The organism is Flavobacterium artemisiae (genome assembly GCF_042678225.1).
GTDB lineage: Bacteria > Bacteroidota > Bacteroidia > Flavobacteriales > Flavobacteriaceae > Flavobacterium > Flavobacterium artemisiae.
Map to the genome: position 1 here is coordinate 256,424 of NZ_JBHUDZ010000012.1, position 115,343 is coordinate 371,766.

The window sequence follows — 115,343 nt, forward strand, 5'->3', positions numbered from 1 at the left end:
TTCGGAGATATCGGGTGTAAAAATGATTTACAGCTGGATTACGATTTTTACCGGTATGTTATTGTTTGTGATTTTTAATCTCGAAAGTATCAAATACTGTTTTAGAGAGTTTGGTAAAATGAGCGAAAAGCAGGAATTTAGAAATAGGAAAAAATATAAATAATAAAAAGGCTTCCAAATTAGGAAGCCTTTTACGTTTAGTTAGGTTTACTTTTTTATAAGAGTTTGGTTAAATGATCCATTTGAAGTGTGAATTTTGGCCAAATATGTTCCAGGAACTAAACTGCTCATATCAATGCTTTCAGCATTCTTTTCTGAGCTGATTACTAAATTCCCAACGATATTATAGATCAAAACTTTTTCAACTTTCTGATTTGAATCGGCTAAATATAAAGTACTCGAAACAGGATTTGGGTACAATATAATTTTTGAACTTTCTTCGACAGTTATTGATTCTGTTACGTTAGCAGTTTTTAAAGTACCGCTGTAAACAGTGCTAATGTAGAATAAGTTTGCAACAGATCCTTTTGTAATTGAATGCGAACCGGCTGCGATTGATGCAGTAACAATTCCAGCAGAAGCGGTATAAGAGACATTATCGACTTTGATAGTTCCTGTAAAACTGGCATCAAAAACCAATATCAATGTTGAGGCACTTGTTGTCGTATAGTTGATAGTAGTGCTAGACTCAATTTTTAAGCGCTCCGTTAAAGTTAGTCCGTTGTAAGTTACAGAACCTGGTGTCGAATTCATGTTTCCAGTTATAGAATAAAATGAACTTGTTTTTCCAGAAGTTGTAAAATTATGAAGTTCGCTTCCGCCTCCAGAACCTGTTGTAACAGTTATAGTTCCTGAAGCAGTTGCGGGTGTTCCAGCTGTTCCAGAAGTAGTCACAGAGTATGACACATTTGCTGTTGGAGTTCCTGTAATTGTAATTGTTTTTGCTGTTGCATTTTTAACAAAACTTAATCCAGAAGCAGGAAGTCCTGTCACCGTTGCATCAGTTGCGTTACCGCCCCAAGTAAATACTATAGAAGCAATCGCAGTTCCAGAAGAAATGGTTTGGCTATTGTTCCCATTAGATGTTAAAGTTTGAGTTCCTGCAGGCGTAACAGTTATGGTTCCAGATCCCGTTGCAGGCGAACCGCTAGTTCCAGTTGTGGCGATAGAATAGGAAACTGTAGCTGTTGGCGTTCCTGTAATAGTAATCGTTTTTGCCGTTGTATTTTTAACAAAACTTAATCCAGAAGCGGGAAGTCCTGTCACCGTTGCATCGGTAGCATCACCACCCCAAGTAAATACGATTGAAGCAATTGCAGTGCCGCTTACAACCGTTTGATTATTGTTTGTGGTTGAAGTTAAAGTCTGAGTTCCAGCTGGCGGGTTTCCTTCGCCTTGTACAGCAACTAAAGTTCCTGTGTAATTGGTAAGAGCAGATTTTAGAGCCGTTATTACTAAAGAAGAAGTATCATCGGTTGCATTGTTAAATGTCCATTTTAAATCTCCTCCCGAAACGCGTCCTGCGTATTGAGTTGTTTTGGTTTTAGACGTTGCCGGAGTTTCTACAACTAAATTTTTCACATATAAAGCTGCGTCTGTATCAAAGTTGTTGTAGGTATTGGCACCAGATTTAGATTTTACAGAACTGCTTACAACTTCGCCTCTTGTTGCAGCAACATAAGCATCAAAATCTGTTGTTGAGCTGATTTTCCCTGAAATATTATATAAAGGGTTAGGATCATTATAGGCTACAAAGCGCATATTATTTGTTCCGTTTGATGCGTCAAAAGTATTGTTGAAAGCTTTGATACTTCCTCCAGCTTCACCAGAAAAAGTCCCCATTGTTCCAGCATTATTAACTTGATTGGCTTCGTCCCAAATATCCGTTCCTTGAAGAGAAGTTAACATCGGATGTTTACTGTTTCTAAAATAATTTCCTTCAACAAATAGCGAAGAACCCAAAGTTGAACCCGAACCATATTTCGAAACACCATCAAAATAATTATTATAAATGTGAGCAGAATAATAACGAACTCTTGGATGACGTGAATCAGAATGATCAAACCAGTTGTGATGATACGTCACGTATAGTCCAGAAGTTGTTCCTTCGCTTAGACCTAAAAGACTTGCTTTTCCGTTATCCCAAAAGTGATTGTACGACATGGTAATATAAGTCGAAGTTTTATTGTCTAGTGCTCCATCGCCTTTTATTTGGTCCGCATCGCTTCCTGCATTTCCATAAAATAAATCGCAATTATGCACCCAAACGTGGTCATTGTCTTGCTGCATTCCTACGTTGTCCCCAGCGGTACTATTGCAGTTCATAAAACCAAGATTACTCACTTCAATATTCGAAGCCGATTTAAGACGAACTCCCCAACCGTTAGCTACGGCATCATTACCAATTCCTTCAAATGTAACATAGCTCGATGCATTATTGTTGTTTTCTATTACAACATCACCGCCTTCCATAACGGTCATGTCTGTAATATTTCCAATTAAACGAATAATAAACGGACGAGTGTCTTTTCCTTTCTTAATTGCATACAAAATATTCTGTAATCCGATGCACGGGTTAGAACTAGCACCAGTAATATTCATAGAAATGGTATTCTTGGTGTTTTGTGTAATGTAAAGAATTACAGCGTTGTCTTTTGCAGTTCCATCAACTTTGTAACCACCGGGAACACGACCGCCTTCAAAAGCAAATCCGTTTCTGTCATGTGCCGTAACAGTTAAACTTCCTGTTGTAGTACCGTTTCCTTCAACCCCAGAAATTACTGGTTTTACTTTGACAGTATAAGTCCCTGCTTTTAGACCAGGAATATCAGCACGTAAATAAGAACCATAACTTCTAATAAGCTGGTCGTCAATTTTTTTGTCAGTAAATCCATTTCCTGTGTAATAAACATTGTAGGTCTGTGCACCGCTTACGGGTTGCCATTTTACAAATGCAGTTTCAAGCCATCCAGAAGCTTCGTTGATTGTTTGTGCCCATAATTGAGCCGTCATGAGAAAGACAGCTACTAAAAGTAGGTTTTTTTTCATAATTGTTTGGTTTAAGATAGTTAATAAATAAGCAAGTGGTTTTGCTGTCGACACAAGTGGTTTAATTGTAATCGATTACACAAATGTATTTATTAATTATTAATAATATAATTTTTTAGGCTAAAAAAAGATTATCATAATAATTAATCATGGTTATTATGATAAAAATGTAATTTATTGCATTGATTGTAATTAATTACATATTATTGGTTTTTCGAAAACATCTTACAAATACTGATCTTTATGAATTCTTTAAAAATTGATAGCAATTAATGGAGAAGTTTTAAAAAATTTGATTACAAAAAAGTTACATAATTTATTTTGTAAGAAATAATTTGTTTTTATGTTTTTAAAGAGGCAATTTCTTTTTTTGTTGAAGGAGAATTAAACAAAAAAGAATGAATAGAAATAAAAAAAGCCCTTTTGATTTTACTCAAAAGGGCTTTCGGATATGTTGTAAAAAAATATTAGTCTTTACTTGCAAGTTTAGATAGAAGTCTTAAAAACTCTATGTATAACCAAACCAGAGTAATCATTAATCCCATAGCACCAAACCATTCCATAAATTTTGGCATTCTTTCTTGAACACCTCTTTCGATTTGATCAAAATCTAGGAATAAATTTAAAGCAGCAACAATAATCACAAAAACACTTATACCAATACTCATAAATCCGTTTCCGTAATGAACTGGTGTGTAATGAAAGATTAATGAAGCCAGCCAAGAAATTAGATAATAAGTAGCAATCGCTAATGTCGCAGCAATTACAATAGATTTAAATTGCTCTGTAACTTTAACAATCCCGAATTTATATAAGCCAAGACATACTAAAAAGGTTACCAAAGTGGCTCCAACAGCATTTAGTACAATTCCTGGGAATTTTAATTCAAAAATAGCAGAAATTCCTCCTATAAATAAACCTTCAAATAGGGCATAACCGGGCGCTAAGTATGGAGAAAGATGAGGTTTGAAAGCAGCAACCAATACCAAAATAAAACCAACAATTGCTCCTCCGATAGAAGGAATAATCGGATTCATTCCGTTAAAAGCCATCCACCAAGTAACCATTGCACCAGCACAAAGAATTAAAAACAAAATCGCTGTTTTATTTATAGTGCCAGACAAAGTCATTTCCTGATTGTAATCAATAATCTGCGATCCGTTTGCTTCCGCTTTAGAAACTGCATTTGATGAAAAACGCTTATCGCTTAAAAATGGATTTTTAGAATTAAAGTTCATAGTTTAATACGTTTAATTAAACCCAAATATATGGAGTTTTTTTGAAGTGGAATTGCTAGAGAGAAATTTTTAACATGAATTTCTCTTTGAAAAATATCTTTAAAATAAAAAATCCATCAAAAGTGAATTTGATGGATTTTTAATATTGTTATTGAAACGTTTTTATTTCAAAAGATCTAAAACTAATGAAGGAAATAAACCAAGAGCAATATTTAATGCAATTGAAACAACTGCAGCAGCATAAATAAGAAATGGTTTTCCTGTTCTTTCTTGATTTGGTTCTTTAGAATACATTGCAAGAATTAGTTTGAAATAGTAACCAACACTAATAATAGAGTTAATTACAGCAACAATTACTAGCCCGATATATCCTGCTTGAATAGTTTGATTGAATAAGAATAACTTAGCAAAGAATCCAGAGAAGATAGGAATACCAGCCATAGATAATAATGAAGCTGTTAAAATAGCTGCCAATAGCGGATTCGTTTTTCCTAAACCGTGAAAGTTTGTAATATCTTCATTATCGTGATCTCTGCATACATATAAGATAACGCTGAAAGAAGCAATACCAGCCAAAGCATAAGCAGCAGTATAGTACAATAAAACGCCAGCAGAAGCAGAAACCGTTAATAAAGTCATTAACATGAAACCTGCATGAGAGATTCCTGAGAATGCCAGCATACGTTTTACGTTTACTTGTCTCAATGCCATAATATTTCCGACAGACATAGAAGCAATTGAAAGAACAACTACAATAACTTCAAATGTGTGTAAAAGATCTTGATTTTCTAAAGAAGAAATTAAATTTAAACCAGAAACCAATTTAAATAAAGTCGCGATAGCAACCACTTTTGCCAAAGTACTCATTAAAGCAGTTGTTAAAGCAGGAGAACCTTCGTAAACATCTGGAGCCCAGAAGTGGAAAGGAACTGCAGCAATTTTAAACAACATTCCAACAATCATTAAAATCATTCCGATAGGAAACCAGATTGGTAATTCTGCTGATAATGAGCTTTCGCTGATTTCAAGAACATCAAAACTTCCCATTGCACCGTAAATCAAACAAATTCCGAATAAGATAATTCCAGAAGCGAAAGATCCCATCAAGAAATATTTCATACCCGCTTCGTTGCTTTTAATATTCAAACGATCACTTGCTGCCAAAACATATAAAGCGATTGAAAGGATTTCAATTCCTAAAAAGAACATAGCTAAGTTTCCAAAAGAAACCATAGCAACTGCACCGGCAAGTAAGAAAACTTTAATCGCAACAAAATCTGAGATTTTAGTTGGGTGTTTATGATAAAAATTATGACTTAACGCTACTAGGAAAATAGTCAAAATGATGAACAAAGATGAAAAAGCGGTAGAGAACTTACTTACCGTAATCATGTTGTTGTAATAACTTTGTTCCATTCCGAATTCGCAGAAATTAATTGCCAATACTCCTAATAAACCTAAAATGGTAAAAGGAATGATGGCTTTTCTTAAATTAAGAATTTCAAACAATAGGCAGAAAATACCCAATCCTGTTATAGCTATTAATGTATTCATTTTTGTCTTTTTGAGTTAGGAATTTCAGTAAAACGAATCCTAATTTATTTTTGTTTAAAATTAATTCTTATTGATAACTTGTAAAATCGTTTCCAAGCTTGGAGTAATCAAATCTGTAATTGGTTTTGGATAAAATCCGAAGAACAATAAAACAGCGATAATTACTGCAAAAGAAATTCCTTCGTTAAGAGAAACATCTGCAAAAGTTTTTGAATTTGTTTCACCCAGCATTACGTGTTGGAACATTCTCAACATATAGTAAGCTCCTAAAATAATTGTTGTTCCTCCTAAAATAGCAAACCATATATTGATTTGAGATAAACTGTATAATACTGTAAATTCTCCAACAAAGTTAAATGTACTTGGTAAAGCAACAGAAGCCAAAACTAAGATTAAAAACATTGAAGTAAATTTTGGAGACTGAGTACGAATACCGCCTAATTCTGCAATTTCTCTTGTTTCAAATCTTCTGAAAATAACTTCAGCAGCAAAGAATAATCCAACAACTACAAAACCGTGTGCGATCATTTGTAAAACGGCACCTCTTAAACCGTCAAGAGTTAAGGTGTAAGATCCAGCTGCAATTAAACCAACGTGCGCAAGAGAAGAATAAGCTAATAATTTTTTCAAATCATTTTGTCTTAAAGCTACGATAGAGCCGTAGATTACACCAGCAATTCCTAAAGCGATAAAGATGTACATGTATTCTTTAGCGGCAAGCGGTGCAATTGGCAACTGCCATCTGATAACACTATAAAGTCCCATTTTTAGCATGATACCAGATAAAAGCATTGTTCCAACAGTTGGTGCTTTTTGGTAGACATTTGCCTGCCAAGTATGGAAAGGAATAATTGGAATTTTAATAGCATACGCTAAGAAGAAAGCCAAGAAAATCCAGAATTGCTCGCAAGCAGATAATTGTACTTTATATAAATCTTCGATTAAGAAACTTCCGTTTGCTTTTTGAGATAAATAGATAAAAGCAGTTAACATAAATAATGAACCAGCAAGCGTGTAAATAAAGAATTTAACCACTGCTTTTCTGCGTTCTTCAGCATCACCATTACCCCAGATCAAAGCAATAAAGTAGATTGGAATAAGTGCTAGCTCCCAGAAAATATAGTATAAAAGTCCATCAGAAGCTAAGAAAGTTCCTGTCATAGCAAATGCCATGAAAAGAATTAATCCGTAGAAAGCTTTTGAATTTCTGTATTCATTTCCAAAAGAAGAAAATATAATAATAGGAGTAAGAGCAGCAGTAAGTAAAACCATTGCCAAACCTAATCCGTCAGCGTTTAAAGCAAAAGAAATTTTAGGCTGTGTAATCCAGCTGTTGATTACGCTGATATTTTCGCCGGCATTATAATTATTCAATAATACAATTGAACATCCTAAAGCAGCTAAGCTGAAAAGCAAAGCAACTTTTGAAGCTAGTTTGTCACCAGAAAAATAAGTGGCAAAGGCACCAATTAAGAGTATAATTAATATAGTAGAAACGTTCATAGTTATAATATTATTGAGCTAAAAATATATAGGAAATAATGGCACACATTCCTAAAACGAAAACAAATAGATATAATCCGATACTTCCCGATTGTAATCTCTTTCCTTGAAAAGCAATTTCATTCGCAGCTTTACCCAATCCAAAAACAAGAGCAGATAAACCAGTTTCGATATAATCTCTAAAGAATTTAGACAAAGCATTAATTGGTTTTACAAAAATTGCCTCGTAGATTTCATCTACATAATATTTGTCATATAGAAGTCTGCTTACTCCAACAATGTTATCATCAGATTCTGGAACATTATCCTGCTTAAAGTATTTAATGTAAGCAATCAAGATTCCTAATAATCCTCCAACAACCGCAACACCCATTAAAGTGTATTCTGTTGGTCCTAAATGATGTTCTTCGCCAGCTGCCTTTGTAAAAAGAGGAGCAAGGTATTCGTTTAACCAGCTGTTTCCCGGTAAACTAATTAATCCTCCGAAAGTTGCCAAAATAGCTAAGATGATAAGCGGAATAGTGATTAATGAACCACTTTCGTGTAAATGATGTTTTTGCTCTTCTGTTCCTCTAAATTCTTTGAAGAAAGTCAAGAACATTAAACGGAACATATAGAAAGCTGTCATGATTGAAGCAATAGATCCAACAACATATAATGGAATATTGTGGTGGAAAGCTGTCATTAAAATTTCATCTTTAGAAAAGAATCCTGAGAAGAATGGAACTCCAGAAATTGCTAATGAAGAAATCAACATTGTCCAGAACGTAATTGGCATTGCTTTACGCAATCCACCCATATTACGCATATCTTGTTCTCCGTGTAATCCGTGAATTACTGATCCTGAACCCAAGAATAAACAAGCTTTAAAGAAAGCGTGTGTGATTACGTGGAAAACAGCTACTTCGTAAGCTCCAAAACCTAATGCTAAGAACATTAAACCTAATTGTGAAACTGTAGAATAAGCCAATACTTTTTTGATGTCGTTTTGAACCAATCCAATCGTTGCAGCAACTAATGAAGTTATACCTCCAATAATAGCGATTACAAATTGAACATCGTGAGCTAAATCAAAAACAAAGTTTAATCTCGTTACCATGAAGATACCTGCGGTAACCATTGTTGCCGCGTGAATCAATGCAGAAACTGGAGTTGGTCCAGCCATAGCGTCTGGTAACCAAGTGTACAACGGAATTTGTGCAGATTTACCACAAGCACCAATAAATAAACATAAAGCGGCTAAAGAAAGTAATGGAGAACTTTCAGAAACTGCAGTTTGTAAAGTGGCATAATCTAATGTTGAGAACATTGAACCGATAATGAACATTCCGATCAAAAGACCTAAATCTCCAATTCTGTTCATGATAAAAGCTTTTTTCGCAGCATCATTGTAATCTTGGTTTTTATGCCAGAATCCAATTAAAAGGTAAGAACAAAGTCCAACACCTTCCCAGCCGATGAAAAGAACTAATAAGTTGCTTCCAATTACAAGCGTAATCATAAAGAAAACGAATAGATTCAAATACGAAAAAAACTTATGCATATTCTCATCGTCATGCATGTAACTGATAGAGTATAAGTGAATCAAAGATCCGATTCCAGTTACAAAAAGTAACCAAAGAACAGATAATTGATCTAATAAAAATCCAAGATTGATTTTTAAATTACTGATTTGAATCCAGTCAAATAAAGTAACCTGAATTCCTTTTCCTGTAGAAGTAATTTGATTAAAAAGTAAAATTGAAACAACAAAAGAAATTGCCACAGCAACAGTTCCGATTGCACCAGAAACTGTTTTTCCTAAGCTTTTTCCAAAAAAGACATTTACCAGAAAACCCAGTAAAGGAGTTAAAACTAAAATTAAAGCTAAATTGGTATCCATTTCTAATTATCCTTTTAAATTTTTTAAACTATCGATACTAATTGAGCCTAAATTTCTAAAAATAGAAACTAAAATGGCCAATCCTACCGCAACCTCTGCTGCAGCAACTGCCATCGAGAAGAACACAAAAACTTGTCCTTGCGCATCTTGATGATAAGTTGAAAAAGCAACAAATAAAAGGTTTACCGCATTCAACATAATTTCGATAGACATGAAAACGATAATTGCATTTCGTCTGTACAATACACCAAAAATACCAATACAGAAAAGTACAACACTCAAAAAGATGTAATTTTCAATACCTATTTGATTTAATATATTACCCATTATTTATTTAATTTTTCTTTTTTAGACAATAGAACCGTTCCAATCATTGCAACCAAAAGTAAGACCGATGCAAATTCAAACGGAACCATGTATTCGTTCAATAATATTTTACCTAAAACCTGAATAGATTGGAAATCTTCACCAGTAGAATCATATCCGCCAACAATTGGTTTAGAGTTGATGAAAATTGTAATTAAAACAATCACGATCAAACAAAAAGAAACAATGGCACCAAGACGTGTAATTCTAGGGCGGTGCACTTCTCGTTGTTCATTTAAATTCATCAACATTATCGTAAACAGGAAGAGAATCATAATCGCTCCCGAGTAGACTATAATATGTACAACAGCTAAAAACTGAGAATTTAATAATAAATAATGACCAGCAATAGAGAAGAAACAGATAACTAAATAAATAGCACTATGAATCGGGTTTCTGCTAAAAATAGTCAAGAATGCAGTAATAACAGTAATAAACGCTAAAAAGCAAAAGATAACTTGAACAGTTGTTGCGTGTGCAAAATCAGGAATATGTATCATTTAGTTAGCGTTTTTAAGTTGAGCATTTTTCAAAGCCATTTCTAACGGCATTACTAATTTATCTTTCCCAAAAATGAAATCTTCTCTTTCGTAACTTGCAGGAACTAAAACTTTAGACTCTGTTAAGTAAATTGCATCTTTTGGACATGCCTCTTCACAAAGACCACAGAAAATACAACGAAGCATGTTGATTTCATAGATTTCAGCATATTTCTCTTCTCTGTATAAGTGTTTTTCATCCGCTTTACGTTCAGCAGCTTTCATTGTGATCGCTTCTGCAGGACAAGATAATGCACATAATCCGCATGCTGTACAATTTTCACGACCTTGTTCATCACGTTTCAACATGTGCTGGCCACGATAAACAGCACTTCTTTCACGTACTTGCTCTGGGTAATGAATTGTAGCCTTTTTTCTAAAAAAGTGTTTAATGGTAATTAATAAACCTTTTACAATTGCCACAAGATACAATCGTTCCAAAAAAGTCATGTCCTTGTTTGACACCACTTTTTTTCTACCCGATAATGATATAGTTTCTATTGACATTTTTACTATTATAGTTTTATGATTTACAATTTGAGATCAATCAAATTCAAAATCTATTTTGTTTTTATTTGAAGCTAATCCCGCTATCCGCTGTATCTTTTATTTTTTAAAGAAAAAAATAAAAGGATGCCGCTTCTATCGGGGCTAGGGCTTTACGGTTCTTAGAATCCTAACGCAGCTGCGATATCGTGTCTTAAAATAACAGCTCCAGTAATCATGATATTAATGATAGAAAGCGGAATTAAAATTCTCCAGCCTAAGTGCATTAATTGGTCATATCTAAATCTTGGAATCGTCCAACGTACCCACATGTAGAAGAATATGAAGAAACATATTTTTACAAATAATACACCAATTCCTAAAAGGTTAGCAGCATTAATACCAACATTTTCTACCATCCATTGCATTCCTGGATAGTTATAACCACCGAAGAATAAAACAGAAATAATAGTTGCAGAGATAAACATACTTGCGTATTCAGCAAATAAGTAGAAACCCATTTTCATAGAAGAATATTCTGTATGGTATCCTCCAATTAATTCACTTTCACATTCTGCTAAATCGAAAGGAGTTCTGTTAGTTTCAGCAAATGAACAGATTAAGAAAATTAAAAATGATAATGGCTGATAGAATACATTCCAATTCATACCTTGTTGCTGCAATGAAATTTCTTTTAAACTCATTGTTCCAGTCATCATCAATAATGCAATCATTGATAATCCCATGGCAACTTCATAAGAAACCATTTGAGAAGCCGCACGAATTGCTCCCATCAAAGAGAATTTATTGTTAGAAGCCCATCCACCAATCATGATGCCGTAAACTCCAACAGAAAGTACTCCGAAAATATATAATAATGCAATATTTACATCTGTTGCCTGAAGAATAATATCTTTTCCAAAAAGGTGTAATCTGTCTCCCCATGGAATTACAGCACTTGTCATTAAGGCTGTACTCATTGCAATTGCAGGACCAACTACGAATAAAAATCTATTTGGCGTGTTTGGGAAAAACTCTTCTTTCGAGAACAATTTCATACCATCGGCAAGTGGTTGTAATAAACCTCCCCATCCCGCACGGTTCGGACCAACACGATCCTGAAGGAAAGCAGCAACTTTACGTTCTGCCCAAGTAGAATACATTGCCATAATCATAGTTATCGCAAAAACGACAACAATAACAACACTCTTTTCTATAATAAATGCACTTTCCATTTCTTATTTTTTATCGTTTGTAGTTAATGGAATTGATGCCATACTAATCTTTTTACGGTCAATATCTCTACCTAAAAGAATGTTCTTCTCAGTATCGATTTCAACTTTCTCTAATTTTTGAGTGTAATTATTTTGGTTGATTACAGAATCTTTTTCAAATTCTCTCGGTCCTTCAATAACCCAATCCTTAACATCTTTATGATCAAAACGGCAGCTGTTGCAGATAAATTCTTCAACTTCATGGTACTCGTCTTTACGACCAGTTACACGCTGAATTTCACCACCAAACATCCAAACAGTTGTTTTACCGCAGCATCCTGGAGTAGTACATTCTCTGTGTGCGTTGTAAGGTTTATTGAACCAAACTCTTGATTTGAAACGGAACGTTTTATCTGTTAAAGCTCCAACTGGACAAACATCAATCATGTTTCCAGAGAACTCATTTGTAATAGCTTTAGAAATACAAGTTGAAATATTAGCGTGATCTCCACGATCTAATACTCCGTGAACTCTGTTGTCTGTTAATTGATCTGCAACTTGTACACATCTTTGACAAAGAATACAACGGTTCATATGCAGTTGAATATTTGGACCAATATCTTCTGGCTCAAATGTTCTTTTTTCTTCAATGTAACGTGATTTCGGATTTCCGTGCTCGAAACTTAAATTCTGTAAGTCACATTCACCAGCCTGATCACAAATAGGACAGTCTAATGGGTGATTGATTAATAAAAATTCTGTTACAGATTTACGAGCCTCAGTTACTCTTGCAGACGATTTACTGTTTACTTCCATACCGTCCATACATCCTGTTACACAAGATGCCATTAATTTCGGCATTGGTCTCGGGTCAGCTTCACTACCTTTAGAAACTTCAACTAAACAACAACGACATTTACCGCCGCTGCCTTTTAATTTTGAGTAATAGCACATGGCTGGTGGAACAAGATCTCCTCCAATCATACGTGCAGCCTGCAGGATCGTTGTTCCTGGTTCTACGTCTATACTTTGACCGTCTATGGTTACTTTCATCTCTCTATTTTGTTTTTTTAGTTTCACGTTTAAAGTTTCAGGTTGTTGAACGTGAAACTAGAATAACTTGAAACTTGAAACTATTTTAAACTTTTTTGTTGAAAGTCGGAATATTCAAAAGATTTGCTGTCCTTTTAATATTTTTAACTTTATAACTTTCTGCTATATGTTTTTATACGATTACTTTACCGCCAACTAAATGTTTTACCTGAGAAAAAGGCTCAGCTACAAAGTGATCTCTATTTTTAATTTTTTCTGGGAAACGAACGTGATATTCAAATTCATCTCTAAAGTGACGAATCGCAGCAGCTACTGGCCAAGAAGCGGCGTCACCAAGTGGACAGATTGTGTTTCCTTCAATTTTACTTTGAATGCTCCACAATAATTCGATATCTTCTTCACGACCTTGACCGTTTTCGATTCTCCATAAGATTTTCTCTAACCAACCTGTTCCTTCACGACATGGAGTACATTGTCCGCAAGATTCGTGGTGGTAGAAACGAGCAAAATTCCAAGTGTTTCTTACTACACAAGCAGTGTCGTTGTAAACGATAAATCCTCCAGAACCTAACATAGATCCAGTAGCAAAACCACCATCACTTAAAGATTCGTAAGTCATTAAACGATCTTCTCCGTTTGCTGTTTTGAAAATCAATTCAGCTGGTAAAATTGGCACAGAAGAGCCTCCCGGTACAAATGCTTTTAATGGACGGCTAGATGACATTCCTCCTAAATATTCATCAGAATTCATGAATTCGTCAACACTTAAACCTAGTTCAATTTCGTAAACTCCAGGGTTTTTGATGTGTCCAGAAGCAGAAATTAATTTAGTTCCTGTAGAACGCCCAATTCCAATTTTTGCATAATCTTCACCAGAATTGTTGATGATCCAAGGCACCGTTGCAATAGTTTCCACATTGTTTACTACTGTTGGGTTTGCCCAAAGACCAGAAACTGCTGGGAAAGGTGGTTTAATACGAGGATTTCCTCTTTTACCTTCCAAAGATTCGATTAATGCAGTTTCTTCTCCACAGATATATGCTCCAGCTCCACAGTGTACGTGAAGTTCCAAATCATAACCTGTTCCTAATATATTTTTTCCTAACCAACCGGCAGCTTTAGCTTCGGCGATTGCTCTTTCTAATATTTTGAAAACCCACATATATTCTCCACGAATGTAGATATATGAAAGGTTTGCGCCTAGAGCGTAGCTCGAAGTAATCATTCCTTCGATCAATAAGTGAGGAATAAATTCCATCAAATAACGATCTTTGAAAGTTCCCGGTTCAGACTCATCGGCATTACACACTAAGTGTCTTGGTTTTCCTGATTTTTTATCGATAAAACTCCATTTCATTCCAGCAGGGAAACCTGCACCACCACGTCCGCGAAGACCTGATGTTTTTACTTCTTCAGTAACTTCGTCTGGGGTAAGGGTTTTTAAAGCTTTTTCTACAGAAGCATAACCACCATTTTGGCGATAAACTTCGTAGGTTTTAATTCCAGGAATATTGATTTTATCTAATAATATTTTTTGTGACATCTTATTTATCGTGTAATATTATTTTATCATCTCTACAATCAGCAATGATCTGATCGATTTTCTCTTCTGTCAATTTTTCTTTGTAGAAATCTCCCAACTGCATCATCGGAGCGTATCCGCAAGCACCTAAACATTCTACACCAGCAATGGTAAACATTCCGTCTGGAGTTGTTTCGCCCATTTTAATGCCTAATTTTTCAGAAGTGTAATCCATTAAATCTTCGGCACCTCTTAAACAACAACAAGATGTCTGGCAAAACTCGAACATGTATTTTCCAATTGGTTTTTGGTTGTACATAGTATAAAAAGTCACCACTTCATAAACTTCGATTGGTTTAATCTGAAGAATTTCAGCAACTTTATCCTGCAATTCGATACTTAACCAGTTGTTATGTGCATCCTGAACTTCATGCAAAACAGGCAGTAAAGCCGATTTTTGTTTTCCTTCAGGATAATGACTAATCAATTCATTGATGCGAGCCATCAATGCTTCCGTCATATTTATTTCTTGTTTGTAATGTTTACGTTCCATTTTTAATTTTAGATTTCTGATTGTAGATTTTAGATTTTTTTAATCTTTGTCTATAATCTATGATTCTTCAATCATTTTTTAAGTTTTAGATTCTTCAATCTGAATTTTTCAATTCTTAATTATAATTTTTAAATCTAAATTCTAAAATCTGCGCTCTCAATCAGCAATCTAAAATCTAAGATCTAAAATCTACAATTTATGCGTCTAGTTCTCCTGCGATAACATTTAAACTTGATAAAATTACAATTGCATCAGACAGTAAAGCGCCTTTAATCATGTCTGGATATGCTTGATAGTAAATAAAGCAAGGTCTTCTGAAATGTAATCTATATGGAGTTCTGCTTCCGTCAGTAACTAAATAGAATCCTAATTCTCCGTTTCCTCCTTCAACAGGATGATAAATTTCTGCAACTGGTACAGGAACTTCTCCCATTACAATCTTAAAGTGATAGATTAATGATTCCATATTATTATATACGTCTTCTTTTGGAGGAAGGTAATAATCTGGAACTTCAGCATGGTATTCGTTTCCGGCCGGCATTTTGTCCAAAGCCTGACGAATAATGCTTAAACTTTCCCAAACTTCAGCATTACGAACACAGAAACGATCGTAAGTATCACCTGATTTTCCAACAGGAACTATAAAATCGAAATCTTCGTAAGATGAGTAAGGCTGAGCCACACGAACGTCATAGTCAACTCCGGCAGCACGCAAGTTTGGACCTGTAAATCCATAAGCCATTGCTTGTTCAGCAGTTATAGCACCAACGTTTACAGTTCTATCAAGGAAAATTCTGTTTCTTTCGAATAAGTTTTCGAATTCTTTCCAAGCAACTGGAAATTCTTCAAGGAAAGTTTCAATTTTTTTGAAAGCTTCTGGCGACCAGTCTCTTTCAAATCCTCCGATTCTTCCCATATTGGTTGTTAAACGAGCACCACAAATTTCTTCGTAGATCTCGTATACTTTTTCTCTAAATTGAAATACGTACAAGAAACCAGTATACGCACCAGTATCTACACCTAAAATAGAGTTACAGATTAAGTGGTCTGTAATACGAGCAAGCTCCATTACGATAACTCTTAAATATTCTACTCTTTTTGGAACTTCAATACCTAATAATTTTTCTAATGTCATCCACCATCCCATATTATTGATGGGAGATGAACAATAGTTCATACGGTCTGTTAGAGGTGTAATTTGATAAAAAGGACGATTTTCGGCAATTTTTTCGAATGCTCTGTGGATGTAACCAATAGTTGGTTCAGCCTCAAGAATTCGCTCACCGTCCATCAAAAGGATGTTTTGAAAGATACCGTGTGTTGCAGGGTGTGTAGGACCTAAATTCAGTACAGAAAGTTCACTTCCGTCTTCATTTAAACGTTCCTTAATTATTTTAGCATAACGATGCTCTGGTGGTAATAATAGTTCTGACATTCTATAATGTTGAATTATTTTTTAGCAATTTGATGGTGTTCTTCCGAAGAATCTATCATCTTTATCTGTTCTTCCGCTGTCTTCCAAAGGAAACTCTTTTCGCATAGGGAAAGACTGCATTTCATCCATATTTAAAATACGTTTCAATTGAGGATGTCCGATAAAGTCAATCCCGTAGAAATCGTAGGTTTCTCTTTCCATCCAATTTGAACTCAAGAATATGTTTGAAATAGATTTAATTTCTGGTTTTTCTCCGTTTAAGAAAACTTTGATTCTTACTCTTTTGTTTTCGTACCAATTGTGTAAATGATATACAACTGCAAACTGACGCTCTGTTTCATTATCTGGATAATGAATACCGCATAAATCAGTTAAGAAATGAAAACGTAATTCAGGATCATTTTTAAGGAAAAGGATCAGCGGTTTAATAGTGTCTGCTGAAGCTTCTAAAGTAAAAATATCTCTTTCCTGCTGAAAGTTAAAAACATCATTATTGAATGTCTCTATCAGTTTATCTTGAATTTGGGTATTTTCTAAAGCCATTTTATGAGATATTATAGGAAGCTAATAATTCTTGGTATTCTGGAGAGCTTCTTCTTCTCACAGATTCGCTTTTTACCAACTCTTGAAGTCTCATAACACCGTCTACAATTTGTTCTGGTCTTGGCGGGCATCCTGGAACGTAAACATCTACTGGGATTACTTTGTCAATTCCCTGAAGAACAGAATACGTGTCAAAAACTCCTCCTGAAGAAGCACAAGCTCCAACTGCAATTACCCAGCGAGGCTCAGACATTTGCTCGTAAACTTGTCTCAAAATAGGCGCCATTTTTTTTGAAATAGTTCCCATTACCAATAACATATCTGCCTGACGTGGAGAGAAACTCACACGCTCCGAACCAAATCGTGCTAAATCGTAGTGAGATGCCATTGTTGCCATGAATTCGATACCACAGCATGAAGTCGCGAAAGGAAGCGGCCATAATGAGTTGGCTCTTGCTAAACCAACAACATCATTAAGTTTTGTTGCGAAGAAACCTTCACCAACAACTCCTTCTGGCGGTGCAACCATATTTACTTTTGAATCGCTCATTTTATTTTAGATTTCTGATTTTAGATTTTAGATTTGTTTGAAATCGTAAAAAGTAAAATCAATTTTTTAAATCAAATTTTTTATTTGAGGAATTAAACTCTAAATCTTTAATTCTAAATCATTCTTAAATCTAAAATCAGCAATCTAAAATCTAAAATCTCTAAATTATTCCCACTCTAAAGCTTTCTTTTTGATGATGTAAAAGAAACCAACTAAAAGCAAAGCCATGAAAACAATCATTTTTAACATTCCTTCAACTCCTAAATCTTTGAAGTTTATTGCCCAAGGATAAAGGAAAATTACCTCTACGTCGAACAATACGAACAAAATTGCAACTAGGAAATATTTTACTGAGAAAGGAATACGGGCATTACCAACAGATTCGATACCACATTCGAAGTTTTTATCTTTAACTTCAGAGGTTCTTCTTGGACCTAATTTTCCAGAAATAATGATTGTTCCTACCACAAAACCAACAGCCAGAATAAGCTGCATTAAAATAGGGATGTAACTGTATTGATCAGATTGCATAAACTTCGATTTTATACTTAAAAAATGAGCCACAAAGATAACTTTCAACTCTGTAAAACACAAGCTAAAGGGGGAGATAAGTAGTGCTTGAAACCGCGTTTATATGTAATTTTTATTGATTATAAATAACAAAGAGTTTTTTTAATATTTTTTTAAGAAATGTCCAAAAAAAAACGTCTCGAAATTAATCGAAACGTTTTTCTTAGACCATTCAGGCAAAAAAAATAAATTGCTATATTTTTCTTAGATCACCGCTACTTTTGCAGCAACTTTCCCTTTTCTTCCTTCTTCTTCTTCATAGCTTACACGGTCACCTTCGCGTAATTCTTCCGCGTTAATTCCTGAAGCGTGAACGAAGATATCTTTTCCTGTTTCTTCGTCTGTAATGAATCCATAACCTTTAGATTCATTGAAAAATTTTACTGTACCTGTACGCATTGTAATTGTAATAATAATTTATAATAAAACAAATGTAAGATTAAAATTCATACAAAAGACATAGAGGTGTTAATTTTTTGTAAAAATTATTGATTTACAGAGTTTTTAGTGTATATATTGTGTCTATATTGAAACTGTGTAGGTTTAAATGAGAATCATTAATAATACTTCAAAAAGTAAGAACTTTTTTACGATATATTTTCTTCATTTTGTCGATTTTTTTTGCTTTTCATCGATTATTTTGACAAAAAATAGAAACTAAAATAATTTCAAAAAAAATGCTGCAGCGATTTAAGGCTGCAGCATTTTCATTATTTATGAAATATGTTTTTTAAACTAAATCAACTTTAATATGTAGTTCTTTTAATTGAGCATCATCAATTGCAGCAGGTGCATCGATCATTACATCGCGTCCAGAATTATTTTTTGGGAAGGCAATAAAATCTCTAATCGTTTCCTGACCTCCTAAAATTGCTACTAATCTGTCAAGACCAAAAGCCAATCCTCCGTGTGGTGGTGCTCCAAATTGAAAAGCATCCATCAAGAATCCGAATTGTGCTTTTGCTTCTTCTTCGCTAAATCCTAAATATTTGAACATTAATTGTTGTGTCGCTTTATCGTGAATACGAATAGATCCACCGCCAATTTCGTTTCCGTTTAATACCATATCATAAGCATTTGCACGAACTTTTCCTGGTTCTGTTTCTAACAAAGCTAAATCTTCTGGCTTTGGAGAAGTAAAAGGATGGTGCATTGCGTGGTAACGGCCGCTTTCTTCATCCAATTCTAATAGTGGGAAATCTACAACCCATAATGGAGCAAATACTTCGGGATTACGTAATCCTAAACGAGTTGCTAATTCCATTCTAAGTGCAGATAACTGCGTGCGTGTTTTGTTTGCTGGACCAGAAAGTACAAAAATCATATCTCCAGGTTTTGCACCTGTCGTTTTTGCCCAATTTGTTAAATCTTCCTGATCGTAGAATTTATCTACAGAAGATTTAAAAGTTCCGTCTTCGTTGCATTTCACATACACCATTCCAGAAGCTCCAACTTGAGGACGTTTTACCCAGTCAATTAATGCATCGATTTCTTTACGAGTATAATTTCCTGCGCCTGGAACCGCAATACCAACTACTAATTCGGCAGTATTGAATACGGGGAAATCTTTATGCTGTGCGAATTGGTTTAATTCACCAAACTCCATTCCGAAACGAATGTCCGGTTTGTCATTTCCGTATGTTTTCATAGCATAATCGTAGGTAATTCTTGGGAATTTATCTACTTCGATGCCTTTTATTTCTTTTAATAAATGTCTTGTCAATCCTTCAAAAACATTCAAAATATCTTCTTGCTCAACAAAAGCCATTTCGCAGTCAATCTGTGTAAACTCAGGTTGACGGTCGGCACGTAAATCTTCGTCACGGAAACATTTTACGATTTGAAAATATTTATCCATTCCACCCACCATCAATAATTGTTTGAAAGTCTGTGGAGATTGTGGCAACGCATAAAACTGTCCTTCGTTCATACGGCTTGGTACAACGAAATCTCTCGCTCCTTCTGGAGTAGATTTAATTAAATAAGGAGTTTCAACTTCGCAGAAATCTAAATCAGATAAATATTTACGAACTTCCATTGCCACTTTGTGACGGAATAACAAACTGTTTTTTACCGGATTTCTTCTGATATCCAAGTAGCGATATTTCATTCTGATGTCTTCACCACCATCTGTTTCATCTTCAATTGTAAATGGAGGAGTAAGAGCAGCATTTAGGATAGTCAATTCAGAAACTAAAATTTCGATTTCACCTGTTGGGATATTTTTGTTTTTAGCCTCACGCTCAATTACAGTTCCTTTTACCTGAATTACAAATTCACGTCCAAGTGTTTTTGCCAATTCAAAAACGTTTTTATCAGTACGACTTTCGTCGAAAATAAGTTGTGTAATTCCATAACGGTCGCGTAAATCGACCCAATTCATAAATCCTTTATCACGTGATTTTTGAACCCAGCCCGCAAGTGTAACTTCGGTATTAATATTTGAAGCGTTTAATTCGCCACAATTATGACTTCTATACATAATCAAAATTTTAGACTGCAAAAGTAAATACAAAATTCAAGATAATATAGTAAAGTGATAAACTTGATGTTTATTATTTTAAATATTTTGTTAATTCTGAAATTTGGAAGCTTTAAATTCTTTAGTTTTGATTCACTAAAAACTAAATTAAATACCTATGAGAAAACTTTTTGTTGCGGGTTTAGTAATTATAAATGCTTTGAATGTACTTGGACAAAGCAAAAGTCAAATAAAGTTTACAGCTAAAATCGAAAATCGAAACAGCGATACATTAGTAATACAAGGAAGAAACGGTTTTAAACAAATAATTCCGATTGACAAAAAAGGAGTTTTTGCGGCTTCTTTTGACACCCCAAAAGGATTTTATGTATTCTCTGATGGAACAGAATCTTCAAATATATATTTGAAACCGAATTCCGAAATAAATTTAACGATGAATGCCAAACAATTTGATGAGACTATTATATATAAAGGTAAAGGTGTAAATGAAAGTAACTTTCTTGCACAACAAGCTTTAAAAGACGAAAAGTTTCAAGAAGCTGAATTTAAGCTGGAACAAGATGGATTTGTTGCTGCACTTGACGAAAAATTGAAAAAAGATACCGAAGCTCTTGAGAAAGGTGATTTTGATCCTGAATTTAAAACCGCCTTAAAACAAAGTTTTGAAAGTTTTCATCAATATGCTTCGGAGGAATATGAAAGAGCTTCAAAAGCAAATAAATTAGCAGGAAAACCTTCTCCAGAATTTGACTATGAAAACCACAAAGGAGGTAAAACAAAATTAGCAGATTTAAAAGGTAAATATGTTTACATTGATCTTTGGGCTACTTGGTGTGCGCCTTGTAGAGCTGAAATTCCGTATTTGCAAAAGATGGAAGAAAAGTATCATGGAAAAAACATTGAATTTGTCAGTATTTCTATTGATAAATTGAAAGATAACGAGAAATGGAAAAAATTTGTAACCGATAAAAATCTTGGTGGTATACAGCTTTTTGCAGACAAAGATTGGGAATCTGAATTTGTTACTAAATATGGTGTAACCGGAATTCCGAGATTTATTTTAATTGATCCAAAAGGAAATGTTGTAAATGCAGATGCATCAAGACCATCAGATCCGAAGCTTGAAATTCAATTAAATAGCTTATTGAACTAAAATATTTACGAAATTTACATCGTTATCGTAAAGAACGAAATTTCATAAAATACCAGTAAAACCAGTGCTTCAGCGCTGGTTTTTTCATTTTTACACATTTTCCAATGTTAAGTTTTCATTCAATGTTACCAAATTGTTAAGCAAAAGTTTTTTTAATGTAAACATTTAACTATATTTGATAACGATTTGATAACATTTAATACCTAAAGATATGAAAAAGTGTGTGATTTTAGCGGCTGTGTTGTTCTCTGGAATTTTAACAGCACAAGAAGGTAAGCCTGAATTGGAAGTTGTTGGCAATAAAGTAAAAGCTACTTATTATTATGACAATGGAAGGATACAACAGGAAGGCTTCTTTAAGGATGGAAAATTGGACGGTGTTTGGGTATCTTATGATGAAAGAGGAAATAAAACTGTAGAAGGAGAATATAATGAAGGTATGAAAACTGGAAATTGGACATTCTATAATGAAAGTAATCTTTCTCAAGTGGCTTACGTAAACAGTAAAGTAAGTTCTGTAAAGAATTTGCAAAAGAATGCTGTCGCAAATAGAAACTAAAAAAGTTTTAGTTTATTGTTTTTTTTAAAACCGCCCCGTCAAGGCGGTTTTTTCATGTCTTTTTCTTTTTATAATTTCTTCCGTACCAAATTACAAAACCAGTAACAGGCAACGTAGCGGCGAACAGGCTTACTATAAAAGCGAGAATTTTTCCTGGCAAGTCTAGAATTTGTCCGGTATGAATTCCGTAATTCATTTCTACAACCTGCAAGCCTAAACTTTTGTCTTCAAAAAGTTGTTTTTCAATTAATTTCCCGCTTTCCGGATGAAAATAATAATTGCTTTGGTGATCGTATCTTAAAGTGTGCGGATAAGCTCCAGTACTTACAATATCGCCTTTTTGCTGCGGAATCATCACAAACAACATTTCGGATTCTGGTTTCAATTTCATTGTTTGAACAAAAGCACGATCTATTGCTGTTATCGAATTTGCTTTGAACTTTGTATTATCAATTGAGGGAAGTTTGGTTTCTGCTGCTTTATCGCCGCCAAAATTAAAAGACTTGTAAATTCCGTCGCCAACCCATTCGTATGTAAAAGTAAGTCCAGTTATAGCAAGGATTAAAGCGATAAGAGAGATGTAAAATCCAGAGGTATTGTGCCAATCATAATTAACGCGACGCCATTTTGCAGACCATTTTATTGTTAGACTTCTTTTAATGTCAGATCTTTTCTTTGGCCACCATTGTATGATTCCAGAAATCAATAAAAGAATAAAAATAATCGTAGCGCCGCCAATAATATGCTTTCCGATGTAATCGGGAAGCAGTAAATACAAATGAATATATTCTACAATAATGAAAAAGTCTGTTTTAGGATTTTCAGACTTTAGAAATTTTCCATTATAAGGATTAAAATATAAATACTGACTTTCTTCGCCAGAATAAGTATAAACTATGGCAGAACGATTTTTACCATAATACGCGACCATACTAGCATTAAAATCAGGAACAATTTTTTTGGCGTTTTCCTGCAGGGTAGAAGGTGGTAAAAAAGCTCTGTTTTCTGGTTCTACCAATCGCCATTCTTTTCTTGTAATATCTTTTATTTCGTCATGAAAACAAAAAATACAGCCCGTAATACTGATTATAAAAACAATAAGGCCAGAAATTAATCCAAGCCATTTATGTAAAAATCGTATTTGCGTTTTGAATCCCATTTTTTGATTAAAAGCGTAAAAGTATGCTCAAAATCTATATGGGACAAATTATTCTAAAGTATTTTGCGTATAAGTTGAAATGCTTATAAAAGAATAATCTCGCAAAGACGCCAAGTCGCTAAGTTTTTCTGGTATTACTTTGCGGCTTGGCGTCTTCGCGAGATTAAATTAATTATGTTTTTAAAAGCTTAAAAAACTTAGTGTCTTAGCGCGCCTTTGCAGTAAAAAATTAAGCAACAGCTTTTTTAGGTTTTAAATGATAAGCAACATATAGTGATATTGAAGCCAAAGCAATCCAAAATACATCTATAAAGAAAATCTGAATTTGGTTGTGAATAAATGAATTCCAAAACCAATTTCCAGTGACAATTCCGTTTGTTATTGGAATCAGAAAACCTAAAATACTTCCTGATATCAAACAGAATTTAGTGGTAAAACCATCATTCTTCTTGAAGATAAAAAAGACTGCAAGCAATAACCATCCTCCAAAATAAAGACTAAACAAATTAGACTGGCTTAAAGGATAGAAGATTTTACTTCCAATAAAAGCCAAAGCTGTAATTGGATACATACTCAAACAGATCGCTAAATAAATACGAACAACGGCCGCATTGAAACGTCTTTTCTTTTCTGGAAGATTATTTTTTTGTCTTGCCACAAGCCAGATCATTACACCAGAAATAATAACAAAACATGTTATAATTCCTAAAACGAAGCTTATGATTTTTAAAGCATATCCGCCATAATCTCCAAAATGAACACGATATAAAACTGTTTTTACACCATCAAGATAATTGTTTTGAGATATTGGATCTTTTTTAGCAATTTCCTTTCCGTCAGATACGCGATAAACAACTTTTCCAACTCCGACAAATTTCTTGTGCGACAATAATTCACCTTCTACTAAAACGTGCATATTAATATCTCCGTAATTTTGAACAATTACTCTAGTAATTTCGAAATCTTTCCAGTTGTTTTTTGCTTTTGCAACTAATTCATTAACATTAAACGGATTCGCTAATTTTTTGTATTCAAATGCATAATCAGGATCGTTGTATTCTAATTCTTGATACAGCTTTTTGTCATCACCTTCATAAAGAGCCATTACAGCCGGAGCAACGATTAAAAGTTTAATCATAAAAAAGGCACCCGTAACAGCATAAACAAACTGAAAAGGAAGACCAATCATTCCTAATGCGGTGTGGGCGTCTGTCCAAAGTGTTTTTAATTTTTCTTTTGGACGGAAGATGTAGAAGTTTGAAACAATTTTTTTCCAATGCAGTAAAACTCCGGTTACAATTGCAAATAAGAAAAATAGAGCAGTAAATCCTGAAAGGTAATATCCTGCAGGATATGGAATCTGCGCCAAAAAGTGCAAACGGTATAAAAGTTCTCCCAAAGAATAAGATTCTTCGTAAGTGTAAGATTTAAAATTTTTAGTGTCAAGGTAGAAAAATGAACCTTCTTTTTGTTTGGCTGGAGCCAAAGTGTCTCTGGTCCCTTCCATGTAAACGGCAACTCTTTCTTCTACAGAAGGTTTAGAAATCGTAATATTTCGTCCGTGCAGAATATGTTTTTTGTCAAGATCTTTTAGTGCCTTATTGTAGTCTAATTGAATTTCTCTTGTAATTGCAGTGGATTCACTTCTTTCCCAATTGATGATTTCATCTCTAAAAAAAGAAAAAGACCCAGCAAAGAAAATGACAAAAAGAACTACGCTGATCACGATACCGCTGACAGTATGTGTATGGAAATAAATATTATAATGACGGTTATTCATAAATTATTTTGCCGTTGGATGGTATGTTTGACCTAGATAAATAAAAAGACAGAAAACTAAAGTAAGCAGGATATAAATCCCCCAGATTTTCCAGCCGCTTTTAGCAAGAAAAGCAATGATCATAAGAGCAACCCAAAGTATAAAGCCGCTGTATGCCATGGTCATTAAGACATTAGCTCGGTTAAACCAAGCTGCTAGTGCAAGGTGAAAAGAAACGGCAACGAAATAACCGCCTAATATTGCAGCCGTAATTTTAAGAAAACGCGGCAAAAAAGCAGGAGTTAAATATTTTGGATTTGCTGGCATTAGTGAATTGATTTAAGCGTAATAAAATTCTAAGATGGCAATGATTATAAAAAGAGCTAAAAGTGCTTTATGGTTTACTTTTTTAAGAGGAGCCAAAATAATAATTAAGCTTCCGATAGTCATTAATTGAATAAAAAACATCAAAGTCCCGCAGCATAAAGACTGTGTGTAAAGCCACGATGCATAGGCAGTCAATAGTAATCCTAAACCTGTAATTTTAGTTTGTTTTGGATTGTTTTTCATCCATTTTTCAAAACCAAAATCATATGATAAAACAGCTCTTTTTGAAGTGTAATAAAGAGTGTAAAAAGCTAAAAAAACGATAAGGCTGGCGATAGTAATCATAATCTTAGAAATTTAAAAAACACCTTTCCGATGAAAGAAAGGTGTTTTTGAATGTTTTTTATTAAAATCTGTACGAGAAGTTTGCAGATACACTTCTCATGTTTTTTGGATGAATTGTAGACCAACCATCGTAAGTATCAACATTAGCAATATTGTCTAGTTTCAATGTCAACGTAAATTTCTCTGTTCCGTAGAAAATAGAAGAGTTTAAAACAGTATAAGAAGGGATTGCAAATTGACCAACAACATTTCTGTTCATGATTAAGTTTTTGTCAGCATAATTTCCACCAAAACCTAAACCAAAACCTTGTAAATCTCCTTGAGGGAATTTGTAGCTTGCCCAAAAGTTTGCTGTATTTCTTGGTCCTGAACTCTCTGGTCTGTTTCCTACGAAAGAAGGGTCTCCAGCATTTAAAACAGCATCAACATAGCTGTAACCTGCAACAATGTTTAAACCAGTAATTGGATTTGCAACGATTTCTGCTTCAAAACCTTTATTTCTTTGTTCTCCATCTTGGAAAGAAGTTTGAGTTGGTACTCCGCCTGTAGAACCATATACAGTATAAACCTGATCTGTTACTTTGATGTCATAATAGCTAAATGTTGCGTAAAGTTTATCTTTAAAAACATTTAATTTAGTTCCGATTTCAAATTGGTTAGCATGTTCTGGTTTGAAAGTTCTTGGGATACCTATTCCGCCTAAACCAGTATCAGTTGTTGGAGCAGTATTGGTAAAACCATCCATATAGTTAGCAAAAATCGAAATTTTGTCAATAATTGGCTGATAAACTAAACCAAATTTTGGTGAGAAAGAAGTTTGATTAAAATCATCAGCATTTGTAGTGACGTCACCAGCAGTCATAAAACGATCTACACGTAAACTTGCCATTGCAGATAATGCAGGAGTAATATTGATTACATCTGATGCATAAGCACTAATAACTTCTTGTTTTGTTTTGTTATTGTTTGCATTAGTTTCTGCTATAAGTTTATCAGAACCAGCTTTTGTTAGGTTACCACTATCACCATTTGTAATATATAGTGCAGGATCTGTAATGCCGAATACATATTCGTTTACAGTTGCTAAATCAAGGTTTCCAATATAAACTCTTCCATTTGATACATATCCAGAACCATTATCAACTTGACCTCTGTTAAAGTAATCAAAACCAACAACGATTCTGTTTCTTAAGTTTCCAAGTTTAAAATCGCCAATAAAGTTTTGTTGAATATCTGTTGTTAAGGTTGTTGTATTTTGATAATTCATTGAACGTCCCAAAACAATTCCTTCACTTACTTGTGCAGGAAAAAATTGTGTACCTTCATATAAATAAGTATAATACCCTTCAGATTTAGATGATCCTCTAGATAGAACAGTTTGAGAAGTCCATTGATCAGAGATTTTGTAATTCATCTGCCCTTGAAGAGAGTAAGAAGGGGTTTCAATTGCAAGTTCGTTACTTGTATAAGAACGTTTGTTGTTATAACCTAATTCATTTATATTATGAACTCTTAACGGTGCACCTCTGTCTAAAAACAACATAGTAGCATTCGTCTGTTTGTTGTTCATGAATTCAGTATTGATATAGAACGAAAGTCTGTCGCTAGCTTGGTAAGATAAAGATGGAGCAAAGAAAAATGATTTTCTAAATCCAGCATCTTGAAAGCTGTTTTCTGTATGATACGCAGTATTAATTCTGAAATTAATTTTGTGTTCATCATCTACAGGAGTATTAACGTCTGCAGTTACACGATTTAATCCAAAGCTTCCTGCTGTATAGCTTACTTCTCCTCCAAAATGATCGTAAGGTCTTTTAGTCGTTAAGTTGATTAAACCTCCGTAAGAAATTAAACTACTTCCGAATAGAGTTCCAGAAGGTCCTTTAATAACTTCAATTTTATCAATATTTGCAGGATCTATACTTCCGTTATTTAAAGCAGGTAATCCATTTGTCATAGTTGGCTGCACAGCAAATCCTCTTAAAGAGAAATAACCTGCACCGTCACCACCACGTCCAGTAGAAGCCCAAAGCGGAGATAATCCTGGTGCATTTTTAAGTGCATCATCGATATTTGTAACCACTTGCTCTTTTAAAAGTTCACTAGTAATTGTAGTATATACTTGTGGATTTTCAAGATTTTTAAGAGGCAATCTTGATACTTGTTGTGTTTCTTTACGTGCTAATGGATTTTTTTTGTTTCCATTTACAACAATTTCGTTTAATTCCTGAGAATTTTCACTGATTTTAAAATCCTCGATAATTGAGTCACCACTATTTAACGTAACGCTTTTTTCTTTAGAAGAATAACCAACACCAGAAACTTTAATTACATAGTTACCAGGTTTAATATTTTTAATTTCATAGAAACCATTTTCGTCTGTCGTAGTTCCAATTTTTGTTCCTTTTAATGTAATAGAAACATTATCTGCAGCTTGACCATTTGTCAAGCTAATTTGACCTTTTATGGTTGCTTTTTCTTGGGCTAAAACAGACACGCTGGTTAATAAAGCAAGACAAAGACTCAAAAAAGAAATTGTAAATTTTAATTTCATTTTATTTAGAATTGATTTTAATAGCGCAAATGTAAGCCTTGATTGCTTATCAAACAAACTTTATTTTTATTTATTCCAAATTAAATACCTTAAAATTAGTTTAAAATATCCTTAAATAAGAATTAACTTAAAAAAGAAAACCCTGCTCGGTAAAGAGCAGGGTTTGGTATAATTAAAATGCTTAGGATTACAATTCTAAAGCACGTTTAGCATCGCCATTCATCAATAATTCTAATGGGTTTTCTAAAGCTTCTTTTACAGCAACTAAGAAACCAACAGATTCACGTCCGTCAATGATTCTGTGGTCGTAAGAAAGAGCCACATACATCATTGGGTGAATTTCAACTTTTCCGTTTACAGCAATCGGGCGCTCAATAATGTTGTGCATTCCTAAAATTCCTGATTGAGGAGGGTTGATAATTGGAGTAGATAACATACTTCCGAAAACACCACCGTTAGTGATTGTGAAAGTTCCTCCAGTCATATCGTCAACTGTAATTTGACCATCACGAGCTCTTAAAGCTAATCTTTTGATTTCAGCTTCAATTCCACGGAAAGTTAAAAGTTCAGCATTACGAACAACAGGAACCATTAAACCTTTTGGTCCAGAAACTGCGATTGAAATATCAGCAAAATCGTAAGCGATTTTGTAGTCACCATCCATCATAGAGTTAACATCTGGATATAATTGTAAAGCTCTTGTAACTGCTTTTGTAAAGAATGACATGAAACCTAAACCTAAACCACCATGTTTTGCTTTGAAAGCATCTTTGTATTCGTTACGAATTTGGTTAATTGGCGTCATGTTTACTTCGTTGAAAGTAGTCAACATTGCTGTTTCGTTTTTAGCAGAAACCAATCTTTCAGCTACTTTACGACGTAACATTGATAATTTTGTACGCTCAGTACCACGGCTTCCTCCTGTTGGAGTTCCCATAGAAGGTACAGCATTTACAGCATCATCTTTAGTAATTCTACCGCCTTTTCCAGTTCCAGAAACGGTTGCAGGCGCTATATTTTTCTCGTCTAATATTTTTCTTGCTGCTGGAGAAGGAGTTCCTGCTGCATAGCTTGTTGCTGCCGGAGCTGCTTTTGGAGCCTCTGCTTTCGGTGCTTCTGCCTTTGGAGCCTCCGCTTTTGGTGCTTCTGCTTTAGGAGCTTCAGCTGCTGGAGCGTCACCTGCAGGTTTTGCTGCATCTGTATCAATTAAACAAACTACTGCACCAACTGCAACTGTATCACCTTCTTCTGCTTTTAATGTAATTACACCGCTCATTTCAGCAGGTAATTCAAGAGTAGCTTTATCTGAATCAACTTCAGCAATAGCCTGATCTTTTTCTACATAATCACCGTCTTTTACTAACCAAGTTGCAATTTCAACTTCTTTTATTGATTCCCCTGGTGATGGGACTTTCATTTCTAAAATCATCTTATTTTTTTGTTTAAGGTTTGTGTTGTTTAAAGTTTCACGTTAACATTAAACCTGAAACTTTAAACTTGAAACTATTTTTTAATTATCTAAATAAATCTTTATCGAATACCATTCTGATTGCATCTGCGTGACGACGTTTTGCACGTGTATAACTTCCTGATGCAGGAGCAGCGTATGCTTTTAACGAAGCTAATCTCCATTTTACAAGATCAAAGTTCATTAACATAAAGCTGTAAGCTCCCATGTTTTTAGGTTCTTCCTGAGCCCAAACATAATCATCTGCATTTGGATATTTTGCAATAATTTCTTTAATCTGCTCAACAGGGAAAGGGAATAATTGCTCGATACGAACAACTGCAACGTCATTTCTTCCGTTATTTTCTCTTTCAGCAACAATATCATAGTAGAATTTACCTGTACAGAAAACTAAAGTTTTTACTTTCTTTTTGTCTACTGCATTGTCGTCAATTGTTTCTTGGAAACTTCCGTTTGCTAGTTCCTCAACTGTAGATACACATCTTGGATCACGTAATAAACTTTTTGGAGAAAAAACTACCAATGGTTTACGGAAATTAGTTTTCATTTGTCTTCTCAACAAGTGGAAGAAGTTTGCTGGTGTTGTACAGTCCGCAACATACATATTTTGTCTTGCACAAAGTTGTAAGTAACGCTCCATTCTTGCAGAAGAGTGCTCAGCACCTTGTCCTTCATATCCGTGAGGCAACAACATTACTATGCCGTTTTGATTGTTCCATTTGTCTTCTCCACAAGAAATATACTGGTCAATCATAATTTGAGCACCGTTAGAGAAATCTCCAAATTGTGCTTCCCAGATTGTTAATGCTTTCGGATTTGCTAATGCATATCCATAATCAAAACCTAGAACACCGTACTCTGATAAAAGAGAATTGAATACGCCAAAGTTTCCTTTTTTGTTTTCAATGCCATCTAATAGAACTACTTCTTCTTCAGAATCTTCAACTTTAACAACCGCGTGACGGTGAGAGAAAGTTCCACGCTCTACGTCTTGTCCAGAAATACGAACATCAAATCCTTCCGTTAAAAGTGAACCATAAGCTAATGCTTCTGCAGTTCCCCAATCAATAGTATTGTTATCATAACCTGCTTTTCTGTCAGATACAATTTTAGTGATTTTGTTGATGAATTTTTTATCTTCTGGTAAAGTTGAAATTGTATTGATAATAGAATCTAAACCTTCTTTAGCAAAAGTTGTATCTACTTTTTGAAGCATTTGTGTGTCAGTAACCTGAACAAATCCTTCCCATTCGTTTTTCATGAATGGAGTAATGATAGTCAAATCTTTTTTACGAGAAGCTTCTAAGTTTTCTTCAAGTCTAGATTTGTATTCTTTTTCTAACCCGTTAACATAAGAAGCATCGATTACACCGTCAGAAAGTAATTTCTCAGCATAAATATCTCTTGGGTTTTTATGTTTAGCAATGATTTTATATAAAACTGGCTGCGTAAAACGAGGTTCGTCACCTTCGTTGTGTCCATATTTTCTATATCCTAAAAGGTCGATAAATACATCACGTCCAAATTGCATTCTGTAGTCTAATGCAAAAGATACAGCGTGTACAACTGCCTCAGCGTCATCAGCATTTACGTGTAATACTGGAGATAAAGTTACTTTAGCAACGTCTGTACAATAAGTAGATGAACGAGCATCTAAATAGTTAGTTGTAAATCCAACTTGGTTGTTGATTACAATGTGGATTGTTCCTCCAGTTTTGTAACCGTCAAGTTGCGCCATCTGAATGATTTCGTAAAGAATACCTTGTCCTGCAATTGCAGCATCACCGTGAACAGCGATTGGTAAAACTTTAGAGAAATCGTCAGCGTAATATTTATCTTGTTTTGCTCTGGTAATACCTTCAATAACAGCTCCAACTGTTTCTAAGTGAGAAGGGTTTGGTGCTAAGTTGATGTTGATGCTTTTTCCAGTTCTTGTTTTTTTGTCAGCAGTAAGACCTAAGTGGTATTTTACGTCACCATCAAAATATTCCTGATCGTAATCTTTACCGTCAAACTCACCAAAAATATCCTGAGTAGATTTTCCGAAGATGTTTGCCAAAACATTCAAACGACCACGGTGAGCCATTCCCATTACAAATTGTTCAACACCTTTTTCAGCAGCTTGCTCGATCAAAGCGTCAAGAGCTGGGATGATAGATTCTCCACCTTCTAATGAGAAACGTTTTTGACCCACATATTTAGTATGAAGGAAGTTTTCAAAAGATACAGCTTCGTTTAATTTATTTAAGATTGTTTTCTTTTCTTCTGTAGAAAAATTAGGCTGGTTAACATTTACAGCCAATTTATCCTGAATCCATTTTACAACGCCAGGATTTCTGATATACATATATTCAATACCAATATGCTGACAGTAAATTGCTTTAAGACGATTTACAATTGCTTCAAGAGAAGAAGGTGTCATGCCTATTGTCTGTGCAGCATCAAAAACTGTATTAAGATCTGCTGAAGATAATCCGAAGTTTTCAATATCCAAAGTTGGAGAAGAAGTTCTACGGTCACGAACAGGATTTGTTTTCGTGAATAAATGCCCGCGCGTACGGTATCCGTCAATTAATTTTAGAACGTTGAATTCTTTTTTTAGTTTTTCTGAAACCTGACTGTAATCTGTATTGTCGCTAGTCACGTACTCAACGATAGTTTGCACAGGGTTTTCGTCGTTATAAGTTGTTTGTCCAAAGTCAAAACCTTGAAAGAAACTTCTCCAGCTAGGCTCTACGCTGTCTGGGTTTACTAAATATTGATCGTATAATTGTGCAAAAAACTCGGTATGCGCTGCGTTTAAAAATGAAAACCTATCCATAATATGAGTGAATATACTTTTTGTTATATAGAAAGGCAAAAGTACAACAATCACATTTATTTAAATCTTTTTTTTACGTACTTTTACGTAAAAATTTGTTAAAATAAACGTTAAGTATGAATAAAATTCAATTTTCAATCGATTGCAAATATTATTTTGTGATTTTGACAGTCTTATTCTCAAGTTTTGCAAGTGCACAACAAGCGTATGTTATTGATAACAAAAATCATTTTTGGGATAAAGTTCAGTTTGGAGGCGGTTTAGGTCTAGGAATTGGATCTGGTTATACCGACATTTCTGTAATGCCGAGTGCTATTTATAATGTAAATCAAATTGTAGCGGTCGGTGTTGGACTTCAATTTGGATATTTAAATTCGCGAAACTATTATGAATCTTACGTTTATGGAGGAAGTTTAATAACATTGGTAAATCCGATTCCAGAAGTACAATTATCTGCCGAATTAGAACAAGTTCGTGTTAACACCGATTACAATGCAAGAAATGGTTTCCCTCAATATTCAGACAATTTTTGGAATACCGCTTTATATCTAGGTGCTGGTTACAGAACCGGAAACGTGACAATCGGTGCACGTTATGATGTGCTTTACGATCCAGACAGAAGTCTTTACGGTTCTGGATTTATGCCTTTCGTGAGGGTTTATTTTTAAGTTGCTAAGGCACTGAGATACTAAGTTTCTAAGGTTTTAAATGTAGGGATTTGAAAAAATATACTTTTATAATTATAGCGATTTTAGCTTTAAGCTGTAATAATTCAAAGAAGTCAAACATTGAAAAGGAAAAGGTTGTAAAAAAAGAATTACAACCTTTTTTTGATTCTGATGAAATTGATCATTATTACTTGAATTTTTCTGAGGATGACTTTTTTAAATTAGGTCGAGCCAAAAAAACAAGTAAAAAGGAGGAAGAGCTTTTTAAAATTTTCGTCTATAGTTTTCCAGATTCAATTCCTAAAAATGATTTTGGAAAAACACTATTAAAACATCATTACGTAAAAAGTAATCTTTCACTTCATCAGCAAAAAAAGATTGAAAATGTATTTAGTGAAAAAGATTCATTAAAACATGATGCTTGTGCCTGTATTGCCGAATACAGAGATATTTTTATTTTTAAAAAGAATAGAAAAACAGTTGGAATAGCAAAGATTTGTTTTAAAAACGGTCGTTTCCAGATTATAAACAGTAAAGCTACAACTGAAGATTTTGGACATTGGACAGAATTAGACAAACTACAAAAAATCGTAAGACCAGAAAATTATAGTATTTTGGTAGAAGAGTAATATTTATTTGTAAAAGTATAGTTAAAAAACTTAGCAGCTCAGGATCTTAGTATCTTAGCACCTTTATTTATAAAAATTCCTAAACCAAACTTTCTGCCATTCTCTCTTCAAAATCAAAAAAGCAACCTGTTCAGCCAGAATTACCAAATCAGATCCATCAAGACTTTTTATCTCATTTTCTGGTACATCAATAATATAAAGAAGGTTTAAATATTCAGCAAATTTGTACTGAATCATTCGATATATTTTTTCGTGGAGCTGTATTTTTAATTCATCAGGCGAAATGCTTAACGGAAAATCGATGCCTTCATTTGCCAGATTAAAATCCTTATTTATCTGTTCGATAAGATTTAGATATAAATTTTCTTTTTCGGCATCAGCCAATAAAAAATCGGTATTTTCAGGAATCGGAAACATTGATGCTTTTTAAGAATTTGCGCAAAGTTAAAACTAAAAAATCATTTTACAGTCGATTCTCTTTCTATGATTCTTGTAGGAAGTTCTATAATTTGATGCTCCACCTTTCTGTTCTCTTTTATATCAGCAATTTCATCAATTAAAATAGAAACCGCAGTGTGTCCCATTTCAAATCCAGGCTGGTCAATTGTCGTTAATTTAGGCGAAATTACAGTACTCATAAACCAGTTGCTAAAACCAAAAACAGCTACCTGATCCGGTGTTTTTATTCCCGCTTCATTAAAATATTTTATAATTCCGATAGCGACTAAATCGGTAATGGCAAAAATGGCATCGATATCAGGATGTTCAGTCATGATTTTTTGCGCGTTCTCGTAGCCGTCTTCAAAATCGGTATTATTGTCGCACACGTAAACGAGTTTCGAATCATACTCAATTCCGTGGGCTTCTAGTGCTCTTTTATAACCTAAAAAGCGATCAATTGAATTTTGAGGAACATACGAACCTCTAAAATGAGCGATTTTTTTATAACCTTTATTAATAAGGTACGAAACAGCATCAAAAGCAGCTTTGGCATCATTAATAACCACTTTAGAACAATCTACTCTTTTCGCAATTTTATCAAACAAAACGACCGGAGTATTTTTTCGGATCGCATCATTAATATGAGAGAAATCATCTGTTTCATTAGAAAGTGACATTAAAACGCCGTCAACACGTTTCTGAATCAATAAAGCAAGTTGTTTTTTCTCAAGTTCATATTTTTCATTTGATTGCAGAATAATAACCAGATAACCTCTTTTTTCGGCTTCTTCTAAAATTCCATTCAAAACACTCGAAAAAAAGTGATGAACCGTTGCCGGAATAATGACACCAATAGTTTTGGTTTCGTTAGTTCGAAGATTAACGGCAACAGAATTAGGGATATAATTCATCGTCTCGGCCATTTCAAGAACCTTAGCACGAGTCGATTTGCTAATGTCTGTATACCCTTTAAGAGCCTTTGAAACAGTCGTAACCGATATACCTAATGCCGAAGCTATATCTATTAGTTTAGTGTCATTCATAAAATAAATGTACTAAAAAATAAATTTCATAATCTAAAAATAAATTTTCGAAAACGTTTTAGGTGATTTCGAAAACGTTTTCGATTTTTAATTCTTAATTTCAAGTTAATTAGTCTTTAAGTTTACATCTATGAAATGAAAGTTTTACTAACGAAACCAAACCAAAATGAAAAAACAGCATTATTATTTACAGATATTATTTTTGATAATATGCCTGATTACTGCTCAAAATAAGACATTTGCGCAGGCAAAAAATACAGTATCGGGAAAAGTAGTAGATGAAACCGGACAATCGATTCCGGGGGCTAATGTATCTTTAAAAGACAAAGGGAAAAATGTAATCACAGACGAAAACGGACATTATATTTTTACCGATGTTATTGCCGGAAACTATTTTGTAGAAGCCACAAATGTGGGTTACAAAACGTATAAAAAAGAAATTTCAGTAAAAGAAGGAGAATCTGTAACGGCAGATTTACTTTTAGAAACCGAATCGCAGAGTTTGAAAGAAGTTGTTGTAACAGGTTCATCTGCTCCAAGATCTAAATTAGAATCGAGTGTTGCCATTACAACAATGGGAGCCAAAGCAATCGAGGACAGAGCGCCGTCGAGTACGGCAGCATTATTACAGACTATTCCAGGATTTGTGGTTGAAGCATCTGGAGGTGAAATCGGAAATAACCTTTTCGCAAGAGGTATTCCATCCGCAGGAGCTTACGAATATGTACAGATTCAGGAAGATGGATTACCAGTTTTTGAAGATGGTGCTTTACAATTTGCAAATGCCGATACTTTTTACCGACTAGATGAAACGGTAAGCAAAATGGAAGCGGTTCGTGGAGGTTCTGCCTCAATTTTTGCAAATAATGCGCCTGGTGGAATTATCAACTTTATTTCAAAAACAGGTCAAAACGATTTTCAGGGAAGAGCAAAATTCACAACTTCTGATTACGGAATGTTTAGAACTGATTTGAATTTATCTGGTGCTTTAATTCAGGATAAATTGTTTTTTAATGTCGGAGGATTTTACAGAACCGATAACGGCGTTAGAAACACAGGTTTTACAGCGAATAAAGGCGGACAAATAAAAGGAAATATTACTTATAAATTTGACGATAACGATTATTTAAGAATTAACTTCAAACATCTTGACGACAGAAATACATTCTATTTACCAATTCCTTTAAAAAGCAACAACGGAAAAGTAGAAGGAATTCCGGGATTTAATCCAAATTACGGAACGTTGACTTCAGTAAATTTAAGTCATTTAAATGTTCCTCAATACGGAGGCGGTACTTTCAGTGCCGATTTAGAAGATGGTTCACATCCAATTATCAACTCAATTGGAGCTGAGTTTAAAAAGAAAATTTCAGAGAAAGTTACTTTCAAAAATGCATTCAAGCAAACCAGCATCGATTTAAATTACAATGCTATTTTCCCTAATGGCGGACCTTGGACACAAGAGGCTTATGCAACAGGTGTTCAAAATACAACCGCAAGTAACTTAACATACAGCTACGTAGACAATGGAGAGACTCTGGATCAAAACGCTTTAATTATGAGAGCAGATCTTTGGCACATCGAGAAAAAGATGAGCAATTTTGCTAATAATTTCTCTTTTTCTTTTGATTTAGATCCTGTAAAACTAACAGCGGGTTATTACTATTCTAACTGGAAATCAAATCAATATTGGAACTGGAATTCTTATTTAGTAGGTGTTTCAGACAATCCGAGATTATTAAATGTTACCGATAATACAACTGGGGTTCAACATACTTGGAATGGTGTAGAAAGAATTACATGGTTAGAAAGAGACGCGCAGACAAAAGGTCTTTTGAATGATATTTATGCTGATGCGGAAATCAAAGCAACAGATAAACTAACTTTTAATGCTGGTTTACGATACAATAAAGACAAATATTCAGGATACAGAGACAACGCCAGATTTTTTGCTGAAGACTTAGGGATTTTAGACAATAATACTGCCGATGATGCGGTAACAACCGTAAAAGGAAATCCGTACACGTATTGGAGATATGATGTAAGCGAGTGGTCATATACAGCAGCGGGAAATTATAAATTTAATGATAATATGGCTTCTTACGTGCGTTACAGCCACGGTTTTAGATCGCCAATCGAGGAATCATTTTATGATAATGCAGCCGATTTGAGCAAATTGGAAAATACAGAAGTAAATCAGTTTGAATTAGGTTATAAATATTCAAATTCTTTCTTCTCTGTAAATGCCAACTTGTTTCACATGAATTTAAAAAATGTTGCTTTTACTGATATTTTATCTGATGGATCTTCTGAAAATAAATTTGCCGATGTAAACAATATTGGTCTTGAAGTAGAAACGAATGCGAGATATAAATTCGCAAAATTGAATTTTACATTTACAGTTCAAAAACCAGAATACGACAACTTTACAGGAACAAATGCAGATGGTTCTACTTTTGATTTTAATGGAAATACAGCACGAAGAATCCCTAAGTTTTTCTGTAATCTAAGACCAGAAGTGGATATTACAAAAGATTTTACAGCGTATGTTCAGTTTTCTTATTATGATAAAAAATTCACCAATCAGGATAACAAACAAGTTTTACCGGCTTACAAGGAAGTGGGAGCAGGTTTGAATTACACATATAACAATCTTCGTTTTGCGGTAGATGCTTCGAACTTATTCAATGAAATTGGTTTGACAGAAGGAGATCCGAGACAAACCACATCTGCGGCGAGCGATGTGTTTATGGCAAGACCTATTTTAGGACGTGCCTTTAGATTTTCGGTAGCGATTAATTTTTAAATTTATAGAGACGCACTGCGGTGCGTCTTTACATAAAAATACAATGTAACACAATACAGGAATGTAGAGACGCACAGCAGTGCGTCTCCGCAACGTAACCAAAAAGCATAGACAATTTTTAACCACATAGAAACATAGATTTTAGTATCAAAAAAATAGAAAAAAACTAGTTTCCACACATAGCTATGTGAATTAATGTAGTGAAACGTCTTTAAACATAAAGTAAACTATGTTTCTATGTGTTTAATTTCCATGCAGTAACGCACAGACAAAACAAAATAAAAAAATGAAAAACATAGGAATTAAAATTTCCCTCTATCTCAATTATTTTGTCTTCGCTATTTTACTAAACAGCGTTGGGATTGTGATTTTAAAATCACAGAAAAATTATGGAGTCGATGAAGTTCAGGCCAGTATTTTAGAAGCTTTTAAAGATATGCCAATTGCAATTGTATCTTTTTTTATAGCTTCTTTTTTACCAAGAATAGGCTATAAAAAAGCAATGCTTGCAGGATTAGCTTTGGTTACTTTGGCCTGTATTTCTATGTATTTTGGAAATTCATTCGACAATGCTAAAATCCTTTTTGCCACCGTTGGAGTTTCTTTTGCGCTGATAAAAGTTTCCGTTTATTCGTTAATAGGAACCGTGACCGAAACCAAGAAAGAACACAACGCTTTGATGAGCAGTATTGAAGGTTTTTTTATGGTGGGAATTGCGCTGGCTTATTTTTTATTTCCAGCGTTTAATAACGAAAAAGATCCAAATTCATGGCTAAATGTATATTGGCTATTGGCAGGATTATCGTTTTTGTCCTTTCTGTTTTTACTTTTTATAAAATTTGAAGAAACCGAAACAGCAGCAGGAGTAAATCTCAAAGATGATTTTCTGCAGATGTTTAAATTAATGGCAAAACTGCTCACCATTATTTTTGTTGTCAGCGTGTTCTTATTCGTAATGATCGAGCAGGGAATACTTTCATGGCTTCCTACATTCAATACCAAAGTACTTCACCTGCCAGAAAATATAAGTATTATGATGGCAAGTATTCTGGCGGTTTCATTAGCCGTTGGAAGATTGATTGCCGGAATTGTAACTAAAAAAATAAACTGGATTTGGGTTTTAAGTTTTTGCATTATCTGCGCCATGCTTTTGGTCACATTTGTACTTCCAAAAACAGTGGGATTAGAAGTAAAAAATATTGATACACTTTCAGATATTCCATTAATTGGGTTCGCATTTCCTTTAATCGGACTTTTTATTGCGCCTATTTATCCGTTATTAAATTCTATTGTGTTAAGTGCACTGCCTAAAAACCTGCAAAGTTCCATGACCGGATTAATTGTCATTTTTTCTGCTCTTGGCGGCACATTAGGTTCCAGAATAACAGGATGGCTGTTTAAAAACGAAGGGCCGGAAAAAGCCTTTTATTTTACCTTAATTCCAATGACCTTATTATTGATTTCCTTTTTTATCCTAAAAAAAATTACTGCAAAAGATGAAATTTAAACTCCATATAAACCAAACCATCGAAAAATTATTGCTTCAGGAAGATACCGACGGCGATAAAAAAATCACGATTGATGACAACGGTCCTAAAAAGTTTTTATTGAATGATGAAAACGGAAATTCTGCCGTGATTGAAGGGACGTATCAGCTTTCAAATTTATTGCAAGAACTGGCTTTGGCCAAGAAAAACAGTACTGAATTTGCCGTAATAGATTTAAATGAAATCACCGAAGATCCTGTAAAAAGAATTTCAAGAAAAATCAAAGATTTGTATTGGAACGGTCTTACGCGAACAATCGATGCTGCCGGCGTAAAGAAAATCCTCGAAGATGATAAAATAGAAAACGAATTTGCCTATTTGTATGTGCCTTTTGGCGACGAAATTGTTTTTGATTATTTCAAAAAATTAGAAGCCGTAACACCCAAATTAAAAGTGGTGCAATTGCCTAAAAATATTTCTCCAGAATATGTTTTATCGCTTAACAAAAAACCTGGAATTCTGGCTTTGGCGCTTCAAATTAAAAACAATGAAATCTCAGGAGTTCCGTTCGTGGTTCCCGGCGGCAGGTTTAATGAAATGTATGGCTGGGACAGCTATTTTATCGCCAAAGGACTTTTGATTGATGATAAAATTGAATTGGCTTTAGGTATAGCCGAGAACTTTAAATATCAAATCGATCACTACGGAAAAATTCTAAATGCAAACCGAAGTTATTATTTAACCCGTACACAGCCGCCATTGTATACATCGCTGATTATGGATGTTTTAGAAAAGTCAAATCCTGATATTTTTTGGATTGAAAGGCATTTAAAAACCGCTATAAAAGAATATCTGACGGTTTGGATGGAAGAAGGAAAACGACTTACAGCAAATGGTTTAAATCGTTATAAAGCAGAAGGAATTGGACTTCCGTTTGAAGTGGAAGAAGGGCATTTTGACGACATTCTGGAACAATATGCTCCCAAATACAATTTATCGACACGCGAATTTGAAAAGAAATATCTGGAAAGAGAAGTGGTTGATGAAGAACTCGACAAATATTTTATTCACGATCGAAGCATGCGCGAAAGCGGCCACGATACAACCAATAGATTAGTTGGAGTCTGTGCTAATTTAAATACAGTTGCCATTAACAGCCTGCTTTATAAATATGAAACTGATATTGCTTTTTTGATTCAGAAATATTTTAAAAATGAATTTCAGTATTTTGAAGATAAATCTTTTTCAAGCGAATATTGGCTGCAAAAAGCTTCTGCGAGAAAAGAAAAAATAAACAAATTGTTATGGAATCCTGAAAACGGAATTTATTACGATTATGATTTTGTGAATGAAAAACAGCATGTTTTCGATGCTGCGACCACATTTTATCCGCTTTGGGCAAAAATAAGCACGCAAGAACAAGCAGAAATTTTGGTAAAAAAGACACTTCCAAAATTTAAAATGAAAGGCGGCATTGCAGGAAGCACCAAAGAATCAATTGAAGGTGTTCATGAAAATGCTCCTATACGACAATGGGATTATCCGTTTGGCTGGGCGCCGCATCAAATGCTTTTGTGGAAAGGGCTTTTAAATTATAATTTTAATGATGAAGCACAAGAAATGGTCTATCGCTGGCTGTGGCTTATAACCAGAAATGCAGTTGATTACAACGGAACAATTCCGGAAAAGTTTGATTTATCGATAAGCTCACACAAAATTTTCGCAGAATACGGAAACGTAGGAACCGAATTTAATTATATAACCGAAGAAGGTTTTGGATGGATGAACGCATCATATCAATTTGGTTTGACAATTCTAAAAGAGGATTTAAAACAAAAATTATCAGATCTTGTTGATCCTGATGAACTTTTTTAGTAAAACAGTCTTCTGAAAACAACAAACCCGACAGGTTTTTAAAACTTGTCGGATTTGTTTATGTAAAAGATTGCCGAAGATTAAAGGATTTCCAAGATTAATCCATGAAATCCTTTAATCTGCAGCTAAAAAACTAAACTTTTCGTCCCATTAAATTTTCGCCGAAAGTTCTTAAAACATCTTTTTTATCAGCGCTGATTTCCATTTTTTCTAAAGTTTCAAAAGCTTTTAAAGTGAACATTTCAATAGCATCTTGCGTTGCTTTTGAAGCGCCGGATTCGTTAAAAATTGCCTTTGCAGTTTCAATTTTTTCAGAATTATCATCTAGTTGTAAAGTAAATAATTGTTCTAATTCTAATGCTTTTTCGCTTGACGAAAACTCTAAAGCTTTTAAATATAAATAGGTTTTTTTGTTCTCTATGATATCGCCTCCAACTTGTTTTCCAAAAGTTGCTGGATCTCCAAAAGCATCCAGATAATCATCTTGAAGCTGGAAAGCCAAACCTAAATTAAGTCCGAAATCGTAGATTAAATCGGCTTCATTTTCTGAAGTTTCGGCTACAATCGCACCCATTTTCATTGCAGCAGCAACCAAAACAGCTGTTTTGTATTCAATCATTTTTAAATATTCAGGAATTGTAACGTCTTTTCGAGTTTCAAAATCAACGTCCCATTGTTGTCCTTCACAAACTTCAAGAGCCGTTTTACTGAATAATTTTGCAAGATTTCTAAAAACATTTGGCTCATATTGCTCAAAATACTGATAAGCCAAAATCAACATTGCGTCTCCAGAAAGGATTCCGGTATTTAAATTCCATTTTTCATGAACAGTAACCTGCCCTCTTCTTAAAGGAGCATCGTCCATAATATCATCATGAACAAGAGAAAAATTATGAAAAACCTCTACAGCCATTGCAGCCGGCAGTGCTTTTGTATAGTCGGTATCAAAAACTTCAGAAGCCATTAACGTTAAGACTGGGCGAATGCGTTTTCCGCCAAGACCTAAAATGTATTCTATTGGTTCGTAAAGATTAAAAGGTTCTTTGTGAATGTTTTGTTTTTGTAAATATTCTATAAAAAAATCCTGGTACTGACTAATATCGTGCATAAAATGGAAAAATCTGATTTATGAGGCTCAAAGATACAATTCAATTATGAATTATCTAGTCGAGAAAAGTATTAAAAGAAGTTTTTAAGGATTTCGGGACTTTGAGCATTCTCATTTTTAATATGTTAAAATTATTTTTAAAAAACATGGAAACTTTTTTGGTGTTTAGAGTTTCCTGTTTATATTTGCACCATAAATTTGGAAACTTAGAACACTGTAAAAGTTTCCGTTAAAAACAGAATGATTTATAAATCAAACAAAATCAGTTGTTTATGAAAACAAAATGGACCTTAGACTCTAGCCAATCAGACGTTTTATTAGAAATGAGACGATCTAGAACTGCTTATATGGGAGGAACTGCAAATAGATTTGATGGATATGTGGATATTGAAGACAATGAAATCGAAGATGCTTCGGTTGAATTCTCTTTGGATATTAATAATAAAAATGAAAGTTTCCAATCTATTGATGCTTATTTACAGCTTCAGGATTTTTTTGAAGAAGATGAACATCCAATTATCAGCTTCAAATCGACTTCATTTCAAAAAGTGAATCAAAACATCAATTTCTTTAAAGGAGATTTGACTATAAAAGACGTTACCAGAGTGGTAGAATTAGACGCTGAATTTCTAGGTGAAAATATCTATAACGGGGAGAAAAAAGTAGCTTTTGAAATTAAAGGAAAAATCAAACGTCAAGATTTTGGGTTAGAATACAGTTCATTTAATCATCACGGAGCAGCATTAGGAAAAGACATTAATATTGTCGCGAATTTAGAATTTAGCATATAAATCGTACGAATTGAATAAATTAATGTAAAAATTATTACAAATTTATCGGAAACTATTTTTTTGATTTTAGTTTCCAAACTATATTTGTAATACAATTTGAGAATTAAAAATGAAAGAGAAAATAATTTCAAAAGCAAGCGAGTTATTTTTAAAGCTTGGTTTTAAGAGTGTTACGATGGATGATATTGCTGGTGAAATGTGTATTTCGAAAAAAACGATTTATAAGTATTTCTGCAATAAAGAAGTTTTGATTGAGGAAAGCACCTCAATGGTTCATAGACAAGTTCACGAAATTATGGACAGCATCGTAGCCAAAAATTACAATGCGATCCATGAAAATTTTGAAATTAGAGAAATGTTTCGCGATATGTTTAAAAACAATATTGATACGTCGCCGATTTATCAATTAAAAAAACATTATCCAGAAATTTATCAAAATATCCTCTCTCACGAAATTGATCAATGCACGCAATGTTTTAGAGATAATATCGAAAAAGGAATCCGAGAAGGACTTTACAGAAGTGATTTAAATATAGAGGTGTATGTTAAATTTTACTACACATTAATTTTTCATATTAACGAAAATACGGTTTCTGAAAGCGAAGCACAGCGAATAGAGTTAGAAGCATTAGAATATCATACTCGTGCAATGGCTACAGAAATGGGAGTCCAAGAATTAGAAAAACAACTAAAAAGAATTATCATTTAATCATCAATCCAAAATTAATCGTCATTCGTTTACGGGGAGTATAAAATGTAATGACGAAGCTATCTCAAAATTTAAAAATAAATATTTAACTACTTATGAAAAGAATCCTTCTTATATTTTTGTGTACAATTGGCTTCTCGGCCGGTGCACAAACAACTTTAACCTTGAAAGACGCAGTCAATTATGCGCTTCAAAATAAAGCTGATGCAAAAAAGGCAAAGCTGGAGGTTGAAAATAGCGAATATAAAATTCAGGAAGTGCGCTCTAGAGCATTGCCTCAAATTTCTGCCAACGGAAATCTAACGTACAATCCAATTATTCAGACTACAGTTATTGATGGAGCAGGATTCGGTCAGCCGGGAACTACAATTCAGGCGGCTTTTGGCCAAAAATGGACATCGACTGCAGGACTTTCTTTAACTCAGGCAATCTTTGATCAATCTGTTTTTACAGGTTTAAGAGCAGCTAGATCTACACGCGAATTTTATCAAATAAACGATCAATTAACAGAAGAACAAGTTATTGAAAGAGTTGCAAATAACTACTATTCTGTTTATGTACAACAAGAAAGATTAATTTTATTAGACAGTAATTACGTAAACACAACTAAAGTTCGTGATATTGTAAAAGGACAGTTTGATAATGGTTTGGCTAAAAAAATTGATTTGGACCGAATTGTTGTAAAAATGTCAAATATAGACACAGAACGTCAGCAGATTAAAAATCAAATTACTTTACAGGAAAATGCTTTGAAGTTTTATATGGGAATGCCTATTGAAACTCAAATCGTTCTTCCAAAAGAAGAATTTGAAGTTATTCCGGCGGCGTTGACAGAAGAGCCAAATATTGAAAACAGAACAGAATATTTGCTTTTAAAGAAGCAAGAGGAGCTTTTGGTTTTCAATAAAAAAGCAGTTCAGGCAGGTTATTATCCAACACTTTCTTTAACAGCTGGATATAACTATATCGGGCAAGGACCAGAATTTCCTTGGTTTGCAAAACCAGACAAAGGTGTTTATTGGTCAGATTTCTCTTCTATCGGATTAAATCTGCATGTACCGATCTTTACTGGTTTCGGAACTCGTGCTAAAGTAAGACAAGCAGATGTGCAAATCAGATCTTTACAAGAAGATATCAAAGACACAAAACTTTCTCTTGATTTAGATTACAGAAACGCAATCACTCAGATAAACAATAACCTTGTTACAATCGAGAACCAAAGAGAAAACATGCGTTTGGCGACAGAAATTCTTAGCAATACCAAAAACAATTACCTTCAAGGATTAGCATCTTTAACGGATTTACTTGATGCTGAAAATGCATCACTTGAAGCTCAAAATAACTATACCAGAGCAGTTTTAAATTATAAAATTGCCGAAATATCTCTAATTAAATCAAAAGGCGAACTAAAATCTCTTACTAAATAACTTATTACAATGAAGAAAATAATTATAACACTCGTAATCATAATCGTAGCTTTTTTCGGGATTAGCTATCTCTTAAATAAAAATAAAGCAGAAAACGAAGCAAAAACAGCAGTCGTTGCTGAAAAAAATGCAGCAGTTTCTGTAAAAGTAGCAACAGTAAAAACAGAAGATGTAAACTTAGGTTTTACAGCTAACGGAAACTTTGCTCCAATTCAGGAATTAACTTTTTCTGCTGAGAAATCTGGAAAAGTAATTAGTGTTTTAGTAAAAGAAGGTGACTATGTAAGAGTAGGACAAACCCTTTTAACAGTAAGAGGTGATGTTATCAATGTAAATGCACAACAAGCTCAAGCCGTTTATCAAAATGCAAAATCGGATTATGCGAGATACGAAAATGCTTTTAAAACAGGCGGTGTTACAAAACAACAATTAGATCAGGCAAAATTAGCGATGACAAATGCACAATCTAGTTTGACACAAGCTAACATTAACGTTGGAGATACTAAAGTGAAAGCTCCAATTAACGGTTACATCAATAAAAAATATGTTGAACCAGGATCTATTTTAGCTGGAATGCCTGCAACAGCTTTATTTGATATTGTAAATGTTTCTAAATTAAAATTGGCAGTTACGGTTAACGAAACTCAAGTGGCAAGTTTAAAATTAGGAAACCAAGTTAATATTTCTGCAAGTGTTTATCCTGATAAAAACTTCTCTGGAAAAATTACTTTCATTGCTGCAAAAGCAGATGCATCGTTAAATTTCCCTGTTGAAATCGAAATCACAAACAATGCAAATAACGATTTAAAAGCGGGTATGTACGGAACTGCAAACTTTGGTTCTAACAACCAAAAACAAAACTTAAAAGTGGTTCCAAGAAATGCTTTCGTAGGAAGTGTAAGCAGCAACGAAATCTTCGTAGTTGAAAACAATGTTGCTAAATTGAAAAAAGTAGTTGCAGGTAGAATCTTGGGTGATAAAGTTGAAATCATCAATGGTTTAAATGACGGAGAAGTTGTGATTGTAACTGGTCAAATCAACTTACAAGACGGAAATACAGTAGAAATTATTAAATAATTGATTTGTAAAATCAATAAACAGCATATATGAAATTAGCCGAAATATCCATTAAACGTCCGTCGTTAGTAATTGTATTGTTTACAATTCTAATTTTAGGTGGATTGTTCAGCTACAGCCAGTTAGGTTATGAGCTGATCCCGAAATTTGAAACCAACGTTATTACGGTTTCTACTGTATATCCTGGAGCTTCGCCAAGTGAGGTTGAAAATACAGTAACAAAAAAGATTGAAGATGCGATTGCGTCATTAGAAAATATCAAGAAAATTGATTCGAAATCTTATGAGTCACTTTCTGTAGTATCAATTACATTACTTTCTACTGCTAACGTAGATATTTCGATGAACGATGCACAGCGTAAAATCAATGCGATTTTGAGTGATCTTCCAGATGATGCCGATCCGCCGTCTTTGACTAAATTCTCTTTGAGTGATTTGCCAATTATGACGCTCGGTGCGAATGGTAAAATGGACGAAGCTGCTTTTTATGATTTGATCGATAAAAAGATTGCACCCGTTTTATCTCGTGTACAAGGTGTGGCACAGGTAAACATTATTGGTGGTCAAGAGCGTGAGATTCAAGTGAATCTGGATGCTGTAAAAATGCAAGGTTACGGACTTTCTGTTCCTCAGGTACAACAGACTATTTTAACTTCAAACTTGGATTTCCCAACAGGAAACATTCAAACTAGAAATCAAAAAATCTTAATCCGTTTAGCAGGTAAATATAAAAGTGTTGAAGAATTAAGAAACTTAGTAGTTTCTTCTAAAGACGGAATTCAGGTTCGTTTAGGAGAAATTGCAGATGTTCAGGATACACAAAAAATCGCAGAGAAAATTGCGCGTGTAGATCAAAAAAGTGCGATTGTACTTCAAATTGTAAAACAATCAGATGCCAATGCCGTTGCGGTAAGTGAGCAGTTGATTAAAACAATTAAAACATTAGAAACGGATTATAAATCGGCTCAATTAAAATTGGAAGTAGCAAAAGACAGTACAGTCTTTACTCTTGAAGCAGCAGATTCTGTTGTACACGATTTATTAATTGCGGTTATTCTGGTAGCATTTGTAATGTTGTTCTTCTTGCACAGTATTAGAAACTCATTGATTGTAATGGTATCGATCCCAGCATCTTTGATTGCAACATTTATCGGAATCTATTTATTAGGTTATACGCTTAACTTAATGTCTTTACTTGGTTTATCTCTTGTTGTTGGTATTCTTGTGGATGACGCGATTGTGGTATTGGAGAACATTTACCGACACATGGAAATGGGTAAAAGCCGAATTCGTGCATCGTATGATGGTACTGCCGAAATTGGTGGAACGGTAACATCGATTACTTTAGTAATTGTGGTGGTGTTTTTGCCAATTGCAATGAGTACAGGTCTTGTATCGAACATTATTACACAGTTCTGTGTTACGGTAATTATCTCTACAATGTTCTCGTTATTGGCTTCGTTTACAATTATTCCGTGGTTGTCTTCACGTTTTGGTAAATTAGAGCATATTGAAGGTAAAAACCTTTTCGGGAAAGTAATTCTTGGATTCGAAAGTTACTTAACTCGTTTTACAGATTGGATCTCTAACTTATTGAACTGGTGTTTAGATCATTATTTCAAAACTATTGGTGTCGTTTTAGTATTATTCTTCGGGTCGATTTTCTGGTTAATGGGAGGTGGTTACATTGGAGGAGAATTCTTCGCATCATCTGATAGTGGTGAGTTCTTAGTACAAATTGAGATGCCAAAAGATGCTTCATTAGAGCAGACAAACTTTATGACGCAAAAAGCAGAAGCTTTCTTAAAAGGAGAGAAATATGTTTTCAGCCAGATTACAACTGTAGGACAGACGAGTGAAGGTTTAGGAGCAGCACAGGCAACAGCTTACAAAGCGGAGATCGACGTTAAAATGATTGAACAAAAAGATCGTACGGACGATGCGAATGTTTACGCAGCGAAAACAAAACGTAAACTTGAAAAAATATTAGTTGGGGCAAAAGTAAAAACAGTTCCAGTAGGTATCTTAGGTACTGCTGAAGATGCAACTTTAGGTTTGATCGTAACAGGTCCGAACGTAGAAAGCGCTATGAAATTTGCAAAAATGGCAGAAGCTGAATTACGTACAATTCCTGGAACAACGGAGATTAAATTAACAGTTGAAGACGGAAACCCAGAGATCAATGTTCAGGTAGACAGAGATAAAATGGCCGCTTTAGGATTAACACTTCAAACTGTCGGTTTAACAATGCAGACAGCTTATAGTGGTAATACAGACGGTAAATTTAGAGCTGGTGAATACGAATACGACATCAATATCAAATACAACGAATTTGATAGAAAAAACATTACCGATGTTAGTAACTTGATTTTCATTAACAACGCAGGACAGCAGATTAAACTAAACCAATTCGCAACAATTTCTGAAGGTTCAGGACCAAGTAAATTAGAGCGTCGAGATAAAACAGCTTCTGTAACCGTACAAGGTCAGAACGTTGGGGTGCCGGCTGGAACAATTGTACAGCAATGGCAGGAAAAACTAGACAAATTGCAAAAACCGACTGGAGTAAACTATATCTGGGGAGGTGACCAAGAGAACCAATCTGAAGGTTTTGGTACTTTAGGAATTGCATTATTAGCGGCTATTATCTTGGTTTACCTTGTAATGGTTGGTCTTTACGACAGTTTCGTTCACCCGTTTGTGGTATTGTTTGCGATCCCGCTTTCGTTTATCGGGGTTTTATTTGCACTGGCATTAACAAACAATACATTAAATATCTTTACCATTTTAGGGGTCATCATGTTGATTGGTCTGGTGTGTAAGAATGCGATCATGCTTGTCGATTATACTAATCAGCGAAGAGCAGCTGGTGAATCAATCAGAAAGGCATTGATCCAAGCAAACCACGCGCGTTTACGTCCGATCTTGATGACGACTATTGCGATGGTATTTGGTATGTTCCCAATCGCATTGGCATCTGGAGCTGGAGCTGAGTGGAAAAATGGTTTGGCTTGGGTAATTATTGGAGGTTTGATCTCTTCATTATTCCTTACTTTGATCGTGGTTCCGGTTATCTACCAAATAATGGAAGGTATTATAAGAAGATTGTCTAAAGGAGAAAAAATCGATTACGAAGCTGAAATGCATGCCGATTATGAGCATACAGAATTAAGCGAAGACGGTTTTAATCCTAAACATACGCATTAATTGATTAATTTTTGATTTGAAAATCCCAGATTCCTTAATTGGAATTTGGGATTTTTTTTACTGATCTCTTAAAAAAGTTTCACGCTCCCGATAGCTATCGGGATGGCAGATTTGAGCAGATCAAATAAAAAATCTGTCTTTATCTGCTTAAATCTTTTTTAAATCTGCGTGAAAAAAAATAATACTTTCAATTGTAATTAGAATTTAAACCTTGGAATTTGTGATTTTTTTATTGATGTTTAAATAAATGTAGGCTTTTTCGTTTATTTGCATCTCTTTAGAAAATAACTATGCTACAAAAAGATAAATCTGCGGCGATTGGTTTTATTTTTATAACCATGTTAATTGACATTACAGGATGGGGAATTATTATTCCGGTAATTCCGAAATTAATCGAAGAACTGATTCACGGCGACATCAGCGAAGCAGCAAAAATAGGCGGCTGGTTAACTTTCGCGTATGCGATAACTCAATTTGTATTTGCTCCAGTAATTGGAAATTTGAGTGATAAATTTGGAAGAAGACCAATTATATTAATTTCACTTTTCGGATTTTCATTAGATTATATTCTACTAGCGTTTGCCCCAACAATTACCTGGCTTTTTATCGGACGAATAATCGCTGGAATCACGGGAGCCAGTATCACAACGGCTTCGGCATATATTGCAGATGTCAGCACAGCCGAAAACAGAGCTAAAAACTTTGGATTAATCGGTGCTGCTTTCGGATTAGGGTTCATTATAGGTCCCGTTATCGGAGGGCTTTTAGGTCAATATGGAGCGAGGGTTCCGTTTTATGCCGCGGCAGTTTTATGCATGCTGAATTTCCTTTACGGATTTTTCATTTTACCCGAATCACTTAAAAAAGAAAACAGAAGAGAATTTGACTGGAAGCGTGCCAATCCGATTGGAGCGATTTTAGGATTAAGAAAACATCCAACTTTGATTGGTTTGATTGCAGCTATATTTTTATTGTATGTAGGTTCTCATGCTGTACAAAGTAACTGGAGTTTCTTTACGATTTATCGATTTAACTGGAACGAAAGAATGATCGGAATTTCTCTGGGAATAATCGGTTTGTTGGTTGGAGTTGTGCAAGGAGGATTAGTTCGCTATATCAATCCAAAAATTGGAAATGAAAAAAGTATCTACACAGGTTTAGCATTATATACAATAGGAATGCTTTTATTCGCTTTTGCAACAGAAAGCTGGATGATGTTTGTCTTTTTAATTCCGTATTGCCTTGGCGGAATTGCAGGACCAGCTTTGCAGTCTGTCGTAGCGAGTAAAGTAGCACCAAGTGAACAAGGAGAAATTCAAGGAACTTTAACCAGTTTAATGAGCGCGTCTTCTATCATAGGACCGCCAATGATGGCCAATACTTTTTACTTTTTTACTCACGAAGATGCGCCTTTCAAATTTGCAGGAGCGCCTTTTATTTTAGGTGGTTTTTTAATGTTATTAAGTACGGTTGTTGCTTATTTTTCATTGAAAAAACATATAGTTCCTAAAACAGAAACCCTAAAACAAGAAATAGAATAGAACTCAAAAAATCTTTGTCTAAAAGGATTATGTGTAGCTCCTCTGGAGCTTTTGGATACAGGAATGTGAATTATACTATAGATATTTTGCTTCGCTGGAGCAATCTGAAAAACTGGGCTGATTCATTTTGAAGAAGCCCTTTTTTTATTATTGAAATTTGAAGTTTTCCTATTTAAGATACAAATAATGATTAAAATAATCAATAATAGCTTTCCCTTCCAACAAAATATCGGCACCGATAATACCATGTACAGGTTTGGCTTTATACGATTCTAAAGCTTCGTTTACATGAGAAAGATCAAAAATTACGATACTGAAATCTTTGTTTTTCCATCTGCCTAATTCCAGTTTATTTTGAGAAGAAATCTGCGTATCCATTCCTGTTCCGCCGGCTCCAGAAGCTTTGGTCTTAGAATTTTTTGCCGCCAGTTCAAAATGTTCAATGCATTCAAAACCAACGCAGGTATTTGATGCGCCCGTATCTAAAATGAAAGTTCCCTTAATACCGTTAATTTTGGCTTTAATTTGTAAATGCTGTGTTTTGGTAATTTTAAATTTTATTTTTTTGTACTTCTCCAGTTTGAGAATTTTATGTAGATCTTCCATTTCGTTTTCGCTTATATATCAAAAATAAACCAATTATTATCAAAAAACTAATGATATAAACGATATAATTGGATGATTTTTCAGGCGTTTCAATTGTTCCGTAATATACAAATGCACTCCAATAATAAGGTGATTTTTTGGCATTTGAAATACTGTCATCCTTTAAAAATGTTCTTTTTGCATTTGCTGTTGAATGCACAAAAGAAGAATTATATTTTACTTCTTTATAAAAATAATCCATAAAAATAGAAGCCGTATAATCGTTGACATTCCACAAAGAAAACAACAGATTCTGCGCGCCGGCAAACTGAAAACCTCTTGCTACGCTCATTGCGCCTTCGGCTTTAAACAATTTTCCAATTCCCGTTTCGCAGGCACTCAAAACAACTAAATCTGGATTGAGCTGTAAATTGTACAATTCAGAATACAAAATTTCCTGATCGTAAAATTTGATGCTTGCCGGAATTTCCAGATCGCCTGCTGAAGCATGTGTACTTAAATGAATTATCGATTTTCCAACAGCATTGTTTTTAAAATTATTAAAAGTCGCCTTTTCATTCTCAAAAAACTGACCATCAAAATTGTGCTTAATCGACTCTAATTCGTTCTTAGAAAAACGCAACGCATAATTGGTTTTTTCAAAAACAGGAAAAATTCCAACAACCGATTTTTGAGTATTAGAAAGCGGCACTGCATTCAAATAAAACGCAGCCGAATTATTATACGCCACATCAAAATCGTTTAAAACATAATGCATTTTAGCAAAATTTGTTGTTTCAGATTCCTGAGTGATCAAAGCTTCAAAAGGAAGGAATCCCAAAATACCATCGGGAATTATAATTAGGTTTTTATGATGATGAGGTTTCGGAATTTCAAGCTCTTTGTAAATTTTATTTCCTAAACGATTATAATTTTTAGGATTATTAACGATTGTTTTCGCGTCGTTAAAGTAATTAATGAAACCAACCAAATCAGTCAAACCTCGATGTTCTAAAGGAATTGAATAGAGTTTTATTTTTTTGTTTTCTATAGTAAAATTATAGATGTAGTTTGATCCAAAAAAATATTCAATCAGAACAGCATTGTCTTTTTCTAACTTCTCAAAAAGTTGCTGCAAATCAAAATTAGTCTGAGATTTTGCATTGGTTTTGGTGTCTTTAGATTTTAAAAGCAGCATCAATTCGTTTTGCTTTTTTATGGCTTCGTTTATTTTAGAAATATCGGCTGCTTCTAGTTTTTGCTGTTCTTTTAAAATTGTCGTATTCCAGTTTTGCAATTGCTGTAAAATCAGTTTTTGTTCTCTCGAAAGTGATGCCATATTCGAAAGATGACTTTTTAAAACTACCGATTTTGTTTTTTCCGAAAGCAAAAAAGCACTTTCTAGATAACTCTTTTTTTTCTCTTTTTGATAAAGCGAATTATAGATTTCGATGCATTTTTCAGTTCGGTTTCGGTTTCTGATTTGGGTTATAATTTTGGAGTTTTCATAAATCAAAAGTGTCTGCAAAAGTTCTTCGATATGAAACGAAAGCGCAAAACTCTTCAATGCATTATGAGGTTTATTTTCGGATAAATAAATCGATGCCTGCAAATCCAAAGCATCCAATAAAACAGTCTCCGCATAAAGCGAATTCTGATTTGGAAGACTATTTTTTGGATTGTAATTTGGAATCAAAGTTTTAAAAACCGCACTAATATTTTGAGTCGCTTCGCCGATTTTTCCCTGTTTAAAATCTAGAAAAGCATTTTCATAAAACAATTGCGCTATTTTACGCGGTTCTTTATTCGAGATTTTCTGAAACTCGATATTCGCTTTCGCTAAAAATTCGGAAGTCGCTTCTAGTTCATTTTGTTCCATTTTTAGTTTGGCTAAATTTCGATATGCATTCGCCAAAGTTTCAGACTGCGATTTGTCTTTTTTTAATAATGAAATGGTTTTCAAAAAAGAGTTTTCGGCATTTGCTAAAGCATTATTTTTTACCACAAAACCGACATTGCTCAACAAATAATTAGCACCGAGATTATTGTATAAAATCCCTTTTTGAGTGGGAGAAAGTTTTTCGGTTCGAAGTGTTTTCTCGATTAAATCAATTGCTTTTTCAACATTTCCGGTATTTTGATAAACATTGGATAAATTGAGAATAGCCGAAACTTTCTGTGTTTCGTTTTTCTCTTCGCTGGCAATAAAATAATATTGTTTGATGATGTTTTCGGCGTTTTCGTAATCGCCTAGAATCGTATATAAATTGCCTAAAGGCTTCAGGCAATATTCAATTATATCGTAGTTTTTGAATTTGTTTTTCTGATAAATCGACCAAGCTTTTTCATAACTTTTAACCGCATTTAAAGTCTGCCCAAACTGATTTTCAAAATAAGCTTTGTTGCAGTTTAAAATCACAATTGCCAGTAATTCGTCTTTGGTTTTTGGTTTCGGATTTTTCCAGAAATCATTTTCTGCTTTAGTTAAATTGGATAACGCTTCCGCGGAAGGATTAGCAGTAAAACTATCAACAGCATTATATATTTTATCTTCCTGATTTTGGCTGAAACCATTTATTGTCAGAAGAAAAAAGATTAAAGAATATAAACGATGTAGTTTTTTTTTAGCCAAGATTTAAAAGATTAAAAAGGATTTTTTGTTTGCCACGAATTACACAAATTCACACGAATTTTATTTTAAATAAATTATCACATAGTAAATTAGTGAAAATTAGTGGAATTCGTGGCAAAAACATCAGCCAAAGAATATAAAAATTAGTTTAATCCCTTAAATCTGTGGCAAAAAACTTTGCGTATTTCTGCGAAAAACCTTTGTGAATCTCGGTGTAATCAAGAAAAATCAAAACTTCCAGATCCCATAAACCTGAAAGTAATTGAAATTCTGTTCAAAATTGATGACATAACGCGCACCCAGACTCGGGCCGATTCTCGCGAAACCAGCGGTAAGATCAAATAAAAGTCCAGCTTTGTAATCGGTAAATGTGTTTTTTATTTTGTTTGAAGAGGTTTCAGAACTAATCAAAAAGTTTTCCTTATCACCTTCATAAGTATCGACTTTTATCATCTGATTTTGTTCAGAAGAAACATTGATATTCGCCTGAATTCCCGCGCCAATTCCGATATAATTATTAATGTTGTATCGAATCAAAATCGGAATCTCCCAGTTGATATTTTTGTTTTCTGTTGAAGTTGTGGTACGCACCAATTGTCGAGTTCCGTTGGCATTGGTATTAAACGCATCAACAACATTTACGTCGCTGTTGTATTTGTTTAAAGCATTTTCCCATTCGACCTGCCAATAAAAACGATACGATTTAAAAGGTGAAAGCGTCGCGCCCACAAAATAACTGGTCGATTTATCTAAATCGGGATAGAAATTGTAACCTGCTTTGGCACCAATCGAAATTCCGGGAAGAAATCGGGTAGTGGCATAATTGGTAATAATCGGTTCGTTTTTATCAAAAATAATCGCCGTTCGGCTTTTGGTTTTTACTTTATGAAAGTCTTCTCCAAACTTCATCGAATATTTGACAAAACCTTTGGTAGAATCTTTTTCGTGAACATTTTTCTGTTCGCTTCCTGGAAGATAAATATTTTTGAAAGTGAAAATAATCTGCTTTTGTTTGATAATCGTATCGAGACAACTCACAGTTGGTTCTTCGCCTTTCGGACAGATCGGACATTCTGGATACATACTTTCGATTTGGAAAGTCTTTTTATCAAACATATCTGGAATATCCGTTTCTAAACGAATTTTTCGCGCCGGACCTTCACCATTATTTTGGAAACGGGTTTTAAAATTAACACGTTTAAAACGCACCAATCTGTAATTCATAAAACTTCCGTTAGATCCCATTTTGTTGGGATCGTGAGAAGTTACAATTTCCATTTCGAGTTTTTTTATTTTATGGTTTTTATAACTTCGATTCGGAACAAAAATACCGCGCATGGTTACTGTAGCACTTGTATCTTTAATCATTTCGGGAGTCGTTTTAAAAGTGTAAAATACATTTCGGGTTTCCCCAGGATTCGCATCATCAAATTCTAAAATAGAAACATTATGATATATTTTATTAGCATCTAAAAGTGAAGCATCCAAATCTTCCTCTGTTGTAGTATTTCTATATTTGGTTTTAAAATTCCCTTCGGTGGAAGCCAAATAATTATTTGAATCGTTGAGATCGTCTACTGCAGCGACCAATTTTTCCTGAACTTCACGTTCGCCTGCATAAGTTCTAAAATCGGATAATTCGAAATTATTATGTTTGAATTCCTTTTCATTATAAAATAAATAGAGCTTCCCGCTCGCAACATAACTCTCCAGATTTTGATAACTCACTACGACTACCATTTCCTGATCTGGAATCGGGTCGCAGTTCTTGATAATTGTAAATCCGTTTTGGTCTGCGATTGAGGCAATGTCTTTGTAATTGTTGTCTGTAATATCGTTTACAGCCACTTTTTTGGGTCTTGTTGCAGGAGGTTTTCCGTTGTCGTAATTATTGGTTACAGCAAGTCTTGCGGTATACGTTCCCTTGTTTTTGTAAACGTGTTTGGGCTCGGTTTCTTTGCTGTAATGCCCGTCGCCTAGTTCCCATAAATAAGAATAACTTGGCTTTGGTGCACCCGCAATCGGAATCAAAGGCGGTGTTTCTGGTTTAAAATTGACCAAATTTCCGTTTTGAGTAAAACCAATATTGGCTCTTCGGGTTATGGTGTCTTTCACTTTGGTTTGTCCTATTGAAAAAATAGAAAATAGAATAAAGAAAACAGACAGTTGTGGTTTCATAACTAGATAGTTTTTAGCCTTAAAATCATCAGAATCAATTTTAAAACAAGATTAAATGTAAAAAAAAGCGGTGAGCAAATCACCACTTTTTCTTAAAAAAGCATTTTAAAGTTACTGTATGGCATTAATTGCAGCAACCAGTTGAGCTTCGGTACCGACTGTTGTTTCGGCCAATGTAAAAGTATAAACGGCATTTGCAGTTGTTGTTACTCCTTTGATCGCATAACGCCAGTTTCCGTTATCTTCTGTAGCAAAAATAATGTGACAAGCTAATCCAACCGGAATTTGTCCGTAATGCTCGCTGAATAATCCTTGAGCTGTGTAAGTGTCTAATTTTGCAAGAGCATTATTTCCTTCTCCGTCGTAAGAAAGATAAACCGCACTGTTATTGTTGTCATAACCTTCTGGAACATCAACTAAAATAGTTGTTTTTGGTCTCGGATCGCTGTAGAAACGGTCAACATTTGTCCATCCGAAGTTTCCGAATGTTACATAATAGTTGTTTCCTTCGCCTTGTACACCGCCTTTTCCGTCTGCACCTCTGGCATCTTTCCAAGCCAATTCTCCTTCTTCATCAATAACTCCAGTCCATAAAGTCATTAAATTATCATATCCGTCAGTTAAAGCAGTTGGAACAATCATGCTTAACGAGCAAGAAGTTTGTAATTCGACTCCCCCCTGAGTTGCTTTGATGAAGAATTCACCACCTGAAATCAATAAATTTTTCTTTCCATCTGGCATAATTCCCATCGTTGGTTTATTGGTAACCAGCATATTTCCTTTGTCAAAAAGTTCGATGTATTCGATATCCACTTGTCCCGTTACCGGATTTCCGTTTTTAGTCAAACAATCTCCGTTGATGTAGAGTTTAACCCCTTTTGCAGAAGTAAGCGTTACAACACCATTTCCTGCTGTCATCGTAAAGTTTTGTGTATTTCTTTTTACCCCTTTTTCGCTGATGCTTTTAAAAGCGGCTTTTGTTGGAGGAATTGCTTTGATATCATCTCCGTCGCTGTTATCACAGCTTGCAAAAGAAATCATTAATAAAAGTGAAAGTCCGATTGTTTTAAAAGTTGTTTTCATAATTTCTAGTTTTTATAAATCTGGCTTGATCGTTATCAAGTGGTTTTCAGATTCTGGTTATTATTTTTTGTAAATCAATTGGGGTTTGATTTTGTTACCCCTGTTTTTTAAAATATTTTTTTAAAGGCTTTTATACCGTTATATCAATTGGCTTTGAAAATTGTTACCCCCTATTATTGATTTTTTTTGAAAATATTTTTAAACACATAGAAACATAGATTTTGCAGCCTTGTAAAGGCGTTTCACCTAGTTTGAATGCACTTGGCAAAAACTATGTTTGAGAAACGCGTTTCTTTTCGGGTTCTTTATTTTGTAAATAATTCTATGTTTCTATGTGTTAAAAACTGTATTTTAAACAGAAAGGCATTTATCTTCAAATAGATTTCCGTCTTCATCAACGGCGACCAATATTTCTTTTTTAAAGGAGAATTTTTGAATCAGATAAATCCAAACAATCAGCCAAAAACCGAAAGTGATACAGCTTAGAAATAAATGCAGCGCATGATTTACCTCTTTTTTTTCTTTGGATAAAACCACATAAGGCAGTTTTTCGTTATGCTCGGTAACTACAAAACCATTGCGTTTTTTGGCCGCGATGATTTCGTAAAATCGGTCCAGATTCTTTTCGGTTGTAAATGGGTAACTTTTCATTTCTTTTAATTTTTTAATGTTTTTTAAAAGACTTTTGTATCGTTAAATACAAAAAATTGAATTTTTGTTACCCCATGATGTAAAATTGTTTGAGATTCTTTTTTTAAATTAGCTGTTAAAACCTTTTTTATGGATCAAAGTAAAATTCATCCTGACCAAAAATATATTGACGGACTCGTCGCAAATGATTCGGTTGTTATCGAAATGATTTACAAAAAGTTCGCGCCCAAAGTCTGTATGTTTATAACCAACAATTCGGGCGATAAAGATCATGCGCAGGATGTGATTCAGGAAGTTCTGATTTTGCTTTTTAATCAGGCGAAAGCCAATAAACTTCATCTAACTTGTCCGTTTGATGCCTACTTTTTCCTGTTATGCAAAAGACGCTGGCTTAATGAATTAAAAAAATCTGAGAATAAAGGGGTAACAATTTTTGAGAACGTTTTATCTACTAGTGAATCTGCGAGAGAATTAATCGAACAAACGGAAGAATTTGACGAAAAACAAAAGCTTTTTGACACCATGTTTCAGAAACTGGGAGAAAAATGCCAAGAAGTCTTAAAACTCAGTTTTACGTTAAAATCAATGGAAGAAGTAGCCCAAAAACTTGATGTGACTTACGGTTATGTTCGAAAAAAGAAATCGTTGTGTACAGGACAATTGACACAGTGGATTCAGGAAGCGAAAAATTTTAACTCTTTAAAAAACAAATAATCATGAACGAAGAGCGCTATATATTATTTGATCAATATCTTCAGGGCGAACTGACCGTTGATGAAAAGGATAATTTTGAAAAACAATTGGCAGAAAATCCAGAATTGAAAGCAGAATTCGAGACTTTCGTAGAAATGCATTCGCAGCTCGAAAACAGATTTGGTTTGGAAACCGAAAGAGCTGTTTTTGAACAAAATCTGACCCGAATTTCAGACAAATATTTCAAGAAAAAGAAATCAAAAGTCGTTTCTATGAAACCTTGGTATTGGACTGCGGCCGCGTCTGTAATTATTATGTTCGGATTGTTTTTCTTTCAATTCGATCAAAATCCTTCATTTAAAGATTATAATAAACCCGAAAGTGCTTATTTTACAGAAAGAGGCGTTGCTGAAGAAACTTTGAAAAAAGCCGAAGATGATTTTAACGGAAGAAGATATGCAAAGGCAATTCCGCTTTTTGAAGCCATTTTAAAAGAGAATAATTCACCCGAAATTCGATACTTCTACGGAATTTCATTAGTAGAAGAAAGTCATTATAAAAAAGCAGAAGATGTTTTGAACGAATTGATTTCAGGAAATTCTGTTTTTAAAGAAAAAGCAAAATGGTATTTGGCCTTGTCAAAATTAAAACAAAGAGATTACAAAGCCTGTAAAGAGGTTTTACAAACTATCTCACAGGATTTTGAAAACTACGAAGATGTAGAACAGCTGCTCGAAGAACTGAATTAAGTTTTTTCTAAAATATAGAATGAAAAAAGCCTTTGTCAAAGTTTCAACCTTTGTCAAAGGTTTTTTAGTTTCAATTGAGGAAATTCGTAAAGATTATTAAGAATTATTTTATACTTTCGACACAGTTTACAATTGTAAATTTCCCAAAGCTATTTTAACCTAACCATCAACCACTGCATGAAAAAAATTACGTTGTTTTTTCTTATTGTCTTTTCACAAATTCTTTTCAGTCAAACCAAAATAACCGAAACCGAAAAACTCGCAGCAACTTGCAAAGTCTGGGGTTTTCTTAAATATTATCATCCAAAAGTTGCCAATGGCGATTTTAACTGGGATCAGCAATTGTTAGACGTTTTGCCTAAAATTGAAAAAGCCGAAACGAAAGAAGCCTTTTCTTTAGTACTTGAAAACTGGATTGATAATTTGGGAGAAATAAAAAAAACCGCTCCAATTGCAGTATCAAAAGATGTAGAGTATTTTGATAAAAATTTTGATCTGTCTTGGATCAACAAGAATAAATTGTTCTCTAAAAATCTTTCGAAGAAATTAAAATTCATCGAAGAAAACAGGTTTCAAGGCGAACAGTTTTATGTTTATGGCATGGAACATGTCGGCAATATTGGTTTGAAAAACGAAAGTGTCGCAAATCCAGATTTTACAGATAAAAATTCAAAACTTCGAATGGTTTTTATGCTTTGGAATTTAGTCGAATATTTTTTTCCTTATAAATATCAAACAGATGAAAACTGGGATATTACTTTAGAAAAAATGATTCCGCTTACCATTCAATCTAAAAATAAGAATGAATTTTTTCTTGTGATAAGAAAATTAGCTTCTAGGATAAATGATAGTCATACCGATGTTTATGTATATCGAAATATAGAAGAGCCTTCTCAAGCTAAATTTTTTCCTGCTGACGGAAGAATAATCGATGGTAAAGTAGTGGTTACAGAAATCTTGGCAGACAGTCTTGCGCAAGCAGATGATATTAAAGTTGGAGATGTAATTACGAAAGTTGATAATAAAACGATAAAAGAAATTATTGCAGAAAATAGAGATTTTATCTCAGCATCTAACGAATCTAAATTTTTAGATAAACTGGTTAAAGATATATTAGTAAGCAAATCGGATACGGTAAAAGTAGAGTTTTTAAAAAATGGTAAATACGTTATCAAAACAATGATATGGCATGATTATCATGATTCTCATAGAAATGAATTTAAAAAAGGAGCCAAGAAAAAGAAGCAAAAGTTCAAAGTTTTAGAGAATAATATTGGGTATGTTGATATGGGAATTTTAAAAGAGAAAGACGTTCCCAATATGATTGAAGCATTGAAAGGCACAAAAGCTATTGTTTTTGATGTTAGAAATTATCCGAAAGGAACCATTCGAGAAATATCAAATTTTATAAATGCGCACGAAGAAAAATTTGCCATTTATACTATTCCAGATTTAAATTATCCTGGAAGATTTAAATGGACTAGCGGCACTTCCAGCGGTTCTGAAAACAAGGATAATTATAAAGGAAAAGTAATTGTTTTGGTTGATGAGAATACGCAAAGTCACGCAGAATGGACGGCGATGGCTTTTAGAGCTTCTGGAAACGCAACGATTATCGGAAGTCAGACTTCTGGTGCAGACGGTAATATTTCGGTATTTGGTTTCAGCGGATTTCGCACGGTATTCTCCGGAATTGGCGTTTACTATCCAGACAAAAAAGAAACCCAAAGAATAGGAATTGTTCCTGATATCGAAATAAAACCAACCATAAAAGGAATTCAAGAAGGACGAGATGAAGTTTTGGAACGCGCTTTACTTTTTATTGAAAAAGGAAATGTAAAAGAAGAGGAGAAAATGAATGCCAAAATAGACCTCAAAAATTCTCAAAATCTGCGTAATTAAAATTTTTAGTTTTCATCAAAGTAAAAGCTGCAAATCTGCGAGGAAATAATTAAATGTTTTTAGATCAGCGCTTTCGCGAAAGCAAATTAATTTAATCAGCGAAAATTTTTTTTCTACAAATGTGGAAAGCCGTAAAGATTATTAAGAATTAATTTATAATTTCGATTTGCAATTATAAGTTTCCCAAAACTATTAAAACTAACCAACCACCAACTGATGCAGAAAATTATTTTAATTTTAGTAATTATCTTTACTCAAATTCTCTTTGGGCAAAGTAAAATTACCGAAACAGAAAAACTTACTGCAACCTGCAAAGTCTGGGGTTTTCTTAAATATTACCATCCAAAAGTTGCTGCTGGAGAATTCAATTGGGACCAGCAGTTGATCGACATTTTACCTAAAATTGAAAAAGCGAAGACCAGAAAAGAATATTCCTTAGTAATTTCAAACTGGATAGATTCTTTGGGAGAAGTACCGCTTATTGCGCCAGTTGCTGCCCCGAAAGATGTCGTTTTTTTTGACAAAAATTTTGATTTATCATGGATAAATTTAAACGCTTTATTTTCTAGAAATCTTTCGGCAAAATTAAAATTTATAGAAGAAAATAGATATCAAACAGAGCAAGAATTTGATCCAGATTTTGATAGTTTTAAAAATCTGAAAAATTACTTCGACATTGACTATACCGATAAAAACAACAGGATCCGAATGATTTTTGCTTATTGGAATGTGATAGAATATTTTTTTCCATATAAATATCTAATGGACCAGAAATGGGATCTCTCTTTAGAACAAATAATTCCTGCGGTTGTCGAAGCAAAAACAGAAGATGATTTTTATAATGCATTCATAAATCTGACTACTAAACTCAATGACAGTCATGTTGAATTTGCCATGTATAATAATTCGATATTTAATGATAAAATTAAATCCTTTCCTGGTAGAGGAAAAATCATAGATGAAAAATTGGTTATTACCGAAATTACTGGTGATAGTTTGGCACAGGCAAACAATGTAAAAGTTGGAGATGTAATCACCAAGATCAATCATAAAACGATAAAAGAACTTATAGCATTACGCAGAGATGCAATTAGCGCCTCAAACGAATCTAAATACTTAGATAAGTTAGCGTCGAGAATTTTGATGAGTTATTCGGATAAAGTAGACGTCGAATTTTTAGAAGATGGCAAATACACCACGAAATCTATGACTTGGATGGTACACCATGAATCTCATAGAAACGAATATAAAAAAGGGGCACAGAAAAAGAAAGAAAAGTTTAAACTACTCGACAATAATGTGGGATATGTAGATATGGGAGTAATTAAACAAAGACATATTCCTGATATGATAGAGACACTAAAATCTACCAAAGCGATTGTTTTTGATATGAGAAATTACCCAAATGGAACGTATGAAGATATTTCTAATTTTTTGAATCCTAAAGAAGCAACATTTGCCATTTATACTTATCCTTATCTAAATTATCCGGGAAGATTTTACTGGACAAAAGGAACAAGTACGGGTAAAGACAATAAAGATAATTACAAAGGAAAAGTTATTGTGCTTTTAAATGAAAAATCTCTTAGTCAGGCAGAATGGACAGCAATGTGTTTTCAAACTGCCGGAAATACAACCATTATCGGAAGCCAGACTGCGGGTACAGACGGAAATGTTATTGAACTGGATTTTAAACATTTTCACACTCGTTATTCGGGAATTGGAGTTTATTATCCTGATAAAAGAGAAACACAAAGAATCGGGATTGTTCCCGATATCGAAATAAAACCAACTATAAAAGGAATTCAAGAAGGACGTGATGAAGTTCTGGAACGCGCATTAAAATTCATAGAAATGGGGGTCTAAGTTTTTAGCTGCAGTTTCAGTTTTCATTTTTTGATTAGGCCTCTGTCAAAGTTCAAACTTTGATAAAGGCCTTTTCTTTTTGTAATAATTAAGATCCGTTTTTATCGGCGCTTTCGCGAAAAAAAATCCGTAAAATCCGCGTCCTTAAAAGCAAAGTTGGGAAAGTCTTTAATATTGTCGTATTTTTGGCAGCGATAAAAATGAAGACATTGAAACCTACTATAACAATCACCGATACACACACCCATTTATATTCTGAAGAATTTGATCAAGATCGCGACGAAATGATTCAGCGCGCGCTAGATGCCGGAATCACTCGTTTTTTTATTCCTGCAATCGATGCTGCAGCAACGCAGTCAATGTATGATTTAGAAAAAAACTATCCAGAAAATATATTTTTAATGATGGGTCTGCATCCCACTTACGTAAAAGATAATTACGAAGACGAATTAAAACACGTAGAAATGGAATTATCTAAACGAAAATTCTACGCAGTTGGCGAAATCGGAATCGATTTGTATTGGGATAAAACGCATTTAAAAGAGCAGCAGATTGCCTTTAGAAGACAAATTCAATTTGCAAAACAATACAAATTACCCATCGTAATTCACTGTCGTGAAGCCTTTGATGAGATATTCGAAATCCTTGAAGAAGAAAAATCTGAAGATTTATTTGGGATTTTTCATTGTTTTTCCGGAACTTTAATACAAGCACAGCAGGCAATTTCGTACAATATGAAATTAGGAATCGGCGGCGTGGTGACATTTAAGAACGGAAAAATAGATCAGTTTTTAAATCAAATCGATTTAAAACACATTGTTTTAGAAACCGATTCACCTTATTTAGCGCCAATTCCGTACAGAGGAAAAAGAAATGAAAGCAGTTATTTGGTCAATGTAATTTCTAAACTAGCCGAAATTTATGATGTTTCTGAAGAAGAAATCGCAGCAATTACAACGCAGAATTCTAAAGACGTTTTTGGGATTTAACCTGTGCCTTACAAAACTTTAATTTTTTTTTTGTTCTTTTGCCCACTTAAAATCTATATAAATAATGCAGAAATTTGATGCCATTCGACCTTTTTATGATTCCGAAATAAACGAAGTACTTCAAGTCGCGGTTAATCATCCGATGATGAAAACCATGATGAACTTTACTTTTCCGGAAGTAGAAGATGAGGTTTGGAAGGAACAACTTAAGAAAACACATTCGATTCGTGATTTTCAATGCAATTTTATTTATAACACTATTCAAAAAGTCCTAGAAAAAAGCTCAGAAGGATTAACAACTTCAGGTTTTGAAAAACTAGAGCCAAATACTTCCTATTTATTTATCTCCAATCACAGAGATATTCTTCTGGATACCACTTTACTAAATGTATGTTTATTCGAACATGGTTTGGTAATGACAGCATCGGCAATTGGAGACAATTTAGTTAAAAAAGCATTTTTGTCTACTTTAGCTAAATTGAATAGAAACTTTTTGGTTTTGAGGGGTTTAACGCCTCGAGAAATGCTTCAAAGTTCGAAGTTATTGTCTGAATATATGGGACAATTACTGCTTCGCGAAAACCGTTCGGTTTGGATTGCACAGAAAGAAGGCAGAACAAAAGACGGAAACGATGAAACCAATCCAGGAGTTTTAAAAATGATCGGAATGGGTTCTGACGAAGAAAATTTAATGGATTATTTTAAGAAATTAAAAATCGTTCCTGTTTCTATTTCGTACGAATACGACCCGACTGATGTGTTGAAAATGCCGCAATTAATGGCAGAAGCCAACAACGAAGTATATGTAAAAGATAAAAATGAAGATTTCATGAATATCATCAGTGGTATCATGGGAACTAAAAAAAGAATACACATTTCTGTCGGAGATGTTTTAGATACCGAAATCGATCAGATTGTGGCAGAAAATGACAATGCAAACAAGCAAATTCAGGCTTTGGCACAAACAATTGATGATGTGATTTTGAAAAATTATCAATTATGGCCGACTAATTTTATTGCGTACGATATTTTAAACGAAACAGAACGATTTGCTGAAAAGTATAAAGAAAGTGAAAAACAACTTTTTGAGCGTCGTTTAGAAATGAGAATCGGAAGTGATAATCCTGTGACAAGACAAGGATTTTTGGCCATGTATGCCAATCCTGTTGTCAATAAATTAAAATACCAAGATGTCATCTAAAGCTAAAATACTGCTGATTTATACCGGAGGAACAATCGGTATGAGCAAAGACTTTGAGACTGGAGCGCTTAAAGCCTTCAATTTTGGTAAATTGATTCAGAAAATTCCAGAAATCAAACAATTGGACTGCGAAATCGAATCGATTTCTTTCGAACATCCAATTGATTCTTCCAATATGAATCCTCAAATGTGGACAAAAATTGCCACAATGATTGAGGAAAACTACGCTTCTTTTGACGGATTTGTGGTTTTACACGGATCTGATACGATGTCGTATTCGGCTTCGGCATTAAGTTTTATGCTCGAGAATTTGTCTAAACCTGTTGTTTTTACAGGTTCGCAACTGCCAATTGGAGATTTGCGTACTGATGCAAAAGAAAACCTGATAACAGCAATTCAGATTGCGTCACTTTTAGAAAACGGAAAACCAGTTATTACAGAAGTTTGTTTGTATTTTGAATACAAATTATACCGTGGTAACCGAACTTCTAAAGTAAATGCAGAACATTTTAGAGCATTTACGGCGCCAAATTATCCTGAATTGGTAGAATCCGGCGTTCATTTAAAATTGAATAAACATTTATTTCTTCCTATAAATAAAGACGCTAAATTAATCGTTCACAAAAACTTAGATAATCACGTGGCGATTATTAAAATGTTTCCAGGAATGAGCGAAATTGTTTTAGCTTCAATATTAGCAACTTCAGGTTTACGTGGAATTGTTCTGGAAACTTACGGTTCTGGAAATGCACCAACTGAAGATTGGTTTTTAAACTTAATCGAAAAAGCCATCAAATCGGGAATGCACATCGTAAACGTAACCCAATGTTCAGGCGGAAGCGTAAACATGGGACAATACGAAACCAGTACAGCTTTAAAATCTTTGGGTGTTATTTCAGGAAAAGACATTACTACAGAAGCAGCGATTACAAAACTAATGTATCTGCTTGGACATAATATTCCGCAAAACGAATTCAAAGGTATTTTTGAAACTGCTTTGCGTGGTGAAATATCTTAAAAACGAAATTCCAATTTTTTAAATCCCAAATTCCAAATCTCAAACTTTTCATTTCGAAGATTAAGAAATGACAAGCTCGTGTGTAATTGGAATGGTAAAGAACTTTGACAAAGTTGAATAGTTAAGTTTGTCAATTAACCATCTTAATTAAATGAACTTATATCACTTATATGGTTCAAAAAAGTAAAGTTAGAATTAGGAATTTTTATAAGTAACCGGACAAGTCTCCAATTCCTCTTCCACTTTATGTTTTTTATAATAGACATAAACCAAGACCGAAAGAATACAAATAATTCCCTGAATGGCAACTGTAGCTCGAACTCCAAGAGAGTGAGAAACATAACCAATAATCAAACTTCCCACAGGAATCATTCCTTGATACGCCATCATATAATAACTAATACTTCTAGAACGCATATTTACGGCGCTGTGTGTCTGAATATAAATGTTGATAGAAGAAGTTTGTCCCATCATTCCGATGCCGCTTAAAGTCATACAGATCAAAGCAATTGTCATACTATTTGAAAAAGATAAAATGATAATACTGAAACCCAAAAGTAAACTGGCTGCAATCATCAGTTTATTCATATTTTCTGCCGATTTTAAGTTCGCTAGATAAATGGCAGAAAGAACAGAACCAATTCCGGCGGCGCTTTCGAACCAGCTGAAGGTTTCGGCGTTTCCGCTAAAAATATCTTTCGCAAAAACAGGCATCAAAGTATTAAACGAAATCACAAACAAACTGCTGCAAGTCAGCATCAGAAGCATTCTTGCCATTTCGGTTTCTTTTTTGACATAATCAAGACCTTCCATTAAATCGTCGATCATATTCAATTTGTTTTCAGCTTTAATATGGGGTGTGATTTTCATCATAAACAATGAAATCAAAACAGGAATGTAACTAATAAAGTTTCCAATAAAACAAATGTCTTCACCATATTGGTGCAGAATAATTCCGGCAAGGGCAGGTCCGGCAATTCTAGCAAAGTTGTTCATGGTAGAATTTAAGGCAACCGCATTTGGAAGATCTTCTTTATCATTCACAATATCAATCATCATCGTTTGGCGGCAGGTCATATCAAACGCATTGATAATTCCCTGCATTAAACTCAATGCCAGAATAAAATTGATATTATAAATTTTTAAGTAAATCAGCAAAGCCAAAATCCCAGCTTGAAGCATCGCTAAAGATTGCAGCACAATCATCGCGCGGTGTTTGTCGTAACGACCAATAATACTTCCAGCCAAAGGCGCAAGAAATAAAGACGGAATCATACTTAAGAAAGTCGCCAGTCCCAATAAAAATACAGAACCTGTTATACTGTAAACCATCCAGCTCACGGCCGTTTTCTGCATCCAAGTTCCGATAACCGAAACAGATTGACCGTAAAAGAAGAGTTTGAAATTTTTAGATTTTAAGGCTTTAAACATGATCTTATTATTTGATTACAAAGTTCGTGATTATGATTTCATTAGAAAAATTAATAATTTTACTGATAATAAGTACTTAAACTTATCAATATGGAAATTTATCAACTGCAATATTTTATTAAAACTGCTGAAGTTTTGCATTTTACAAAAGCGGCTGAATTGTGTTTTGTAACCCAATCGGGACTTTCGCAGCAAATCAAAAAATTGGAAGAAGAACTTGGAATGCCTTTGTTTAAGCGAATTGGGAAGAAAGTTCAATTGACCGAAGCAGGTTCTGTTTTCTTGCTTCATGCCAAAAAAGTGGTCGAAAATATAGAAAACGGAAAACAAGCAATCGTCGATTTGAACGAAATGATCGGCGGTGAACTCCGAATTGGCGTAACCTACATTTTCGGACTTTTGATTCTTCCCATTGTCAATACTTTTGCTAAAAGATATCAGAATCTCAAAATCATTGTAGAATACGGAACGACAGAATCGCTGGAACAAAAACTTATAGATAATACTGTAGATGTCGTTTTGGTAATTCCGTCGCACGCGATTGAAAATCCGATTCAGAAAGTGCCTTTGTTTACCTCAAATATGGTTATGGCAGTTTCTAAAAATCATGCTTTGGCGAATCTGGACAAAATTGCTTTTAAGAAAATAGAAGATATTCCGCTGATTCTGCCCGGAAAAGGTTCGAATTCAAGGGAATTTGTCGAAGAATTATTTCAGAAGTTTAACATGAAACCAAAGATTTCGATCGAGCTGCATTCTATTCATGCATTATTGCAAATGGTAGAAAACAGCGATTGGTCAACAATTGTGGCCGAAAAAGCCCTAAAAGGCTGGGATGAACTACGTGCGATACAAATTACAGGAGTTGCCACAAAACGCGAAGCTTTTATGCTCACGATTGGCGGTTACCAGAAAAAAGCAGTAAAATTGTTTATGGAAGAATTTAAAAAGAGCATTTAAGTAATCTTGAATTACTTTTGTAAACTCAATTTTTTTTGTGTTCTTTGCAGACCAAAATAGAGAGGTGTCCGAGTGGTTTAAGGAGCTAGCCTGGAAAGCTAGTATATGGGTAACTGTATCGAGGGTTCGAATCCCTTCCTCTCTGCAAGTTTTTAAATTAAAATAATACCGAACCTCGAAATCTATATTTCGAGGTTTTTTTATTGATTTTTTCAGTATCAGAATTTTTTTGACACCTCTATTCAAATATAATCTTATTTGAGTGTAATTTTCTGAAATATAATGATTTATGTATTGGTTCAGTTGTAAAGAATTACTTTACAACTGAATTTCTCTTTGCTAAAATCTCAATTTATTTTAAGAGTATAGTCCTTTTGATATTTTTAAAAATAAATAATAATTTGGTTTTCAGTTAGTTATTATATTTATTAAAATTTTAACACTTATTTTATTAACTATCAGTAATATGTTTGTATATTTGCATCATAGTTCTTTGAAACATGTTTTGAAAGTTAATTGCTAAATGGAGAGTTTAAATTTTTGTTCATTTTCTTGAACAACCCTTAATTGGGATTTAGGACACAATTATCTAAAGTTACTGAAAAGCTGTCGACGCCCCTGAAAAAGCGCCGCTATCTTTATCGTGAAAAGAATCGATGAACCATTCGATTATGATCAAAGAAAGTTTTAAGTGAATAAGAAGATAAATTGATTGATACTAAAGTTTCTTTTTGGAAGCAGAATTTTGAAGTGGTGCGTGAGAGCATTGTCTACGCATTTAGTAATTAACGATTGTTAAATAAGCAGATAGCAACGAAGCTATTACTAAAACTTAAATAATATGTCAAGAATATCTAGACTTCAAAACATCGATGGTTTAATAAACGCTTTAACCATCGCAAAGAACCAGTGCTCTCTATCGGAGAATGATGTTAATTTATTAAATGATGCAATAGCTAAATTAAATAGATTAAGAAAGAAAAAAGGACTGACTGATAAAAACTATAAATCTGAAGTATCAGATATTATCGCTCTTCTAATTAGATTTTTTAATTTGATGCTGTAAATCATGATTTTAAAATCAATATCGTTAAATTCCCGACACCTCTTTAATTTTTTTTATACTAATTATCATGAACATAGGTCAAGTTATTAAAGACACAAGAAAACAGAAAGGACAAACTCAGAATGAGCTTGCTTTATCTTGTGGGATTACTCAGACATATCTTTCTCAAATTGAAAATAATTCAAAGGAACCTAATTTGTCGACTTTAAAAGTTATAAGTCAAAAACTTGATATCCCTTTACCGATATTGTTTTTTATGTCTTTAAATGAAGAAGATGTTGCTCCAGAAAAAAGAGAAGCTTTTGCAATTATAAATCCATCCGTTAAATCTTTTATTAATGAATTCTTTAGAGACAAAAAATAAATTGTTTTTACCATCAGTTATAGGTGAGAAAAGTAAAGATCTTGATGAAATTATACAGTCAATAGATGATCATTATAGAGAACGTATTGAGCAAAAAATTGATAATAAAACAGGAAAACCTAAAACATACTTAGATGGAACTGTTAAGGAGCGAGTAATTCGACCATCGAAAAAAAGATTGAATCTTATTCAGTCAAAGATAAAAGATAGAATTCTTTCTAAAATTGAATTACCAAGTAATGTGCATGGTGGAGTCAAGAAAAGAAGTAATATAACAAATGCAAAACCTCACCAAGGTAATAAATTCGTTTTTGTAACTGATTTAAAAGATTTCTATCCTTCTGTTAAAGCAAAGAAAATTCATGATTTGTTTATTGAATTAGGTTACAATAAGCAGTTTGCTTTTTACATGACTAAATTAACAACTTGGAAAGGTGAGTTACCACAAGGAACTCCAACGAGCACACATATTTCTAATATTTTTTTTCTTAAAACGGATTATGAGCTTATAAAAATATGTGAGGAAAATGATATTACTTATACTAGATATGTTGATGACTTAACATTTTCATCTCCAAAAAATTTTCAACATTTAATTCCAAATCTTTTGAGCATTGTGAAAAAGAGTGGATTAAAAATTAGCTATAGAAAAACAGATTATCAAGGCAAACAAACTGTAACGGGAATTAGAGTCTTACTTTATAAAATTGATGCGCCTCAAAAGATAATTGAAAAAGCAAAATTGGAAATTGATAATCATCCCTCATGTAAGCCTATGAGTAATTATGTTGAGAGTATAAGAAAAACTAATCGATAGATTTTTTAATTTTTAATATAAACAAAAACTATTTCCCTTTAAGCAACTTCTCCAAATATTCATTTTTATCTTTTTCAGATTGTAATAAACGTTCGTAAAGTTTTTTATTCTCCTCATAAACTTCAACTAATTTATCTAATGGATTGAACGTACAGTGATTTGGCTGTATGTTTCCAGAGTTAGAGCTATTGTCATAAAAATTAGCAAAATAATTAATCATATTTTCTTCAGAAAAATTTTGAATTGCTTCTACAGTTACGCCAAGTGCTTTTGCAACTTCTTTCAGTTTTTCTTCGTCAATGGTTTCGCTGTTTTCCATTATCGAAACGGCTTGTTGATTTGTGCCTAAAGCTTGTGCTAAAGCTTCCTGTTTCATGTCTTTTAGTTCACGAATACGGCTTATTTTTCGCCCTATATGATTTGGTTTTATTGCTGTGCTCATGATTCAAAGATATTTAAAATTGTTGAGGTAAGAATCTGTTTTCGTAAAAAACAAAGCTTTTTTGTAAGATACGCTTTTCATTATTTACACAAAAGTACTGTTTTTATAGAAAATTTAGAAAACGTAAATTCTAGATCAATGCTGAAGTTTTTAAAAGGTTCTGTATTTTAGTATAAGATTTAATTAAAACCGAAAAATGTACCAATATTATTTTCGCCCAGCTTACAAATCAGAAGAACTTTTGATCGATGTTTTTAACGGCGCCGAAAGCGAAACTTTTACTGCCGATTTTTTACAAACCATTCATGAAATAAAACCAAAAATGATCGATATTCTTGATTTATGGATGAATGACGAAATGTTAATGACAATAAATTCAGAAATAGGACAGTTCACACTTTCTAAAGATATCTGGGGTCTTGGTTTTATAACTGCAGAAGATAATCAAGAAGCTTTAGTTAGAATAAATTCTATCTTAGAAAAGTCAGAAATGTTTGAAAAAGTTGAAGTTGATTTTGAAAATTATAAATAAAAAACGTTTTTTAAAAGCTCATTTCTTCTTCCAAAAAACTTTAAAAACCTAAATAGATAGCCACAGTTCGTGAACAGATATAAAACTATTCAAAATACGTTTTCCCGCATTATTTTATTATAGAAATATTATATATTTGGCCTCTGTGCTTTATAAATAATTAGATGGATTTACCTCCTTATTCACCAGGATTACACAAACTGGTAACTTTACATGTCGACGAAATTTCTAAACTGACCAACAGTGCGGGGTTTGTTGACGTTACCCATTCTATTCTAGAAAAATACGAATTGGAGAAAGTTGGGGCTGTAGTACATGATTTCGAAAATCAAAGTTTTACGATCTCGTTCTGCCTAAAAGAATCGCATATTTGTATACACACTTGGCCAGAATACAATCAGCTTACTTTGGACGTTTATTTGTGTAATTATCTTCAGGACAATTCACTAAAAGTGCGTGCTGTAATGGCAGATTATGTGGCTTATTTTGAAGCGTCAATTATTAAAGATTTTGAAATTAACCGATAAAATATGAAGATTCCTTGTTACATCTGTAATACAGAAACCGAATTAGAGGTTGGTTTTGAAGTAGTCAATTTTGTTTGTCCAAAATGTCAGAGTATATATGCTGTTGATAATAATGGACAGTTTCGTAAAAAATTTCAATATAAAAAGATTGATTTTGAGTGTCCGCTGGAAATTGGAGATATTGGTTTCTTAAATGGAAGTAACTATAAAGTAACGGGAATTCTAAGAAAAAATGTTCATCCAAATTATTCTTGGATAGAATTCATACTTCAAAATGAGGCGAAAGATTTTCTTTATCTTTCACTTTCAAACGGACATTGGATGATTCTCGAAGAAATGGAAGAAATTTTCAATGTAAGTGATCATCCAAATTCATTGGAGTACGAAGATGTAGAATACGATATATTTGAGTATTCTGATGCTGAAATTATAAATGCAAGAGGATTTTTTGATTTTGAACTTCCACAGAATAAATACATTCATTTAGTTGAGTATATTAATCCTCCAAATATCATTTCTGTAGAAATAATGAATGGTATTGAGACTTCATATTATGGAGAATACGTAAAGAAAGATGTTATTCAAAAAGCATTTAAAAAGACCTCTTTGCCATATCAGTTAGGAGTAAATATGATTCAGCCCTTTCGATTTGATATTCGAAATACGGCCATTATTTTCTGTGTTTTTGCTTTGTTTATTTTAACGGCAGATTGGCTTCTTTATAAAGATCAAACAGAACAAAAAGTTTTTTCGAAAATAATTGAATTTAAAGAATCTGACAACAAGCAGATAACAAGTGAGTCTTTTGTTTTAAATGGTGCTTCGGCACCTTTAACCGTTGAGGTTTCGTCGAGCGTAGACAATTCTTGGGCCAACGTAAATATAGCTCTGATCAACGAAGAAACGAGCGACGAAATTTACGCTAACAAAGACATCGAATACTATCACGGTTATACTGACGGCGAATATTGGAACGAAGGCAGTAAAGAGGAAAAATTTAATATTTGCGGTGTAAAAGGCGGTAAATACCATCTTTTGGTAACACCGATGAAAGCACCTGAGGATCTTGCCAATTACGGAATGGAGATTAATGTAATCTGGAGGCAGCCTTCGAGCAGAAATGCCTGGTTTACGATTATTTTCATGATCATTGTTTTTGTAATTATCTATTTGCTTAAATATAGTTTTGAAAAAAGCCGTTGGTCAGACAGCTCTTATTCACCTTATTCAGAATAAATTACTATGGAAAAAATTACTGCTTTTATAAAGAACAACCGAATTCCTCTCTTAATTGGAGCTTTTTCCCTCGGAGTTTATTTCTATTTTGCTTTGGCTGGAAACCGAATATGTGACTGCGAAACCACCGAAAAATACAGCACGGCGAGAAGCCATAGTTCAAGAAATCATTTTTATCATAAATAATAAAACGTATCATTATGGAATTTATACACGCTCAGCCAATAATTAATTCGATCATCTATTCAATTTTAGGAATAATCATTCTGTTGATAGGTTATTTTATCATCGAAAAATTGACTCCAGAAAACACTTGGAAAGAAGTAGTTGAAAAAAATAATGTTGCCGTTGCTATTGTTTTGGCAGGATTCATCATTGGTCTTTCCATGATTATTAGTGCCGCAATTCATGGGTAAAAAGTTTCTTAGGTTTGAATTTCTTTTACTGTTTGCCGTATTTATCATCGCCACCTGTGGACTTATTTACGAGTTGGTCGCAGGAACATTGGCGAGTTATTTATTGGGGGATTCGGTAAAACAATTTTCATTTATTATTGGCGTGTACCTGTTTTCGATGGGTATAGGCTCTTTTTTCTCTAAGTTTTTCCACAAAAATCTGCTCAACACTTTTGTAGAAATCGAAATTTTAGTCGGTTTGATTGGCGGATTGAGTTCGGTTGTTTTGTTTTTATTGTTCGAAAATGTAGGTTCGTTTCAATTCATTTTGTACTTATTTGTCTTCGTAACCGGTTTTTTGGTTGGGTTAGAAATTCCGCTTTTAATGAATATTTTAAAAGACAGAGTAGAGTTCAAAGATTTGGTTTCGAATGTTTTTACGTTTGATTATATCGGAGCTTTACTCGCTTCGATTTTGTTTCCGCTGGTTTTGGTTCCGAAACTGGGTATTATGGGAACTTCGCTTTTCTTCGGAATGATCAATATAACCATTGCAATTGTTCTATGTTTTCTTTTAAAAAGAGAGCTGAAAAAACCTTCATTATTAAGAACAAAAGCCATTTTTTCTTTTTTATTGCTGCTGACTGTTTTCATTTTTTCAGATAATATCTTAGCATATTCTGAAGGGAAATTATATGGAGAAAATATCATTTATACCAATTCAACTCCCTATCAGCGTATCGTTTTAACGCATAATAAGAGTGATTACAGGCTTTATTTAAATAATAACCTCCAGTTTAGGTCTGCCGACGAATATCGTTATCACGAGGCTCTGGTGCATCCCGTGATGTCGATTGCAAAAAACGTTAAAAATGTTTTGGTTTTAGGAGGCGGTGATGGTTTGGCTGTTCGTGAAATCTTGAAATACAAAGAAGTAGAAAAAGTAACCTTAGTCGATTTGGATGAAGGAATGACGAAACTTTTTAAAACGAATAAAGTTTTAACCGATTTCAATAAAAATGCACTAAATAATCCAAAAGTAACCGTTATCAATGCCGACGCTTATATTTGGGCTAAAAACTGTAAAGAACAATTTGATGCTGCGATAATCGATTTTCCAGATCCGTCCAATTATAGTTTGGGGAAATTGTACTCTTTGAATTTTTACCAAACCATAAAAACCATTTTAAAGCCCGATGCCGCATTAGTGATACAAACCACTTCGCCTTATTTTGCGCCAAAATCGTTTTGGTGTATCAATAAAACTGTGATGCAGGTTTTTCCGCAGGTCGATGCGTATCATGCGTATGTTCCGTCTTTTGGAGAGTGGGGCTATACGATTGCAATAAACGGTTTTGGAACCACTTTTAATACCGTAAACAGAAAGGCCGAAGGACTGAAATTTTACAATTATCAATTCGATCGATTTAATTATTTTACAAACGATATGATCTCAAATCAAATAGAAATCAACCGTTTAGACAACCAGATTTTAGTACGCTATTTTGATGAAGAGTGGGGAAAACTGCAATAAATCCAGAAGGAGTTTTATAAAAGTAGTCGGTGCGGCTTTAATCGCAGTTCCGTTTCTGCAGTTTTGTTCTGATAAAATTGCGGTCTTGATGATTCGTTTATCGGGAACAAAACACCTTTTGGGACATCGTTTATGGATTAAAGATTTTCCAAAACCAACGAAACAAATCAAGATTCCATATCTTATTGTCGGCGGTGGAATTTCGGGTTTAAGCGCGGCACGTCAGTTTCAGAAAAAGGGAATAACCGATTTTTTGATTGTTGAATTAGAAAATCATTTGGGCGGAAACTCTTCTAACGGCGAAAATAAATATTCTAAATATCCTTTAGGCGCGCATTATCTGCCATTGCCGAATAGGCACGACAAAGAGTTACTGCAATTTCTGGAAGAAGAAAAAATAATTCTAGGTTATGATGCTAAAGATTTTCCCATTTTCGACGAACTACAATTGACTTTTGCGCCAGACGAACGTTTATTTTACAAAAATAACTGGCAGGAAGGTGTGGTTCCGAAAGAAGGAAATTCGACTTCAGACGATTTGGAGTTTCAGAAATTCTTTCAAAAAATGGATATTTTTAGAAAAGCAAAAGGAGTAGATCAGAAATACTTATTTGATATTCCGCTTTATCTTTCTTCGATTGATGAAGAAACTCGGGCTTTAGATAAAATTACGATGAAACAATGGTTTGAAGACAATCAGTTTTCTTCTGTGCCTTTGTTCAATTACATCGATTATTGCTGTAAAGATGATTTCGGATTGGGAATTCCTTACGTTTCGGCTTGGGCAGGAATTCATTATTTTGCTGGAAGAAAACAAGATTCTACGCCAGAAAAAAATGACAGCGTTTTAACCTGGCCAGAAGGAAATGCAAGATTGGCGCATCATTTACAAAAATATACGGCAGATAAAACACTGAAAAATCATTTGGTTTACGAAGTTAAAATCGAAAACAACAAAGTGACTGCCAAAGCTTTTGATGATGTTTCTAAAACTTCTGTCGAAATAATTGCTGATAAAGTAATTATGAGTTCACCGCAGTTTGTAAATCAATATTTGCTGAAAGACCGAAAAGAGTTTACCAAAGATTTTCATTACACGCCGTGGCTTCTGGCGACTTTAACAGTAAACGATTTAGAAGATGATTATGGTTTTCCGCTGGCTTGGGACAATGTCATTTATGATGCCAAAGGTTTGGGATATGTCTATGATCAGCATCAGACTTTGCAACAGATTCAGGATAAAAAAGTTATTACGTATTATCATAGTTTTTCGTCGGGAGATTTGAAGAAAACGCGAAAAGAGATTTATAAAAAAGACAAAGAATATTGGAAACAATTTGTTTTGAATGATTTAAAAATCGCGCATTCTGATATTGATGAATTTACAGAAGAAATCGAAATATTTTTACTCGGTCACGGAATGATTTCGCCTGCTCCAGGATTTATTTTTGGCGAATCAAAACAAAAAGCAAAACAAAATATAGACAGAAAAATATATTTTGCCCATACCGATTTATCAGGAATTTCGATTTTTGAAGAAGCTTTTCATCAAGGAATTAATGCAGTAAACCAGATTTTAGATGGAACAACCTTGGATTCATAAAGCCAAAACGGATCTGGTATTTATTATTGGGCCGTCTTTTTTTGTGCTGGCCTTGATTTTTCTTTTTCAGGATTATATAACTGAAATTGAAAATGAATATTCTTTTTACACTTGGCTTTTTTTAATTGTTTTTATAGATGTAGCGCATGTGTACGCCACTTTATTTAAAACTTATTTTGTTGCAGATGAATTTCAGAAACAACGAAAAAGATTGATTTTTCTGCCAATTATTTGTTTTGTGATCGGAATAATTCTTTTCTCTTTCGGAAGCTTGGTTTTTTGGTCTTTCTTGGCGTATGTGGCTGTTTTTCATTTCATCAGACAGCAATATGGTTTTATGAGATTGTATGCCAGAAAAGAAGCAAAAACTAAGATTTCGGTTTGGATTGACAATCTGGCAATTTATGCTTCAACAGGATATCCGATGCTGTATTGGTTTTTTTCGTCAAAGCGAAAGTTTAACTGGTTTGTAGAAGATGAGTTTTTTAAATTCCAGAATGAATCGATTCTCGAGTTGCTCTTTTGGGTTTATGCGGGAATTATGATTTTGTATGTGGTTTATACGGCATTTCAGTCTATTAAAAACCGATTTTTTAATATCCCGAAAAACAGTATTATTTTGGGAACGGCGCTTTCGTGGTATTTCGGAATTGTGTACTTCAACGATGATCTTATTTTTACTTTATTGAATGTTGTTTCGCACGGAATTCCCTATATGGCTTTGGTTTACTTTAGAGAAATCGAAGGAAAATCAGAAAAAGAATTAGGCAATTTGTCTTTTTTAAAAAGATATCAAGGAATTTTAATCTACATCGGAATTTTGTTATTAATCGCTTTTTCAGAGGAGTTTCTCTGGGAATTTTTTGTTTGGAATGAAAATATCAGCATAAGCAGTTTTGATTTTTCAAGCTGGCAGATTTTTTTGGTTCCGTTGTTGAGCGTGCCGCAGTTTACACATTATCTGCTGGACGGTTTTATCTGGAAATCGAAGAAGTAAATTAACGCTTTTAAAATATTTAAATTAAACCATAAAATTATGATTGGAAACTGGAAAGGTTACTACAAGTTTGATAATGAAAAAATTCAGGAAGCAATGGGTTTTGAAAAAACGAATTTTACGATTGTAATTGAAAGTTTTGAAAATGGTAATTTTCTAGGAAAAGTAAACGATGACGTTGCCACTGGCGGGATGAAAGAGACTGGAAATGTTGTTGGAAAGGTAAAAAAGGATCAAGTTCGATTTCGAAATTTATGCCTCTAAATTGTCAGATACTTGAAAATGGAGAGCGAATAATGGTAGACAGAAAACACCCGACACTTTATTACGAAGGAAGTTTTTCTAAAGATAAAACGGAGATAAGTGGTAAATGGTTTTTTAAGAGAAAGGTGGCTTTCCTATACGGTTTTTTTCCAGTATTTTATAGTCCGGGAAAAGGGACTTGGAGTATGACATTATCTTAAGTTTTGTTTTGCAACGCGATTTTTAAGGTCTAATAAAAACAAAAAGTTCTAATCTAGCCCCGATAGGAGCGGTATCCTTTTATGATCCCGTTTTTTTAACGGGAACATAAAAGATATAGCGGATAGCGGGACTAAAGGTTCTTTTGAAAACGTAAATTTCTGCTCCTGAAAAATCAAAAAATTAATCTTGTAAAGCAGATTTTACCTTTGGCATCATGCGGTCAACAAACATTTTGTACGCAATCTGCGAAGGATGAAGTCCGTCTGAAGCTACAAGATTTGGATTGCTTAGACCTTGACGTGTAATGTCTGTAATGTTTACAAAAACAATATTGTTGTTGCTGCAGTATTTCTCGGCAAAAGAATTGTATTGATCGATTTCGGTAGAAATCATCGCACTTTGATCACCGGCTACACTTTTTCCGTAAGGTGTGTAAGCATAATCTGGGATCGAAATAACCACAACATTTTTTGCATCCCCTTTCGCAAGCTTAATGGCTTTGTTTACCAATTCTGGAAATTCTTTTTCGTAAACAGAAAAATTTCTATGCTGATATTGATTGTTCACTCCGATTAAAAGTGTTACCAAATCGTAATTGGAGTCTGGATTTTGTGTATTAATAGCTGAAAGTAAATTGGATGTTGTCCAGCCTGTTGTAGCAATTATTTTTAGCGAAATAGTACTAGCATACATATTTAGCAGACTTTGTTTAAGCTGTTCTGGAAAACGGCAGGTTTCGCATACGCTTTGACCGATTGTATAACTGTCACCAAGCGCTAAGTAATTGATAGAACTCGCAATAGGCGTATTAGGATTTGTTACCGGCGGATTTACAACTGGTGGAGTAGTGGCAACAGGATCAGAATTAGATTCTTCAGCGCTGCAACTCAAAAGGAAGACGCAGAATAAAAAGGTAACTATTTGTTTAAATTGTAATTTCATAATCTGTTTAAATTAGATTGAGGTCGTTTTAAACAAATAGTTACGTTAAATAAGAGGATTTGGATTTTAAGCCATTTCTGTTTTTAGAAGAATTTCTTCTTCAATAGCATTCCAAAGCCCGATACGTTTTTCTAGAGCCAAGATCGAAACTTCTTCTACTTCTTTCCATTTTTGAGCATCATTTTCACATAATTCTGTGATCATTTGCATTGCCATTGGGCCGTGCTCGTCTGCGTCTAGTTCTATATGTCTTTCGAAATAATATAATAATTTACCCAAATTTGTTTCAGGCAGGTTTTTCTGGAAATTTTTTAATATTTCAGTAAACATACTCGGAATCAAATCTTCTCTTCCAAAGGTAAAAGCAGCAGCGATTTCGTGCGGTTTTCCTTCTTCGATCACTCTAAAAGTAAAGTCCAAAAAGGCTTTTACGTTTGGATGTAAGGAACTTTGTTTAATCGCAACAAAAATATTTTGAAGCGAATTTACTTCTGATAAGAATTTTAAAATTCCAGTTGTATCAGCAAAACAGTCTTCCATTGCTTCAAGATACATTTCGTAATGACTTTGTCTTCTTCCGTCAAGCGTTAAATCTGTTTCTTCGGCAAGAACAATTTCATTGATTAAATATCGAGTTTCTGGATTTTTGGTAGCAAACCAAGGTGTTGTAGTGCAGGTAAGTTTGGCTTGTAACGCTTTTAAAAGAGACATAAAATCCCAAACAGCAAATACGTGAGTTTCTAGAAAACTGCGTAAATCGTCTATGTTTTGAATTTTATTGTATAATGAATGATTTAAAAGCTGGTCTTTTTGAGTTTGGATACTTTTGTTTATCGTTTCGATATTCATTTTTGGAAATTTTGGTGCAAAGATAAAAAGCTTCTCGGTTAGAAGAAGCTTTTCATATTTATTTTGTATATATTTTAATAATTGTTTTTTATTTAAATGCTGGAATTCCAGTTACATCCAAACCAGTTATCAATAAATGAATGTCATGAGTTCCTTCATAAGTAATCACACTTTCTAGGTTCATCATGTGGCGCATAATCGAGTATTCGCCAGTAATTCCCATACCTCCGAGCATTTGTCTTGCTTCGCGGGCAATATGGATTGCCATATCAACATTGTTTCGTTTTGCCATCGAAATTTGCGCTGTCGTAGCTTTTCCTTCGTTTCTCAAAACGCCTAAACGCCAAGTTAATAACTGTGCTTTTGTGATTTCGGTAATCATTTCTGCCAATTTTTTCTGCTGTAATTGTGTTCCTCCAATTGGTTTCCCGAATTGGATTCGCTCTTTTGCATAACGCAAAGCAGTATCATAACAATCCATAGCAGCACCGATTGCACCCCAGGCAATTCCGTAACGAGCAGAATCTAGACAGCCCAGTGGAGCACCAAGTCCAGATTTATTTGGTAAAAGATTTTCTTTTGGCACTTTTACATTATCAAAAATCAATTCGCCGGTTGCAGATGCACGAAGCGACCATTTATTATGTGTTTCTGGAGTCGAAAAACCCTCCATACCGCGTTCTACAATTAAACCGTGAATTCTTCCTTCTTCATTTTTTGCCCAAACAACAGCAATATCAGCAAAAGGCGCATTAGAAATCCACATTTTAGCACCATTTAAAAGATAATGATCGCCCATATCTTTAAAATTGGTAATCATGCTTCCAGGGTCAGAACCGTGATCTGGTTCAGTTAAGCCAAAACAGCCGATAAATTCTCCTGTTGCCAGTTTTGGCAGGTATTTCATGCGTTGCTCTTCGTTTCCGTATTTCCAAATAGGATACATTACCAACGAAGATTGTACGGATGAAGTAGATCTTACACCAGAATCGCCACGTTCAATTTCCTGCATAATCAAACCATATGAGATTTGGTCTAATCCCGCACCTCCATATTCTACAGGAATATAAGGTCCGAAACCACCAATTTCGCCTAATCCTTTTATGATTTGTTTTGGAAATTCTGCTTTTTGAGCATACTCTTCTATTATTGGAGAAACTTCTCTTTTGACCCAAGCACGTGCAGATTCGCGAACTAATTTGTGTTCGTCTGTAAGCAAATCGTCTAAGTTATAGTAATCTGGCGATTGAAATAAGTCTGGTTTCATGTTTATAGTTTTAAGAAAACAAATTTAATGAATAAAAATATAACAAAACACGATTAAATTGTTATATTATTTTATTGTAAAAATAAAATTATTAGAGAATTGGCAAATTAATTGTAGTTTATTGATAATTTATAGACTATTTTTGAATTCCAAAAACAACATAAATGAGGCTGATCATCTCTTTTTTATTTTTATTACTGTTTTATACTGGTACTGCTCAACCCAAAAAGGAGTTTACAGAAAAAGAGTATTTAGCAATACAAAGTAAAATTCGATTCAGTATTAACGGGGATTTTGACGAAGGGCTTAAATTTGTTCGTCAATTACAACAATCTAATAATCCACAACACCTGGCTTTTGCTTATGGTGCGGCTTCTTATTTATATCAATTAAAAAGCAATAAAGCAAAGTCTGAAGAATCCTACCAAACTGCGCTGCAACATTGGGAAAAAATGCCGGAATCTAATGAAAAAATCAGACTTAGATCGTATTTGTATAATTACAGAGGCCTTGCAGAATGGAAAAGAAGAAACTTCAGCAAAGCCTTAACTAATTATCAGGAAGGAGTTAGACTTTCCAGTAAAATCAACGATGTCATTCAAATCGTAAAATTCAAGAGCAACATTGCATTGGTTAATGAACAGGTCGGAAACTATGAACTTTCGATTAAATACCTAAGACAGAATAATGATTTTCTAGATAAAAATGAAAATTTATACGACAGAGATCAGTTTCAAAATAGTAAAAGCAATATTAATAATAACTTAGGGAATTCTTACGAGGCATATTATGCTAAAAATAGAAACCGAACTGTTTTATTAGATTCAGCCGAGTATTTCTATAAGAAATCAATAACATATTCTCAAAATTATATTGACAATAAGATGAATGCCAAACTTAGTTTGGGTAATATCTATGTGTTTAAAAAAGATTATGCAAATGCTGAAAAAATCTATTACGATATTGCAATTTATGCCAAGCAATCTGGTAATGAAAACTACTTCAAGATTGCAAACTTTAATCTGGGTGATCTTTACTACAGTCAGAAAAAATATGATAGATCTCTTATATTTTTGAAAAAGATAGACTCTGTATTAGAGAAAAATAAAACAATTGATAACAGCTATTTTAGATCTAATTTTATTCAGGCTAAAATTTATAGTATTAAAAACGAACCCGAATTAGCTTATAAACACTCCAAATTATATTTGGATTCTTATGAGAATTATGAAGGAGAACTTAGAGACGAAGCGCTGGAAGTTAATTATCAATTAGGAACAGCAGATCTTAGTGAAGAGATGGTTAACGTTCGAGAAAAATATAAATATGAAGTCTTTAGAAATAAAGCCTTAAAAATATTTTATGTTATTCTGGTGATTGGAATTGTATTTTTCTTGATCAAAAATATCAGGGATAAAAACAAAGCCCATAAAAAAATGAATGCTTTAATCGAAGAATTTAAGGCCAATTTGGAGAAAAAAGAAATCGAAAAAGAGCAGCAGATTCCAGAAGAAGTTATAGTTCCAGAACTCGAAGAGGTCGAAGTACAGCTTAAGAAAGAAAATGCCAATTTGAGTATTGATGAGGCTAAGGAAAATAAGATTGTAGAGAAATTATTGGCTTTAGAAGAAAAATTAGAATATCTAAATGCCGACTTTACATTAGCATATGCAGCTAAAAAAATCAAAACCAATACCACTTATTTATCCTATGTAGTTAATAAACGCTTTGGTAAATCTTTTGGTGAATATACTAACGAATTGAAGATTAACTATGTGATTAATCAAATGATAACCAATCATTTATATCGTAAATATTCGACTCAGGCGATTGCTGAAAGTGTTGGTTTCAAGAATGCGGTTTCTTTTGCAAAATCATTTCGCAAAAGAACTGGAGTATCTCCAGCTCAATTTGCGAATAATATTTAAGTGACAGCTTTTATGATTAACCGTTTCCACTGCCACCGCCTCCATTTTTAGGATCAATTGGCGGCGTTTCTCCATCACCGCCTCTTACTGCCTTTTGTTGTTGTTTTGTAATTTGCTCTAATTCGAAATCGCTGAACTTTAATTTTGTACTTTTCATTTTATACGTTTTTATATGTATCTATTGAATTATTAGTTTTTTAAATAGGAAACTATTTTCCATTTCCACTTCCACCGCCGCCATTTTTAGGATCAATTGGATCGCCTTCACCATCACCGCCTCTTACTGCTTTTTGTTGTTGTTTTGTAATTTGCTCTAATTCGAAATCGCTGAATTTTAATTTTGAGTTTTTCATTTTATAGGCTTTTTAAGTTAAATATGTATGTTTTGATAATTTGATGAGTCTTAGTTGTTTCCGCTTCCGCCTCCGCCATTTTTAGGATCTGTCTCTTCACCTTCACCTCCTCTAATTGCTTTTTGTTGTTCTTTACTAATTTTCTCTACTTGGAAATCGCTGAATTTTAATTTTGTGCTTTTCATCTTTTTAATTTTTTAGGATTGCTTTTCAATTTTTTATTCGAAATAGGATTATATTTTTTTTAATATTCATTTCAGAAATAGAATTTTTATACAGATTTCATTTTCTTTTAGGTTTCTTTAATCACAAAAAATCTTTCTAAAACGATGTTTTTTTTGTTAAGTTTTGTCTCGTTAAAATTTCACCTCTAAGACTAAATAATGTTTAAGCCAAATTGACTTTGCAGGTTAATTTTTCTATTTTTTGGGGTAAATAGAAAGGGTAAAAAAGTTGTTTTTTGAATGCTGAATTTTACTTTTTAAAGGCGGGTAACAGAAAAAAATTAGATGCAATTGCAGTTTAAAATCTTTCTTTTTTTATCAAATTTCCAATTTTAAAAATGTTTTTATAGCATTTTTTTTGGTCATTTTAGAGCTGAAAAAATCACTTTTTGAACTCGATTTTTAGGCTTTTATATACATCAAAATCTTTTGTTTTTGAATGTCTTTTTTTCATGTTTTTAAGGTTTAAGATTATTGCTTCTTCAAAACTAGAGAAAAAGAGAAACCGTTAATCGAAATTAAGCATTTGTGGGTTTTTATGAAAAAAATATCAATACAATATTTTGTAAATCAATAAGTTATGTGGTTTACTATGGTAGGTATAATTTATAAATTGTATGTGGTATAATTAATAAAATGTATGTGTTCATGCATTTTTTATCAATAAAAACACCAATATTTGCAGTGTAATTATGATAAAAAACGATTGCAGACGATGTTAAAATTAGTTCAGAAATTTCTTCAGATAAACAAATACTCGGATATCAAAAATGAGTTTAAAGATTTATTTCTTTCTCATCCAAATTATCCAAGCTTATTTGCTATTACAGATTCATTCGATTTGCTTTCTGTGGAGAACGCTGCAGTGCGAGTTTCGAAAGAACAAATCGTTGACCTGCCATCTAACTTTTTAGCATATTTTAAAGATGAGCTAATCTTGGTAGAAAAGGCAAAAAATTTTGTTCGCATTAATACTTCGAAAAAATCGAATTTAAGAATGTCGTATGAAAAATTTCTTTTAGACTGGAATGGTGTAATTGTAGCGATCGAACCTAATAATGTAGTTGCTCGTGAAAATTTAAAAGCAGAATACGGATGGTTGAAATATTTTCTGCCAATGGTATTAGTAACTGGTTTATCATTTTTCTATAATGATTTTGATGTATTCGGAGTTACATTTTTAATTACATCAGTAATAGGATTAATAGTAAGTGTATTTATTGTTCAAGAAAAATGGGGCGTAAAAAACACCATAATATCGAAGTTTTGTAATTTAAGTTCTAATTCTTCTTGTCATTCAGTAATCAGTTTTAATGATGATGTCGAGAACAGATGGGTTAGTTTTTCAGATTTACCATTACTTTTCTTTAGTTCAAGTATTATTGCAATTCTGATTCAGCCCGTAAGTTCATCTGTATTTATTGGATTTTTAAGTCTTCTTGCAATTCCAGTTGTAGTATGTTCTATTTGGATTCAGAAATTTGAGATTCAAAAATGGTGTACAATGTGTCTGGCCATTTCATTTTTAATCTTGTTTCAAAGTATTATTTGGTTTGTATCCGATTCATTTACACTGGATTTTAGTGTAGCTTCTGTTTTTCCATTTGTTTTTTCGCTTTTATTGCTGATTCCTATTTGGGCGAGTGTCAAATCAATAATAAAAAAACTTTTGGCAAACGATACTTCTTTGAAAGAGTTGAAAAAATTTAAAAGAAACTATTCGTTATTAAACTTTTTGTCTAAAAAAGTACCTCATTCTGAAGGTTTAGATGAATTGAGAGGTTTAAGTTTTGGAAATAAAAGCGGTGCAGTAAAATTATCGATAATCATAAGTCCTAGCTGTGGACATTGTCACAAGGCATTTCAAGAGGCATTTGAGTTGGTTTTAAAGTATCCTGATAAAATATATTTAAAAGTTCTTTTTAATATCAATCCAGAAAACAATGATAATCCATACAAAGCTGTAGTAGAAAGGCTTTTAACGCTCAATAGATCTACACCTGGTAAAATTGTTGAAGCGATTTCGGATTGGCATATTAAGAAAATGAGTTTGAAAAAATGGTTGAAAAAATGGCAGAATGAACCTGCAAGCATGATGATTAATCAGGAAATTCAAAAACAATACGAATGGTGTTCTAAAAACAATTTTAATTATACACCAGTAAAAATTGTAAACGACAGGATTTTTCCAAATGAGTACGAATTAAATGAACTGAAATATTTTCTAAATGATTTTGTTGAAGAAAAAGTTGAAGTTCTAGAGAAAATAGCCTAAAGATTTTAATAGTACAAAAAAAATAAATTATGTTAAGAAAAATTTTAGTCTTGCAAGGAGTTCAGCAGCTGAATTCGACTGAACAAAAAAGAATTAATGGTGGAGGTGTTCCAGACCGTCCGATACAATGTGAGGAGTGGAACGCATTAGGGGAAATGACATATGCACAATGTCTTTCTTATCGTCCGCTTGAAATACAATATACAAATGGAAATTGTAAAGTTTTTGGACCGCTTTGTGGTTCAAATTCATAAGTAATAATAATAGAGGATATTTTTTCTTCTCCCATAATGAAAACCTAAATCAATTATTAATACAAAAAACAAAAAGCCATGTTAAAAGACATTTTAAAACTTGAAGGAGCTAAAGAGCTTACAAAGAATGAGAAAAAAGTAATTAAAGGCGGGTTGGCGTGCACAAACGAAGGTACTTGTCCTACAGGTTCTTATTGTGATTACGATACGTGGCTTTGCCGACGTGTATAAGCGTCTAGTTTTTTGAGAATAAAATTAGATTTTCACGGAGTATTATTATAACAACCCCAACAAATTATGCTAAGTAATATTTTAAAATTAGAGAACTTACAGAAACTTACAAAAGACGAGCAAAAGTCTATTTATGGAGGTACACCAGTACAGCCTGCCAATTGTAAATGTTTTTGCGTGATTGGAGCAGAAAGAGTTGAGACATATTGTTATTCTTGGTGCCCAGGTGGTTCGCTTCCAGGAATATACGAAGGAAGTCCGTCAACTTGTACAACACCAATGCCTCCTCTGCCACCAGGAATAGAATAGAATAAGAAAATAAAAAACTGTTTTTATTTAAAATAGTTATTATGTTAAAAGAAATATTAAGTCTCAAGGGAGCTCAGAGCATAAGCAAAATTGAGCAAAGGACAATCGCAACAGGAATTCCACAATGTTGGATTTCTGCTATCGAAGCTGGATGCATATTAATACGTTCAGGAGAAATTTGTCCTTTAGATACAGAATCAGGTATTTGCGATTCAAATCGTATTTGCTGTTAGTTTAAATGCAATTATACAATATAGCCTTTTTTAGAATTTAGTCATGTTTTTTTTAATTTGTAGGCGCTTGATCGTGGAACATTGAGCATATTCTTTACATTGATGATTGGTGTAAAGATTCTTAGGAACTTGGTCACTGAGTTGATTTTATTTGGTTAGGTTAACCAGTGTACCAAAATCCTACGAAATTGTTTTGCAAAACTACCTTTTTTAAATACCTAGACAGAGAGGATAAACATCCTCTCTGTTTTTTTTAACAACCTTTCGATTTAAATCTTAAATTGCGTCAGAATAATTTTGCATAGTTTGAAAAAATTTACCAATTATAGACAAGCAGATAACAAGGATTGTGGCCCAACGTGTTTAAAGATAATCGCAAAACATTACGGAAAAACAATTCAGATTCAGGAGTTGAGGGACAGCAGCGAAACAACTCGTGAAGGAAGTAATTTGCTTTTTTTGAGCGATGCCGCCGAGAAAATCGGTTTTAGAACTCTAGGTGTAAAACTAGATTTAAAAAGGCTGGAAGAAGCTCCTTTGCCTTGCATACTGCATTGGAATCAAAACCATTATGTAGTAATTTATAAAATTAAAAAAGGAATTTATTATATCTCAGATCCAGCCTTTGGACTGATTGAATATAATAAACAAGATTTTATTAAATTTTGGATCGGAAATAATGCAGACGAATCTACTCAAGAGGGAATTGCATTATTGATTGAAGCTACGCCAAAATTTTTTCAATCAGAATTTGATAAAGAAGATAAAAAAGAGCTGGGATTTGGTCTTTTGTCCCAATATGTCCTTCGATATAAATCATTTTTAGTACAGCTTAGTGTTGGTTTACTGGCAAGCAGTTTACTGCAGCTTATTTTCCCGTTTTTGACTCAAAGTATTGTAGATGTTGGAATTCAGAATCAGAATATTAGTTTTATCTATTTAATTCTCTTTGCGCAATTATTTCTTTTTGCAGGAAGAATTGGTTTAGAATTAATTAGAAGCTGGATTTTATTGCATCTTTCTACAAGAATTAATATTTCTCTTATCTCTGATTTTTTTATAAAATTAATGAACCTGCCAATTTCATTCTTTGATGTTCGAATGACTGGAGATATCATGCAGCGTATCAATGACCACAGAAGGATCGAAAGGATACTAACAACTTCATCTCTAAATGTCCTGTTTTCACTTATCAATATGATAGTGATGGGAGGAGTTTTGGCCTATTATAATCTTAAAATCTTTTTTGTGTTTTTTGCAGGAAGTATTCTCTATTTTGGATGGATTACGCTATTTTTAAAAAGAAGAGAAGTATTAGATTATAAACGTTTTGCCGAAGTTTCGCAAGAACAGAGCAAAGTAATGGAGCTTATAAATGGAATGCAGGAAATAAAACTTCATAATGCCGAAAAACAAAAACGCTGGGGTTGGGAGTATATTCAGGCACGTCTTTTTAGGGTTTCGATAAAAGGATTGGTTCTTGAACAAACCCAAACAATTGGATCTTCGGTAATAAATGAACTTAAAAATATTTTCATCATATTTTTATCGGCCAAATTAGTAATCGATGGTTCAATAACTTTGGGTATGATGCTGGCTATTAGCTCTATTGTAGGTAGTTTGAACGGACCTATTTCGCAGTTAATAGAATTTGTCAGAGAAATGCAAGATGCGAAAATATCGCTTGCGAGATTATCAGAAATTCATAATAAAGAAGACGAGACTCAACAGGAATTACATCAGACAAATGATGTTTCTTTTGATGCTGATATTGATATAAAAAATCTTTCTTACCGTTATTTAGGATCTGATATTCCTGTTTTAGAAGATTTTAATTTGAAAATACCTTCCAATAAAGTTACAGCAATTGTAGGTGTAAGCGGAAGCGGTAAAACAACGCTGATGAAATTACTGCTGAAATTTTATGAACCTGAAAAAGGAGAAATAAATATTGGAAATACACAATTAAAGAATATTTCGCAGAAAGCCTGGAGAGCTAATATTGGAGCTGTAATGCAGGAAGGTTTTATTTTTAGCGATACAATAGCCAATAATATTGCCATTGGAGTCGATAAAATAGACAAAAAAAAGCTGGAATATGCGGCAGATGTTGCCAATATTAAAGAATACATAAGCGGTCTGCCTTTGGGGTATAATACCAAAATTGGTTCTGAAGGACTCGGAATGAGTACGGGTCAGAAACAGCGTTTGTTAATTGCAAGAGCAGTATATAAAAACCCTGAGATTTTGTTTTTTGATGAAGCAACTTCGGCTCTTGATGCTAATAATGAAAAAGAAATCATGAAAAAACTTGATATCTTTTTTAAAGATAAAACAGTTGTTGTGATTGCGCATCGATTAAGTACAGTTATGAATGCCGATCAGATTGTGGTGTTGGATAAAGGAAAAATTATTGAAATAGGCAGTCATTCTGCCTTGGTAGAGCAAAAAGGAAATTATTTTGAATTGGTTAGAAATCAATTACAATTAGGAAATTAGCATGGCCGAAGATACATTCGAATTAAGAAGTGAAGAGGTTCAGGATATACTGACCAAAGTACCGCATTGGATGATACGCTGGGGTACAGTTTTGATATTTACAATTATTGTAATGCTGTTTTTTGTTTCTTGGTTTGTAAAATATCCCGACGTCGTAAGTACAGAAATTGTTATTACAACGAATATTCCGCCGGAGAAAATAGTTTCAAAATCTTCTGGGCGTCTCGAAGCTATCTTAGTAAAAGATAAAGCTGTAGTGGCAAAAAACACTACTTTAGCAATTATTGAAAACACAGCAAATTACAAAGATGTTTTTTTACTGAAAAGTTTAGTTGATCAATATGATATCAATAATTCTAAAAAAGATTTTCCATTTGGATTGCTCAAAAACACGCAGCTTGGAGAGATAGAAAGTGCATATGCTGTTTTTCAAAAAGATTATCAGGCTCAGGAATTAAATCAAGAATTACATCCGTACGAAATAGAAAGCAGAGCACAGACATCTGAAAAAATTCAACTGAAAGAAAGATTAGAGATTCTGCAGCAACAGAAAGTTCTTAACGAAAGTGAACTAGAACTTCAAAAGAATGAAATATCCCGATTTGAAACTTTATTTAATAAGGGAATTATTTCGGCGCAGGAAATGGAAGCCAAAAAACTAGGATATCTTCAAGCTATGAAGAATTATAAGGGGATTTTAGCTTCAATTTCGCAAATCAGATCTTCTCTTATTGATAATACTAAATCAAGTCAAAATTCGCAGGTTAACAGTACTAAAGAAGAAGTTAATCTAGGGCGTAGTGTTGCACAGTCATTTTTTCAGTTAAAAAAAGTAATTAAAGACTGGGAATTGGCATACACGTTAAAAACTTCCATTAGCGGTGTGGTAACATTTTTACAGGTTTGGAATGAAAACCAGACGATTAATGTTGGAGATAATGTTTTTTCTATAATTCCCGATGCCAAAAACGGATTTGTGGGTAAAGTAAAAGCGCCTACCCATAATTCTGGAAAGATAAAAGTAGGGCAGAGAGTAAATATTCGATTGGCCAATTTTCCAGACAGAGAGTTTGGTGTTTTAAAAGGAAAAATCAAAAATATTTCGCTTGTACCAGATAAAGATGGAAATCTTCTTTTGGATGTCGAGCTTCCGAACGGATTGGAGACATCTTATCATAAACAAATTGTTTTTCAGCAGGAAATGAAAGGAAGTGCAGAAATTGTGACCGAAGATTTGCGTTTGCTGGAACGAATTTTATATCAATTTAAAAGTCTGTTTGAGCAAGCTTAGAAGACTTGTTGAAAATGTCTTATTATATATAAATTAGAATCTTTGTCAAAGTTTAAATTTTGACAAAGTTTTTTTTACATCTTTAAATAAAATTCTTTTGTAAGCTCAATATATTCAGGCGTATAAACATGTCTGTCGATTTCGATGACCAATTCATCAATTTCAATTTCAGAAACTTCATTTCTGCTGAAAGCCAATAAACTGCGTTTGATTTCAGACGCCGGTGTTCCTTTTACACGTGTAATTTTCATTGGATACAATTCTGATTCTTTGGCTAAAGCAATAAAATTTTCTTCTTCTTTGAATGGAAGAATTACAGCAAATATTCCGTTTTCAGAAAGTAGTAAATCGGCAGCTTCAACCAGTTCCTCAAAAGGCATTGCGTCTTGAAAACGTGCTAAATCGCGTTGTTCATTATCTGTCTTATAATTTTCAGCATAAAATGGCGGATTCGAAACAATCAAATCATATTCATCTTCTGGTTCTTCGATAAATTCATCTAAGCCAGCATGAAAACAAAACAATCTATCGCCCCAAGGAGAATTTTCGAAATTTTCAACAGCTTCTTCGTAAGCATCTTCATCGATTTCTAAAGCATCAATTTGTTCTGCTCCAGAGCGCTGCGCAATCATCAAAGCAATAATTCCAGTTCCTGCACCAATATCTAAAACACTAAAAGGATTATTAAAAATAGGAGCCCAAGAACCCAATAAAACACCGTCTGTACCGACTTTCATGGCACATCGATCTTGGGAAATAGAAAATTGCTTAAACTGAAACATAAATGTAAAATTCTAATATTTTAAATTCCAAATTCCAATTGAAAGTGGAGAAGTTAATTTTTCTGTTGCAAAAATAGGACTAAAAATTAATTTTAGTATCTAGATGTTTTAGTAATTATAGCAGAAAGGATTTTTCTTAATTCTTCTATTTCGAATAATAAGGATTCTGAAAGAGATTTTTGATCAGGATTTAAATCATTCAATAGTTGAAGCCAAAATTTAGACTCTTTAGCTTCTTTTCGAGCAATTTTTAATCTAAAAATTAAATCTTTATCTCCTAATTTTTCATTTGCTTCGATATAATTTGCCCCAATCGAACCAGAAGATCTTATTAATTGTTTTCCATCTTCAATATTTGAAGTATTTTTAGGTAATGATTGAAAGTAAATTCGGCATTCCTTAGCAAACAACAAAGTTCTTTCTTCTAAGTTGTATGGTTTCATAAATTCCAATATTTAAATTTCAATTTTCTCGATATGCAAATATAAAACAAAGCAATAAAAAAATAAGTTTTTTCTTTCAAAAAACATATGCTTTGAGACTGAGATCTTAAAAATTGGAATTTACCTTTTCAGGTTTGGAATTTGGAATTTAAAATATTGGAATTTAAATTAAAGGTACATTTCCACAAGTCCTTCTGGAAGATTCATGATGACTTTTTTGTTTTCACGATCAATTTTTACAAGGAAATGATCGATCATCGGAACCAAAATTTCTACTTCGCCATTTAAAACTTCAAAAAGCGGCTGTGCAGTTGAATCATTTATAGAAGTAATTTTTCCGAAAACACCCAGACGTTGGTCTTCGATTTCAAAACCAATAACTTCATGGTAGTAAAATTTGTTACCGCTAAGTTTTGGTAACATAGATAAAGGAAGATAAATACCATTTCCGACTAATGCATCAGCATCTTCTTCGGTATTTACATCTTCAAAACGAACTCTAAGAAAGTCGTTTTTATGTATTGAGCTTGACTCAATAAAAAAAGGAACCAAGTGTTTGTTGTGGTCAACAAACACTGATTCCAAATTTTCGTATAACTCAGGTTCATCTGTATCTAAGTAGATCAAGACTTCACCTTTGAAACTAAATTTTTTAGCGATTTTACCTAAATAAAAACATTCTTCTTTACGCATTCTCGCTAAATAAAATTATTATGCTTCAGTTGTTTCGTTATTCTCTTCAGCAGCAGGAGCTTCTTCAGTTGCCTCAGCAACTTCTTCAGTAGCTTCTACAGCAGAAGCAGCAGCTTCAGCGTCAGCCTGTGCTTGAGCAGCAGCAGCAACACGTTTAGCGTTTACTTCTTTTTCAGCTTTTAAAGCGTTAGCTTTAACATCAGCTTTTGCTTTAGATAAACCATCTTTTTTAGCATCAACTTTTCCTGTTTTAGACTCTAACCAAGCTGCTAATTTAGCGTCAGCTTGCTCTTGAGTTAAAGCTCCTTTGCGGATACCTCCATCAAGGTGGTGTTTCAATAAAGCACCTTTGTAAGAAAGGATAGCTCTAGCAGTATCAGTTGGTTGTGCACCATTGTGTAACCATTTAACTGCACTGTCAAGATCTAACTCTACAGTTGCTGGGTTAGTGTTTGGATTGTAAGTACCGATTTTCTCTAAGTATTTACCATCTCTTTTTGAGCGTGCATCTGCAGCTACTACCCAGTAAAAAGGTTTTCCTTTTTTACCGTGTCTTTGTAATCTAATTTTTACTGACATAATCGTATGATTAAATTTTGAGGTACTCGACCTCCGTTAATTAAGGGCGCAAAGATATAATTTTTTTCTGAATTCTACGCTCAAATTAGGAATTATTGATTTTAATGATTTTTCATGTAAAGTTTAGACTTACAGTGAGTTAGTTTTTAGAAGTTGAATTATTTTTTCTTGAATCGTTTTTCAAATAAAAATAATTAACAATCTTGTAATCTGTGACTTATTTACTCTGAGTTTGAGAAGATTTCACAATAAAAACTTAAATAAACGATCGAATTGCAGATTAGAAAAAAATAAGACTACATTTGTATTATTATAAAAAAGTATCTATGAATATTTTCGTTGGAAGCCTTCCATTCAGTATTGAGGAAGCAGATTTAAGAGAGTCTTTTGAGGCTTATGGAACAGTTGACTCTGTTAAAATTATTACTGATAAATTTACTGGAAGAAGTAAAGGATTCGGTTTTGTTGAAATGCCAAATGACGCTGAGGCTCAAAAAGCAATTGACGAATTAAACGGAGCAGTAGTTTCAGGACGTACAATTGTTGTAAACAAATCTGAACCAAAACCAGAAGGCGAAAGAAGAAGTTTTAACAACAACCGCGGAGGAAACAACAATCGTGGTGGTTACGGAAACAACCGTGGCGGAGATCGCGGAAACAGAGGAGATTACTAAGAGTTTTTTCTAAAATATAAAAGGGATCAATGAAAATTGATCCCTTTTTTTATGTTGTTTTTGTTTCAGGTTTCAAGTTTCAGGTTTTTCCAACTTGAAACTTGAAACAAATAAAACTTGAAACAAAAATTATACATTCGCAGCTAACCAGTCACCAACTTCTTTAGTGCCGTATGCTTTGCCTCCGTTAGCTAAATCTTCTGTAACTACTCCAGCTTCTAAAGCTTTGTTTACAGCATCTCTCATTGCTTTTCCTTCTTCTATCAATCCGAAGTTTTCGAACATCATTGCAGCAGATAAAATAGTAGCCATTGGGTTAGCTATGTTCAATCCTGTAGCTTGCGGGTAAGAACCGTGAATAGGTTCGAATAAAGATACTTCAGCTCCCATAGACGCAGAAGGCATTAATCCCATTGAACCAGAAATTACAGAAGCTTCGTCTGTCAAGATATCTCCAAATAAGTTTTCAGTAATTAATACGTCATAAGAGTTTGGCCATTGAACTAAACGCATAGCAACAGCATCAACAAATTCATATGAAACTTCAACTTCTGGATAGTCTTTTTCCATTGCCTGAACCGTTTCTCTCCATAAACGTGAAGTTTCCAAAACGTTTGCTTTATCAACGCAGCATAGTTTTTTAGAACGAGTCATTGCTAATTCGAAACCTTTTTTAGCTAAACGCTGTACTTCGGCTCTTGTGTAAACACAGTTGTCGTAAGCAGTATCTCCGTTATCTTTTCTTCCTTTTTCACCAAAGTAAATTCCGCCTGTTAATTCTCTTAAGAAAACTAAATCAGTTCCTTCGATTCTTTCTCTTTTTAGCGGCGATTTATCTAATAAAGATGGGAATGTAAAAGTTGGTCTTACGTTTGCAAAAAGACCTAATGCTTTACGCATTTTTAACAACCCTTGTTCTGGTCGTACTGGTGCAGAAGGATCGTTATCGTATTTAGGGTGGCCAATCGCTCCAAAAAGAACTGCATCAGCATTTTTACAAACTTCGTGTGTTGAATCTGGATAAGGTTCACCTACAGCATCAATCGCAGCGGCACCAGTTAAAGCTGGTTTCCAAGTGATTTCATGTCCAAATTTTTGTGCAATAGCATCAGATACTTTTACAGCTTCATTGATTACTTCTGGTCCGATTCCGTCTCCGGCTAAAAGGGCTATGTTTAATTTCATTCTATATTTTTTAAAAGGTTCTAAGTTTCAGAGGTACAAAGGTTCAAAGGTGTTGGGATGAAGACTCTTTTTTTAGTCTTTGCCCCTCTGTTCCTCTGAGCCTTTGCAACTATATTTAAGTTATAATGTTAAGCATTTTCTGTGTCGCAATAATCGCTGCAACAGTTTGATCTGAGTCTAATCCGCGGGTTTTGAATTCTTTTCCGTTATTGACCCATGTGATGATGGTTTCGCACAACGCATCAGAACTACTTCCTGGCGGGATTCTAACGGCGTAATCAATTAATTTTGGAAGCGTTAGTTTTTTGCTTTTGTAAATCTTCGATAAAGCATTCATAAAAGCATCAAACTGACCGTCTCCTTGCGCATTTTCTTCAATTATTTCTCCATTAAGATTTAAGGATAAAGTAGTCGACGGACGCATTCCTTTTGAGTGTACTAATATATAGGACTCGATTTTTATTTTTTCTTCGTAAGTATGACTGTCCAAAACATCCGAAATAATGTATGGAAGATCTTCCTTAGTTACGGTTTCTTTTTTATCGCCCAATTCGATAATTCTTTGGGTAACCAATTTCAAATCTTCGTTGTTTAGTTTTAAACCTAATTCCTGAAGATTCTTTTCGATATTAGCTTTTCCTGAAGTTTTTCCGAGAGCATATTTCCTTTTTCTTCCAAAACGTTCTGGAAGTAAATCATTAAAATACAGATTGTTTTTGTTGTCACCATCGGCATGGATTCCGGCAGTTTGCGTAAAAACGTTGTCACCAACAATTGGTTTATTCGCAGGAATTCTATAACCTGTAAATGTTTCTACCAATTTGCTTACAGAATACAATGAAGTTTCTTTAATGTTGATGCTAACTTCTGGTAAGTAATCATTGATTACAGCAACAGTACTTTCAAGAGGTGCATTTCCAGCTCGTTCTCCCATTCCGTTTACTGTTACGTGAAGTCCGTTGATGCCGGCTTTTATAGCTTCCATAACATTGGCAACACTTAAATCGTAGTCATTATGCGCATGGAAATCAAAATGAATATTTGGATATTTTGCTTTAATTTTTGAAATAAATTCAAATGCCAAAGACGGAATTAAAACGCCTAAAGTATCTGGAAGTAAAATTCTTTTAACGGGCTGAGTTGCTAAGAAATCCAGAAATTGAAAAACGTAATCTTGAGAATTTCGCATTCCGTTGCTCCAGTCTTCCAAGTAAACATTCGTTTCAATGTTGTTTTCTTTAGCTAAAGCGATAATTTGGGCTATTTCAGAAAAATGCTGTTCTGGTGTTTTTTTCAATTGATGCGTTAAGTGATTCATTGATCCTTTAGTCAATAAATTCTGCACTTTGGCGCCCGCTTTTTTCATCCAATCAATCGAAACACCTCCATCAACAAACGTCAAAACTTCGATTCTGTTGATGTAACCTTTTTCTTCAGCCCAAGAAGTAATGCTTTTTACGGCTTGAAATTCTCCTTCGCTCACGCGTGCAGAAGCAATTTCGATTCTATCAATATTTAATTCCTCCAACAACAATTGCGCAATGGTTAGTTTTTCTGCAGCAGAAAATGAAACTCCTGAGGTTTGTTCACCATCACGAAGCGTCGTATCCATTATTTCAATTTTTCTTTTTTCCATATTGATATTCTATATTTCTGTCAATTCGAAATGATAGCGGGTTTGTATTATTAATTAAGACCCGACAGGTTTCAAAAACCTGTCGGGTCTAATATCCTGAATGAGGTTTCTATTAGTAAGGAAGTTTATCGGCGAAAGCCTTAATATCTTCTTTCATGTCTTGTAAATAATCAATGTCGTCAAAACCATTAATTAAGTTGTTCTTTTTGTAACCGTTAATATCAAAAGATTCCTGTTCTCCAGTTGACAATAAAGTAATCGTTTGGTTCGGAAGATTGATTTCTAATGCTGTATTTGGATCAGCTTCGATAGCTTTAAAAATATTAGCTAAAAACTCCGGGCTGATTTGTACTGGTAAAACACCAATATTCAAACAGTTTCCTTTGAAGATATCCGCAAAGAAAGAGGAAACCACAGCACGGAATCCGTAATCGTAAACTGCCCACGCAGCGTGCTCTCTAGATGATCCAGAACCAAAATTTTTTCCTCCAACAAGGATTTTTCCTGAGTAAGTTGGGTTGTTTAAAACGAAATCTGCTTTTGGAGTATCGTCTCCGTTGTATCTCCAGTCTCTAAAAAGATTGTCTCCAAAACCTTCACGTTTTGTAGCTTTCAAGAAACGAGCTGGGATGATTTGATCTGTATCTACGTTCTCAATTGGCAACGGTACACCGCTGCTTGTAAGTATATTAAATTTATCGTATGCCATTTTTTGGAATTTTAGATTTTAGAATTCAGATTTTAGATTTTCTTTTGAAAACTTAAACACAGAATCTAAAATGTTTTGTTTTAAATAATGTTAGAATTTTATTTGAAGAAATTTAGACGAAGATTACGCAAAGTGAGAAATCTAAAATCTCCAATCTAAAATAACTCTCTTGGATCTGTTAGTTTTCCTGTAACAGCAGCTGCAGCAGCCATAATTGGACTTGCAAGAAGTGTTCTTGAACCAGGACCTTGACGACCTTCAAAGTTTCTGTTTGAAGTACTTACTGCATATTTTCCAGCAGGAACTTTATCATCGTTCATTGCTAAACAAGCAGAACAACCCGGCTGACGTAATACGAAACCAGCTTCTGTCAAAATATCTAAAATTCCTTCTTCTTTAATTTGTGCTTCAACAACGTGAGATCCAGGAACTAACCAAGCCGTCACATTATCCGCTTTTTTTCTTCCTTTTACAATTTCAGCGAAAGCTCTAAAATCTTCAATACGTCCGTTTGTACAGCTTCCTAAGAAAACGTAATCGATTTGTTTTCCGATCATTACATCATCTTCGTTGAAGCCCATGTAAGCTAAAGATTTTTTGTAAGTTTCCTCACCGCCTTCAACTTCTTTAGCGTTTGGAATATGTTTGGTGATACCAATTCCCATTCCTGGGTTTGTACCGTAAGTAATCATTGGTTCGATATCTTCTGCTTTGATGTTTAATTCAGCATCAAAAACAGCATCAGCATCTGTTTTTAAAGTTTTCCAATATTCGACAGCTTTTGTCCAAGCTTCTCCTTTTGGAGCGTAAAGTCTTCCTTCTAAGAAATCGAAAGTAGTTTGGTCAGGAGCGATCATTCCGCCACGAGCACCCATTTCGATACTTAAGTTACAAACTGTCATACGGCCTTCCATAGTCATGTTTTCGAAAACATCACCGGCGTATTCAACGAAGTAACCAGTTCCTCCAGAAGTAGTTAATTGAGCAATAATATAAAGCGCAACGTCTTTTGGTCCAACACCTTTACTTAGTTGTCCGTTTACGTTAATACGCATTTTCTTTGGTTTAGGCTGCATAATACATTGAGTAGAAAGCACCATTTCAACCTCAGATGTTCCGATACCAAAAGCGATAGCTCCAAAAGCACCGTGAGTAGACGTATGCGAATCCCCGCATACAATAGTAGCACCTGGCAAAGTAATTCCGTTTTCAGGACCTACTACGTGTACAATTCCATTTTTTTGGTGACCTAATCCCCAGTGCGAAATTCCGTATTCGTTAGCATTATCTTCAAGAGCCTGAAGCTGATTAGCAGAAAGTGGATCCTGAACTGGTAAATGTTGGTTTATGGTTGGTGTATTGTGGTCTGCAGTAGCAAAAGTACGTTCTGGGTATAAAACGTTAACGCCTCTTGATTTTAATCCTAAAAAAGCAACAGGACTCGTAACTTCATGAATGAAATGGCGGTCAATAAAAAACACATCTGGCCCATCTTCAATTTTACGCACAACATGTGAATCCCATACTTTGTCAAATAATGTCTTACTCATTTTTTATTTTTTTTAATTGTATTTCTATAACCACAGCAATTCCCTGTTCATTATAATAGCAAAACAAAAGTAAAAAAAGATCAAAAAGCGTCAATTTCGATATTTCATTATATACGATACCCAAACTGAATTACAAATTGCCAAACGGCTTTTTTGCATTCAAATTTGACAGAAAAATGATTAAGAAACGGATTTGCTTTTTCTTTTTCGGCTTTAATTCTACCTGTTTGTTTTTTGTTTTAATAGTTTGCAAATTTATCTCAAAATCAATATAAAATATAAGAATTTAATTGAAAAAATCTAACAAAATTAATAAAAATAGTAATAATTGTTAGTTTTGGTTTCTATGTAGAAATGGTGCTTTTTTGAATTTTTAAAGCTTTGAAAGGAGTTTTTTGGACGTTATTTAGATTCAATAAAAGGGCTGAATACTACGACATCCAAGAAGTGTATTTTTATGAAATTTTATGTTTTTTTGAAGTAAAAACTAATTTTTTTAAGACAAAACTTTTCAGAATTAATTCAAAGAATTTTTAAATTCTAACGGTGTCAAAGTGGTTTTCTTTTTGAATAATTTACTGAAAGATTGGGGATATTCAAAACCCAATTGATATGCAATTTCTGCTACCGAAAGATTCGTAGTAATCAGGAAATCCTTTGATTTTTCGATCAATTTAGAATGAATGTGCTGTTGTGCATTTTGTCCCGTTAAATTTCGAAGCATATCGCTCAAATAGTGACTCGAAACATTGATTTGTGAAGCCAGAAATTCTACCGTAGGGAGTCCTTTTTTGAGGGTTTCTGCATTGCTAATGTAGCTGTCTAAAGTTTCTTCGACTTTTAATAATAAATCATTACTGATGGTTTTTCGGGTAATAAATTGGCGTTTGTAAAAACGATTGCTGTAATTCAGCAGCACATCAATATAAGAAACAATCACATCCTGACTCATCTCGTCTATTGCGGTATTGAGTTCATTGTCTATGCTCGTCAAAAGTCCGATAATAATTGTTTTTTCTTTATCTGAAAGATGTAGGGCTTCATTAGTATCATAAGCAAAGAAACCATATTTTTTAATGGTTTTTCCTAAAGGATAATTGCGAATAAAGTCGGGATGAAAAAGCAAAGTAAAACCACCATATTCAACACCTTCTTCATTATCCGTAAAAATTAATTGGTTGGGAGAAGCAAACATTAAGCCGCCCTCGTTAAAATCATAATATCCCTGACCGTAACCCATTTTTCCGCTTGTAGAAAATTTATAAGAGATCTTATAAAAATCAAGCAAAAAAGAAGAATTGTCTAGATCTGCGCTTACACTAAGCTGTGTATTATCGACCAGACTAATCATTGGATGAAGCGGTTTTGGCAGATTCAACAAACTATGAAACTGCGATATAGAGGAAATCTTTGCTGGATTGTGGTTTTTCTTTTCCATGATATAAAAGTATGAAAATTAAAAGACTAATTCGGCTCTCCGAAAGTATTGAACAACCTTCTTGATTTTGAAAGAACAGCTTCGGAGAAGCGAAATATTTATAGAAATCGTATTTATTATTGAGAGAAAAGCTCCAGCGGAGCGAAATATAAATGTATTGCAATGAATATTTCGCTCCGCTGGAGCTCTTTTGCATCCGAATGATTGAATTTCTATAAATATTCTGCTCCGCTGGAGCTTTAATAAAAATAATGTTCAATGCTTCCGTACAGCCTCATCAGAAATTATTATGCTCCCAAAAACTGTTTTCCAAACTCAGTACGGAAAGTTTCTGCACCTAATTCAAGTCTTTGTTTATAAAGTGCTTTTGCGTCTTCTCCGGCTACATATCTTAATTGGTTTTTTCCGTCTGTTGCCGCTTCGTAAACAACATCGGCAATTTGTTCCGGAGTTGATGCCATTTCAAACATCGTATCAACGCTTGCAAACATGCTGTTGGTCATCGCTTCGTATTCAGGTAAAGAGCTTGTGTCAAGTGAACCTTGAAGGAATTCAGTTTTAATACCGCCCGGAGAAACCGTTTTAATGTTAACCCCAAACGGATTTAGCTCGTAAGCCAGACTTTCGCTCCAGCCTTCCAATGCCCATTTTGTAGCGTGATAAACCGATCCCAAAGGAAAAGCAATCAAGCCACCGATAGAAGTTGTTGAAATAAATAAACCGCTTTTTCTTTCTCTGAAATACGGAATAAAAGCATTCGTAACTCGAATTACGCCTAATAAATTAGTATTCAATTGTTTTGTGATTTGATCGTCAGAAAGACTTTCTAAAGGACCAATCAATCCATAACCCGCATTATTATAAACGATATCAATGTCGCTTAATTCCAATGCTTTTTTTACAGTGCTTTGAATCTGCTCATAATTGGTAACGTCTAATGGTAAAAGTGTTACATTTTTTAATTGAGAAAGTTCGGTTTCCTTTTCTGGAGTTCTCATGGTTGCGATTACATTCCATCCTTTTTCGTGGAATAATTTTGCTGTTGCTTTTCCTAAACCTGATGATGCGCCTGTGATAAAAATTGTCTTCATGATTATTATTTTTTAATTGTTATAATTTGATGAAGCAAAGTTCAGGATACACCACAGCTTAAAAGTGTTCATTTTGGAGCAATGAGTGTTCAAAATGAATAATCGTATTTTTTTTGGATGAAAATACTTTCTGTGTAATTGTTTTAAACACATAGAAACATAGTTTTTCTTTGTCTACAAAGGCGTTTCACTCATTTAAAAGCAAATAGCTATGTGTGAAAATCTAGATTTTTTTTAAACCTCTTTTTAATCAAAAGAAAACCTATGTTTCTATGTGTTTAATTTTTTTAAGAATTGTGTTTGTAAGGGTCATTAATTAACGTTTTTGTTAACAACTTTCACTTCTTTATTTCTATAAAAAAAGCGTAAATTTGAATTCCTCCGATTTTTCATTTCGTATTTTATTATGTTTCATGTTGTCAGTGAATTGCAATGTGAGCGATTTGGAATTTGGAGCTTAAATTTTTGACTTTTTACAACTCTATGTATTTAATATTCGATACCGAAACAACCGGATTACCAAAACGCTGGGATGCCCCAATAACCGATTCTGACAACTGGCCTCGCTGTATACAGATCGCTTGGCAGTTGCATGACGAAATGGGACAGCTTATCGAACATCAGGATTATTTGGTAAAACCAGAAGGATTTAATATTCCGTACGATGCAGAGCGTATTCACGGAATTTCTACTGAATTGGCTGAAGCCGATGGAATTACTTTGGCAGAAGTTATAGAGAAATTCAATATTGCATTAGGAAAAACGAAGTTTATTGTAGGTCAGAATTTAGGTTTTGACGTTAATATTATGGGGGCTGAATTCCATAGAATGGGTGTTGATTCTCCTATGGCTTCGATCCCAGTTCTGGATACTTGTACCGAAGTTACGGCTTCATTATTAAAGCTTCCTGGAGGTCGTGGAGGAAAATTCAAACTTCCGACATTAACAGAGCTTCACGAATATCTGTTCAACGTTCCTTTCTCGGAAGCGCACAACGCAACTGCCGACGTTGAGGCAACTACGCGTTGTTTCTTAGAATTGGTGAGAAGAGAGGTTTTTACGAAAGAAGAACTGGATGTTCCCAAAGAATATTTCAAAGAATTCCAAGAAAGAAACCCACAGGAATTTCCTTTAATTGGTTTAAAACACATCAACTTAAAAGCAGCTTCTGAAAAAGTCAGAGAGCAAATCAAAGCTTTACAAGTTGATGATACGCCGACTGTAGTTTCAGAGGCAGATAAAGCTGATTTCAAAGCAGCCAAATTTGCGCATTTACACAATCATACACAGTTTTCGGTACTTCAATCTACTATCGGAATTGGAAATATAGTTTCGGCTACAGCCAAAAACGGAATGCCGGCTGTTGCTATGACCGATACTGGAAACATGATGGGAGCTTTCCATTTTGTGAGCGCCGTCATGAATCATAATAAAGGAGCTTCTGCAAAAAACAAAGCTCTGGTTGAAGCGGGAGAAGAACCGACAGAAACCGAAATTAAACCAATCGTAGGCTGTGAATTCAATATCTGCGACAACCATTTAGATAAAAGCAAAAAAGACAACGGTTATCAAGTTGTTTTAATGGCGAAAAACAAAGCCGGTTACCACAACTTGGCGAAAATGGCTTCGATTGCTTACACAGACGGATTTTATTATGTTCCGAGAATTGACAGAAAGATCGTTGAGCAATACAAAGGCGATATTATGGTTTTGTCTGGGAATTTATATGGAGAGATTCCGAGTAAAATCCTGAATATTGGTGAAAACCAAGCCGAAGAAGCATTAATTTGGTGGAAAGAACAATTTGGCGAAGATTTCTATTTAGAAGTAATGCGCCACAATCAGGAAGATGAAAATCGTGTGAACAAAACCCTGATTGAGTTTGCTCAAAAGCATAATGTCAAATTAATTGCAACCAACAATACCTATTATTTAAATAAAGAAGATGCCAATGCACACGACATTTTATTGTGTGTAAAAGACGGTGAAAAGCAGGCAACACCAATTGGTCGTGGTCGTGGTTACCGTTACGGACTTCCGAATCAGGAATACTATTTCAAGTCTCAGGACGAGATGAAAAAGCTTTTTGCTGATCTACCCGAAGCGATTATTAACATTCAGGAAGTTATTGATAAGGTTGAAGGATATTCACTTTATCGAGATGTATTGCTTCCGAAATTTGATATTCCGCAAGAATTTGTTGATCCTGAAGATGAAAAAGACAATGGTGTTCGAGGTGAAAATGCTTATCTGCGCGATCTTACAATGAGAGGAGCGGAAAGAAGATATGGCGTAATTACCGAATCGATTCAGGAACGTTTGGATTTTGAATTATTAACGATTTCGAATTCAGGATATCCGGGTTACTTTTTGATTGTACAGGATTTCATCGCCGAGGCAAGAAAAATGGATGTATCGGTAGGGCCTGGTCGTGGTTCTGCAGCCGGATCTGCGGTTGCATACTGTCTCGGAATTACCAATATCGACCCAATTAAATATGACTTACTTTTTGAGCGTTTCCTAAATCCTGACCGTGTATCGATGCCCGATATTGATATCGACTTTGATGACGAGGGTCGTGGGCGTGTAATGGAATACGTAATCAACAAATACGGACAAAAACAGGTAGCACAGATTATCACATATGGTAAAATGGCGACCAAATCGGCGATTCGTGATACGGCTCGTGTACTGGATTTACCTTTGTTTGAAGCCGACAGAATTGCAAAATTGATTCCAGGAATGATGCCGTCCAAATGGAATTTGGCGCGTTTTATTTCGGAGAGTGAAGACGAGGTTAAAAAAGCCCTTCGTTCGGACGAATTTGATAATGTAAAAGAATTAATCGCCATTGCCAATGAAGATGATTTGGCAGGAGAAACCATTCAGCAGGCAAAAATCCTTGAAGGATCGATGCGTAACACGGGAATTCACGCCTGTGGGGTAATCATTACACCGTCGGATATTACGAATTATGTTCCCGTAACCACCGCAAAAGATTCCGATTTATATGTAACACAGTTCGATAACTCGGTTGCAGAAAGTGCAGGACTTTTGAAAATGGACTTCTTGGGTCTGAAGACCCTTACGCTGATAAAAGATACTGTAAAACTGGTAAAATACAGAACCAATATTGATCTTGATCCCGATACATTCCCGATTGATGATGAAGAAACGTATGCACTTTTCCAAAGAGGTGAAACAGTTGGAATCTTCCAATACGAGTCACCCGGGATGCAGAAATACATGAAAGATCTGAAACCGACAGTTTTTGGGGATTTAATTGCCATGAACGCCTTGTATCGTCCGGGGCCTTTGGAATATATCCCGTCTTTCGTTCGAAGAAAAAATGGTGACGAGGAAATCAAATACGATTTAGATGCCTGTGCCGAGTATTTATCGGAAACGTACGGAATTACAGTTTACCAAGAGCAGGTAATGCTTTTGTCTCAGTCTTTGGCAGGATTTACAAAGGGTGAGGCCGACGTCTTACGTAAAGCGATGGGTAAGAAACAAAAAGATGTACTGGATAAAATGAAACCGAAGTTTGTGGAGCAAGCTGCAGCAAAAGGTCACGATGCGAAAGTTCTGGAGAAAATCTGGAAAGACTGGGAAGCCTTCGCGAGTTACGCCTTCAACAAATCGCACTCGACTTGTTATGCTTGGATTGCGTATCAAACGGCATATTTGAAAGCGCATTATCCTGCAGAATATATGGCAGCGGTACTTTCGAATAACATGAATGATATCAAACAGGTTTCGTTCTTTATGGAAGAATGTAAACGTATGGGATTACAGGTTTTAGGTCCAGACGTAAACGAATCGTACTATAAATTTACAGTAAATGATGATTACGCTGTGCGTTTCGGAATGGGAGCGATTAAAGGAGTAGGTTCTGGAGCTGTTGAAACGATTGTAGAAAACAGAAAAGACGGAAGATATAAATCGATTTTTGATTTAGCGAAGCGAATTGATTTGCGTGCTGCGAATAAAAAAGCGATTGAGAATTTAGCATTAGCGGGAGGTTTTGATTCTTTTGAAGGAACAACTAGAGCGCAATATTTTCATGATGATGGCGACGGAATCACTTTCTACGAAAAAGCCATGCGTTACGGATCGAAGTTTCAGGAAAATGAAAATTCATCTCAAGTAAGTTTATTTGGAGAAGCCAGTGAAGTGCAGATTGCCGAACCTGTTGTGCCGCCATGTGAAGACTGGAGTACAATGGAAAAACTGGCTAAAGAAAAAGAGGTTGTCGGAATCTATATTTCTGGACATCCGCTAGACGATTTTAGATTTGAGATGAAATATTTCTGCAACGCTCGTTTAGAAGCTTTGAAAAGCATGAACGAATATGTTGGGAAGAACCTTCATTTTGCCGGAATTATCAATAACGTCCAGCATCGTGTAGCGAAAAACGGAAAAGGCTGGGCGGCATTTAACTTAGAAGGTTATGATGAAAGTTATGAGTTTAAGATTTTTGGTGAAGAGTATTTGAAGTTCCGCCATTTCTTAATTCAGAACAATTTTGCCTTTTTGAAAATATTGATCAAAGACGGGTGGGTAAATCATGATACCGGCAAGAAAACAGATCCGAGAATGCAGTTTGTCGAGATTCGCCAATTGCAGGATATTTTAGAAGCTTTCGCTAAAAAACTAATCTTGTTGTTAAATATTAAAGACCTTCATCCAGAATTTATTCATAAACTGAGTCATTTGTTTAACGAAAATAAAGGAGACAATTCGGTGAGTTTTGAAATCATGGAATTAGAAAAAGTTAAAAAATTAGTTGAGGTAGAAACCCCAACAGATTTTGAAGCGGATGATGCGGTCTTTGAAGATGAAAACGAAAATGACGAAGATGGTCCTGAAAATGCAAAAATTCAGGAAGTAAACGAAGTAGAAGAAATAAAAGTAGTAACCAAATTAACGATGCCAAGCCGTCGATTAAAAGTAAAAATATCGGCTGAATTACTACAGGAATTAGAAAAAATGCAGATTAACTTTAAATTGAACTAAAAATTTAACAGTTAAAATTTAAACGAATGTTAATGTTTTTAGTTAAAAATATGCATGCATAATACTTTTTTAGTAATATTGTCCGAAATTATATCGATTTCGTACCAAGTCTAACCATGCGAACTAGAACGATATAGTTAAATGTTCTAAGTTTGTATAAATTAATTAAATCAGAATTATGAAAAAGAACCTATTTTTATTAGGATTATTAGTTTGCTCTATGGCTACAATGGCGCAGACAACAGAAAAACCAGAAAGTTGGTATTTTAAATTAGGAGGGTCTTATTTCAATCAGACTGCTTCTACAGAGTTTCCAACTGTTGGTGGAAATGATGCTATGGCAAGAACTTATGTAGGTGGAAAATTAGTATCTGAAGAAAGTATTACAGGTTCATTTGGTCAAGGTTTTAGAACAGGAATTACTGCGGGTTACCGTTTTTCAGTACGTTTAGGAGTTGAATTAGGAGTTAATTATTATTCTAGTAACTCAAAAACTATGGCACAAACAACTACAGATGCGATTTTTGTATCAAATGGGAAACCAATTTATAATTTTAAATCAGTAGGTGAAATTAAAGCTTTTGATTTAGCTCCTGCAATTGTAATGTTTTTAGGTGAAGCGCATGGTTTTGAACCATACACAAAAGTAGGTGTATTAGTGCCTATTCATGGAGATTTAGAAATTACTACAGATGCAATTGCTCCAGTTAGTGCAACAGTTGCAGCTCCAGTACATAGTGTTGATAAAGTTAAACCAAATCCAACTTTAGGTTTTACAGCTGCTTTAGGTACTTCTTATAAATTAGGAAAGCATATCTCTGCTTTTGCTGAATTAGAATATCGTAACTTTACAGTTCATGGAAAAACTAAAGAGACTACTGAGTTTAAAGTAAATGGACAAGATGCTTTAGCGAGCAGAACTACAGCACAGATTCATACAAATTACAGAGATGGTTTGACTACAACTTCAAACAATGCTGCAACAAATCCTAATGGAGTTGATTCTTCTAAACCAATGGACGAACTAAGTTCTTACGTTGGAATTTCTGGTTTAGGATTAACTTTAGGTTTAAAATATAGCCTATAATTTTTATAGAAGTTTTTTAGTTTTTAAAAAAGAGGATATTCGAAAGGATATCCTCTTTTTTTTATCAATTGCCTCCAGCTTTAGCTGGAGGTACAAAAATGGATATAAAAAGGCTTTAGCCAAACTTTTATTTGGTTAAAGCCTGATAAATTGCAGAATAATATTCCTCCAGCTAAAGCAAGAGGCAATTCAAATTTTTATTATTTAGAAGAATTTCTAAACTCCTTTAAAACTTCATCAATAACCCAAGTTGTTCTTGCTCCAGAAATTCCTTTTGATGGAGAAGAGCCTTCATTTCCTAATAATTCTGCAACAACAGTTTCTATAAAAGGTTGTTGAATGTGCAACGGATTTTCTATGGTAATACTTTCCTTTTCTCCATTTATATATTGAACATGAATTGGATCATTTCCGAAAGTGGAGAAGGAGATTTTTCCTTTATCGCCGACAATTTCGGTATTGTCATAACGCTCAAAACTCGCAAAATTCCATATTCCAGATCCGTGAATTCCGTTTTCAAAAAGAAATGACATCGAGACACTGTCTTCTGCTGGATACGCTAATAATTGTGAACTCGCATGCCCGCGAACAGATTTTATCGGGCCTAAAACAAAATCTAGAAAATCTAAAGTATGACAAGCTAAATCAACAAAAATTCCTCCGCCAGAAATATGCGGTAAAACGGTCCACGGAAGATTGATTTCGTCATCATAACGTTCTTCAAAAGGATGGTATAAAACACAGTTTACATGTCGAATATTTCCTAATTTTCCCTCGTCTATTATTTCTTTAATCTTTAAAAAACGTGGTAAAGCTCTTCTATAATAAGCTACGAATAACGGAACATTATGTTCTTTGCAGGCACTGATCATTTCGTTGCATTCTTCAAAAGTCAAAGCCATAGGTTTTTCAACATAAACTGGTTTTCCAGCTTTGGCACACAAAATAGTATATTCTTTATGAGAAGATGGAGGAGTAGCAATATAAACGGCATCCACTTCAGGATCATTAATTAAATCTTCCGCTTTTGAATACCATTTAGGAACGTTGTGGCGTTTTGCATAATCTTCGGCAAGAGCTGCATCTCTGCGTATTACAGCAACTAAAGCAGAGTTTGGAGTTTTTTGAAAAGCAGGTCCGCTTTTAACTTCGGTTACATTGCCACAGCCAATAATTCCCCAATTTATAGTTTTCATGGTTTACGTTTTTAGTTTCTCAAATTTAAAAAAGGTTTGCCACGAATTACACTAATTTCCACGAATTCTTTTTTCTTTATTTGCCACAGATTAAAATGATTTTCACAGATTTAAAATAAATGCAAAGTCAAAGTGAATAAAATCAATTTAATCTATGGCAAAAAATAACTGCGATATAAACTTCAACAATTTAAATTAGTGGAAATTCGTGTAATTTGTGGTAAAAAAATTAGCCACGATATTCAGAAAATAATTCATGAATTCGTGGCTAAAAAAGCTTTAAAATAAGATTATTTCGAAGGCAAAGCTTTAAAGCCCATATTGTAAAGCGTAAAAGCTTGAATGTCTACATTTTCTTGAATTGTAGCGGCAACAGATTTTCCTGCACCGTGACCAGCTTTAACATCAATTCTAATTAAAACAGGATTATCACCTGCTTGTTTCTCTTGTAACTCAGATGCGAATTTGAAACTATGAGCAGGAACTACACGATCGTCATGATCTCCTGTCGTTACCATTGTAGCAGGATATTTTGTTCCTTTTTTAACGTTGTGAACCGGAGAATAGCCTTTTAAATATTCAAACATTTCTTTGTTGTCTTGAGCAGTTCCGTAATCAAAAGCCCATCCTGCACCCGCTGTAAAGGCATTGTAACGAAGCATATCCATAACTCCAACTGCTGGTAAAGCAACTTTCATTAAATCAGGACGCTGCGTCATTGTTGCACCCACTAATAAACCTCCGTTAGATCCTCCACGAATAGCTAAGAAATCTGATGACGTATATTTTTGAGCAATTAGATATTCTGCAGCAGCGATAAAATCATCAAATACATTTTGTTTCTGAAGTTTTGTTCCTGCATTATGCCATTTTTTTCCGTATTCACCGCCACCTCTTAAATTGGCAACTGCATAAACACCTCCGTTTTCCATCCAAACTGCGTTTGAAATACTGAAACTTGGTGTCAAACTAACATTAAATCCGCCGTAAGCGTAAAGGATTGTTGGGTTCTTCCCGTCTAATTTTGTTCCTTTTTTATACGTAATGATCATCGGAATTTTTGTGCCATCTTTTGAAGTATAAAATACTTGTTTAGATTCATAGTCTTCACTATTAAAATCTACTTTTGGTTTTTGATACACTTCTGATTTTCCTGATTTTGGATCAAAAGAAAAGATACTTGTTGGTGTTGTATAATTAGTAAAGCTGTAGTAAAGGATTTTTTCTTCTTTTTTACCGCCAAATCCCGCTGCAGTTCCAACGGCAGGAAGTTTTATTTCACGCACTAATTTTCCGCTGTAATCATATTGCAACGCCAGCGAAACGGCATCTTTAGTATAGTTGGCAAAGAAATAACCACCACCAGTTGAAGGAGACAGTACATTTTCTGTTTCTTTAATAAAATCTTTCCAGTTTTCTGGTTTCGGATTGCTTACATCAACTGTTACAACACGCTTATTTGGTGCGTTAAAATCTGTTTCGATAAACAATTTGCTTCCTTCATTTTCTATAATAACGCTGTCGCTGTTAAAATTGTCTACAATAGTCACAATTGGACTATTTGGTTTGGTTAGGTCTTTGATATACAGTTCGTTTCCGTAAGTAGAATTTGCCGCTGTAATAACCAAATATTTGTTGTCTTCGGTTACATAACCGCCCACATATCTTCTTTTTTGGTCTGCTCCAAAAATGACTTTATCGTCTTTTTGTGCAGTTCCTAATTTATGGAAATACAATTTATGCTGATCAGTTTTGGCAGACAGTTCACTTCCTTTTGGTTTGTCATAACTAGAATAGTAGAAACCTTCGTTACCAAGCCACGAAACACCGCTGAATTTAATATCAACCAAAGTGTCTTCTAAAACTTTTTTAGAAACAGCATCAATAATAATCACTTTTCTCCAGTCGCTTCCGCCTTCAGAAATTGAATAAGCAGCTTTGTTTCCATCTTTAGAAAAATTTAATCCTCCCAGAGAAGTAGTTCCATCTTTAGAAAAAGTATTTGGATCTAAGAACACTTCCTCTTTTCCATCTTTTCCTTTGCGATATATTACAGATTGGTTTTGCAAACCATTGTTTTTAGAATAATAAGTAAATTTTCCTTCAGTAAAAGGAGCTCCGATTTTCTCGTAATTCCAAAGTTTTTCCATTCTTTTTTTCAGCTCTTCACGAAACGGAATTTTATCTAAATATCCATAAGTAACTTCGTTTTCAGCTTTTACCCAAGCACCAGTTTCAGCAGATTTATCATCTTCTAACCAACGATAAGGATCGCTTACTTTTGTGTCAAAATACACGTCTACCGTTTCTCCTTTTTTCGTCTGTGGATATTGAATTTTATTTTGCCCAAACGATGTACCTGCGGTCATAATTGCCATTACAAAAATTGATTTTTTCATTAGTTTAGTTTATATCGGTTTTAACAAAAATAGCACTTTTTGTTGTGAAAAATGAAGAAGGAAAAATTATACCATATAAGTCATATAAAGTTTATTTTAGATTCTTCTGAAGAATTTTCAAAATCTTCTGTGCTAAAATGAACTTATATGACTCATATGGTTTGAAAATGTTACAAATTAAAATTAACTCCCAGAACAATATTTCTTCCAATATTCGGAATACCGTCTGTTTTTAATCTCGAAAGGTGTGCAATGTATTTTTTATCGAAAAGATTGTTTCCGTTTAAGTTTACATCAAATGCATGTTTTCCAAGTTTTACCGTTCCTCCAAAACCTAAATTTACCAAAGTATAACCTTTAGAAGCCGTCTCAAAACCGCTTACATTGTCTTGACTGAAAGTCGAAGAAACATTCAAAGACGCAAATCCTTCACTTAACCAATTTTTAATGTTAAATTCTGTTCTTAGTGTATTGTTCCAATTGTTTGCAGGGATTAAAGGCAAGTAATCATTATTGTCTTTTTTACCAGTTACGGTTTCAAAACTTGTCTCAAAATGCAGCCAATCTAATGGATGAGGATGAAAATGAAGACCAACTTCACCACCGTATAATTTTGCATTATCCTGAACATACGCAAAAACATCATTGTCATCTAAAACTTCTCCAGTTGGCGAAGTATAAATATAATTGTTTACATGATTGTAAAATCCGTTTACGAAGAACTCAAAATGAGAATTTTTATATTCTAAATTAATGTCAGTCTGAACGTTTTGTTCTGTTTTCAAGTCTGCATTTCCAATTTCGTAACGATTTGTTCCTTCGTGAACACCGTTTGAAGTCAATTCTGCTAAGTTTGGTGCTCTAAATCCTGTTGCAACATTGGCGCGAAGTGTTAACGATTCTGCCAAATTAGTTTTGTAACCCAAAGAAGCATTAAAGCTGTCAAACGATTTGTCTAAAGCTTGAAAATAACCCTCTTCTCCTTCTTCTCCGTGAGCGATAGAAGTTATATTTCGATTGTCAAAACGAAGTCCTGCTTGAAGTACATTGGAGTTCCATTCGTAATTTGCTGTTCCAAAAACACCAAAATCGTTGGTTGTAGCATCTGGAATCAAATATTCTTCACCAGAATTTTTATTGGTTTGATGCATTCCCTGAACACCAAAAATCGTTTCAAAATTTCCTAGTTTAGGTAAATGGTATTTTGCGTTATAGTTGAAAGTATTCAATTTCATGTGCAAAGACGCTTCATTGCTGTCTTCAAACTCGCTTCGGTCATTAGAAATATAACCCAAATCAACATCAAGTTTAGAGTTTTCAAAGAAAATAACATTGTTTAAACTCAATAAATGATTGAAAATTCCCTGTCTCGGAAATTGTGTGTCTTTGCTCGAAGATTGTTCTGCGATTCCGTCTTCTGGAATTCCGATATCTAATTTATTATAGTTATATCTTAAAACACTAGAAAAACTAGAGTTGCTGTATCCGATTCCGGTTTTAAAATCGGTTTCATTATAACGTGAATTGGTTACACGATCTCCGTCTGCAATTTTGTAATCAGAATGTGTGTTGTAGCTTCCGCGAGCTAAGAATTTCCAATTATCGGTAGAAGTTTTTAAACCGATTGAAGAATTACTACCCTGCGTATTCGTAAAATATTTTTGACTGAAATTCGCTTTAAAAGTATTCGCGTCAGCAAATTTTTCAGGATTAAAATATAAAACACCACCCAAAGCATCAGAACCATAAAGCAAAGAAGCTGGGCCTTTTATAACTTCAACACTTTCGATTCCGGCATCATTTAAACCTAAACCATGTTCGTCTCCAAACTGCTGGTTTTCGATACGAACGCCTTGTGAATAAACCAAAACACGATTGCCGCTAAGACCTCGAATTACAGGTTTTCCGATTGAAGTTCCAGTCGAAATCTGAGAAACTCCAGGAATAGTTGCCAAACCTTCAATTAAAGTAGAAGTTCCTTTTTGCTGTAAAGTTTTAATGCTTTCATGCTCTACTTTCATTACATTTTGCGATTGCAATTTGTTGAAAGGCGTAGAAACGATTACTTCGTCCATTTCCAAAATAGATTCTTCCAGCGTAATGTCTAAAGTGTTTTCTTTTGATAATTTGACAATCGTTTTATTTTGAGTGGCATAACCCACAAAGGCAAATGAAAGGCGTAAACTTCCGTTTGGCAGATTGTTAAATTCGTATTTACCGTTCGCGTCTGTTGTTGTTCCTTTGTGTAATTCTGGTGCATAAACAGAAACGCCCGGCATTGGCTGATTTTGAGAATCGATTACGGTTCCAGAAACAGAATTTTGAGCAGAAAGTATGCTCGAGAACCCGAAAATAAGGGCTATAATAAGTTTTTTCATTTGAAAATGATGCTATAGTTTTAATGATTGATTTTTTAGACTAAAAGCATACCAACACACGATTTGAATTTTCAAATTCGAATGAAAGAGATGTTTTAGAATAAATGAAAGATTGGTTTTCGAGTATTTCGAAAACTAAGAAACTATAACATTCGGAGGACCCCGTAAAAAGTAAAAATCTCCAGAAAACGAAAGGATATTTTCTGTTAAAGCAAAGAAATAAGGAGTTTCTTTTTGAAAAGAAAGACATTGAAATGAAAAACTATCAGGAACAAGATAACTGCCAAAAGCAAAATTACAAACAAAACAAAGGTCATAATCATGATGCTGATGCGTTATTTCGCCATTCGGATCATTATAAGCGTGATGACATTGCTTCTCTGAAAGTTGTTTTACAATGTGCTCATAACTATGTATCGACT

100 protein-coding genes and 1 tRNA gene (2 of these 101 running past the window's edge) are annotated in these 115,343 nt (G+C 34.0%); 46 read left to right on the top strand and 55 right to left on the bottom strand.

Going from position 1 to position 115,343, the window contains the following annotated elements:
- Window positions 1–163, top strand: partial view of a hypothetical protein gene (locus ACFSC2_RS11800; RefSeq protein WP_379815238.1) — the end only. Its footprint begins 245 nt before the window's first position; only the last 163 of its 408 coding nucleotides appear in the window; the start codon falls outside the window, past its left edge; the stop codon is at window positions 161–163.
- A gap of 44 nt (window positions 164–207) precedes the next feature.
- On the opposite strand, the gene ACFSC2_RS11805 is transcribed toward ACFSC2_RS11800, so the two are convergent.
- The 18 genes from ACFSC2_RS11805 to aspS form a co-directional block, all read right to left on the bottom strand.
- Window positions 208–3,048: a pectate lyase family protein gene (locus tag ACFSC2_RS11805; protein ID WP_379815237.1), complete on the bottom strand. Its 2,841-nt coding sequence runs from the start codon at window positions 3,046–3,048 to the stop codon at window positions 208–210.
- Window positions 3,049–3,515: 467 nt separating this feature from the next.
- The gene (locus tag ACFSC2_RS11810) at window positions 3,516–4,286 is read right to left on the bottom strand and encodes a Bax inhibitor-1/YccA family protein (protein WP_379815236.1); all 771 of its coding nucleotides are present in this window, start codon (window positions 4,284–4,286) and stop codon (window positions 3,516–3,518) included.
- 162 nt (window positions 4,287–4,448) lie between these two features.
- A complete protein-coding gene (locus tag ACFSC2_RS11815; RefSeq protein WP_379815235.1) occupies window positions 4,449–5,840 on the bottom strand; it encodes an NADH-quinone oxidoreductase subunit N in 1,392 nt (463 codons plus the stop codon).
- A gap of 60 nt (window positions 5,841–5,900) precedes the next feature.
- Complete coding sequence (locus tag ACFSC2_RS11820) at window positions 5,901–7,343, bottom strand: complex I subunit 4 family protein (RefSeq protein WP_379815234.1); 1,443 nt, start codon at window positions 7,341–7,343, stop codon at window positions 5,901–5,903.
- Between the two features lie 10 nt (window positions 7,344–7,353).
- A complete protein-coding gene (nuoL, locus tag ACFSC2_RS11825) occupies window positions 7,354–9,225 on the bottom strand; it encodes an NADH-quinone oxidoreductase subunit L (protein WP_379815233.1) in 1,872 nt (623 codons plus the stop codon).
- 6 nt (window positions 9,226–9,231) lie between these two features.
- Window positions 9,232–9,552 (bottom strand): NADH-quinone oxidoreductase subunit NuoK, encoded by a 321-nt coding sequence (gene nuoK / locus ACFSC2_RS11830; RefSeq protein WP_193846080.1) that lies wholly within the window; start codon window positions 9,550–9,552, stop codon window positions 9,232–9,234.
- The gene (locus tag ACFSC2_RS11835) at window positions 9,552–10,091 is read right to left on the bottom strand and encodes an NADH-quinone oxidoreductase subunit J family protein (RefSeq protein ID WP_379815232.1); all 540 of its coding nucleotides are present in this window, start codon (window positions 10,089–10,091) and stop codon (window positions 9,552–9,554) included. Before ACFSC2_RS11835 ends, nuoK begins: the two co-directional genes overlap by 1 nt.
- Window positions 10,092–10,637: a NuoI/complex I 23 kDa subunit family protein gene (locus tag ACFSC2_RS11840; protein ID WP_379815231.1), complete on the bottom strand. Its 546-nt coding sequence runs from the start codon at window positions 10,635–10,637 to the stop codon at window positions 10,092–10,094.
- Window positions 10,638–10,798: 161 nt separating this feature from the next.
- Window positions 10,799–11,851, bottom strand: a complete 1,053-nt coding sequence (gene nuoH, locus ACFSC2_RS11845) for an NADH-quinone oxidoreductase subunit NuoH (protein WP_379815230.1) — start codon at window positions 11,849–11,851, stop codon at window positions 10,799–10,801.
- A 3-nt stretch (window positions 11,852–11,854) separates the two neighbouring features.
- On the bottom strand, window positions 11,855–12,883 hold the full coding sequence (locus ACFSC2_RS11850; protein ID WP_193846084.1) for an NADH-quinone oxidoreductase subunit G: 1,029 nt from the start codon (window positions 12,881–12,883) through the stop codon (window positions 11,855–11,857).
- 172 nt (window positions 12,884–13,055) lie between these two features.
- Complete coding sequence (gene nuoF / locus ACFSC2_RS11855) at window positions 13,056–14,426, bottom strand: NADH-quinone oxidoreductase subunit NuoF (RefSeq protein ID WP_379815229.1); 1,371 nt, start codon at window positions 14,424–14,426, stop codon at window positions 13,056–13,058.
- A 1-nt stretch (window position 14,427) separates the two neighbouring features.
- Window positions 14,428–14,958, bottom strand: coding sequence for a complex I 24 kDa subunit family protein (locus ACFSC2_RS11860; protein WP_379815228.1), 531 nt, complete (start codon window positions 14,956–14,958; stop codon window positions 14,428–14,430).
- Between the two features lie 196 nt (window positions 14,959–15,154).
- Window positions 15,155–16,393, bottom strand: coding sequence for an NADH-quinone oxidoreductase subunit D (locus ACFSC2_RS11865; RefSeq protein WP_379815227.1), 1,239 nt, complete (start codon window positions 16,391–16,393; stop codon window positions 15,155–15,157).
- 21 nt (window positions 16,394–16,414) lie between these two features.
- A complete protein-coding gene (locus tag ACFSC2_RS11870; protein ID WP_379815226.1) occupies window positions 16,415–16,936 on the bottom strand; it encodes an NADH-quinone oxidoreductase subunit C in 522 nt (173 codons plus the stop codon).
- A gap of 1 nt (window position 16,937) precedes the next feature.
- The gene (locus ACFSC2_RS11875; RefSeq protein WP_008466114.1) at window positions 16,938–17,486 is read right to left on the bottom strand and encodes an NADH-quinone oxidoreductase subunit B; all 549 of its coding nucleotides are present in this window, start codon (window positions 17,484–17,486) and stop codon (window positions 16,938–16,940) included.
- 165 nt (window positions 17,487–17,651) lie between these two features.
- Window positions 17,652–18,017, bottom strand: a complete 366-nt coding sequence (locus ACFSC2_RS11880; RefSeq protein WP_379815225.1) for an NADH-quinone oxidoreductase subunit A — start codon at window positions 18,015–18,017, stop codon at window positions 17,652–17,654.
- Window positions 18,018–18,260: 243 nt separating this feature from the next.
- Window positions 18,261–18,455, bottom strand: coding sequence for a cold-shock protein (locus ACFSC2_RS11885; protein ID WP_007137066.1), 195 nt, complete (start codon window positions 18,453–18,455; stop codon window positions 18,261–18,263).
- Window positions 18,456–18,786: 331 nt separating this feature from the next.
- Window positions 18,787–20,538, bottom strand: a complete 1,752-nt coding sequence (gene aspS, locus ACFSC2_RS11890; RefSeq protein ID WP_379815224.1) for an aspartate--tRNA ligase — start codon at window positions 20,536–20,538, stop codon at window positions 18,787–18,789.
- 157 nt (window positions 20,539–20,695) lie between these two features.
- On the opposite strand from aspS, the gene ACFSC2_RS11895 reads away from it, so the two are divergent.
- Both ACFSC2_RS11895 and ACFSC2_RS11900 read left to right on the top strand, forming a co-directional pair.
- Entirely contained in the window at window positions 20,696–21,691 is a 996-nt protein-coding gene (locus ACFSC2_RS11895) for a TlpA family protein disulfide reductase (protein WP_379815223.1), read from the top strand.
- A 211-nt stretch (window positions 21,692–21,902) separates the two neighbouring features.
- A complete protein-coding gene (locus ACFSC2_RS11900; RefSeq protein ID WP_379815222.1) occupies window positions 21,903–22,250 on the top strand; it encodes a toxin-antitoxin system YwqK family antitoxin in 348 nt (115 codons plus the stop codon).
- Window positions 22,251–22,302: 52 nt separating this feature from the next.
- On the opposite strand, the gene ACFSC2_RS11905 is transcribed toward ACFSC2_RS11900, so the two are convergent.
- The 7 genes from ACFSC2_RS11905 to ACFSC2_RS11935 all read right to left on the bottom strand — a co-directional run bounded on the left by ACFSC2_RS11905 (window position 22,303) and on the right by ACFSC2_RS11935 (window position 32,683).
- Complete coding sequence (locus ACFSC2_RS11905) at window positions 22,303–23,409, bottom strand: PepSY-associated TM helix domain-containing protein (RefSeq protein WP_379815221.1); 1,107 nt, start codon at window positions 23,407–23,409, stop codon at window positions 22,303–22,305.
- Window positions 23,410–23,638: 229 nt separating this feature from the next.
- The gene (locus tag ACFSC2_RS11910; protein WP_379815220.1) at window positions 23,639–25,189 is read right to left on the bottom strand and encodes a PepSY-associated TM helix domain-containing protein; all 1,551 of its coding nucleotides are present in this window, start codon (window positions 25,187–25,189) and stop codon (window positions 23,639–23,641) included.
- Window positions 25,190–25,192: 3 nt separating this feature from the next.
- On the bottom strand, window positions 25,193–25,495 hold the full coding sequence (locus ACFSC2_RS11915; protein WP_379815219.1) for a hypothetical protein: 303 nt from the start codon (window positions 25,493–25,495) through the stop codon (window positions 25,193–25,195).
- Between the two features lie 12 nt (window positions 25,496–25,507).
- Complete coding sequence (locus ACFSC2_RS11920; RefSeq protein ID WP_379815218.1) at window positions 25,508–25,840, bottom strand: hypothetical protein; 333 nt, start codon at window positions 25,838–25,840, stop codon at window positions 25,508–25,510.
- A gap of 61 nt (window positions 25,841–25,901) precedes the next feature.
- Window positions 25,902–28,394, bottom strand: a complete 2,493-nt coding sequence (locus ACFSC2_RS11925; protein WP_379815217.1) for a TonB-dependent siderophore receptor — start codon at window positions 28,392–28,394, stop codon at window positions 25,902–25,904.
- Between the two features lie 187 nt (window positions 28,395–28,581).
- Window positions 28,582–29,823 carry a 2-oxoglutarate dehydrogenase complex dihydrolipoyllysine-residue succinyltransferase gene (gene odhB, locus ACFSC2_RS11930; RefSeq protein WP_379815216.1) on the bottom strand — a complete coding sequence of 414 codons (1,242 nt, stop codon included), beginning with the start codon at window positions 29,821–29,823 and terminating at the stop codon, window positions 28,582–28,584.
- Window positions 29,824–29,908: 85 nt separating this feature from the next.
- Complete coding sequence (locus tag ACFSC2_RS11935) at window positions 29,909–32,683, bottom strand: 2-oxoglutarate dehydrogenase E1 component (RefSeq protein WP_379815215.1); 2,775 nt, start codon at window positions 32,681–32,683, stop codon at window positions 29,909–29,911.
- Window positions 32,684–32,799: 116 nt separating this feature from the next.
- On the opposite strand from ACFSC2_RS11935, the gene ACFSC2_RS11940 reads away from it, so the two are divergent.
- The gene (locus tag ACFSC2_RS11940; RefSeq protein WP_379815214.1) at window positions 32,800–33,351 is read left to right on the top strand and encodes a hypothetical protein; all 552 of its coding nucleotides are present in this window, start codon (window positions 32,800–32,802) and stop codon (window positions 33,349–33,351) included.
- A 50-nt stretch (window positions 33,352–33,401) separates the two neighbouring features.
- The gene (locus tag ACFSC2_RS11945; protein ID WP_379815213.1) at window positions 33,402–33,980 is read left to right on the top strand and encodes a hypothetical protein; all 579 of its coding nucleotides are present in this window, start codon (window positions 33,402–33,404) and stop codon (window positions 33,978–33,980) included.
- A 63-nt stretch (window positions 33,981–34,043) separates the two neighbouring features.
- Here the strand turns inward: ACFSC2_RS11945 and ACFSC2_RS11950 are convergent, their stop codons facing one another.
- Window positions 34,044–34,397 carry a hypothetical protein gene (locus ACFSC2_RS11950; RefSeq protein WP_379815212.1) on the bottom strand — a complete coding sequence of 118 codons (354 nt, stop codon included), beginning with the start codon at window positions 34,395–34,397 and terminating at the stop codon, window positions 34,044–34,046.
- Window positions 34,398–34,438: 41 nt separating this feature from the next.
- The gene (locus tag ACFSC2_RS11955) at window positions 34,439–35,464 is read right to left on the bottom strand and encodes a LacI family DNA-binding transcriptional regulator (RefSeq protein WP_379815211.1); all 1,026 of its coding nucleotides are present in this window, start codon (window positions 35,462–35,464) and stop codon (window positions 34,439–34,441) included.
- 166 nt (window positions 35,465–35,630) lie between these two features.
- On the opposite strand from ACFSC2_RS11955, the gene ACFSC2_RS11960 reads away from it, so the two are divergent.
- From ACFSC2_RS11960 to ACFSC2_RS11970, 3 genes are all read left to right on the top strand, one after another.
- A complete protein-coding gene (locus ACFSC2_RS11960) occupies window positions 35,631–38,270 on the top strand; it encodes a TonB-dependent receptor (protein ID WP_379815210.1) in 2,640 nt (879 codons plus the stop codon).
- A gap of 286 nt (window positions 38,271–38,556) precedes the next feature.
- Window positions 38,557–39,777, top strand: a complete 1,221-nt coding sequence (locus tag ACFSC2_RS11965) for an MFS transporter (protein WP_379815209.1) — start codon at window positions 38,557–38,559, stop codon at window positions 39,775–39,777.
- On the top strand, window positions 39,767–41,632 hold the full coding sequence (locus ACFSC2_RS11970) for a trehalase family glycosidase (RefSeq protein WP_379815208.1): 1,866 nt from the start codon (window positions 39,767–39,769) through the stop codon (window positions 41,630–41,632). Before ACFSC2_RS11965 ends, ACFSC2_RS11970 begins: the two co-directional genes overlap by 11 nt.
- Before the next feature lie 133 nt (window positions 41,633–41,765).
- On the opposite strand, the gene ACFSC2_RS11975 is transcribed toward ACFSC2_RS11970, so the two are convergent.
- On the bottom strand, window positions 41,766–42,740 hold the full coding sequence (locus ACFSC2_RS11975) for a polyprenyl synthetase family protein (protein WP_379815207.1): 975 nt from the start codon (window positions 42,738–42,740) through the stop codon (window positions 41,766–41,768).
- A gap of 272 nt (window positions 42,741–43,012) precedes the next feature.
- Between ACFSC2_RS11975 and ACFSC2_RS11980 the strand changes: the two genes are divergently transcribed.
- The 6 genes from ACFSC2_RS11980 to ACFSC2_RS12005 all read left to right on the top strand — a co-directional run bounded on the left by ACFSC2_RS11980 (window position 43,013) and on the right by ACFSC2_RS12005 (window position 51,491).
- Entirely contained in the window at window positions 43,013–43,531 is a 519-nt protein-coding gene (locus tag ACFSC2_RS11980; protein WP_379815206.1) for a YceI family protein, read from the top strand.
- 109 nt (window positions 43,532–43,640) lie between these two features.
- Window positions 43,641–44,240, top strand: a complete 600-nt coding sequence (locus tag ACFSC2_RS11985) for a TetR/AcrR family transcriptional regulator (protein ID WP_379815205.1) — start codon at window positions 43,641–43,643, stop codon at window positions 44,238–44,240.
- 95 nt (window positions 44,241–44,335) lie between these two features.
- Window positions 44,336–45,667: a TolC family protein gene (locus ACFSC2_RS11990; RefSeq protein WP_379815204.1), complete on the top strand. Its 1,332-nt coding sequence runs from the start codon at window positions 44,336–44,338 to the stop codon at window positions 45,665–45,667.
- A 9-nt stretch (window positions 45,668–45,676) separates the two neighbouring features.
- Entirely contained in the window at window positions 45,677–46,744 is a 1,068-nt protein-coding gene (locus ACFSC2_RS11995; protein WP_379815203.1) for an efflux RND transporter periplasmic adaptor subunit, read from the top strand.
- 29 nt (window positions 46,745–46,773) lie between these two features.
- On the top strand, window positions 46,774–49,950 hold the full coding sequence (locus tag ACFSC2_RS12000) for an efflux RND transporter permease subunit (RefSeq protein ID WP_379815202.1): 3,177 nt from the start codon (window positions 46,774–46,776) through the stop codon (window positions 49,948–49,950).
- 290 nt (window positions 49,951–50,240) lie between these two features.
- Window positions 50,241–51,491 carry a TCR/Tet family MFS transporter gene (locus ACFSC2_RS12005; protein WP_379815201.1) on the top strand — a complete coding sequence of 417 codons (1,251 nt, stop codon included), beginning with the start codon at window positions 50,241–50,243 and terminating at the stop codon, window positions 51,489–51,491.
- A 168-nt stretch (window positions 51,492–51,659) separates the two neighbouring features.
- On the opposite strand, the gene ACFSC2_RS12010 is transcribed toward ACFSC2_RS12005, so the two are convergent.
- The 5 genes from ACFSC2_RS12010 to ACFSC2_RS12030 form a co-directional block, all read right to left on the bottom strand.
- Window positions 51,660–52,097 carry a retropepsin-like aspartic protease gene (locus ACFSC2_RS12010; RefSeq protein WP_379815200.1) on the bottom strand — a complete coding sequence of 146 codons (438 nt, stop codon included), beginning with the start codon at window positions 52,095–52,097 and terminating at the stop codon, window positions 51,660–51,662.
- Entirely contained in the window at window positions 52,081–54,708 is a 2,628-nt protein-coding gene (locus ACFSC2_RS12015; RefSeq protein ID WP_379815199.1) for a CHAT domain-containing protein, read from the bottom strand. Before ACFSC2_RS12015 ends, ACFSC2_RS12010 begins: the two co-directional genes overlap by 17 nt.
- 228 nt (window positions 54,709–54,936) lie before the next feature.
- Window positions 54,937–56,886 (bottom strand): PKD domain-containing protein, encoded by a 1,950-nt coding sequence (locus ACFSC2_RS12020; RefSeq protein WP_379815198.1) that lies wholly within the window; start codon window positions 56,884–56,886, stop codon window positions 54,937–54,939.
- A gap of 111 nt (window positions 56,887–56,997) precedes the next feature.
- A complete protein-coding gene (locus ACFSC2_RS12025) occupies window positions 56,998–57,969 on the bottom strand; it encodes a hypothetical protein (RefSeq protein WP_379815197.1) in 972 nt (323 codons plus the stop codon).
- A 351-nt stretch (window positions 57,970–58,320) separates the two neighbouring features.
- Entirely contained in the window at window positions 58,321–58,620 is a 300-nt protein-coding gene (locus tag ACFSC2_RS12030) for a hypothetical protein (RefSeq protein WP_379815196.1), read from the bottom strand.
- A gap of 129 nt (window positions 58,621–58,749) precedes the next feature.
- Between ACFSC2_RS12030 and ACFSC2_RS12035 the strand changes: the two genes are divergently transcribed.
- The 7 genes from ACFSC2_RS12035 to ACFSC2_RS12065 all read left to right on the top strand — a co-directional run bounded on the left by ACFSC2_RS12035 (window position 58,750) and on the right by ACFSC2_RS12065 (window position 67,038).
- Window positions 58,750–59,334 carry an RNA polymerase sigma factor gene (locus ACFSC2_RS12035; protein WP_379815195.1) on the top strand — a complete coding sequence of 195 codons (585 nt, stop codon included), beginning with the start codon at window positions 58,750–58,752 and terminating at the stop codon, window positions 59,332–59,334.
- A 2-nt stretch (window positions 59,335–59,336) separates the two neighbouring features.
- Complete coding sequence (locus ACFSC2_RS12040; RefSeq protein WP_379815194.1) at window positions 59,337–60,062, top strand: tetratricopeptide repeat protein; 726 nt, start codon at window positions 59,337–59,339, stop codon at window positions 60,060–60,062.
- A gap of 177 nt (window positions 60,063–60,239) precedes the next feature.
- Window positions 60,240–61,964, top strand: a complete 1,725-nt coding sequence (locus ACFSC2_RS12045) for a S41 family peptidase (protein WP_379815193.1) — start codon at window positions 60,240–60,242, stop codon at window positions 61,962–61,964.
- Window positions 61,965–62,180: 216 nt separating this feature from the next.
- Window positions 62,181–63,830 carry a S41 family peptidase gene (locus tag ACFSC2_RS12050; protein ID WP_379815192.1) on the top strand — a complete coding sequence of 550 codons (1,650 nt, stop codon included), beginning with the start codon at window positions 62,181–62,183 and terminating at the stop codon, window positions 63,828–63,830.
- A gap of 200 nt (window positions 63,831–64,030) precedes the next feature.
- The gene (locus ACFSC2_RS12055) at window positions 64,031–64,819 is read left to right on the top strand and encodes a TatD family hydrolase (protein ID WP_379815191.1); all 789 of its coding nucleotides are present in this window, start codon (window positions 64,031–64,033) and stop codon (window positions 64,817–64,819) included.
- 64 nt (window positions 64,820–64,883) lie between these two features.
- Window positions 64,884–66,020 (top strand): 1-acyl-sn-glycerol-3-phosphate acyltransferase, encoded by a 1,137-nt coding sequence (locus tag ACFSC2_RS12060; RefSeq protein WP_379815190.1) that lies wholly within the window; start codon window positions 64,884–64,886, stop codon window positions 66,018–66,020.
- Window positions 66,010–67,038 (top strand): asparaginase, encoded by a 1,029-nt coding sequence (locus ACFSC2_RS12065; RefSeq protein WP_379815189.1) that lies wholly within the window; start codon window positions 66,010–66,012, stop codon window positions 67,036–67,038. Before ACFSC2_RS12060 ends, ACFSC2_RS12065 begins: the two co-directional genes overlap by 11 nt.
- A gap of 195 nt (window positions 67,039–67,233) precedes the next feature.
- Here ACFSC2_RS12065 and ACFSC2_RS12070 read toward each other — a convergent pair whose 3' ends face one another.
- Window positions 67,234–68,469 (bottom strand): MFS transporter, encoded by a 1,236-nt coding sequence (locus ACFSC2_RS12070; protein ID WP_379815188.1) that lies wholly within the window; start codon window positions 68,467–68,469, stop codon window positions 67,234–67,236.
- Between the two features lie 90 nt (window positions 68,470–68,559).
- Here ACFSC2_RS12070 and ACFSC2_RS12075 point away from each other — a divergent pair, with 90 nt between their 5' ends.
- From ACFSC2_RS12075 to ACFSC2_RS12095, 5 genes are all read left to right on the top strand, one after another.
- Complete coding sequence (locus ACFSC2_RS12075; protein WP_379815187.1) at window positions 68,560–69,429, top strand: LysR substrate-binding domain-containing protein; 870 nt, start codon at window positions 68,560–68,562, stop codon at window positions 69,427–69,429.
- Between the two features lie 58 nt (window positions 69,430–69,487).
- Window positions 69,488–69,574 (top strand) — tRNA-Ser (locus ACFSC2_RS12080).
- A gap of 696 nt (window positions 69,575–70,270) precedes the next feature.
- Window positions 70,271–70,495 carry a hypothetical protein gene (locus tag ACFSC2_RS12085; RefSeq protein WP_078226969.1) on the top strand — a complete coding sequence of 75 codons (225 nt, stop codon included), beginning with the start codon at window positions 70,271–70,273 and terminating at the stop codon, window positions 70,493–70,495.
- A 67-nt stretch (window positions 70,496–70,562) separates the two neighbouring features.
- Window positions 70,563–70,859: a helix-turn-helix domain-containing protein gene (locus tag ACFSC2_RS12090; protein WP_379815186.1), complete on the top strand. Its 297-nt coding sequence runs from the start codon at window positions 70,563–70,565 to the stop codon at window positions 70,857–70,859.
- The gene (locus tag ACFSC2_RS12095) at window positions 70,834–71,676 is read left to right on the top strand and encodes a reverse transcriptase family protein (protein WP_379815185.1); all 843 of its coding nucleotides are present in this window, start codon (window positions 70,834–70,836) and stop codon (window positions 71,674–71,676) included. The genes ACFSC2_RS12090 and ACFSC2_RS12095 overlap by 26 nt, the downstream gene beginning before the upstream one ends.
- A gap of 28 nt (window positions 71,677–71,704) precedes the next feature.
- On the opposite strand, the gene ACFSC2_RS12100 is transcribed toward ACFSC2_RS12095, so the two are convergent.
- Window positions 71,705–72,118, bottom strand: coding sequence for a helix-turn-helix domain-containing protein (locus ACFSC2_RS12100; protein WP_379815184.1), 414 nt, complete (start codon window positions 72,116–72,118; stop codon window positions 71,705–71,707).
- A gap of 196 nt (window positions 72,119–72,314) precedes the next feature.
- Between ACFSC2_RS12100 and ACFSC2_RS12105 the strand changes: the two genes are divergently transcribed.
- The 10 genes from ACFSC2_RS12105 (at window position 72,315) to ACFSC2_RS12150 (ending at window position 79,406) form a co-directional block, all read left to right on the top strand.
- The gene (locus tag ACFSC2_RS12105) at window positions 72,315–72,650 is read left to right on the top strand and encodes a hypothetical protein (protein ID WP_379815183.1); all 336 of its coding nucleotides are present in this window, start codon (window positions 72,315–72,317) and stop codon (window positions 72,648–72,650) included.
- A gap of 164 nt (window positions 72,651–72,814) precedes the next feature.
- On the top strand, window positions 72,815–73,177 hold the full coding sequence (locus ACFSC2_RS12110; RefSeq protein ID WP_379815182.1) for an S-adenosylmethionine decarboxylase family protein: 363 nt from the start codon (window positions 72,815–72,817) through the stop codon (window positions 73,175–73,177).
- A gap of 3 nt (window positions 73,178–73,180) precedes the next feature.
- A complete protein-coding gene (locus tag ACFSC2_RS12115; protein WP_379815181.1) occupies window positions 73,181–74,413 on the top strand; it encodes a DUF4178 domain-containing protein in 1,233 nt (410 codons plus the stop codon).
- Window positions 74,414–74,419: 6 nt separating this feature from the next.
- Window positions 74,420–74,599: a hypothetical protein gene (locus tag ACFSC2_RS12120; RefSeq protein ID WP_379815180.1), complete on the top strand. Its 180-nt coding sequence runs from the start codon at window positions 74,420–74,422 to the stop codon at window positions 74,597–74,599.
- Between the two features lie 14 nt (window positions 74,600–74,613).
- Window positions 74,614–74,829: a DUF350 domain-containing protein gene (locus tag ACFSC2_RS12125; protein ID WP_379815179.1), complete on the top strand. Its 216-nt coding sequence runs from the start codon at window positions 74,614–74,616 to the stop codon at window positions 74,827–74,829.
- Window positions 74,822–76,342, top strand: coding sequence for a polyamine aminopropyltransferase (locus ACFSC2_RS12130; RefSeq protein ID WP_379815178.1), 1,521 nt, complete (start codon window positions 74,822–74,824; stop codon window positions 76,340–76,342). The genes ACFSC2_RS12125 and ACFSC2_RS12130 overlap by 8 nt, the downstream gene beginning before the upstream one ends.
- Entirely contained in the window at window positions 76,317–77,945 is a 1,629-nt protein-coding gene (locus ACFSC2_RS12135; protein WP_379815177.1) for an NAD(P)/FAD-dependent oxidoreductase, read from the top strand. The genes ACFSC2_RS12130 and ACFSC2_RS12135 overlap by 26 nt, the downstream gene beginning before the upstream one ends.
- Window positions 77,923–78,942, top strand: a complete 1,020-nt coding sequence (locus ACFSC2_RS12140; RefSeq protein WP_379815176.1) for a hypothetical protein — start codon at window positions 77,923–77,925, stop codon at window positions 78,940–78,942. Before ACFSC2_RS12135 ends, ACFSC2_RS12140 begins: the two co-directional genes overlap by 23 nt.
- A 39-nt stretch (window positions 78,943–78,981) precedes the next feature.
- Complete coding sequence (locus ACFSC2_RS12145; protein WP_379815175.1) at window positions 78,982–79,206, top strand: hypothetical protein; 225 nt, start codon at window positions 78,982–78,984, stop codon at window positions 79,204–79,206.
- Between the two features lie 32 nt (window positions 79,207–79,238).
- Complete coding sequence (locus ACFSC2_RS12150; RefSeq protein ID WP_379818651.1) at window positions 79,239–79,406, top strand: hypothetical protein; 168 nt, start codon at window positions 79,239–79,241, stop codon at window positions 79,404–79,406.
- Window positions 79,407–79,587: 181 nt separating this feature from the next.
- Here ACFSC2_RS12150 and ACFSC2_RS12155 read toward each other — a convergent pair whose 3' ends face one another.
- The 3 genes from ACFSC2_RS12155 to ACFSC2_RS12165 form a co-directional block, all read right to left on the bottom strand.
- The gene (locus tag ACFSC2_RS12155; RefSeq protein WP_379815173.1) at window positions 79,588–80,349 is read right to left on the bottom strand and encodes an SGNH/GDSL hydrolase family protein; all 762 of its coding nucleotides are present in this window, start codon (window positions 80,347–80,349) and stop codon (window positions 79,588–79,590) included.
- 66 nt (window positions 80,350–80,415) lie between these two features.
- Window positions 80,416–81,198, bottom strand: coding sequence for a DUF3050 domain-containing protein (locus ACFSC2_RS12160; RefSeq protein WP_379815172.1), 783 nt, complete (start codon window positions 81,196–81,198; stop codon window positions 80,416–80,418).
- Window positions 81,199–81,286: 88 nt separating this feature from the next.
- Window positions 81,287–82,465: an acyl-CoA dehydrogenase family protein gene (locus tag ACFSC2_RS12165; protein WP_193846160.1), complete on the bottom strand. Its 1,179-nt coding sequence runs from the start codon at window positions 82,463–82,465 to the stop codon at window positions 81,287–81,289.
- 1,616 nt (window positions 82,466–84,081) lie between these two features.
- Between ACFSC2_RS12165 and ACFSC2_RS12170 the strand changes: the two genes are divergently transcribed.
- Complete coding sequence (locus ACFSC2_RS12170) at window positions 84,082–84,393, top strand: helix-turn-helix domain-containing protein (protein WP_379818666.1); 312 nt, start codon at window positions 84,082–84,084, stop codon at window positions 84,391–84,393.
- Between the two features lie 16 nt (window positions 84,394–84,409).
- Here the strand turns inward: ACFSC2_RS12170 and ACFSC2_RS12175 are convergent, their stop codons facing one another.
- From ACFSC2_RS12175 to ACFSC2_RS12185, 3 genes are read right to left on the bottom strand one after another with little or no spacing between them, the layout of a single operon-like run.
- The gene (locus ACFSC2_RS12175) at window positions 84,410–84,550 is read right to left on the bottom strand and encodes an rSAM-modified peptide (RefSeq protein WP_379815171.1); all 141 of its coding nucleotides are present in this window, start codon (window positions 84,548–84,550) and stop codon (window positions 84,410–84,412) included.
- A gap of 52 nt (window positions 84,551–84,602) precedes the next feature.
- Window positions 84,603–84,746, bottom strand: a complete 144-nt coding sequence (locus ACFSC2_RS12180; protein WP_379815170.1) for an rSAM-modified peptide — start codon at window positions 84,744–84,746, stop codon at window positions 84,603–84,605.
- A 50-nt stretch (window positions 84,747–84,796) separates the two neighbouring features.
- Window positions 84,797–84,931, bottom strand: coding sequence for an rSAM-modified peptide (locus ACFSC2_RS12185; protein WP_379815169.1), 135 nt, complete (start codon window positions 84,929–84,931; stop codon window positions 84,797–84,799).
- A 754-nt stretch (window positions 84,932–85,685) separates the two neighbouring features.
- On the opposite strand from ACFSC2_RS12185, the gene ACFSC2_RS12190 reads away from it, so the two are divergent.
- From ACFSC2_RS12190 to ACFSC2_RS12215, 6 genes are all read left to right on the top strand, one after another.
- Window positions 85,686–87,245: a vitamin K epoxide reductase family protein gene (locus tag ACFSC2_RS12190; protein ID WP_379815168.1), complete on the top strand. Its 1,560-nt coding sequence runs from the start codon at window positions 85,686–85,688 to the stop codon at window positions 87,243–87,245.
- A gap of 29 nt (window positions 87,246–87,274) precedes the next feature.
- Window positions 87,275–87,499 carry a hypothetical protein gene (locus ACFSC2_RS12195; protein WP_379815167.1) on the top strand — a complete coding sequence of 75 codons (225 nt, stop codon included), beginning with the start codon at window positions 87,275–87,277 and terminating at the stop codon, window positions 87,497–87,499.
- A gap of 78 nt (window positions 87,500–87,577) precedes the next feature.
- Window positions 87,578–87,730 carry a hypothetical protein gene (locus ACFSC2_RS12200; RefSeq protein WP_379815166.1) on the top strand — a complete coding sequence of 51 codons (153 nt, stop codon included), beginning with the start codon at window positions 87,578–87,580 and terminating at the stop codon, window positions 87,728–87,730.
- 66 nt (window positions 87,731–87,796) lie between these two features.
- Window positions 87,797–88,039 carry a hypothetical protein gene (locus tag ACFSC2_RS12205; RefSeq protein WP_379815165.1) on the top strand — a complete coding sequence of 81 codons (243 nt, stop codon included), beginning with the start codon at window positions 87,797–87,799 and terminating at the stop codon, window positions 88,037–88,039.
- Between the two features lie 539 nt (window positions 88,040–88,578).
- Entirely contained in the window at window positions 88,579–90,771 is a 2,193-nt protein-coding gene (locus ACFSC2_RS12210; protein WP_379815164.1) for a peptidase domain-containing ABC transporter, read from the top strand.
- A 1-nt stretch (window position 90,772) separates the two neighbouring features.
- Window positions 90,773–92,062: an HlyD family secretion protein gene (locus tag ACFSC2_RS12215; protein WP_379815163.1), complete on the top strand. Its 1,290-nt coding sequence runs from the start codon at window positions 90,773–90,775 to the stop codon at window positions 92,060–92,062.
- 74 nt (window positions 92,063–92,136) lie between these two features.
- Here ACFSC2_RS12215 and ACFSC2_RS12220 read toward each other — a convergent pair whose 3' ends face one another.
- The 4 genes from ACFSC2_RS12220 to ACFSC2_RS12235 all read right to left on the bottom strand — a co-directional run bounded on the left by ACFSC2_RS12220 (window position 92,137) and on the right by ACFSC2_RS12235 (window position 94,559).
- Window positions 92,137–92,844 carry a tRNA1(Val) (adenine(37)-N6)-methyltransferase gene (locus ACFSC2_RS12220; protein WP_379815162.1) on the bottom strand — a complete coding sequence of 236 codons (708 nt, stop codon included), beginning with the start codon at window positions 92,842–92,844 and terminating at the stop codon, window positions 92,137–92,139.
- 92 nt (window positions 92,845–92,936) lie between these two features.
- Window positions 92,937–93,287 carry a four helix bundle protein gene (locus ACFSC2_RS12225; RefSeq protein WP_379815161.1) on the bottom strand — a complete coding sequence of 117 codons (351 nt, stop codon included), beginning with the start codon at window positions 93,285–93,287 and terminating at the stop codon, window positions 92,937–92,939.
- A 168-nt stretch (window positions 93,288–93,455) separates the two neighbouring features.
- Window positions 93,456–93,980: a ribosome maturation factor RimM gene (gene rimM / locus ACFSC2_RS12230; RefSeq protein WP_379815160.1), complete on the bottom strand. Its 525-nt coding sequence runs from the start codon at window positions 93,978–93,980 to the stop codon at window positions 93,456–93,458.
- Between the two features lie 18 nt (window positions 93,981–93,998).
- Entirely contained in the window at window positions 93,999–94,559 is a 561-nt protein-coding gene (locus ACFSC2_RS12235) for a 30S ribosomal protein S16 (RefSeq protein ID WP_379815159.1), read from the bottom strand.
- 326 nt (window positions 94,560–94,885) lie between these two features.
- Here ACFSC2_RS12235 and ACFSC2_RS12240 point away from each other — a divergent pair, with 326 nt between their 5' ends.
- Window positions 94,886–95,233: an RNA recognition motif domain-containing protein gene (locus ACFSC2_RS12240; RefSeq protein ID WP_379815158.1), complete on the top strand. Its 348-nt coding sequence runs from the start codon at window positions 94,886–94,888 to the stop codon at window positions 95,231–95,233.
- Window positions 95,234–95,362: 129 nt separating this feature from the next.
- On the opposite strand, the gene leuB is transcribed toward ACFSC2_RS12240, so the two are convergent.
- From leuB to ACFSC2_RS12270, 6 genes are all read right to left on the bottom strand, one after another.
- Window positions 95,363–96,418, bottom strand: a complete 1,056-nt coding sequence (gene leuB, locus ACFSC2_RS12245) for a 3-isopropylmalate dehydrogenase (RefSeq protein WP_379815157.1) — start codon at window positions 96,416–96,418, stop codon at window positions 95,363–95,365.
- A 115-nt stretch (window positions 96,419–96,533) separates the two neighbouring features.
- Entirely contained in the window at window positions 96,534–98,054 is a 1,521-nt protein-coding gene (locus ACFSC2_RS12250) for an alpha-isopropylmalate synthase regulatory domain-containing protein (protein WP_379815156.1), read from the bottom strand.
- 112 nt (window positions 98,055–98,166) lie between these two features.
- A complete protein-coding gene (gene leuD, locus ACFSC2_RS12255) occupies window positions 98,167–98,763 on the bottom strand; it encodes a 3-isopropylmalate dehydratase small subunit (protein WP_379815155.1) in 597 nt (198 codons plus the stop codon).
- 155 nt (window positions 98,764–98,918) lie between these two features.
- Complete coding sequence (gene leuC / locus ACFSC2_RS12260) at window positions 98,919–100,313, bottom strand: 3-isopropylmalate dehydratase large subunit (protein ID WP_379815154.1); 1,395 nt, start codon at window positions 100,311–100,313, stop codon at window positions 98,919–98,921.
- Window positions 100,314–100,830: 517 nt separating this feature from the next.
- Complete coding sequence (locus ACFSC2_RS12265; RefSeq protein WP_379815153.1) at window positions 100,831–101,751, bottom strand: helix-turn-helix domain-containing protein; 921 nt, start codon at window positions 101,749–101,751, stop codon at window positions 100,831–100,833.
- A 287-nt stretch (window positions 101,752–102,038) separates the two neighbouring features.
- A complete protein-coding gene (locus ACFSC2_RS12270) occupies window positions 102,039–102,842 on the bottom strand; it encodes an SDR family oxidoreductase (protein ID WP_379815152.1) in 804 nt (267 codons plus the stop codon).
- A 483-nt stretch (window positions 102,843–103,325) separates the two neighbouring features.
- On the opposite strand from ACFSC2_RS12270, the gene dnaE reads away from it, so the two are divergent.
- Together dnaE and ACFSC2_RS12280 are read left to right on the top strand one after the other, a co-directional pair.
- A complete protein-coding gene (gene dnaE, locus ACFSC2_RS12275; RefSeq protein ID WP_379815151.1) occupies window positions 103,326–107,861 on the top strand; it encodes a DNA polymerase III subunit alpha in 4,536 nt (1,511 codons plus the stop codon).
- 178 nt (window positions 107,862–108,039) lie between these two features.
- Window positions 108,040–108,948 (top strand): outer membrane beta-barrel protein, encoded by a 909-nt coding sequence (locus ACFSC2_RS12280; protein WP_379815150.1) that lies wholly within the window; start codon window positions 108,040–108,042, stop codon window positions 108,946–108,948.
- A 200-nt stretch (window positions 108,949–109,148) separates the two neighbouring features.
- Here the strand turns inward: ACFSC2_RS12280 and ACFSC2_RS12285 are convergent, their stop codons facing one another.
- From ACFSC2_RS12285 to ACFSC2_RS12300, 4 genes are all read right to left on the bottom strand, one after another.
- Window positions 109,149–110,144: a Gfo/Idh/MocA family protein gene (locus ACFSC2_RS12285; protein ID WP_379815149.1), complete on the bottom strand. Its 996-nt coding sequence runs from the start codon at window positions 110,142–110,144 to the stop codon at window positions 109,149–109,151.
- A 290-nt stretch (window positions 110,145–110,434) separates the two neighbouring features.
- Window positions 110,435–112,543, bottom strand: coding sequence for a prolyl oligopeptidase family serine peptidase (locus ACFSC2_RS12290; protein ID WP_379815148.1), 2,109 nt, complete (start codon window positions 112,541–112,543; stop codon window positions 110,435–110,437).
- Window positions 112,544–112,713: 170 nt separating this feature from the next.
- Window positions 112,714–114,921: a TonB-dependent receptor gene (locus ACFSC2_RS12295; RefSeq protein WP_379815147.1), complete on the bottom strand. Its 2,208-nt coding sequence runs from the start codon at window positions 114,919–114,921 to the stop codon at window positions 112,714–112,716.
- Between the two features lie 135 nt (window positions 114,922–115,056).
- On the bottom strand, window positions 115,057–115,343 hold the 3' portion of the coding sequence (locus ACFSC2_RS12300; RefSeq protein ID WP_379815146.1) for a hypothetical protein. The gene runs 67 nt beyond the window's last position; the window shows 287 of its 354 coding nt (coding positions 68–354); its start codon lies off the right edge, out of view — the gene reads right to left on this strand; its stop codon occupies window positions 115,057–115,059.

What these genes read in the sequence shown, in the direction of transcription:
- ACFSC2_RS11805 (WP_379815237.1), bottom strand. Translation starts at nt 3,048, where the DNA reads ATGAAAAAAAACCTACTTTTAGTAGCTGTCTTTCTCATGACGGCTCAA.
- ACFSC2_RS11810 (WP_379815236.1), bottom strand. Translation starts at nt 4,286, where the DNA reads ATGAACTTTAATTCTAAAAATCCATTTTTAAGCGATAAGCGTTTTTCA.
- ACFSC2_RS11815 (WP_379815235.1), bottom strand. Translation starts at nt 5,840, where the DNA reads ATGAATACATTAATAGCTATAACAGGATTGGGTATTTTCTGCCTATTG.
- ACFSC2_RS11820 (WP_379815234.1), bottom strand. Translation starts at nt 7,343, where the DNA reads ATGAACGTTTCTACTATATTAATTATACTCTTAATTGGTGCCTTTGCC.
- nuoL (WP_379815233.1), bottom strand. Translation starts at nt 9,225, where the DNA reads ATGGATACCAATTTAGCTTTAATTTTAGTTTTAACTCCTTTACTGGGT.
- nuoK (WP_193846080.1), bottom strand. Translation starts at nt 9,552, where the DNA reads ATGGGTAATATATTAAATCAAATAGGTATTGAAAATTACATCTTTTTG.
- ACFSC2_RS11835 (WP_379815232.1), bottom strand. Translation starts at nt 10,091, where the DNA reads ATGATACATATTCCTGATTTTGCACACGCAACAACTGTTCAAGTTATC.
- ACFSC2_RS11840 (WP_379815231.1), bottom strand. Translation starts at nt 10,637, where the DNA reads ATGTCAATAGAAACTATATCATTATCGGGTAGAAAAAAAGTGGTGTCA.
- nuoH (WP_379815230.1), bottom strand. Translation starts at nt 11,851, where the DNA reads ATGGAAAGTGCATTTATTATAGAAAAGAGTGTTGTTATTGTTGTCGTT.
- ACFSC2_RS11850 (WP_193846084.1), bottom strand. Translation starts at nt 12,883, where the DNA reads ATGAAAGTAACCATAGACGGTCAAAGTATAGACGTAGAACCAGGAACA.
- nuoF (WP_379815229.1), bottom strand. Translation starts at nt 14,426, where the DNA reads ATGTCACAAAAAATATTATTAGATAAAATCAATATTCCTGGAATTAAA.
- ACFSC2_RS11860 (WP_379815228.1), bottom strand. Translation starts at nt 14,958, where the DNA reads ATGGAACGTAAACATTACAAACAAGAAATAAATATGACGGAAGCATTG.
- ACFSC2_RS11865 (WP_379815227.1), bottom strand. Translation starts at nt 16,393, where the DNA reads ATGTCAGAACTATTATTACCACCAGAGCATCGTTATGCTAAAATAATT.
- ACFSC2_RS11870 (WP_379815226.1), bottom strand. Translation starts at nt 16,936, where the DNA reads ATGGCTTTAGAAAATACCCAAATTCAAGATAAACTGATAGAGACATTC.
- ACFSC2_RS11875 (WP_008466114.1), bottom strand. Translation starts at nt 17,486, where the DNA reads ATGAGCGATTCAAAAGTAAATATGGTTGCACCGCCAGAAGGAGTTGTT.
- ACFSC2_RS11880 (WP_379815225.1), bottom strand. Translation starts at nt 18,017, where the DNA reads ATGCAATCTGATCAATACAGTTACATCCCTATTTTAATGCAGCTTATT.
- ACFSC2_RS11885 (WP_007137066.1), bottom strand. Translation starts at nt 18,455, where the DNA reads ATGCGTACAGGTACAGTAAAATTTTTCAATGAATCTAAAGGTTATGGA.
- aspS (WP_379815224.1), bottom strand. Translation starts at nt 20,538, where the DNA reads ATGTATAGAAGTCATAATTGTGGCGAATTAAACGCTTCAAATATTAAT.
- ACFSC2_RS11895 (WP_379815223.1), top strand. Translation starts at nt 20,696, where the DNA reads ATGAGAAAACTTTTTGTTGCGGGTTTAGTAATTATAAATGCTTTGAAT.
- ACFSC2_RS11900 (WP_379815222.1), top strand. Translation starts at nt 21,903, where the DNA reads ATGAAAAAGTGTGTGATTTTAGCGGCTGTGTTGTTCTCTGGAATTTTA.
- ACFSC2_RS11905 (WP_379815221.1), bottom strand. Translation starts at nt 23,409, where the DNA reads ATGGGATTCAAAACGCAAATACGATTTTTACATAAATGGCTTGGATTA.
- ACFSC2_RS11910 (WP_379815220.1), bottom strand. Translation starts at nt 25,189, where the DNA reads ATGAATAACCGTCATTATAATATTTATTTCCATACACATACTGTCAGC.
- ACFSC2_RS11915 (WP_379815219.1), bottom strand. Translation starts at nt 25,495, where the DNA reads ATGCCAGCAAATCCAAAATATTTAACTCCTGCTTTTTTGCCGCGTTTT.
- ACFSC2_RS11920 (WP_379815218.1), bottom strand. Translation starts at nt 25,840, where the DNA reads ATGATTACTATCGCCAGCCTTATCGTTTTTTTAGCTTTTTACACTCTT.
- ACFSC2_RS11925 (WP_379815217.1), bottom strand. Translation starts at nt 28,394, where the DNA reads ATGAAATTAAAATTTACAATTTCTTTTTTGAGTCTTTGTCTTGCTTTA.
- odhB (WP_379815216.1), bottom strand. Translation starts at nt 29,823, where the DNA reads ATGATTTTAGAAATGAAAGTCCCATCACCAGGGGAATCAATAAAAGAA.
- ACFSC2_RS11935 (WP_379815215.1), bottom strand. Translation starts at nt 32,683, where the DNA reads ATGGATAGGTTTTCATTTTTAAACGCAGCGCATACCGAGTTTTTTGCA.
- ACFSC2_RS11940 (WP_379815214.1), top strand. Translation starts at nt 32,800, where the DNA reads ATGAATAAAATTCAATTTTCAATCGATTGCAAATATTATTTTGTGATT.
- ACFSC2_RS11950 (WP_379815212.1), bottom strand. Translation starts at nt 34,397, where the DNA reads ATGTTTCCGATTCCTGAAAATACCGATTTTTTATTGGCTGATGCCGAA.
- ACFSC2_RS11955 (WP_379815211.1), bottom strand. Translation starts at nt 35,464, where the DNA reads ATGAATGACACTAAACTAATAGATATAGCTTCGGCATTAGGTATATCG.
- ACFSC2_RS11960 (WP_379815210.1), top strand. Translation starts at nt 35,631, where the DNA reads ATGAAAAAACAGCATTATTATTTACAGATATTATTTTTGATAATATGC.
- ACFSC2_RS11965 (WP_379815209.1), top strand. Translation starts at nt 38,557, where the DNA reads ATGAAAAACATAGGAATTAAAATTTCCCTCTATCTCAATTATTTTGTC.
- ACFSC2_RS11970 (WP_379815208.1), top strand. Translation starts at nt 39,767, where the DNA reads ATGAAATTTAAACTCCATATAAACCAAACCATCGAAAAATTATTGCTT.
- ACFSC2_RS11975 (WP_379815207.1), bottom strand. Translation starts at nt 42,740, where the DNA reads ATGCACGATATTAGTCAGTACCAGGATTTTTTTATAGAATATTTACAA.
- ACFSC2_RS11980 (WP_379815206.1), top strand. Translation starts at nt 43,013, where the DNA reads ATGAAAACAAAATGGACCTTAGACTCTAGCCAATCAGACGTTTTATTA.
- ACFSC2_RS11985 (WP_379815205.1), top strand. Translation starts at nt 43,641, where the DNA reads ATGAAAGAGAAAATAATTTCAAAAGCAAGCGAGTTATTTTTAAAGCTT.
- ACFSC2_RS11990 (WP_379815204.1), top strand. Translation starts at nt 44,336, where the DNA reads ATGAAAAGAATCCTTCTTATATTTTTGTGTACAATTGGCTTCTCGGCC.
- ACFSC2_RS11995 (WP_379815203.1), top strand. Translation starts at nt 45,677, where the DNA reads ATGAAGAAAATAATTATAACACTCGTAATCATAATCGTAGCTTTTTTC.
- ACFSC2_RS12000 (WP_379815202.1), top strand. Translation starts at nt 46,774, where the DNA reads ATGAAATTAGCCGAAATATCCATTAAACGTCCGTCGTTAGTAATTGTA.
- ACFSC2_RS12005 (WP_379815201.1), top strand. Translation starts at nt 50,241, where the DNA reads ATGCTACAAAAAGATAAATCTGCGGCGATTGGTTTTATTTTTATAACC.
- ACFSC2_RS12010 (WP_379815200.1), bottom strand. Translation starts at nt 52,097, where the DNA reads ATGGAAGATCTACATAAAATTCTCAAACTGGAGAAGTACAAAAAAATA.
- ACFSC2_RS12020 (WP_379815198.1), bottom strand. Translation starts at nt 56,886, where the DNA reads ATGAAACCACAACTGTCTGTTTTCTTTATTCTATTTTCTATTTTTTCA.
- ACFSC2_RS12025 (WP_379815197.1), bottom strand. Translation starts at nt 57,969, where the DNA reads ATGAAAACAACTTTTAAAACAATCGGACTTTCACTTTTATTAATGATT.
- ACFSC2_RS12030 (WP_379815196.1), bottom strand. Translation starts at nt 58,620, where the DNA reads ATGAAAAGTTACCCATTTACAACCGAAAAGAATCTGGACCGATTTTAC.
- ACFSC2_RS12035 (WP_379815195.1), top strand. Translation starts at nt 58,750, where the DNA reads ATGGATCAAAGTAAAATTCATCCTGACCAAAAATATATTGACGGACTC.
- ACFSC2_RS12040 (WP_379815194.1), top strand. Translation starts at nt 59,337, where the DNA reads ATGAACGAAGAGCGCTATATATTATTTGATCAATATCTTCAGGGCGAA.
- ACFSC2_RS12045 (WP_379815193.1), top strand. Translation starts at nt 60,240, where the DNA reads ATGAAAAAAATTACGTTGTTTTTTCTTATTGTCTTTTCACAAATTCTT.
- ACFSC2_RS12050 (WP_379815192.1), top strand. Translation starts at nt 62,181, where the DNA reads ATGCAGAAAATTATTTTAATTTTAGTAATTATCTTTACTCAAATTCTC.
- ACFSC2_RS12055 (WP_379815191.1), top strand. Translation starts at nt 64,031, where the DNA reads ATGAAGACATTGAAACCTACTATAACAATCACCGATACACACACCCAT.
- ACFSC2_RS12060 (WP_379815190.1), top strand. Translation starts at nt 64,884, where the DNA reads ATGCAGAAATTTGATGCCATTCGACCTTTTTATGATTCCGAAATAAAC.
- ACFSC2_RS12065 (WP_379815189.1), top strand. Translation starts at nt 66,010, where the DNA reads ATGTCATCTAAAGCTAAAATACTGCTGATTTATACCGGAGGAACAATC.
- ACFSC2_RS12070 (WP_379815188.1), bottom strand. Translation starts at nt 68,469, where the DNA reads ATGTTTAAAGCCTTAAAATCTAAAAATTTCAAACTCTTCTTTTACGGT.
- ACFSC2_RS12075 (WP_379815187.1), top strand. Translation starts at nt 68,560, where the DNA reads ATGGAAATTTATCAACTGCAATATTTTATTAAAACTGCTGAAGTTTTG.
- ACFSC2_RS12085 (WP_078226969.1), top strand. Translation starts at nt 70,271, where the DNA reads ATGTCAAGAATATCTAGACTTCAAAACATCGATGGTTTAATAAACGCT.
- ACFSC2_RS12090 (WP_379815186.1), top strand. Translation starts at nt 70,563, where the DNA reads ATGAACATAGGTCAAGTTATTAAAGACACAAGAAAACAGAAAGGACAA.
- ACFSC2_RS12095 (WP_379815185.1), top strand. Translation starts at nt 70,834, where the DNA reads ATGAATTCTTTAGAGACAAAAAATAAATTGTTTTTACCATCAGTTATA.
- ACFSC2_RS12100 (WP_379815184.1), bottom strand. Translation starts at nt 72,118, where the DNA reads ATGAGCACAGCAATAAAACCAAATCATATAGGGCGAAAAATAAGCCGT.
- ACFSC2_RS12105 (WP_379815183.1), top strand. Translation starts at nt 72,315, where the DNA reads ATGTACCAATATTATTTTCGCCCAGCTTACAAATCAGAAGAACTTTTG.
- ACFSC2_RS12110 (WP_379815182.1), top strand. Translation starts at nt 72,815, where the DNA reads ATGGATTTACCTCCTTATTCACCAGGATTACACAAACTGGTAACTTTA.
- ACFSC2_RS12115 (WP_379815181.1), top strand. Translation starts at nt 73,181, where the DNA reads ATGAAGATTCCTTGTTACATCTGTAATACAGAAACCGAATTAGAGGTT.
- ACFSC2_RS12120 (WP_379815180.1), top strand. Translation starts at nt 74,420, where the DNA reads ATGGAAAAAATTACTGCTTTTATAAAGAACAACCGAATTCCTCTCTTA.
- ACFSC2_RS12125 (WP_379815179.1), top strand. Translation starts at nt 74,614, where the DNA reads ATGGAATTTATACACGCTCAGCCAATAATTAATTCGATCATCTATTCA.
- ACFSC2_RS12130 (WP_379815178.1), top strand. Translation starts at nt 74,822, where the DNA reads ATGGGTAAAAAGTTTCTTAGGTTTGAATTTCTTTTACTGTTTGCCGTA.
- ACFSC2_RS12135 (WP_379815177.1), top strand. Translation starts at nt 76,317, where the DNA reads ATGAAGAGTGGGGAAAACTGCAATAAATCCAGAAGGAGTTTTATAAAA.
- ACFSC2_RS12140 (WP_379815176.1), top strand. Translation starts at nt 77,923, where the DNA reads ATGGAACAACCTTGGATTCATAAAGCCAAAACGGATCTGGTATTTATT.
- ACFSC2_RS12145 (WP_379815175.1), top strand. Translation starts at nt 78,982, where the DNA reads ATGATTGGAAACTGGAAAGGTTACTACAAGTTTGATAATGAAAAAATT.
- ACFSC2_RS12150 (WP_379818651.1), top strand. Translation starts at nt 79,239, where the DNA reads ATGGTAGACAGAAAACACCCGACACTTTATTACGAAGGAAGTTTTTCT.
- ACFSC2_RS12155 (WP_379815173.1), bottom strand. Translation starts at nt 80,349, where the DNA reads ATGAAATTACAATTTAAACAAATAGTTACCTTTTTATTCTGCGTCTTC.
- ACFSC2_RS12160 (WP_379815172.1), bottom strand. Translation starts at nt 81,198, where the DNA reads ATGAATATCGAAACGATAAACAAAAGTATCCAAACTCAAAAAGACCAG.
- ACFSC2_RS12165 (WP_193846160.1), bottom strand. Translation starts at nt 82,465, where the DNA reads ATGAAACCAGACTTATTTCAATCGCCAGATTACTATAACTTAGACGAT.
- ACFSC2_RS12175 (WP_379815171.1), bottom strand. Translation starts at nt 84,550, where the DNA reads ATGAAAAGTACAAAATTAAAGTTCAGCGATTTCGAATTAGAGCAAATT.
- ACFSC2_RS12180 (WP_379815170.1), bottom strand. Translation starts at nt 84,746, where the DNA reads ATGAAAAACTCAAAATTAAAATTCAGCGATTTCGAATTAGAGCAAATT.
- ACFSC2_RS12185 (WP_379815169.1), bottom strand. Translation starts at nt 84,931, where the DNA reads ATGAAAAGCACAAAATTAAAATTCAGCGATTTCCAAGTAGAGAAAATT.
- ACFSC2_RS12190 (WP_379815168.1), top strand. Translation starts at nt 85,686, where the DNA reads ATGTTAAAATTAGTTCAGAAATTTCTTCAGATAAACAAATACTCGGAT.
- ACFSC2_RS12195 (WP_379815167.1), top strand. Translation starts at nt 87,275, where the DNA reads ATGTTAAGAAAAATTTTAGTCTTGCAAGGAGTTCAGCAGCTGAATTCG.
- ACFSC2_RS12200 (WP_379815166.1), top strand. Translation starts at nt 87,578, where the DNA reads ATGTTAAAAGACATTTTAAAACTTGAAGGAGCTAAAGAGCTTACAAAG.
- ACFSC2_RS12205 (WP_379815165.1), top strand. Translation starts at nt 87,797, where the DNA reads ATGCTAAGTAATATTTTAAAATTAGAGAACTTACAGAAACTTACAAAA.
- ACFSC2_RS12215 (WP_379815163.1), top strand. Translation starts at nt 90,773, where the DNA reads ATGGCCGAAGATACATTCGAATTAAGAAGTGAAGAGGTTCAGGATATA.
- ACFSC2_RS12220 (WP_379815162.1), bottom strand. Translation starts at nt 92,844, where the DNA reads ATGTTTCAGTTTAAGCAATTTTCTATTTCCCAAGATCGATGTGCCATG.
- ACFSC2_RS12225 (WP_379815161.1), bottom strand. Translation starts at nt 93,287, where the DNA reads ATGAAACCATACAACTTAGAAGAAAGAACTTTGTTGTTTGCTAAGGAA.
- rimM (WP_379815160.1), bottom strand. Translation starts at nt 93,980, where the DNA reads ATGCGTAAAGAAGAATGTTTTTATTTAGGTAAAATCGCTAAAAAATTT.
- ACFSC2_RS12235 (WP_379815159.1), bottom strand. Translation starts at nt 94,559, where the DNA reads ATGTCAGTAAAAATTAGATTACAAAGACACGGTAAAAAAGGAAAACCT.
- ACFSC2_RS12240 (WP_379815158.1), top strand. Translation starts at nt 94,886, where the DNA reads ATGAATATTTTCGTTGGAAGCCTTCCATTCAGTATTGAGGAAGCAGAT.
- leuB (WP_379815157.1), bottom strand. Translation starts at nt 96,418, where the DNA reads ATGAAATTAAACATAGCCCTTTTAGCCGGAGACGGAATCGGACCAGAA.
- ACFSC2_RS12250 (WP_379815156.1), bottom strand. Translation starts at nt 98,054, where the DNA reads ATGGAAAAAAGAAAAATTGAAATAATGGATACGACGCTTCGTGATGGT.
- leuD (WP_379815155.1), bottom strand. Translation starts at nt 98,763, where the DNA reads ATGGCATACGATAAATTTAATATACTTACAAGCAGCGGTGTACCGTTG.
- leuC (WP_379815154.1), bottom strand. Translation starts at nt 100,313, where the DNA reads ATGAGTAAGACATTATTTGACAAAGTATGGGATTCACATGTTGTGCGT.
- ACFSC2_RS12265 (WP_379815153.1), bottom strand. Translation starts at nt 101,751, where the DNA reads ATGGAAAAGAAAAACCACAATCCAGCAAAGATTTCCTCTATATCGCAG.
- ACFSC2_RS12270 (WP_379815152.1), bottom strand. Translation starts at nt 102,842, where the DNA reads ATGAAGACAATTTTTATCACAGGCGCATCATCAGGTTTAGGAAAAGCA.
- dnaE (WP_379815151.1), top strand. Translation starts at nt 103,326, where the DNA reads ATGTATTTAATATTCGATACCGAAACAACCGGATTACCAAAACGCTGG.
- ACFSC2_RS12280 (WP_379815150.1), top strand. Translation starts at nt 108,040, where the DNA reads ATGAAAAAGAACCTATTTTTATTAGGATTATTAGTTTGCTCTATGGCT.
- ACFSC2_RS12285 (WP_379815149.1), bottom strand. Translation starts at nt 110,144, where the DNA reads ATGAAAACTATAAATTGGGGAATTATTGGCTGTGGCAATGTAACCGAA.
- ACFSC2_RS12290 (WP_379815148.1), bottom strand. Translation starts at nt 112,543, where the DNA reads ATGAAAAAATCAATTTTTGTAATGGCAATTATGACCGCAGGTACATCG.
- ACFSC2_RS12295 (WP_379815147.1), bottom strand. Translation starts at nt 114,921, where the DNA reads ATGAAAAAACTTATTATAGCCCTTATTTTCGGGTTCTCGAGCATACTT.